Origin of the sequence: Pseudomonas baetica (assembly GCF_019733355.1) — a bacterium.
Lineage (GTDB): Bacteria > Pseudomonadota > Gammaproteobacteria > Pseudomonadales > Pseudomonadaceae > Aquipseudomonas > Aquipseudomonas baetica_A.
This window is the reverse complement of the sequence record NZ_JAIHLQ010000016.1, coordinates 57,672-173,014: the sequence shown is the minus strand read 5'-3', so window position 1 is coordinate 173,014 and position 115,343 is coordinate 57,672. Positions and strand designations below refer to the sequence as shown.

The following is a 115,343-nucleotide window of genomic DNA, read 5'->3' as shown; positions in this document are numbered from 1 at the left end:
CGCACAGGGCGCCTGCTGGATGAACCATTCGTACCCATGGGAACTCAATCATGGGGAGTGATCTTCCAGCCTTTGCTGACCGGAACCTGAAGACTGATCACACCACTATTCAAAGGTATGAAAAATGATCGCTCGCTGGCGCTGGCTGTTACAACAACTGACCAAACGGCTGTGGTTCAGAGCTAGCCTGTTTTCCTTACTGGGCGTGGCGACGGCGTTACTCGCCGTTGTGTTCAAGGACTACATTCCCGCTTCACTGCCTGCACGTATTGGCGCCGACGCCGTCGACAAGATTCTGGGCATCATCGCCTCAAGCATGCTGGCAGTGACCACCTTTTCCCTAAGCACGATGGTCACCGCCTACGGTGCGGCCAGCAGCGGCGTCACACCCCGCGCCACGACGCTGGTGATGGAAGACACCACAACACAAAATGCCCTCGCGACCTTCATCGGCTCATTTCTGTTCAGCCTCGTAGGGATCATCGCCTTGAGTACAGGGGCTTACGGCAGGCAAGGAAGGGTCTTGCTATTTGCAGTGACGATTGCCGTCGTGATTCTGATTGTCTACACCCTGCTGCGCTGGATCGATCATCTTTCCAAGCTTGGGCGGGTGGGCGAAACCATCGATCGTGTCGAACAGGCGACTATCGACGCAATAGACAATCGCGTGCAATGGCCTCACTTGGGCGGAGCGCCCTACCCTGACGTATCGAGCATTCCCTCCAGTGCCTATGCGCTGCAAAGTCAGCAAACCGGGTATGTGCAGCACATCGATGTGAACGCGTTGGGCGCCGTCGCCAAGGCTTGCGAGATACAGCTTTTTCTGGAGGTGCTTCCGGGGAGTTTCGTTCACCTGGGCATGCCGCTCGCCCGGATCGTGAGTTTGAACACTGAGCGCGTCGATGAGCAGCATGCCAGTAACGAGAAGATCCTCGCGGCCCTTACCATAGGCGTGCGGCGCACCTTTGAACACGACCCACGGTTTGGGCTGTCGGTGCTGTCAGAGATTGCCTCACGGGCCCTGTCGCCAGCGGTCAACGATCCCGGGACTGCGATTGACGTGATTGGCCGCGGACTCAGAAGCCTCACCTGCTGGGGCACACCACAAGACCCCGTCGCCAAGGTCCATTCAGATTGCGACCAGGTTTACCTGCGTGGTCTGGTGGTCGACGATCTGTTCGATGATTTTTTCGCGCCGATTGCCCGGGACGGGGCGGCCCTGCTCGAAGTCGATCTTCGGATGATGAAGACCCTTGTCAGCCTCGCGCAGATCAACCCGGTGTTATTCAAAAGCGCCTGTACCCGGCACGCGATCCTTTTACTCCAGCGTGCAGACCATGCACTCACGCTGAAAGAGGACAAAGAACGACTGCGAGCATCGGCCGGGGAGCTTTTGCACGAGAACGCTCCTGACTACTGATTGGCTTTGTCGATCGGCGGCTTTACCGTTGATGACTGCAGAAACCCCCGTGCCAACTGCTGATACAACTCGGGCCCCATCCGTGTACTGACCGCTTTGGCAATCAGCGCGACCGCCATGAGACTGATCACCATCCCATGGCTGTCGATCATCTCCATAACGATGATGGCGGACGTGATGGGTGATTGCGTGACCGCCGCCAGGAAACCGACCATACACAGCGCAATGATCGGCTGCGCAGCCAAGTGGAAGAGTTCGGCAGCATTGGCCCCCACCGCTGCCCCTACCGCCAGGGATGGAGCAAAGATACCGCCCGGGATCCCGGAAAAATATGTCACCACGGTCGCAAGAAAACGCGTGATCGGCGCGTGCCATGGCAGGCCGACATCCGACGCAATGATCTGCGACGTCACCCCGTAACCACTGCCAAATGACATCCCGCCGCTGAGCCAGCCCAGTATTGCCACGATCATTCCACACGCACCGGCGAACCAGACCGGATGCATACGGCGCCACTCCCAGACCACAAATCGATGATGCCGTTGCGGCCACAAGAGCATCCGGCTGAACAGTCCACCCAGAAGACCGCAGCCGATTCCGCTCGCCAGCACCGGCACCACAATATCGAGATTGATGCCCTGCACGTCGAAATGGCCGAAGTAGTTGTAATTGCCCTGCAAGGCGATAGCGACCATCCCTGACAGGATGATCGTGCTGAGCAATACCCCGCTGGTACGGGTTTCCAGCTTGCGCCCCAACTCCTCCACCGCAAAGGCGACACCGGCCAGAGGCGTATTGAACGCGGCCGCGATGCCTGCTGCGCCACCGGCCAGGATGAGATCCTCGGGACGGATGATTCGTGCATTGGGCAGGTAACGGTGAAAGAAGTGCATGATCGAGGCGGCAACCTGAACCGAAGGCCCCTCGCGCCCGGCAGAAAAACCACCGGTCAGCGCCAGGGTGCCGAGGCCTATCTTGGCGAACGCAATACGCAGCGATATCAGCTTGCCAAGGGGTTTGCCTTGATGAGCAAGACGTGTGGCCGCGATGACCTGGGGAATGCCGCTGCCTTGGGCGCCTTCAAAGAACCGCGTGGTCATCCATACTACGAGCATGCCGACCAGAGGCGTGTAAATGAACGGCAGCCAAGGTCGTTCGGCGGTCTGTTGGGCAAATTGCGTCAATGCCAGGTCGGCCAGCCGAGCGAACATCACCACCAGCAGGCCCGCGAGGGTGGCGGCAGCCCAGAGCGTCACTCGAGTGCGCCAACGGATCGAGGTAAAACGACGTCGTATCAGCAATAGCGGTTTGATCACCCGAGCGGATTCCCGTGGAAGTTCAAGAATGTGAAGCCACCAAGATTAACCGGTTAGGGGGTGACCTCCAACCGCGGCGGCCCTGATCCATCAAAAAACCGCCGAACACGGCTAAGTCACGCCTCTCGCTCGTCAGGCGATTGCGATATTGACGATCAGTTGCCACTTCTGCGGCGCGATCAACTACAGTTGAGTCACTCTGCATAAAGCCATAACAAGACGGAGAGTTTCCCATGCCAGTAAAAAACCGCCTCACCCTCCTGGTTGCCGCTGCAACCTTGGCAGTCACCACCGCGACGCAAGCTGCGCCGGTGTTCATCAACATACTGACGGGGGGAACCAGCGGGGTGTATTACCCGATTGGTGTCGGTCTGTCGCAGATCTACAGTGACGGCATTCCAGACGTAAAGACGTCGGTGCAGGCCACCAAGGCGTCAGTGGAGAACTTGAACTTGCTGCAGGCCGGTCGAGGCGAATTGGCCTTGGCACTGGGTGACTCCGTGGCCGATGCAAAAAACGGCGTTGAAGATGCAGGCTTCAAAGCGCCGCTGAGCAAATTGCGCGCAATTGCGGGGGCATACCCCAACTACATTCAAATCGTGGCCAGCAAAGAGTCCGGAATCAAGACGCTTGCAGACCTCAAAGGCAAGTCCATCTCGGTCGGAGCGCCGAAGTCGGGCACCGAACTCAACGCCCGGGCGATCTTCAAGGCGGCGGGTTTGACCTACGAAGACATGGGCAAGGTGCAATACCTGCCTTTTGCCGAATCGGTCGAACTGATCAAGAACCGGCAACTGGACGCCACGTTGCAGTCCTCCGGTTTGGGCATGGCGGCCATTCGCGACCTGTCCTCGGTAATGCCATTGAACTATGTTGCGATCCCTACTGACGTCGTCGCCAAAATCGGCAATCCGGCGTATCAGAGTGCAATGATCCCGGCCAATACCTATGACGGGCAGCCTGAGGCGGTGCCCACTGTTGCGATCACCAATATCCTCGTCACCCGCGCGGACGTACCCGACGAACTGGCCTATCAGATGACAAAGTTGCTGTTCGAAAACCTCACCCGTCTGGGTAACTCTCATTCGGCGGCCAAGGACATCACGCTTGAAAGCGCCGCCAAGAACCTGCCCATTGCCCTGCATCCAGGCGCCGAGCGCTACTACAAGGAAAAAGGCGCGCTGTAACGGCTTAGAGGCGCAGCGCCCGCCAATTGTCGCTGCGCCCATTGTTCGCCCTTGTTCAATGCAGTCATGAGGCAGGCAACTAATGAGTGATGATCATCACGGCATCTCCGCGAATCCGCGAGAGTGGCCGAAAACCCTGTTTTACGTAGCCTTGTTGTTCTCGATTTTTCAGATCATCACCGCCGCATTTGCACCGATCTCAAGCCAGGTCTTGCGTGCCGTACACGTAGGTTTCCTGCTATGGGTGGTTTTTCTGAGCTACCCCGCTTATGGCAAGGACCGTCCCTGGCAGCCGCTGGCCTGGATACTCAGCCTGGCCGCCATTGCTACCGCCGTCTATCAGTGGGTGTTTGAGGCTGACCTGATTCAGCGCTCCGGAGACCTGACGTTCATTGACACGGTGACGGGCATTGTGTTGATCGTGCTGGTGTTCGAAGCCGCACGGCGAGTGATGGGGATTGCCCTGCCGGTCATTTGCGGTCTGTTCCTGGCCTACGGTCTGTTCGGCGAGTATCTACCGGGAGAGTTGGCGCATCGCGGCTACGGCTTCGATCAGATCATCAACCAGCTCTCTTTTGGCACCGAAGGGCTGTACGGCACTCCGACCTATGTTTCGGCAACCTACATCTTTCTGTTCATCCTGTTCGGCGCGTTCCTTGAACAGGCGGGCATGATCAAACTGTTCACCGATTTCGCCATGGGCCTGTTCGGCCACAAGGTGGGTGGCCCGGCCAAGGTTGCGGTCGCGTCGTCCGCGCTGATGGGCACCATTACGGGCTCAGGCATTGCCAACGTCGTGACCACGGGGCAATTCACCATTCCGTTGATGAAACGCTTTGGATACCGGCCCGCGTTTGCCGCCGGCGTTGAAGCGACCTCCAGTATGGGAAGCCAACTGATGCCGCCGGTGATGGGCGCTGTCGCCTTCATCATGGCCGAAACCATCAACGTGCCGTTCGTGGAGATTGCCAAGGCGGCGTTGATTCCCGCTACCCTCTACTTCGGCTCGGTGTTCTGGATGGTTCATCTGGAGGCCAAACGCTCCAGTCTCATGGGCCTGCCCAAGGATCAATGTCCCAGCGCACTGGGCGCCGTCAAGGAGAACTGGTACCTGCTGATCCCGCTGCTGGTTCTGGTCTATCTGCTGTTTTCCGGGCGCACGCCGTTGTTCTCCGGCATGGTCGGACTGGCCCTGACCGCCATCGTGATTCTCGGTTCGGCCATCATTCTCAGGGTGCAGAGTTTCGGCCTGCGCTGCGCCTTCTGGATCGCGCTCGGGATTCTGTGTACCGGTTTCTTCCAGTTGGGAATCGGAGTGATCTTTGCGGTCGTTGCGGTGCTGGTGTTGATTTGTGCGTTCATCAAAGGGGGGCACGACACACTGACCATCTGCCTGCACGCGCTGGTCGAAGGTGCGCGCCATGCCGTTCCGGTGGGCATTGCCTGCGCACTGGTGGGCATCATTATCGGCGTGGTGTCACTGACCGGTGTGGCGTCAACGTTTGCAGGCTACATATTGGCCATTGGCCGAGACAACCTGCTGCTGTCGCTGATACTGACAATGATCACCTGCCTGGTGCTGGGCATGGGCATTCCGACCATTCCCAACTACATCATCACCAGCTCGATCGCGGCCCCTGCCCTTTTGGAATTGGGTGTGCCGCTGATCGTGTCGCATATGTTCGTGTTCTATTTCGGCATCCTTGCCGACCTGACACCCCCTGTCGCCCTTGCCTGCTTTGCTGCGGCACCGATTGCCAAAGAGTCCGGTTTCAAGATCAGCCTCTGGGCGGTGCGAATCGCCTTGGCGGGATTTGTCATTCCATTCATGGCGGTCTACAACCCGGCGCTCATGCTGCAAGGCGATAATTTGTGGATGACCGCCTACATGATGGTCAAGTCAGTATTGGCGGTCGGACTCTGGGGAATGGCCTCCACCGGTTATCTACAACGAAAAATGCCCGCATGGGAGCGCTTATTGTGCGTAGCGGCCGGAGGCTTGCTGGTGGTGGCATTGCCGTTGACCGATGAACTGGGCTTCGCCCTTGGGGCCGCCGTGATCCTTCAGCACATCTGGCGTTCCCGGCAGGCCAGGATAGCCAGCGCATGATCGGTTTGTGTCTGGGCCTCACAGGGGCGGTGTGGGCTGAGCTATCGATCTCGCACTTCACGCTGGCGTGGAATCACACCATCGAAAAGATTCGCTGGGAGGAAGATTACCGCGTCACCGCCCAAGGCCTTGTGCTGGAAGAGGCTCGGGTGCGCGGTAACGGCGCGGGCATGGAAATTCCCGAGGGTGCCCGACTGGACAATGGCAGTTGGCACTACCGCCGCACACTGGCGCCTATGCAGCCACTGAGTCTGGGGCGCACCCCCGAGGCTGGCGACTACCAGTTGTGCTTCAAAGGCCAGTGCCAGCCGATGAGCCAATGGGTTGGCGCGCCGACCTATAGCCAGCCTTCCATTGAGATGTGGGCCTGTGAGGCGGGCTGAATGAATTCGAGTTCCTGCTGACAGTCCGGCAGAAGCGACGGGCCTATCAGCGCGCGAGCGCCCCCGTTCAGGGCCTCAACGGGCCGCCGCCATCAGCGCTTTTTTCAAGGGACACTTGAGTGCCCGCATGGCCGGCGATCATTTCTTCGATCTGGTCGAGCGAACCGATCACGGCGCGATGCCCCGTGGCGAGTACAAAGCTTCGCGCCGCTTCGACCTTCGGCCCCATCGAACCCTCAGGGAACGGGTACTGGGCGAGTTCCTGCGGCGTGACGTTGCCGAGCGCGCGCTGCGTGGGCAAACCCCAGTCGAGATAGACCGCCGACACGTCAGTGGCGATGACCAGCAAGTCGGCTTCAAGGTCGCGGGCGAGCAGGCTGGTGCACTGATCCTTGTCGATCACCGCTGACACGCCGTGCAGTTTCTTGTCGCCCTTCTCCCCCGTGGCCGCCACCGGAATGCCGCCACCTCCGGCGGCAATGACCAGTGCGCCATGTTCCAGCAGCCAGCGGATCGATTGCAGCCCTAGCACTCGCAAGGGCGCCGGTGATGCAACGACGCGCCGAAACGCGTCACCGTCCTTGGCCATGACCCAGCCCTTTTGCGAGGCGATACGCGCAGACTCGGCCTGGTTGTACATCGGTCCGATCGGCTTGCTGGGATGGCTGAACGCCGGATCGTGCGGATCGACCTCTACGCGTGTGATCAGTGTGGTTACCGTGCGCGTTTGCGGCAGCAGGTTGGCCAGTTCCTGCTCCAGCAGATAGCCCAGCATGCCGTCGGTCTGCGCGCCCAACACATCCAGCGGATAGGCTTGCACTTTTTCATAGGCCGCCGCCTGAAGCGCCAGCAACCCCACCTGAGGTCCATTGCCATGCGTCAGCACCAGATCGTGATGGGCGGCCACGCGCGCCAGTTGTATGGCCGCACCGCGAATGTTCTCCAGCTGATTTTCTGCCGTCGGCGGTTGGTCGCGCCGCAACAGTGCATTTCCGCCCAACGCGACCACGACTTTCATGATTCGGTTTCCTGTTCACAGTTATCTGTTCAGTGCTGAGGGCTGGCATCTGCGCTCGGCAGCAAGGCGTCGAAGCCGGAAATCACGTCGAACAACTCTTCGTCGATGCCGGCCTGGCGTAATCGGTGGTAGTTGGCGTTCAGCGCTTGCAGAAGTTCGCCGATGTTGCGATCGGCGCGCTGCATGGCGGCGAGACGACTGGCGTTCTCGCTGGCCAACGACTCGGCGCTGGCTCGAAACAAAGACACGAACAGGTGCTCGCGAATGAACGCGCGCAGCGTCTGCGCACTGGCGCTCAGCACTTCGGGCCGTTGCGCCGTGGGCCAAGGCTGGTGTGCCAAATCGCGCTTCCAATGTCCGTCCAGGGGCAGCAATCGCTGGTTCACGGGCGTGTAGCCAGCGCCATTGGGTCGGTTATAGAAAAGAATCAGCGTGGTGTTCTGCGGTTCAACTTCGCCGCCGGCCATGGGGATTTTTTCCAGAATCTGGCCGACCAGTCGCGTGATTTGCTCGACCGATCCCGGAACGACAAAGGCGCCTTCGAGTTCTCGGCCCGCATCAAGCAATCGCTCATGCACGCGTTCGCCCACGGCCCAGAGCTTTGTCGCAGGGGATGCCGACTGGCCCAAGGCATAGTCGACCACCACCTCGTTGAACCGCCCCACCAATCCCTGATCCGACCCGAATACCAACGCGTGCACCACGTTGTCTTCGGCGGGCGCTGCCGATAACCGTGGAGGCAGCCCATTGGAATCGACCGAACGCAAACACACACCCAATCCCAGTTCGACCGTGTGCGCGTAATCGGCCAAGGCCGCCACTGAGCGCTCGTACTGCCCGATCGCCGAGGCTGCCGACGCTTTCATGACACGGACCACGGACTTCAGGTCCCCTGCGCTGCTGATCTGGCGGCGCAGTGCGGTGATGGTGGCGGCCATCAGGCTTGGCCGGTGTCGGTCACGGCACCGTCCTTGGGCGAAACCGTGTTTGCCTGCGCTGGCGCCAGGAACGCGGCAATGGCCTGACGCGCAACCTCGGTGACCTGCTCGCGATCGGCGTCGGTCAGTTTACCGGCGGCTATCAGTCGTTGGCTCACGTCTTCGGGCAGCCCATCAGCGGCTTTCTCCACGGCTTGCTGCGCAGCAAGCATGCTGTCGAGGGGCACGGGGTCGAACAGCGCGGCATTTAACGCCAGCAAAATGGCAATTTGTGCAGGCACCGTCACCGGCGAGAATTCGGCCTGAGCCAGACAGGCGCGGATACGCTTGCCGTGGACGATGGACTGTCGCGTGTCGTCGTCCAGTCGGGCGCCGAAGCGCGCAAAGGTTTCCAATTCTTCGAACTGCGCGTAGGCAAGCTTGAGGTCGCCCGCCACCGCACGATACGCCGCGCGCTGCGCCTTGCCGCCCACCCGCGAGACAGACTGCCCAACATCGATGGCTGGCAGCACACCCAGTTCGAACAGCGATGGCGACAGCACAATCTGCCCGTCGGTGATGGAAATCAGATTGGTCGGGATGTAAGCCGAAATATTCTGTGCCTCGGTTTCGATAATGGGCAGTGCGGTCATCGAACCGCCTCCGCGCTCCTCATTGAGGTGCGTGGCGCGTTCCAGCATGCGCGAATGGATGTAGAAAATATCCCCCGGAAACGCCTCTCGGCCCGGAGGTCGACGCAGCAGCAGCGACAGCTCGCGATAGGCGCGGGCATGGTGAGTGAGGTCATCGTAGACAATCAGCACGTCACGACCGGACTCCATGAAATACTCGGCGATGCTGGTGGCCGCGTAAGGCGCAATGTAGGCCAGCCCCGGCGCCTCGTTACCTTCGGCCACCACGACAACGGTGTAGGCCAATGCGCCTTTCTCGCGCAGGTTGGCCACCGCTTTGGCCACTGCCGACGCGCGCTGGCCGATGGCGCAATACACGCACACAACGTCTTTGTCTCGCTGGTTGAAAATAGTGTCGATGGCAATCGCTGTCTTGCCGGTCTGGCGGTCGCCCAAAATCAGTTCGCGCTGGCCACGCCCGATGGGGATCAGCGCATCAATGACCTTCAATCCGGTTTGCAGCGGCTCGGTCACGGGCGCGCGGTCCATGATCGGCGCCGCCGGCCGCTCGATAGGCAGACGTTCTTCAGTCGCCAACGGCGCACCACCATCCAGCGGCCGGCCCAAGGGATCAATCACTCGGCCCAACAACGCCTCGCCCACCGCCACGTCCATCACGCGGCCGGTGCGGTGGACTTCCTGACCCGCCCGCAGATGAGCGTAGTCACCCAGCAGCACCACATCGACACCCTCTTCGTCCAGATTGAAGGCGATGCCCGACAAGCCACCGGGAAAAGACACCAGTTCCTCAAAGCCCAGGTGCAGCAAGCCTTGGACGCGGGCAATGCCGGTTGAAACGCTGACCACCGTGCCCACTTCGTGCAATACCAATTGCGCAGTGAACGCCTGGAGCCCTTGGGTGATGCTGGCGAACGCGTCTTCAAGGACGCTTTGCAGCGTCACGTCCAACGACGCGGGCAAGGTCACGCGTGCTCCGTTGTCGGCTGTGGTTTTTTCGTGGTTACTGCCAAGGCGTCAAGGTACTCGGCAATGCTCCAGGCCAGTTTCACGCCCTTCACACTCAGTTCAATACCGGTGACCAGGTCAGGGTCCGACTCGAACGTCAGCGTGATCGGCTGGCCGAGCAACGCGTCGAGCGCGGCCTGAATCGAGGCACGTTGTGCGTCCGGTAATTCGAAGGCGCTGCGCACCCGCGCCGATTCGCCTTGGCTCGTCGCCTTGAGTGCAGCGATCAATGCGTCCAGCGTGGTGCCCTCAAGAGCCTGCAAGCGTTGGATGAACACCTCGCAAGCACGCTGTTCCAGGCTGACTGATGCGAGGTCGCCCAGCACCCGGCGTGAGATGTCGTAAACCTGCCGTTGTGTGCGGCGCACGATCTCGGCGTGCAGGTGCTGCCTCTCAGTCGCCAGAGCCTTTGCTCGCGCCACACTGGCAGCCTCGGCGGCTTGGCGTGCCTCGGCCAACAAGCGCAGACGCTGCGCGTTGGCCTCCTCGGTGGCTTTGCTCAGCAAAGTGTCTCGCTGTTCGTCGAAAGCCTGATTCTTGTGCTCAAACTCATCTTGCTGCTGATGGGCCTTGGCTTTGGTGTCGGCGGCGTCCTTGAGTTCGGCGGCAATCTTCGCCTCCCGCGACGCGATGGCGTCCAGCACCGGTTGGTACAGAAAACGCTTCATCAGCCACACCAGAATGAGGAAGTTCAGCACCTGCGCGCCGACGGTGAACCAGTCGATAAGCACGGTCTATTTTCCTGCCGCTTGGGCCGCCGCCGTGACGGCGGCATTCCAGAACGGATTAGCGAAGATCAGGATCATCGACACAACAAAGCAGTAGATGGCCGTTGACTCGATCATCGCCAGCCCCACGAACAGCGTACGGGTGATGGTGGCCGACGCGTCGGGCTGTTGGGCCAACGAGCTGAGCGCCGTGGCAACCGCCCTGCCCTCCGCCAGTGCGGGCGCCATTGTGCCGAAGCCGGTCGTCAGGCCTGCCATGACGATGGAGGCGACGGCGATCAAGGTGAGAGAGTCCATAAGCGTGCCTCTGTGTGAGTTGACAGGAAATCGCGCGGCGGCTCAGGTGTCCGGCGTCGATGAAGGGGGTGTGGCCGCTGGGCTGCGGCGGGTGGCGGCGGCGATGTAAACCGCCGCCAAAATGGTAAAGATGTAGGCCTGCACCATGCCAGTGAGCAGGCCCAGAACCGTCATCACGATCGGGAAGACAAACGGCGTGATGGATAGGAGGATGGCGATGATCATCGCACCGCTCATCATGTTGCCAAACAGGCGCACAGCCAGCGCCAGCGTGCGCGACGCTTCACTGATGAGGTTGAAGGGCAGCATGATCGGCGTCGGCTGCATGTACGACTTCAGGTAGCCGGCCAGCCCCTGGCCCCAGATGCCGAACAGCGGAACCGCCACCAGCACGCACAGGGCCAGCGCTACCGTCGTCGACAGCGATGCGGTGGGCGGTTCGTAGCCGGGGATCACGGTGGCTAATGCCGCCGCCGCAATGAACAGGAACAACGTACCGAGAAAACTCAGGTAGCGCTGAGGTTGCTGCAGGCCGACATCCTTGATCTGCCCGCTGATGGCGGTGACCACAATCTCCAGCAGGTTTTGCCAGCGTGAGCGTTGGTGACCGGTGGCAAGACGTCGCGTAATCAGCGCGGCACCCAACACCAGCACGATCATCAGTGCCCAAGTGAAGACAATGGTCGCGTTGAGCTTGAAGAAACCGTATTGCCAAAAGATCCAGGCATCGGGGGTCAGGCGCATGGTGGCGGTCCGGAGGTTGGCGGCGCCATGGCGACCGCACTCGGTTGGGTGACACGCAAGACAATCACGCGAGCCATGACGAAACCCAACATGCACAGGCCCAATCGCAGCGGTTGACCGGCACCGACCAGGTAAAAGCCAAATAGCACGGTAGCGGTTCGCAGCAACAGGCTGGCGAGAAACCAGCGTGCCGGTGTCGGCGATGACGCGCCCCGACGCACCGTCCACCACAGACCGCCGAAAAACACGCCGCCCAGCGCGGCACCTGCCAACAACGCCGCCAGCCAAACCAGCGCCCAAGTACCTTGATCAATCATCACCCTGCTCCTTCTCATCGGGTTCGTCATACATGGCCTGATCTTCCTTAGACACCCAGTGCCACGCATTCAGGCAACCAAGGGTGAGCCCCGCCACCAGCAGGGCCAACGTCCAGGAGTGGCCGCCGGGATGGTGCCGATCGATCCACAGTCCAAGGGCTGCGCCCAGTAACGTAGGGACCACCACCGACCAGCCAATCAAGCCCATCATGCCCAGGCCGAACCACACCACGGGTGTGCCCCTGCGGCGCGCTTTGAGTTTGCGGGCGGCCTTGGCGCCGACTTGTTCAGCCAGTGTCAGGCCGGCAGGCGTGCGCTTGGGATCCGGTTTCATGACGCATGATCGCGCAAGGACACGAACCGGCGCATAAACCCGGTTTCCAGCCGTGTCATGGTCTGGCGCATGGCTTGCTCTTGCGCATCCAGGGCCAGGAATTGCTGTTCGATGGCGCCGCGCAGGTGGGCCAGATCATCGCCGCGAAGCGCCCGACGCACCGAGATCACGACATCCGGCCCGGTCTTGATCAGCACGCCCTCGTCCAGCGCCAGAAACACTTCGCCTTGCGCCTCGCTCTCGAAACTGAGGATGCCCGGCACAAGCGCCGCGACGCAGTCCAGACGCCTGGGCAGCAAGCCGAATGCCCCTTGTGCCGTCTCGGCAACGATGCTCGACACGTTCGCCTCGACGGCAAACACTTCGAAGGGCAACAACACTTTAAGTGTCATCAGCAGCATGAGTGGGCTCCTTGGCAGCCTTACTGGCAGGCGGTTTAACCTTGGCTTTGGCTTCGTCGACCGCCCCGATCATGTACAGCGCGCTCTCGGGGAAATCCTTGAATTCGTCCGCCAGAATGCGCTCACAGCCATCCAGCGCATCCTCCAGACTGACGAGCTTGCCGCTCATGTTGGTGAACTGCTCGGTGGTGAAGAATGGCTGTGTGAGAAAACGCTCCAGACGCCGCGCACGGGCCACCACTTTGCGGTCGTCGGGCGACAATTGCTCCAGCCCGAGCATGGCGATGATGTCCTTGAGTTCGGCGTATTGGGCCAGCGTGCGGCGAATGGCCTGCGCCAGTTGGTAGTGGCGCTCGCCGACGATACCCGGCGTCAGCACTTTGGAGCTGGACTGCAGCGGGTCGATGGCTGGAAACAGCCCTTCGCTGGCGCGTTTGCGTGACAGCACGATCGACGCCGAAAGGTGCGAGAAGGTATGCACCGCCGCCGGATCGGTGAAGTCGTCGGCGGGTACATACACCGCCTGAATCGAGGTGATCGCACCGCTGTCGGTGTTGGCGATACGTTCTTCCAGTGCCGCCAGTTCGGTGCCCATCGTCGGCTGATAACCCAGACGGGACGGCATCTGCCCCATCAGACCAGAGACTTCCGAGCCGGCCTGAATGAAGCGAAAAATATTATCGATGAGCAGCAACACATCGCGTTGTTCGTCGTCGCGAAAGTATTCGGCCATTGTCAGCGCCGCATGCCCCACGCGAAAACGCGCGCCGGGCGGCTCGTTCATCTGGGCGAAGATCATCACCATGTTGGGCAATACGCCGGCGGCCTTCATTTCCCGGTACAACTCTTCGCCCTCACGGGAGCGCTCGCCGATACCGCAGAAAATGCTCACGCCCTCCTGATGACCGATCATGTTATGGATCATTTCGGTCAGCAGAACCGTCTTGCCGACGCCGGCCCCACCGAAGAGGCCCGCCTTGCCGCCGCGTTCCAGCGGCGTCAGCACATCAATGGCTTTGATACCGGTCTCGAAGACTTCGGAGCGGGTGGAACGACGTACCAGAGGCGGCGGTGGCTGATGCACAGAACGCCATTGCACAGCCTCCAGCGCGGGCTGGCGATCGATGGTATTGCCAAAGACGTCGAACATGCGCGACAAAATCTGCTTGCCGACCGGGGCCTGCAACGGCCCACCGGTGTCATGTACCGGCATCCCTCGTGCCAGGCCCTGCGTGGGCGTCAGCGCGATACCCCGCACATGATGTTCGTCGCGCTGGGCCAATACCTCAATAGCTATCTTGCCCGCATCGCCTGCGCGCAACAGGGTGTGGATGGGCGGCAGCGCGGCAGCGAAACGAATGTCCACGACGCTGCCACGTATGGCTGCGACCACACCGAAGTCAGCCGCATCCTTCTCGGTTCCCGCCTGTCGTTCCTTCATCGTGTCGTCTCCCGTCAAACCTTGCTCCATCATCACCCGCGCGCTCACTGGCCGCTGTGCGGTAGCGAACACAAGAGGCCGTCACAGCATCAGTGGACATGCGCCGTGAGCGCATGACAGACAGGCCTGCGCAAGTGTTCTGGCTGAGCGCAAGGAAGAAGTCGGTCGGTCTCATGCTTAACAACGGCGTAACACTCGCAACTCAATTCCTCGAGTTGGGGGCGGTCGAGCACGGTGATCAGCCCTCGGCAGTACTCGATCACGCCAAGCTTCTGCAACTTGCGGGCAGCCTCGGTAATGCCTTCACGGCGCACACCGAGCATGTTGGCAATGAGTTCTTGAGTCATGACTAGCTGATTACCCGGCAGGCGATCCAGCGACAACAACAACCAACGGCACAGACGCTGGTCGATTGAGTGATGACGATTGCAAACCGCCGTCTGCGCCATTTGCGTGATCAACGCCTGGGTGTAACGCAGCATCAGACGCAACATTTCGCCGTGGCGATTGAACTCGTCCTTGAGCAGTTGCCCTCTGAGCCGGAACGCGTAGCCGGCGCTCTGCACGACCGCCCGGCTTGAGGTGCTCTCGCCGCCCATGAACAAGGCGACACCGATCAACCCTTCATTACCCACCACCGAAATATCGGCCGCCGCGCCGTTTTCCATGACGTAGAGCAATGAAATGATGGAGTCGGTCGGGAAATAGACGTAGCGCAAAACGCCTCCGGACTCGTAAAGGACTTTGCCCAGCGGGAATGACACCAGCTCCAGTTGAGGCAACAGGCGGTGCCGAATCTCGACCGGCAGCGCGGCAAGCAAATGATTTTGCTCAGGGTTTGGTAACTCGGACATGTCAGTCGCCTTTTGTTCAGAGCCAGATAAACCTGCCTGTCTGTCTGTCTCTATCAAAATGGATGGGGCCATGGCTGCGCCTATGAGGGCCGTCAACCACTGCCAGGCATTCGGCAAAAACGCCAAAGCACCCGCCCTGGCTTTGCACTGCGATGACTTCAATCTAGGCGCCTGAAGGGTTGATGAGTAGCCTCGGAAACTACCTATACGCACCGATCTTGAGTGCCAGGGCAGCCCTGTTGACTGGCAAAAGGTTCGGAAACTACTCAGGGGCAATTGCAGGTCTTGGCGCGCGGGTGCTTGACGTTATTCGCATTGCGCTCCAGCAAAATCCGCGAATCAGCCTTCAAACATGATTTTTTGCCTAGACTTGTGGTTGGCCGTATAACGAATGCGCGTCAGAACATTGAACTGTACAAAAACTAAAAGAAGAGGAATTCCCCCAAATGTTCAAATACCTATGCAAGGCACTCGCCTGCACGCTTGCTCTAGGCAGCATGGGCACGGCCATGGCCGCTGATCCGATCATCATCAAGTTCTCACACGTTGTCGCCGAGCAGACCCCCAAGGGGCAAGGCGCCGTGCTGTTCAAGAAGCTGGTCGAGGAACGCTTGCCCGGCAAGGTCAAGGTTGAGGTCTATCCGAACTCGTCGTTATTTGGTGACGGCAAAGAAATGGAAGCCCTGTTGTTGGGCGACGTACAGTTGATTGCGCCATCGCTGGCCAAGTTCGAGCAGTACACAAAGACCGTCCAGTTGTTCGACCTGCCCTTTCTGTTTGATGACATCGCCGCGGTCGACCGCTTTCAGTTGAGCCCGCAGGGCCAAGGACTGCTCAAGTCCATGGAAAGCAAAAACATCACAGGCTTGGCCTATTGGCACAACGGGATGAAGCAGCTATCTGCCAACAAGCCGCTGCGTGTTCCTGGCGATGCCCGAGGCTTGAAATTCCGCGTGCAGGCCTCGGCCGTACTTGAAGAGCAATTCAAGGCCCTGCGCGCCAATCCGCGCAAGATGAGCTTTGCCGAGGTGTATCAGGGCTTGCAAACCGGTGTGGTCAACGGTGCGGAAAACCCTTACTCGAACATCTACAGCCAGAAAATGAACGAGGTACAGAAATACATCACCGAGTCCAACCATGGCGTGCTGGATTACATGCTGATCACCAACACCAAGTTCTGGAATGGCTTGCCGCCGGATATTCGCAATGAGCTGGACAAGATCATTGTGGAAGTCACCGCCCAGGTGAACAAAGAGGCCGAGCAACTCAATCAGGACGCCAAGCAAAGCATCATTGCTGCCAAAACCACCGAAATCATCACTCTTACACCTGAGCAACGCGATCAATGGCGCGTCGCGATGAAGCCGGTCTGGAAAAAATTCGAAGCCGATATCGGCCCTGAGCTGATCACTGCTGCCGAAGCCGCCAACAAGGCCAAATGACCGGTGGGCAGGGGCTGGCACGCCAGCACCTGCCTGTCATCACGCTACAGGAGATGCCATCCATGAATGCCTTTCGGCGCATATGGGAACACTTCGAGGAGGGTTTCATTGTCTTCCTTTTGGCCGCCATGACGTTGGTGACGTTCGTCTACGTCATCCTCAACAACCTCTATACGCTCTTCTACCGACTTGCCGACAACTGGGAAGGCGCCAGCGAAACGTTATTCGCCATGGGCGATCGGGTCATGACAATGGCTCAGGCCATGACGTGGAGCACCTCGCTCACCAAGGCGCTATTTGGCTGGCTGATCTTCTTCGGATTGTCCTACGGGGTGCGTACCGCCGGTCATATCGGCGTTGATGCGCTGGTCAAACTGGCCAGCAAACCCGTCCAGCGGCTCATTGGCATTTTGGCCTGTCTGTGCTGCCTGACCTACGCCGGGTTGCTCAGTGTGGCCAGCTTCGAGTGGATTCATACCTTGATGACAGCAGGAATAGGCGCCGAAGATCTGGGCCATTTCGGCATCATGCAATGGCACATAGGGCTGATTGTTCCCGTGGGTTTTGCGTTGGTATTCATCCGTTTCGCTGAAATTTTCGTGCGCATCCTGTTGCACCGCCAGACCGGGCTGGGCCTGGCCGATGAAGCCGCTGACGTGATGAAACTGACCGAGCACGAGGACGACAAACAATGACCATTGCCTTCCTGTTCGCGACACTCTTTGCACTGATGTTCATCGGTGTACCGATTGCCATATCCCTGGGCCTGGCCGGTTCATTGACCATTGTGTTTTTCAGTCCGGACTCTGTCCGTTCCCTCGCGATCAAGCTGTTTGAGACCTCAGAACACTACACACTGCTGGCCATTCCGTTTTTCTTGCTGGCAGGCGCCTTCATGACCACCGGTGGCGTTGCACGTCGCCTGATCGACTTTGCCAACGCTTGTGTCGGTCATATCCGCGGTGGACTGGCGATTGCCGCCGTATTGGCCTGCATGCTGTTCGCCGCCCTTTCCGGCTCCAGCCCGGCAACGGTGGCAGCCGTCGGGTCGATTGCCATTGCCGGCATGGTTCGCTCTGGATATCCGCAGGAATTCGGCGCGGGAATCGTCTGTAACGCCGGGACCTTGGGCATTCTGATACCGCCCTCGATCGTGATGGTGGTCTATGCGGCTGCCACCGAGACCTCCGTCGGCAAGTTGTTCATGGCCGGCGTCATACCCGGCTTGTTGCTGGGCTTATCGCTGATGGTGGCCATCTACATCGTCGCGGTGAAGAAAAACCTGCCTGCCATGCCGCGCGCCACGCTGCGTGAGTTTCTCGGCACGGCGCGCAAGGCGATCTGGGGCCTGCTGTTGATGCTGATCATCCTGGGAGGCATTTACAGCGGGATGTTCACCCCCACCGAAGCTGCTGCCGTTGCTGCGGTGTATTCGGCATTCATCGCCTTGTTCGTCTACAAGGACCTGACGTTTCGTGAAACGCCCAAAGTCCTGCTGGACTCGGCCAAGCTGAGCATCATGCTGATGTTCATCATTGCCAACGCCATGTTGTTTGCTCACGTATTGACCACCGAGCAACTGCCCCAGCAAATCACGGCCTGGGTCATTGAAGCAGGGCTGACGCCAGTGACCTTCCTGCTGGTGGTGAACGTGGTTTTATTGATCGCCGGCGCCTTCATGGAACCCTCGGCCATTATCCTGATTCTGGCCCCGATCCTTTTCCCCATTGCCATGAAACTGGGTATCGACCCGATTCACCTTGGCATCATCATGGTGGTCAACCTGGAGATCGGCTTGATCACACCGCCCGTCGGTCTGAACCTGTTCGTGACTTCCGCCGTGACGGGGATGTCAGTGCCCGCGACCATCAAGGCCGCGATGCCTTGGCTGATGCTTTTGCTGCTGTTCCTGATACTGATCACCTATGTCCCGTGGATTACCCTGGCGCTCCCAAACTGGTTGGGCATGAATTAATCCTTGGTGCTCTCGATCCTTGACGGCTGATCCCGACGGATCGTTAAAAATCAGCCACTCGGCAGCTTCAATCAGCCTATCCTCGCGCTGACCGCTTTGGNCCGCCCCCCCCCCCCCCCCCCCCCACGGCCATCAGATGATCAGGATTGCATCGCGATCAACCTTCACTCCACACGCCCCTGTAAGGAGAGCGTCATGATCGACATGAACCACTTCACGCCGTTGAGCGCCTTGATCGGAGGCTTGCTGATCGGCACGGGGGCAGTGCTGTTGATACTGTTCAACGGGCGCATCGCTGGCATCAGCGGCATTGTCGGCGGTCTGCTGCGCCCGATAACCGGGGATATTGCGTGGCGTGCGGCGTTCGTTTTGGGCCTGCTAATGGCGCCACTGGCTTTTAGCCTGGTCGCCGCTATGCCTGCGATAGAGATCGATGCCGGATATCCGCTGTTAATTGTCGCTGGCTTGATCGTCGGCGTCGGCACGCGTTATGGCGCTGGCTGCACCAGCGGCCACGGTGTGTGTGGATTGTCGCGATTATCGACGCGCTCTGCGGTCGCGACACTGGTGTTCATGGGGGCGGGTTTCGTTACCGTTTTTGTCGTTAAGCACCTTCTGGGAGGCCTTTGACCATGCCGCTCTTCTACGCGTGGCTTGCCGGGCTGATTTTCGGTATCGGTTTGCTGATTTCCGGCATGACAAACCCGGCAAAAGTCATTGGCTTCCTCGATTTGGGCGGGCGCTGGGATCCGTCGCTGGCCTTCGTCATGGCCGGCGCCATCGCGGTGGCGGCGGTAGGCTTCAAGTTCGCCAGAACCCGCACCCGATCACTGCTCGGCCTGCCCATGAACCTGCCTACCGCTCGACACATCGACCGGCGCCTGGTCATCGGCAGCCTCCTGTTCGGGTTGGGCTGGGGCCTGGCAGGCATTTGCCCTGGCCCTTCCCTGGTTCTGCTAGGTGCGGGCATCGGCAAAGGCGCCGTTTTCGTCATCGCCATGCTGGTCGGCATGGGGCTGTTTGAATGGCTTGAGCGCCAAAAACGTCGCGGGTCGCCGATCCCTTCCTCCGTGAATAAACCCACCTGACTCCGCTCTTTCAGCGTGCGCCAGCGAACAGACGCTGACGCCGTTAAAAGCACACCCTGTCCTTGGGCAGGTCGAATAATCGGCCTGCAGCCTTTCCATGTGCCGAGGACATCGATCGGTGCGCTACGAAGGACAGTCCTATGTTACGAAGCATGCGAGACCTCAAGGATTACACCATTGCGGCAACCGATGGTGACATCGGGGAAGTCAAAGACTTCTATTTCGACAATGAGGCGTGGGTGATCCGTTATTTTGTCGTCGAGACCGGCGCCTGGCTTGCCAGCCGCAAGGTCCTGATCACTCCCCTTTCCATCCAGGACGCCGACTGGACGCAACGTCGGCTGCACGTAGCGCTCACCAAGGATCAAGTCAAAAACAGCCCAAGTATCGACGTCGACAAACCGGTCTCTCGACAACATGAAATGCAATACCTGGGTTACTACGGTTATCCGTACTACTGGGGAAGCGCAGGCATGTGGAATGCCGGGATGTACCCCGGTGGCTACGGGCTGCCGGGTGGTCCACCTCAAGACGAACATGCCCGCGAGCAGAGTGCAAAAGCCGAGCGCGCGCGCCATGAAGATGACGACCCGCACTTACGCAGTTGCAAAGCCATCATCGGGTATCACATCAAAGCCACCGATGGCGAGGTTGGGCATGTCGACAGCGTGCTGATCAACGAACAGACCTGGGCGATTCAATACCTTGTGGTCAACACCAGCAACTGGTGGCTTGGGCACAAAGTGTTGATTGCTCCTGAATGGATTGACGATATCCGTTGGCTGGATAAATCCGTGTCGGTCGACCTCGAATGCGCCTCGATCAAGGCATCGCCGCCTTATGAGTCGTCTGAGCAGTTGAATCGGGAACAAGAATCGAACCTGCATCACCACTATGGACGGACCGGCTATTGGCTGGTTGAAACCGTTATCGAGCACAAGCAGTAAGTGCACCACAAATCAGAGAGAAAACATCGTTTGCCCGTCAGATATCTGAACGGGCAAGTGACTCTGCGCAGTAGAACCCTAGCCACGCAAGCGCAGTGCATTGGTCACGACCGACAATGAGCTCAGACTCATGGCAAACGCGGCAACCATCGGCGACAACAACCAACCGGTGAACGGAAACAACAAACCGGCAGCCAACGGCACGCCGAGCGCATTGTAGACAAGCGCAAAGCCAAGGTTCTGTTTCATGTTGGTGACCGTCTGCTGCGAAATCGCACGCGCTTGGGCAATACCACGCAAGTCGCCTTTGACGAGGGTGATCTGGGCGCTGTTCATGGCAACGTCTGTGCCTGTTCCCATCGCTACGCCGACATCGGCCCGGGCCAGCGCCGGGGCATCGTTGATACCGTCTCCGGCCATTGCGACGACGCATCCTTGTTGTTGCAGTTGCTCCACCAGCGCGAGCTTATCGGCCGGTGTGACACCCCCGTGTACTTCTTCGATGCCCAACTTCGCGGCAATGGCTTTGGCTGTCGTCAACCCATCACCCGTGGCCATGATGACGCGGATGCCCTCAGCTTTGAGTTCCGTCAAAGCGGCGGCTGTGCTGGACTTTATGGGGTCGGATACCGACAGCAGCCCTGCGGCTTTGCCGTCGATGGCCAGCAGCATCACGCTGGCCCCTTCGGCCCGGAGTGCTTCGGCCTGGGATTTCAAGCCGTCCACCGAAACCTTGAGCTGCTCCATCAATAAGGCGTTGCCCAAGGCCAGGGTTTTGCCCCCTACCCGTCCGCGCACGCCAATGCCCGTGCTCGATTCGAAGTCTTCGGCCTTGCCAAGGGTCATGCCGCGTTCACGCGCAGCGCTCACGATGGCGGCGGCAAGAGGATGCTCACTGCCTTGATCCAGGCTGGCAGCCAGTTGAAGCACGTCGTCCTCGGTGCTGCCTGCTGCGGCGATCACGCGGTCAAAGCGCGGTCGACCCTCGGTCAGGGTGCCGGTTTTGTCGACGATCAAGGTGTCGACCTTACGGAAGTTCTCGATCGCCGCTGCGTCCTTGAACAGTACGCCCCTTGTCGCAGCCTTGCCGCTGGCGACCATGATCGACATCGGTGTGGCCAGGCCCAAGGCACAAGGGCACGCGACGATCAGCACCGCCACGGCATTGATCAGTCCATAGACCCAGCCCGATTCCCCCGTCGATGTGGCCCCGAACAGCCCCCATATGAAAAAGGTCAGTATCGAGACACTGATGACGGCTATAACGAAATAACGCGCTACGGTATCGGCCATACCCTGCATCGGGGCCCTCGAACGCTGCGCCTGCGCGACCATCTGCACAATGCTGGCGAGCACCGAATCCGCGCCAACCTTGTCCGCCCGCATCACCAGTGCGCCGCTGGTATTGAGGGTGGCGCCGATCAGCTTGTCGCCGACGCCTTTGCTCACGGGCATAGGCTCGCCGGTGAGCATTGATTCATCGACCGCACTGGTGCCCTCTAGCACTTCACCGTCAACCGGTACCTTCTCGCCAGGGCGCACACGCAGTTGGTCCCCGGGCCGCACATCGGCCAGCGCGACATCCGTTTCGCTCCCGTCGTCAGCCATACGCCGTGCCGTTTTCGGGGCCAGCCCCAATAATGATTTGATAGCCGCGCCCGTCTTCGACCGGGCTTTGAGCTCAAGTACCTGGCCCAGCAAGGTCAATGAAATGATCATGGCCGCCGCGTCGAAGTACACCGACACCCGCCCCATGGTCACGAACGAGGCCGGAAAAACCCCAGGCGCTACAGTGGCAACCACGCTGTAAACGAAGGCCGCCGACGTCCCCAGGCCGATGAGTGTCCACATGTTCGGACTGGCGTGCAGAACCGATTGCACTGCCCGTTTGAAGAACGGAAAACCTGCCCAGAGCACCACCGGCAAGGTCAACGCCAGTTCTATCCAGCTCTGCAGGGCCATATCCAACCCGTGCAGGTAGGGTCCGGACATGGCGAGTATCGCGACGATCACGCTCAGCGGCAGGGTCCAATAAAAGCGGCGGCTGAAGTCCTGTAGCTCCGGGTTCTCGGTGTCCTCGGCGGTGGGGATGACGGGTTCCAGCGTCATGCCACACTCAGGGCAGTTGCCCGGGCCGCTCTGTCGCACCTGCGGGTGCATCGGGCAAGTGTAAAGAGTGGCTTCAGAGGCGACCGGGATGGCGTGCAGATCCGCTTGCGGGACATGGGTGTCTTGCATGTTCATGATATTTCCCCTTTTCGGTCAGGAACGCGGGTGGCGTGCCGTGCCGATTGGTGACTGGCGAATCAATGACGCAACCCAGAACGGCCCGGCTATTTCTGCGCTTGCAAATACTGCTGAATAGCGTCGATTTCCTCTCGGGTGGGCGGTTTTCCATGGTCGGTTCTGAAGCTCGATGACCCCCAGTGCGGCATGACCCTGCTCAGAGGTTCACCTTCATCATCGATGCCTTGGAGCACTGCACGCTCAAATAACTCAGGCTTCCAGGCACTGGCATCGCCTACCAGTTTGGGCGCTTGAAGCCCCGTCATTCCCGAGCCGCCCTGACCGCCCATTGTGCCCATCCCATTCATCATGCCCTGCCCGCCGTTTGAACCTCCCATACCGGGTGTCATCGCGCCCATGCCAACCGCCCCACCCATTCCACGTTCGCCATGGCATTGGGCGCAGTTGCTTTGGTACAGGGCCGCGCCATCGAGTGGCGCGGCCAGGCAAAAGGTCGAACTGAAGAGCAACACAAACGCAAGATATGAACTGTTCATCGAAAGCTCCCGGTTGTGAGTGGGCCAAGCCCTGCGGTCTGGCCTATTACGGCCCATACCTTTTACGAAGGCACGAGCCATTTTCGTCTTGCGTGAGTGGGCTGCGCGCGCACAGATGAACAAAGCAATCGTTCACGGCGTGTAGACCTGCGTCAGATGCCCACTGAACAACATCCACATCGCCACGACCCCAAGCACCACGAGTACACCCGCCACGATCATCTCGATCATGCTGAACACTGGCTCATTCGGCGCGTGCTCCTTGCGTGCCCAGATGAACACCAGGTTGCCGAGGGCGAAGAACACCGCGCCGGCGATCATGTACTCGAGGCCAGCGGCATAAACCAGCCAGAACCCGTAGATCGTGCCCAGGATGCTGGTGACCAGCGCTGTGGTTTTGGCGGTTTTTGCGGTGGCTGGATAGCGCCCGTTTGCCATGACTTTCCACAAAAAACCGGTAGCGCCGATATAGGCCGGCAATATCATCACGCCCGTGATGGAGATCATCACGTTCCAGGCGTTGTTGGAGAAATACATGAGGATCATCACGGCCTGCATCACCACGGTGGAGACCCATAGCGATACCGAGGCCGCGCCTTTTTTATTGGTCACTGCGAATGTTTTCGGAAAGGTTCCGTCCTTTGCCGCCGCCCATGGCAGTTCCGCCACCAGCATGGTCCACACCAGCCAGCACGCCAGCACCGAGATCAACACTCCAGCGTTAACGAAATACTCGCCCCATTTGCCGACAATCGACCCCAGGATCGCTGCCATGGACGGCGGCGCGATGACCGACAATTGCGCCTGCGTCATGATCCCGAAGGGCAACACGGAAATCAGGACGTACAGCAGCAAGGTCACAAAGAACCCCAGCAATGTTGCTCGACTCACCGTCCTGGCGTCCGATTTGTCGGACATGACCACTGCGCCCTCAATGCCGATGAACACCCAGAGGGTCACCAGCATGGTGCTTTTCACCTGTTCCAGCAGGTTGCCCAGTGGCTTGCCGCCGGCCACGTTGTCGCCGACGTTGCCCCAGAAATCGCTCGTGAACAGACCCGCTTTCACCGAGACGGCCACCACACCGACAAACACCGCAATGGGGACAAATTTGGCAATCGTGCCAATCACGTTAAGCGTCGACGCACTCTTGACGCCGCGCAATACCAGCCAGTTGAGTATCCAGAACACACTCGACCCGATCAGGATCGCCAGCCAGGTGTTGCCGCCCTTGAAGTACGGGGGGAAGAAGTAGTTGAGCGTGTCCATCAACAGCACGGCGAAGCCAACGTTGCCGAAGGCGGACGATAGCCAGTAGCCCCAGGCAACCTGAAAACCGGCGAACTTGCCGAAGCCCTGGCGCGAGTACATGTAGATGCCGGCGGTTATGTCTGGCTTGATCTCGGCCAGCACTTGAAAGGTACGTGCCAGAAAGAAAATACCCAGCCCGGACACCAGCCAGGCGATCAGTACCGCACCGAGTCCCGCATGTTGTGCCATGTTTTGTGGCAGGTTGAAGGCACCGCCACCCACCATGGCACCGATGACCAGCAAGGTCATGGAAACCATGCCGAGTTTGTCGGTAGCGGTTGCTTTCTTCGAGGCGGTTGTAGCACTGGAATCCTGAACAACGCCCGGTACTGTGGCTGTTTTCATGGGGTCAATCCTCGGTAATGCACAGAATCTGATAACGGCCGCCGACGACTTCCACGCCATGCGTATCGTGGGAAAAGCCCGGCATTTGGGCATCAAACGCCTCAAGCGCTTTCAGGTAACCCAGTATGGGGCCCGCTGCTTCACCGGCATTCTCGCCAGGCATCAGCAAGGGAATGCCCGGCGGGTATGGCACGACGCCGGTGGCGACGGTGCGCCCCGCCATCTGGTCGAGCGGCAGCAATTGCACTCGATTGTTGACGAGCTGTTCGTAGGCGCCGACGGGCGACAAAACGGCCACCGGCAAAACCGAAAATGCGGCCGACATGAGTTCGGTCGTCCTGTGCGTTTTCATCGCGGCAAACATCGACTCGGCGAGTTCACCGAGCCCGAGCGTGCCGTAAGACTGCGGATGAGCCGCAACCAATGCGGGAATGCACCGCTCCAGAGGCGTGTTGGCCTGCACGTCGCGATGAAACCCCAGAAGCGCATTGATCAGGGTTCCCCACTTGCCTCGCGTAATGCCCATCGAGAACAGGAAAAGGCTGGTGAAGTCGGTGGTCTTTTCCACCACGATGCCTTGCGCATCGAGATAAGCCGCCAGCAGTGACGCGGGGATCCCCGTTGCTTTTAGCGTGCCATCGCGGCCCATGCCGGGCGTGACCACCGACACCTTGATGGGATCAAGCATGCAGTAACCGTCATCGAGGTCTTCGAACCCGTGCCAGGCATCGCCCGGATGCAGTATCCAGGCCTTGGGGTCGCGTGCCAGGCGCTCAGGGTCGGCCAAATGGAACGGTGTCTTTTTGTGGCCCTTGCCTTCATTGACGGTATCGGGCTGCCAAGCGGTGAAGAACCAGTCGCCTTTGGCGGTGAACTCGGCGTTTAACCGCGCCACGGTCTGACGAAAAGCAATCGCCTCGACAATCGTTTCATCGGTGAGCGCTTTGCCAGAGGGGCCATCCATCATCGCCGCTGCCACATCGTTGGACGCGATGATCGCGTATTGCGGTGAGGTCGAGGCATGCATCATGAACGCCTCGTTGAAGCGCCCATGCTCAATCGGTCGGCGGCCATCACGCACATGGATGTAAGAGGCCTGAGAGAGGCCGGCGAGCAACTTGTGCGTCGACTGAGTGGAAAAAATCGTCGGTCCGTCGGGACGGGGGCTGTTGGGGTCGCCGCGCATGGCATAGCGCCCGGCATACAGCGGGTTGAAACGTGCGTAGCCATACCAGGCTTCGTCAAAGTGCAGGCGATCGACTGACTGTCCGAGCAGCGATTCGACCCGTTCGACGTCGTAGCACAAGCCGTCGTAGGTTGAATTAGTGATGACGGCATGTACGGCGGCGGGTTCTATCTGCTCAGTGACCAGAGCATTGGCGCCAATGCTCTGCGCGACTGCCGCTGCTGTGAGTCGCGACGCCGGGATTGGGCCGATCAACCCCAGGTAGTTGCGAACCGGCATCAGGTACGTCGGGATCGCCCCGGATAGCGTCATCGCGTGTTCGATGGATTTGTGGCAATTGCGATCGCACAGTGCGATCTGGTTGCGCGTAACGCTCGACATCAGAATCACGCGATTGGAGGTGGATGAGCCATTGGTCACGAAATAGCTGCGATCGGCGCCAAACACCCGCGCGGCGTTGTGTTCGGCTTCGCCGATAGCCCCTGAGTGATCAAGCAATGAGCCCACTTGCGCAACCGAAATCGACAAATCCGAACGAAACAACTCCTCGCCGAAGAATTCGACGAAGGCACGCCCGGTCGGGTGCTTCATAAACGCGGTGCCACCGGCATGTCCTGGGGTGTGCCAGGAATATTCATATTCCCCGGCAAAGCTGGCCAGCGCTTTGAACATCGGCGGCAGCAGTGTTGCTCGGTAGCGGTCGATGGCGGCAACGATTCTGCCGCCAAGGAAGGTCTTGGTGTCCTCGAAGAGCCACACATAATCGTTGACCTGCGAAAGCACGTCGGCCGAAATCCCGTCAAGCGAACCACTGGCCGCCAGCAAAAAAATCGGCAAGCGCTCTGAGCGGGCCCTGACGGCATCAATCACATTGCGCGCAGCCTTGTGGTCTTTTGAACCGGCCAGATCCCAATCCACCAATACAGCCTGCAACAACGAATGCAGGCTGATTTGCGCGGCGGCATCGCTTTGCGAGGTGGCGTCAATGACATCGATATCCCGGTCGGCCAGTGCCTCGATCAGTGCAGCGGTGGCCTGCCCTCCTGCATGCTCGACGCCGGTGCCGTTATGCACCACCAGCACCCGACGTCGATACAGAATGCCGGGCACGTTCGTTGAGTGACCGCTCATATCGACTCCTGCACGACGTAGGTATGAAACACCACGCGGCCGTCAACGTCATCGGCGTACACGCCCTGCACTTCGAACTCAAAACCTGGAAACCGATTGAACGCTTCCTCGAACACCAGGAAATAGTCGAGCATCGGTTGCGCTCGGTCGTCATAGCGCTCGCCAGGGACGACGATGCCGATGCCGGGGGGATAAATCAGCGCCAACGTCGCCGAGATCCGGCCCTTGCACTGGGACAACGGCAAATAGTCGACCCGGTTGCCGACGAACGCCTCTGTGGCATCGGCCACCGACATTGCCTGCTCGGGAAAGTGCTCGCCGCGAAAGCACAGCCTTTGCAGCGTGGCAATGTCGTGTTCCCGGTAGAAGCTGTGCATCTCGTCACACAGGCGCTGCAACGTGTAGCCGGCGTAACGCTGCGGATAGCGCGCCATCGTCGTCGGCAGCACGTCTGCAAGCGCTGCGTCAGAGTCGTAAAGGTTCTTGAACGCCACCAGCCTGGAAATCAGCGAGGCACATTTGCCGGCCTCAACAGCGGGCGTCAGTAGGAACAGGATGCTATTGAGGTCGCATTTCTCCGGCACGATATTGTTCTCGCGCAGGTAGGCGGCCAGCAGCGTTGCCGGGACTCCGCGCTCACTGTATTCGCCGCTCTGGCGGTCGAAGCCGGGCGTAATCAGCGTCAGCTTGTTGGGGTCCGTCATTGCCCAATTCGGCGAGGCGTGACGGAAGCCATGCCAGTGTGCATCCGGCACCAACGCCCAGCAGGCAGGCTCGCGTGCCAGCACGTCGGTAGGAATGTCTTCCCAAGGCACGCTGTCGAGTGGCGGACTGAACGTGGAGTCGGTGATTGTCACCACATCCGGCACGAATGGATCAAAGAACCAATCGTTCTGCCCGCCCTCGGCGGAGGCCGCAAAGCCGCGTTTAAGCTTGCGCAGTTGCTTGCGCGTCTCGATACCAATGCGGATTGCGTCGTCCCAGAGCGCCAGGCCATTGCGGCCCTTGTGCATCTGCGCGTCGACATCGAGGCTGGCGAACAGCGGGTAAAACGGCGAGGTCGAGCAATGCAGCATGAACATCTCGTTGAACCGACGGTGCCCGGTGCGCCGCGTTTGGCCCTTGATGTGTTCGTCACGCACATGAATTTGCGAAGCCTGTGAAAAACCGGCCAGTTGCTTGTGCGTTGACTGTGTGGCAACGATGCCAGGGCTCTGGGCGCCGAGATTTTCCAGCCCCATCGCGAAATGCCCGGCAAACAGCGGATGGAATTTCATGAAGCCGGCCCAGGCTTCGTCAAAGTGCACGTATTCACAGAGGTGGCCGATTCGCTCGATCAAACTCTGCGTGTTGTAGATCGTGCCGTCGTAGCTGCACTGCTCGACGATCGCCAGACGGAAAGGTCGTTCACGCTTCCAGGCCTCAGGGTCCGTGACCAGTGGGTGGTTGCGGATCTGCTCGCGCAGTTTCTTTTCGTCCAGTGCGTCGTAGTCAATGGGGCCAATCAGCCCTTGAGGATTGCGGTCGGTTTCGAGGTAGATCGGGATCGCCCCGGCCAGTTGCAGCGCGCCCTGATGATTGGATTTATGGTTGTTGCGATCAAACAGCACCAGGTCCCCGCGCTTGAGCAGCGCAGCGGTCACGACTTTGTTCGAGGTCGAGGTGCCGTTGAGAATGAAGTAAGTGCGATCGGCGCCGAAGACTTTGGCTGCCGCCATCTGCGCGGCAAGCGCCGGACCGACGTGGGTCAGGAGATCGCCCATTTCGGGCACCGAGTTATCGATGTCGTTGCGAAACACCGCCTCACCCAAATGCTCTACGAAGAGCCGCCCGGCCGGGCTGCGTCGATAAAATGCACCCCCCTGGTGGCCCGGGCATGTCCACATCTGGTTGCCTTCGTAGTCGTAGTCCATCAGCGCGCCGAAGAACGGTGGCTTGAGGCCTGTGGCATAACGCTCCAGCGCGAAGATCGTTTCCTTTGCCGAGAAGGCTGGCGTTTCGTGGTCCAGATAAATGTAGCCAGTGACCTCGCCCAAGGGCGCGAGCGATAACGACTCCACGCCTTTGAGTTCGCTGACCAGGTAAATGGGCGTATCCAGCCCGCGCTCGTGCCTGATCGTGTTGATGAGCGCCTGAACCTGCGGCTCATCCGGGCCGTCAATCGCCAGCAGGAAGCATCCGATGCCCATATCACTCTCTGCAGCGACCCTGGCCCCGGTCAGGGTGGGGACGATGTCGGTCCGATAGTCGTACTCATCAATCGCGTCAACGAGGCGCTGCACGAGACGCGCCTCGTTGCTTTCTGGTGCATCAACGAACACCGGGCTGTACAGCAGGAAATGAAAAAGCGTGTGGTAGGGAACCGACATGACAATGCCTCTGATCAAAGTGACGGCTTTGCGACATAACGCGCAGCCAACGTTTTCCTGACTATTGCCCTGCTTCAAAACCAGGTCTGTACGCCACCCCACATATTCGGGGTTTGAAAAAGTCTGTCGCCGCCGGTATGAAACGCGGGCACGGGGCTATCGGACCTCGACGGGTAGCTAGACGTCGAGCAGTCGACACAACACCTTTGGCAACAGGTCGGGCAGGTCCTCGGCCAGTAAGCCGGGACCGAATTCGGCGGCCGCCGCACCGTGTAACCAGACCCCCGCCGCCGCGCTGGCGAAGGCCGGCACTCCTTGCGCAAGCAAACCAAGAATGATCCCGCTCAAGACGTCGCCCGAGCCGGCGGTGGCCAATGTTGAAGGCGCGTTGGCATTGATGATTGCCCTGCCGTCGGGCGCGGCTATCACCGTGTCGCTGCCCTTGAGCACCACGACGGCGCCGCAACGCAGGGCCGCAGCACGGGTGCGCGTGAGCTTGTCGCCGGCGAAGTCGAACACCCGTCGAAACTCACCCTCATGAGGTGTCAGCACGCAAGGGCCGTGAATCGCGCGATCGAGTACACCGGGGTTGTCCTCAAAAGCGCTGATCGCGTCGGCGTCTATGACGGTCGGGCGTCCACTGGCAAGCATCGCCAGTACGTGCCCAAAGGTTTCCTTGTCCACGCCTGCACCGGGTCCTATCAACCAGGCAGAAAAGCGACTGCCGTTGAGCAGGTGCCCAAAATCTTCTGGAGTCACCCATGGACGCACCATGATGCTGTCCAGCGCTGTCGCATAAATGGCCAAGGCCAGTTCCGGCACCGCAATGGTGGTGAGCCCCGCTCCCGCTCTGGCTGCGGCTCTTGCAGCCATTCGAGCCGCACCGGTCATTGGATACCCACCAAAGATCAGGGCATGCCCACGACTGTGTTTGTCGGTACTCGCCTTGGGGCGGGGCAAACTGGCCAGCCATAAGGCCGGGCTGTTCTCAAAGGTGCGGGGGGCGATGGTGTCGATCACCGCGTTGGGAGTGCCAATATCCACAACAATGACTTCGCCGCACAGGTCCCGGCCTGGCAATAGCAAGTGCCCCGCTTTCTTGCACAGGAACGTGACCGTCAGCACCGCCGCGGCTGCCCCCAGCGTTTCACCGGTATCCCCCATGACCCCGCTGGGCGTATCGATTGCGATGATGGGCACACCGCCCTTACTGGCGGCGGCAAGCGTCGCCAATGCCTGACCTTCAAGGGGGCGGCTGAGGCCGGCGCCGAAGAGCGCATCGACGATCAGTTCAGCCCCCTCGAGCACCGCGGGGTTCATGTCTTCAACGTTCCCTTCCCAGCGCTGGGCGTGTTGCCGGGCTTCGTCCTTCAGGCTGAATCGACTGCCCAGCATCGCCACCCGCACCGGCCAGCCGGCTTGCGCCAGCACATGCGCCGTGACGAATCCGTCACCACCGTTGTTGCCCGGTCCACACAGCACCACCACCGCCCGTGGTGCCCAGCGACGCTCGATTTGGTGCGCTACGGCTGCACCAGCGTTGGCCATCAGCTCGAAAGACGACACGCCGGCAACGACCGACAAGCGATCGGCCTCTGCCATCTGCCGAATCGTCAAGACCGAAGTCTGACGACTTTTCAGCGCCACCTCGCCAATCAAGATGTTCATGCTTTGGCACTCTTCAACCGGCACTGAAATCGATGACCACGCGCGATGGAACATCACCGTGTTCCAGACGCTCGAAAATCTGGTTGATCGCCGATAACGGCTGCAACTCGATGTCGGCCTTGACCTTGCCCTGAGCGGCGAAGGCCAGTGCTTCGGCCATGTCCTGGCGGTTGCCGACAAAAGAACCGCGAACGGTGATGCAATTGGCAACCACATCAAACAGCGGCACCGGAAACTCGCCCGGCGGCAATCCCACGAGCACGCAAACCCCATGTTTACGGGTCATTGCGACGCCCTGTTTGAACGCACTGAGCGAGGGGGCCGTGATGAGTACGCCATGGGCGCCACCGCCGGTAGCCTCTTTGACCGCCGCCGCCGGATCACCACTTTTGGCGTTGACCACGGCATCGGCGCCAAGCCGGGTGGCATGGGCCAGTTTGCGCTCATCAATATCCACGGCGCAGACTTGCAGCCCCATCGCTTTGGCGTACTGAACCGCCAGGTGACCGAGGCCACCGACACCGGAAATCGCAATCCACTGTCCTGGTCGGGCTCCGGTCTCCTTGATGCCTTTGTAAGTCGTGACGCCGGCACAGATGATCGGCGCAGCCTCCCGCGGGTCAAGACCATGGGGGATGTGCGCCACGTAATTGGGGTCGGCGAGGATGTATTGGGCAAAGCCGCCGTTCTTCGTATAGCCACCGAACTGCGCTTGGGCACAGACCGTTTCCCAGGCCGTGAGGCAGTACTCGCAATGTCCGCAGGCCGAGTAAAGCCATGGCACGCCCACCCGTTCCCCGACTTTTACGCTGCTGACCCCTGCCCCGATCTGCGTTACCACGCCAATCCCCTCATGCCCGGGAATAAAGGGCAGCGTCGGCTTCAATGGCCAGTCACCACGCGCGGCGTGGAGATCGGTATGGCAGACACCACAGGCTTCGGTCTTGACCAGGATCTGCCCGGGGCCGACTGAAGGGACGTCATACTCTCTGATGACCAGCGGTTGGCCGAACTGCTCGACCACCGCGGCCTGCATTTTCATCGTCATGAAATGTTCCTCTTGAGGTGCCCCGTAAGCCCCCAGAGAACTCTGAGAGTGATGAAGGCAAAAATGACCTTTGGGTTACAGCACTGGAACGCTCCAGACGTGGTCTCTTTACTGAGTGGATCAACGGTTTCAAAACCGGCCATCACCGCAGTCAATGTGTCCACACGCCAGAACAGTCGATGCGAGACCAGGCTCAGCGACCGAGCACCGAGCTTGCGGTCGCGACGTCATCGTCACTGCCATGCACGATGAGTAAGTACTCATCGGCTTTGAGCGCAGTTTCGTATTCGATGACCTGATCCTTGCCAGCACCGAGACCGACCAGTGCGGCGCCCAGTGCCGACAGCCCTCCCACGATCACCGCCCCTTCAAGCGCACCGACCAGCATCGCCACAAAGGGGCCAGCCAAAGCGACGAGTCCCAAACCTGGCAAAAAGAAAAACGCCGGTGTCACCAGCAGCCCCCAGAACGATCCGCACAAGGCACCCATGCCACCCCAGGCCATCACCTTGTCACCGAGTTGGTAGAAGCCGATCGGATGCTCTTCAGTCTGGTAGCCCTTGCCCACGAGGGAGAGTTTCTTCACGTCAAAATCTGCCTGATTCAGAGTACGGATTGCTTCTTCCGCGTCGGCGTGGGTTTTGAAAATGTAGAAATTATTACGGCTGATGCTCATGGTCGCAGGCCTGATCGTTGAAACATGTCTGAAAACGGTGCAAGACACGTGTGGTCAACCGTCGCGCACCGCCTGAGCGTCAGAAGGAGACGAGGATGCTGACGTGCCGAGCCAACGTCACAAACCTCAACTTAGGCGCCTGACCCGCTAATGAGTAGCCTCGGAAACTACCTACACTCTGTGCTGAAACCATCGCGCAAAAGGCCAAACACAATGATCAGGTTCACACGCCGTCATGCCGAAACCCATAACAGCGACCGTATCGGCTGGCTCAGAGCGGCCGTACTGGGGGCAAATGACGGGATCGTCTCAACCGCCAGCCTGTTGATAGGCGTAGCCGCCGCCGGCGCCACGCACAACACGCTGATGGTGACCGGCATGGCCGGCCTCGTGGCGGGCGCCATGTCGATGGCCGCAGGTGAGTATGTTTCGGTGCATTCTCAGGCCGACACCGAGCACGCGGATTTGGTAAAAGAGCAAAAAGAGATTGATACCAAACCTGCGGCAGAACACCGGGAACTGGCGCAGATCTACATCCATCGAGGGGTTGAACCTGAGTTGGCCAGCCAGGTCGCCAGTCAGCTAATGGCTCACGACGCATTGGGCGCACATGCCCGTGACGAGTTGGGTATTTCAGAGACGCTCAGTGCCAAACCCCTTTCTGCCGCTTTCGCGTCGGCGACGAGCTTTGTCGTCGGCGCCGTTTTGCCAGTGGCGGTCACGCTGATCGTGCCGCTTCAGAACGTGATTCTCTGGATATCGATCATGTCGCTGCTTTTCCTGGCCTCCCTGGGCGCAGTCGCCGCGCAGGCCGGAGGCGCCTCTTTGCTCAAAGGCGCCTGGCGTGTGACCTTCTGGGGGGCGTTGGCGATGGTCAGCACCGCTGTGGTTGGGCATTTGTTCGGTGCGGTTGTCTAGGGCCGGTCAGTCTTTATCAACGCCCCATCGGCGGCGCTCAGCCGGGTTGCGTCAATGGGCTCGGAAACTACTCAGCGCTAAGCGAAAGTCGTTGCGCAAAGCCGCAAGCGACGACCGCCGGTCGGAGAGAAATGTCTGACGCCGTCCTGCGCCCAATCATTGCGTCCGTTCACGTCGTTGAACCGCCCCTCGCGCGCCTGCGAGCATTGCCTGGTGATTAAAGGGGTGTAGGATCCAAGGACGTGTTCACCCGGAATGCACTCACGCGGAAAGTCACAATGGCAGTTCGTCCGCCACTCGACACTGGAACCGCCACGCCCAGGATGATGACTCCATCTCCTTTGGCTGATGCTGCAACGTTGGGCTCGAAAGCGCGTATGGCCCCCAATGAAACAACAGACGCCCTCGATCAGTTACGTTTGCTCAATGGCCAGTTGGCCGAGATGAATCATGAGCTTCGTAGCAAGCTCGACAAGCAACGGGACGCTGCGCTGGACTGCCAGAATGTGCTGAACGGCATCAACATCGCTGCTGTCTTGCTGGACGAGCAGTTGAACATTCGTCTGTTCACACCGGCCACCCAAACCTTGTTCAGCATGCGCGCCGCCGACATTGGACGTCCGCTGGCCGAGCTATGCTCGTTGGCAACAGACGCCAATCTTCTGGAAGACGCCAGAGCGGTGATGCGTGACACGACGCCGCTGGAGCGAGAAGTCCGATCACAGAGCGGTATGAGTTTTACTCGGCGGATTTCCCCTTACATCAAGCACGACCATTGTGTGGAAGGGGTCATCATCACCTTTACCGATATCTGCGACAAAAAGCAGGTCACCCAGGCACTTGAAGAAGCGACGCATAACGCGCAGTTGGCAACGGCTGACCGTACGCGGTTTCTGGCCTGTGCCAGTCATGATCTGCGCCAGCCTTTACAAACGCTCAAGTTGTTGCAAGGCCTGTTACTGAGCCTGTTGAAAGAGGAACAGCCTCGAAAACTGACCATCAGGATTGGCGAAACCGTGGGCGCCATGTCCGGCATGTTGAATGCGCTACTGGATATCAACCATATTGAAACCGGTGCCGTTCAGGCAAACCCAGTTACTTTCCGAGTGAGTGATCTGCTGGACCGACTCGCCGACGAATTCAATTACAAAGCCTCTGCCCAAGGGTTGAGGCTGAAGGTCGTGCCCTGCCATCTCTCGGTCGAAAGTGATCCGCGCCTATTGGAGCAGATCCTGCGCAACCTGCTGTCCAACGCGCTGCAATACACCCATGAAGGTCGGATACTCCTGGGCTGCCGGCGACATGGCAGGTGGCTGAGTATCGAAGTTTGGGACACAGGCCTGGGTATCGAGCCGTCCCATCTGGAATCCATCCTTGCGGCCGATCCGCCAGGCAAAGAGCCTGTCTCTGGATTTGAAACGGGTTTGCCTGCCGTCAAACGCTTATGTGCCCTGCTCGGGCATCGATTACGTGCGCAATCGTGCATCAAAAAGGGATCTGCCTTCGCCATTGATGTCGTCTTGACGCCTGAAAGTGCAGCATTGCCAGGTGCCATGCATCCAACGGATCAGTCGGCGCAAGGCCGCTCGGCAAACGGTGAAATGATCCTGGTTGTCGAGGATGACGTCGAACTGCTCGAATTGTTGGGGACATTGCTCAAATCCGCAGGCTATCAAGTGGCAATGGCCAAAGACGGGATGACGGCACTGGAGAGTGTCACGCGTGGCGGCGTACAACCCGATCTGATCTTGGCCGACTTCAATCTGCCCGGGGCGATCAACGGCTTACAGATGATCACTCAGTTGCGCATGACACTTCATCGCAGCATGCCTGCCATCATTCTGACGGGAGATATCTCGCGCCTGACCTCCCGCGACGTAGCGTTTGAACACTGCATTCAACTGAACAAACCGGCGAAGCTAAAAGAGGTCACTTTCGTCATTGCTTCGTTGCTTGCACAGCAACGCGCTGCAAAAAACGACAGTGAGCGACCCGAAAAATTCGCGCCAGGCAATGCGCGCTCATCGATCATCTTCGTAGTGGATCGCGACGATCTCTTTCGCCACACGATTCGCGGCGTGCTTGAATCCCACGGCTACGCGGTTCACGACTACGCGACCAGTGAAGCATTTCTTGCAGATTATGCCCCCGGCCCGCCCGCCTGCCTGCTGATCGATGCCCACCTGCCAGGAATGGAAGGTGTTGAACTGCTGCACCAACTGAGAAAGAACGGCGATGACTTGCCCGCTGTCGTGATCAGCGGCAGCAATGAAGTGTCGATTGCCGTCGATGCCATGAAGGCCGGCGCTTCAGATTTCATTAAAAAGCCATTCGGTCGTAGTGAGATGCTTCAGAGCATTGCGCGAGCCTTGGAACACTCGCAGGACGCCAATAAAAAACTGGCGTGGATGCAGGAAGCGACTCATTGCATCGATAGCCTGACCTTGCGGCAGCGACAAGTCATGGACATGGTACTGGCAGGATTTGCGAGCAAACACATTGCAGCGCAACTCGGAATCAGCCAGCGAACGGTGGAAAACCACCGCGCCGCGGTCATGACTCGAACCCACTCCAAGTCCATTCCCGCCCTGGCGCGTGTGGCACTGGCCGCCGATTTGAGAATTTGAATGAGCGACTGGCTCCAGGGTTGCGCATAGTGGCCGCGCACCTTGTGCGCGTTCTGGTGTGCGTCGCAAAGGACTTTGGTTCGCTACGCCATGGGTGAACGCTTGAGCGTCTCGCTTGGCAGTTCCTTGAACAGCGACCGATAACTGTTGGAAAACCGCCCCAAGTGCCAGAACGACCAATTCATCGCCACTTCGGCGACCGTCGTTTGCGTCGGTGTGCGCTTGAGTAATTCGCGGTGAGCACTGTTCAACCGGCGCAGACGCAACCAGTGACTCGGGGTCATCCCGGTGTAGGCCTTGAACGCCTGTTGCAACTGCCGCAATGACACCCCTGCCACTTGGGAAAGCTCCAGCAAATTCAACGTCTCTTCCGGTGAATCGGCAGCCCACTCCCCGACCCGTTTCATGAGCGTTCGCTCTTCGGTACGACGCTGCAATCCACCGTGATCCAGGCCTATACGTGCGTTGTCGAGGATAAACAGACAATCCTCTAAAAGCTGCCGAGTAAGCGCGTCTTTTTCTTTTGAATCAATGGGTTGTGAAAGCTTCGTGAGAATCGAGCTTAACCAGCGACTGAACAACGCGTTCTGCCCGCCCTTGAGTTGCGTCATGAACAAGCCTTCGAGTTTCGCCAGATCCAGACCTTGCTGACGGACAAACTCCGGGCCGAACACCACGGCGATTTCCTGGTAGTTCTCCGGGGTGATCCAGATGTTGCGGCTGTCTTCATTGAGCAGATACAGCGCGTTGTCACTGCGATCAAAACAGAACGCCAAAGCCCCTTCCGGCGCACTGAAATTCTGCTCGACCCGGGTGTTCATCTGCTCTTCGTAGACCTCGACACCCTGCAGATCCAGATAACGAATCTGCCCGGCGAAATGCCCCGGCGACATCTGTTGGTAATGCTGAACCCAGCCCGGTGTGGCGCGGACTTGCTCGGCCACATCGGCGGTGTTGAATGCTTGAACCTGTAGCGGATTGCACGTTGTCATGGGGTGACCTTGCGCACTCTTTTGGTGCGCTTTGGTGCTGCTTAAAGTGGATAGATGGAACCGCAAAGCTCGCCCAAGATAGTCGTCAATGCGCCACAGGGGAAGGGGCGGAAGATGAAACCCGCCCTCCCCGGCGTCTATAAAACCAATAACGAGGTCTTTATGAATGCCCCTTTCGATCAGCTGTTCACTTGGCTGAAAGATCACAAGATTACCGAAGTTGAATGTGTGGTCAGCGACCTGACCGGCATCGCCCGCGGCAAGATCGCACCGACCAACAAGTTCCTCCAGGAGCGAGGCATGCGACTGCCGGAGAGTGTGCTGCTGCAAACGGTAACCGGGGATTTTGTCGACGACGACATTTACTACGACCTGCTCGACCCGGCCGACATCGACATGATCTGCAAACCGGTGAGCGATGCGGTCTACGTGATTCCATGGGCCATCGAGCCGACGGCCATCGTCATCCACGACACCTTCGACAAGTTCGGCAACCCGATCGAACTGTCGCCGCGCAACGTGCTGAAGAAAGTCTTGCAGCTGTATACCGACAAAGGCTGGAAGCCGATTGTGGCGCCGGAAATGGAGTTCTACCTGACCCAGCGTTGCGAAGACCCGGACTTGCCGCTCAAGGCACCGCTGGGTCGTTCGGGCCGCGCTGAAAGTGGCCGGCAGTCGTTCTCCATCGATGCGGCCAACGAATTCGATCCGCTGTTCGAAGACGTCTATGACTGGTGCGAACTGCAAGGTCTGGACCTCGACACGCTGATCCACGAAGACGGCCCGGCGCAGATGGAAATCAACTTCCGTCACGGCGACGCCCTGGATCTGGCCGACCAGATCACCGTGTTCAAACGAACCATGCGTGAGGCGGCGCTCAAGCACAACGTCGCGGCGACGTTCATGGCCAAGCCCATTGGTGACGAACCGGGCAGCGCCATGCACATCCACCAAAGTGTGGTGGACATCGCCACCGGCCAGCCGATCTTCGCCACCGCCGATGGGCAAATGAGCGAGTTGTTCCTGCATTACATCGGCGGTTTGCAGAAGTACATCCCTAAAGTGCTGCCGATGTTCGCCCCCAATGTGAACTCGTTCCGCCGTTTCCTGCCGGACACCTCGGCACCGGTCAACGTCGAATGGGGCGAAGAGAACCGCACCGTTGGTTTGCGTGTGCCGACCTCCAGCCCGCAAGCCATGCGCGTTGAAAACCGCCTGCCGGGTGCCGATGCCAACCCGTACCTGGCAATTGCCGCGAGTCTGCTCTGCGGTTACATCGGCATGGTCGAGGGCATCGAGCCTAGCGCTGCGGTACAAGGCCGCGCCTACGAACGCCGCAATCTGCGCCTGCCAATCACCATCGAAGAAGCCCTGACGCAAATGGAAGAGTGCGAGACCGTTGCGCACTACCTGGGCGACAAATTCGTACGCGGCTACGTCGCGGTGAAACGTGCCGAGCATGAAAACTTCAAGCGCGTGATCAGCTCGTGGGAGCGTGAGTTCCTGATGATGAGCGTTTAAGCCCATTCCACAAATCCTCTGTGGGAGGGGGCTTGCTCCCGAAAGCGGTGTGTCAGTCGACACCAATATTGAAAGTGCCAACGCTTTCGGGAGCAAGCCCCCTCCCACAAGGGAAATAGCGAACCACCTGAAAAATCCAATAATTCGAAGAGGTGTCGATATGCGTCTATTGAAATCCGTACTCCCGGTTGCTCTGAGCGTGCTGTTCAGCGCCGTGGCCCACGCCGAACCCCAGGTCAGCGTCTACAACTGGACCGACTACATCGGTGAAACCACCCTCGCAGACTTCCGGGCCAAGACCGGAATCAAGGTGATCTACGACGTTTTCGACTCCAACGAAACCCTCGAAGGCAAGCTGCTCGCCGGTCGTACCGGTTATGACGTTGTGGTGCCGTCCAACCACTTCCTCGCCCGTCAGGTGAAGGCCGGCGCCTTTCTCAAACTGGATCGTTCGCAGTTGCCGAACTGGAAGAACATCGACCCGAAATTACTCAAGCTGCTGGAAAAGAACGATCCCGGTAACTTGCACTCAGTGCCTTACCTGTGGGGCACCAACGGTATCGGTTACAACGTCGACAAGGTCAAGCAGGTCTTGGGCATCGATCACATCGACTCCTGGGCCGTGCTGTTCGAGCCTGAGAACATGAAAAAACTCAGCCAGTGCGGCGTGTCGATGATGGACTCGGCCGACGAAGTTTTCCCCGCCGTACTCAACTACATGGGCATGGACCCTCGTAGTGAAAACCCGAAAGACTTTAAAAAGGCTGAAGCGAAGCTGCTGAGCGTTCGCCCTTACATCACCTATTTCCACTCATCGAAATACGTCTCGGACCTGGCCAACGGCGACATCTGTGTAGCCTTCGGTTACTCCGGCGACGTGTTCCAGGCTGCCAACCGCGCCAAAGAAGCCAAGAACGGCGTGAACATCGCCTACGCCATTCCCAAAGAAGGCGCCAACCTGTGGTTCGACCTGCTAGCCATCCCGGCAGACGCCAGCAACCCGAAAGAAGCCCACGCCTTCATCAATTACCTGCTCGATCCGCAAGTGATCGCCAAAGTCAGCACTTCGGTCGGTTACGCCAACCCGAACCCGGCCGCCAAGCAATACATGGATCAGGACTTGGTCAACAACCCTGAGGTTTATCCCTCGCAGGCCGTGCTCGACAAACTCTACATCTCCTCTACCCCGCCCCAGGCGATCATGCGTCTGATGACCCGCTCCTGGAGCAAAGTGAAGTCCAACAAATGAATCAGTACAGCCAAGAACACGCCCGCTCCTATTACGCCGCTTCAGCGCGGGCGACCACGCCCTACCCGATACTGGACAGTGATCTGAGTGCCGATGTCTGCGTGATCGGCGGCGGGTTCACCGGGGTCAATACCGCCATCGAACTGGCGCAGCGCGGACTCTCGGTGATCCTGATCGAAGCCCGGCGCATTGGCTGGGGCGCCAGCGGGCGCAATGGCGGTCAGTTGATTCGCGGGATCGGCCATGACGTGGAAGGTTTCGCCCGTTATGTCGGTCAGGAAGGCGTGCGCTACTTGCAGCGCTCCGGCATCGATTCAGTGGAGCTGGTGCGCCAGCGCATCGGCGACAACAGCATCGATTGCGATCTGCACTGGGGCTTCTGTGAGCTGGCCAACACGGCCGCGCAATTTGCTGCCTTCAGGGACGAACACGTTGGCCTCGCCGAACTCGGTTACGCCCATGAAACCCGGTTGGTCGGCCCCGAGCAGATCCGCCAGCAAGTGGTCAACGCCGAAGGCTATGCGGGCGGTCTGATCGACATGGGCTCAGGTCACCTGCATCCGCTTGATCTTGTGCAGGGCGAAGCGCGGTTGGCCGCGTCCCTCGGCGTGCGCATCTTCGAGCAGAGTCCGGTGCTGGAAATCATTCACGGCACAACCGTGCAAGTGCGTTGCGCCACCGGCACCGTACGTGCCGGCAGCCTGGTACTCGGTTGCAACGCGCACCTGGATGAGCTCGAAAAACAGCTCAGCGGCAAAGTGCTGCCGGCGGGCAGTTACATCATCGCCACCGAACCGTTGTCCGAGGAACGTGCTGCGCAACTGATCCCGAACAATTTTGCGCTGTGCGACCAGAAGGTCGGGCTTGATTACTACCGTCTCTCGGCGGACCGGCGCCTGCTGTTCGGCGGTGCTTGCCATTATTCCGGACGCGATCCGGCGGACATCGCCGCCTACATGCGGCCGAAGATGCTCAAGGTCTTCCCGCAACTGGCGGACGTGCGCGTCGAATATCAGTGGGGCGGCAAAATCGGCATCACCGCCAACCGCTTCCCGCAGGTTGGCCGACTCAAGCAGCACCCAAACGTGTTCTACGCCCAAGGGTATTCTGGCCATGGCCTGAACGTCACCCACTGGTGCGCGAAACTGCTCGGCGAGGCGATTCATGCCGGTCACAGCCAAGGCATGGACGTGTTCAGCGGCGTGCCGCACATGACCTTCCCCGGCGGCCCGGCCTTGCGTTCGCCGCTGCTGGCACTGGGAATGTTCTGGTATCGGTTACGCGAGATGCTCGGCTGAGGTCTTTCCCTTCCGCACATTTGCTCTATCGCCAAGCACTTCTATATTGATGAAGTGCTTTTGCGTTCCTGACGCTCAGTGCCCAATTATTGAAGGAGGACACGGATGAAGTCGTCAGCCACCGACGAGCCGCGAGCACCAGGCCAGCCGCCGATAAAGACCCGACGCTTCAGTGTGTCATTGGTCTGGATCGTGCCAATCGTTGCGGTGCTGGTGGGGATTTCGCTGGTGGTGCACAACCTTCTGCAGGAAGGGCCGACCATCGCCGTCAACTTCAAGACCGGCAGCGGCCTGGTGGCCAACAAGACCGAGGTCAAATACCGCAACGTGGTGATCGGTCAGGTGACCGATGTCGAACTGAGCGATGACCAGAAAAGCGTCAACGCCACCATCAAACTGGCCAAGCGTGCCGAATCCTTCACCCGCGAAGACTCCCAGTTCTGGGTGGTGCGCCCGCGTATTGGGGCCGGCGGTGTGTCGGGTATCGATACCCTGCTTTCCGGCGACTACATTGGTGCCGATATCGGCCAGTCCAACACCCGAGCCAAACACTTCAAAGGTCTGGAAAACCCACCACCGATCACCTATGGCGAACCCGGCAAGCGCTTCATGTTGCACGCCCCGGATCTCGGTTCGCTGGACATCGGCTCGCCGATCTACTACCGCAAGATCCCGGTCGGTCAGGTCGTCAGCTACGCACTGGCATCTGACGGCAAGGGCGTGGACATCGAAGTCTTCATTCATGCGCCCAACGATGCTTTTGTCACCGAAAACACCCGTTTCTGGAACGCGAGCGGTATTGACGTCAGCGTCGGCGCCAACGGTTTTCAGTTAAAGACCGAATCGTTATCGTCGATGCTGGTCGGTGGTATTGCCTTCCGTGCGCCGGACTACAGCCCCAACGACGTTGCCGCGACCGATGACAAAAACTTCGAACTGTTCGAAGACCAGCAAACCGCCCTTGCCCCACCCAGCGGCAAAGCGCAATACCTGAGCTTGCGTTTCGACCAATCCTTGCGCGGGCTCAAGGTCGGCGCTCCGGTGGAGTTCCTCGGCATAGAGATCGGCCGGGTCGTGGCGATCAATCTGGATTTCGACGCAAACAAAAGCAGCTTCCCGCTGAATGTCGGCATTGTCATATACCCGCAGCGCCTCGGTCTGGCCTACGGAAAAATGCTCAAGACCTTCAAGCACAACCCCGACGACGAAGCTGCCGGCATACGCCTGATCGGCACCTTCATCGACAAGGGCCTGCGTGCGCAAGCCCGCAGCGGCAACCTGCTGACCGGACAGTTGTACATCGCCCTGGACTTCTTCCCGAAAGCCGAAAAAGTCGCGTTTGATCCGACGCAGCGCCCAGTGGTGATTCCGACGGTTCCCGGCAGCCTCGAACAGCTACAGGTCAAACTTGAAGCCATGATCGACAAGCTCAACAAACTCCCGGTCGGCAGCATCGCCAGCAACCTGGACAGCAATCTGGTCGAACTGCGCAAAGGTCTGACCCAGTTCAACGCCAAGACCCTGCCGGGCGTGCAGACCACCCTCGCCGACGTCAGCAAAACCTTGCAGTCCGCCAACTCGACCCTGGCCGAAGATTCGCCGCAGCGCGAAAAACTCAACCAGACCCTCGATGAACTCGCACGCATGTCGCGCTCCTTGCGTGAGCTGTCGGATTATCTGGGCCGTCATCCGGAATCGCTGATTCGCGGGCGCCCCGACAACGCCGCGCCACTGGACCTGAAAGGACCGCCACGCAATTGAGCACAGGAGCTAACCCATGGCTTTACCGCTGAAGATCACCGTGCTCGCTGCGTTCATGTTGCTGGGTGCTTGCCGCAGCGACCCGATCAGCTTTCACACCCTGACGCCGGTGCAACCCGGTAGTCACCGGGCGGGCACACAAATCCCGATTGAAGGGATCACCGTGCCGCCCCAGGTGGATCGTCCGCAAATTGTCGTCCGCGAGGGCAGCAGCGGCCTGGCGATTCTGGAAACCCACTGGTGGGGCGCGAGTCTGGCGGATGAGTTGCGCAGTGCCTTGACCGACCAACTGAGCAACACCAGCGGGCGGGGCACTGTCTCGGTGCGTATCGATGTACAACGCTTCGACTCGATTCCCGGCCAGTACGCGTTGATCGATGCAACATGGCGACTGCGGCCGCTCGGCGATACCGACAACGGCCTGTTGACCTGCCGTTCCACGCTGCAAACGCCGTCAGGCCCGAGTATCGATGAACTGGTCTCGGCCCAGCAGAACAACGTCAAACGTCTGGCTGCCCTGATCAGTCAGACCGCTGGCGATCCGCACAGGTGCCCAGCTTCTTCTTGAGTCAGCGTCACGGTAAAACGACAACCGTTGGGCTCACGGCTGGTGAGTTGCACCTGCCAATGCTGCTGGTTACAGATTCTCTGCACCAATGAAAGCCCCAAGCCGAGGCCCTCTCCACGCTGCTCATCGCCGCGCACGAATGGCTGGAACATCGCATGGTGTTGCTCCTCGGGGATACCGATGCCGCTGTCCTCGACCACAAAGCTGTTTTCGTGGAGGGTCAGGCGGACAAACCCTTGATCGGTGTAGTGCCAGGCGTTGCGCAACAGATTGCCCATGACCGACTGCACAAAGGTCAGGTTGTAGAGCGCCGTTCCTGCGTGTTGCGCGTCGTAGATAAATTCCAGGCCCTTTTCACGAATCAGCCGCCCCCAGACTTCAACCAAAGCATCGGCGACCTCCCTGAGCGAGCAGGCAGATTCAGTGCCGGCTTCCTGTTGCTTGCGGGCCAGCAGCAAGAATGTCTCGACCAACTGGCGCATTTCGTCGCTGGCCCGGGCGATGCGGTTGACTTGCGCCGAGGAGCGCGCGTCCAGTGAAGGGTTGGCCAGCAACAGTTCACAGGAACTGGCGAGCACCATCAGCGGTGTGCGCAATTCGTGGCTGACATCGCTGGTGAAGAGTTTCTCCCGGCTCAGTGTTTGCCTTAACCGGCCCAGCGTCTGATCGAACGACAACGCCAGTTCGCCGACTTCGTCAGCGGCGTAGTCCGGATGCAGAGGCGGAGCCAGTTCAATGAGTTGGTCGCGATGCCTGACCTGGTTCGCCAGACGGATCACCGGGGCCATGACCCGCCGCGCCAGTAGACGGCCCAGCCCAATGGCCAGCAACACGCTGAGCATGAAACCGACAATCACCACAATGAACAGCAATCGCTCGCGCTGCTCAAGGTTTTCCTGGTCCCGCAACAGTACGTATTTTCGCCCGCCAACAGCTTCCACCATCGCGTAGAAGTCATCACCGTCAAATTGGATCTCCTGAAAGCCCAAAGGCAATGCTGCCAGTTGCGCGGTGAGCGCCATGGCCCCTCGTCCGCCCTCGAAAAAAAACAGCTCACTTTTTTCAGGTTTATGGTTCCAGTGGCTGATGTCATCCATCGCCAGTAACCGGTGCAACCCTCCGCCGAGCGTGGTACGGGTCAAATTGCGCTCGACCACGTGCACGGTGGCGACAATCCCTAGCGCAAACACACCGGCGACCAGGGCGCTCATCGAGGCGAAGACGACCACAATCCGTTTGGTGAGGCTTTGCTTAAAGTCCATTGGGTAGAAATGACTCCACGACTGCTCAGTTCAATCGCAAAAAAAGGGCGCTGCACGGTTGTGTTCATGCTTGCAGCTTTACCGGCACTGGCAACTTTTGTTAAGGGGGCTTCACGAATAAAACAGCAATTGAGTCTGGTTATCAAATAGCCGTTTTAGTTTGTTTGCTGATGCGCTCGCAAATTTTTCACATGTTCTTCACCACACCGCCATGATCATCAGCGCAATGTTCAGCCTCCATTCAAGTAAACAATCGTGAAGCTGGTTTAATCGTCATCCCTCCATTGCACCAGCGAGACTTCAAGTATCTAAACAAGGGGCAGTAACTTGATTGAGTCATTACAACTAAAAAAATCTGCCAAACAATGGCGTTTTCCCCGTCTGCGTCTCTTGCTAACGGCTTTTGGCCTGGTGCTGGTCACCGCGTTGGTCAGCGGTTTTGTCTGGTCGCAGCGTTCCCCAAAGGATTTGGGCAACGCCGCAAGCACCGTCACCGCCGAATGGATGAAAGCCTGGCAGGCTGGAGAAGTTGTCGCATTGGTGCGACATACCGAACGGTGTGACCGGTCAACCAACCTTTGCCTGGGGCCGGCAGACGGCATTACTCAGGTAGGACGTGACGCGGCTGTTGCCGTCGGACAAGGGTTCGTGCGGCTGGGCATGAAACAGGCCGAAGTGTTCAGCAGCCCGCTCACCCGTACCGCTCAAACCGCTCACTCCATGTTCGGCCAGGACGCCATCACTCAGGACTGGCTGGAGGTGTGTGGGCCGACGATGCGCAATGACGTCGTGGCGCACAAGACGGCACGTCATAACCTGGTGCTGATCACCCACAGCGGCTGCATCAGCGATTTTGAAAAGCAGACCGGTTACCCCCACGCGGTGACAGCTCAATACGGCAGTGCATTGTTGGTACGCATAGACCCCCAAGGCGAACTTAAAGTCTTGGGCATTTTGAATGAAAACGCGTGGTCGAAAATCGCCCAGCAATAAACCGATCAATGACTGCAGCAAAAATGAACGTCTCTCCGACTTGCCCCTTACTTTGTAATAATTGATTTCGTACATATTTGAACGCTGGACATTCGAGCTTTTTAAGCTTGTCTTAGCAAGGCGAACTTTGTGCTGGAAGCAGAAAAGTTCGCTGAATACAGGAAATGTCTGTCGGACTTAACTTACTTGCATTCATCCACCAATAACGCGCTCGCCTCGGATTGTGCCAAGCGCGTTATTGAAACAAACACCCTGCTCTGCCCCAAGGTCCAGTCATGACGTCTGAGAATAATCCACTGCGCCACACTGCCCGCATCTCACCGCTACTCAATGCACCCTCCCTCGCCGAACGCCTGGCGATCCCGGGCCTGATACTCGCCTTCGTGGTGTTTTACCTGCTGCCGCTGATGAGTCACGGCTTGTGGATCCCCGATGAAACCCGTTACGGCCAGATCAGCCAGGAAATGCTGCTGAGCGGCAACTGGGTTGCACCGCATTTCATGGGCATTCGTTATTTTGAAAAACCGATTGCCGGTTACTGGATGATCGCCATCGGTCAGGCGATTTTCGGCGACAACCTGTTCGGCGTGCGGATCGCCTCGGCACTGAGTACCGGCGCAAGCGTCTGGTTGGCCTATCTCATAGCGCGCCGTTTGTGGAATAACCCGCGAATCAGCGCAGCCGTCGCTCTGCTGTACATGAGCTTCGGCCTGATCGCCGGGCAAGCCGGTTATGCCAATCTCGATCCGCAATTCACGCTATGGGTCAACCTGAGTCTGGTCGCGGTGTGGTTTGCCATCGACAGTTCCACTCCCCGCGCCCGCCTCGGCAGTTGGGCCCTGTTGGGGGTCGCCTGTGGCATGGGCCTGATGACCAAGGGCTTTCTCGCGTTGCTATTGCCGGTGCTGGTCGCCCTGCCCTACATGATCTGGCAACGCCGGTTTGGCGAACTGTTGCGTTACGGCCCGGTGGCGGTGCTGGTCGCAGCCATCGTCAGCGTACCTTGGGCATTAGCCGTTTATTACCGAGAACCGGACTTCTGGCGGTTCTTCTTCTGGCATGAGCACATCCGCCGTTTTGCCGCCGGCGCCGCCGCGCAGCATGCACGTCCGTGGTGGTTCTACCTGCCGCTGCTTTTTGCTTCCAGCCTGCCGTGGGCCGTGCTCCTGCCCTCGACCATCATCCGCACCTGGCGCGAGAGGCACGACCCGAAAATCGCCTTCGTTGCCCTGTGGTTTCTGCTGCCCCTGGCATTTTTCAGCCTGAGCAGCGGCAAACTGCCGACGTACATCATGCCGTGCCTGTTACCTTTGGCTCTGGTGATGGGGCGCACGGTGATCAACTGGCTGGACGAGCGAAAGGCGCGGGTACTGCGCCTGAACGGCGTGATCAATACCGTGCTGGCGAGTGTTGCGCTGATTGCGCTGCTCTACCTGCAGGCCACCAAAGAGATTTACCAAAATACCGAGATGTTCAGCCTGTCGTTGGCCTACATCGTGCTGATTGGCTGGATCATCGCCAACGCGCTGCAGGTGCTGCGGCCACTGACGTTGTGGGCAATGCCGGCGTTGGGGATAGGCTTGTTGATCGCGCTGTTGCCTGCGGCGATGCCCGCGCAGATCGTCGACAGCAAGATGCCGGATCAGTTTATTGCCGAGCATCAGCAGGCGCTGAGCGAAACCACCTCGCTGCTGAGTAACGACCTCGGTGCGGCGTCAGCCCTGGCGTGGCGCTTGAAACGACCGCAGGTGGATCTGTTCAACACGGTCGGCGAACTCAAGTACGGTCTCGACGACCCGGCCATGGCCTCACGCAAGGTCAGTCTCGACGGCGTCGGCCAGTGGATGACAGAAGCGCGCAAGAAAGGCTCGGTGGGGGTGGTGATGCGGGTCAACAGCGCCCAGGAGTTCCAGGAAATTGAGTTGTTGCCGGTGGACGGCAAGCACTTTCAGCGGGGCAACCTGCAAATTTTCATCTTTGCGCAGAGCCAGCCATGACATCGAGTGCCAATGATCGGCGTGCCTTGCTGATCCTTCTCGCCGCCACCGCGCTGATGTTGCTGCTGGGGCTGGGCAGCCGTGAACTCTGGGGCGCGGAGACCCGCTGGGCCAACATCGCCTTGCAGATGCTGCAAAGCGGTGACTATTTCGACCCGTATCTCAAAGGCGATCCGTACTACGACAAGCCGCTGCTGTCGTATTGGCTGATCACCGCTTCAGCCTGGCTGATGGGCGGTTTGGGGCACTGGTCGTTACGGTTGTCTTCGGTCATCGCGGCATGGCTGAGTGTTTGGCTGGTGTATCTGATCGGCGAGCAGCTATTTCGCAAAGGCACGGGATTGATCGCAGGGTGGATGCTCGCCACGACCTTCTATTTTGTTTTCTGGGCGCGGGTCGCCACCGCCGACATCCTGACGGTGTGCGGCGTACTGGCTGCGTTCTGGTGGTATTGGCGCGGGCCGGAGGACACCCGGCTCTGGCGTTACGTCGTCTTCTTCGGGCTGCTGTCGCTGACGTCGCTGTTCAAGGGGCTGATCGGATTCATCCTTCCGGGCCTGCTGCTGTTGCCGCACCTGCTCAGCGAAGGCCGCTGGAATCGTCATTTGAATGGACGTCTGGCGGTAGCGCTGGTGATCGCCGGGGCGTTTTACATGCTGCCGTTCCTGCTGTCCCACCTTTATGGCGCGGCGAATTACAGCCAAAGCGGTCTGGGCCTGGTACTGCGTGAAAACGTCGTGCGGTTCTTCTAGCCGTTCGACAACATGGGCCCGATTTACACTTATCTGCTCTATCTGCCGGTTTATACGTTGCCATGGGCGCCGTGCTGGATCATTGCGCTGTGGGTCGCCGCGCGGCGCTGGCGCCACATCGAACCCGACACCCGTTGGCTGATCCAGGGCCTGGCCCTACTGATGCTGTTTTTCACCGCCAGTGGCAGTCGCCGCAGTTACTACGTACTGCCGCTGGTACCTTTCGCGCAACTGCTCGGTGCGTGGTGGATCACGCGGCGCATGGCGGCGCGCAATACCCAGGGGCGCGGATGGACGAGAGGATTCGCTGCGGCCACCGTCGTGCTGGTCGCCGTGCTCGGCGTCATCTATCCATGGACCAATAGCGGTGGCGGTGCGATTCGCTTTGGCGAAACCGTGCGCGAGCAGGCCAGCCTGCAGGCGCCACTCAATCAGTGGCGCATGGTGATGGTCGAGGTCGACAACAAAGTGCCGATGTACCTGCAAACCGGTGGCGCGCCCTTCTACTATGTGCCGCAAAGCCGTGATTTTCCGCGCACCGGCAGTTCGGCGCAGATGATGGCGTGGCTGGAACGCACCAGCGGCGAGCACTGGAATCCGCAACGCACAATCATCGTTGCCCAGTACCGCAAAGGCGACCCACTGCCGCTCCAATACCTAAGCGCCGATCACCAGATCGTCACCACCACCCCCACGCGTGGCGAGCAGTTTTTCCACGGGCGCACAGACCAAAGCATCGCGTACATCCCCAATCCCTCCTGAATAACCTGACGTTGAATGACGCACGGCAATCGTGCGTCTGCGACGCCGCTGGCAATCTGAATAGAAATGACATGTATTAACGGTGCGTTTGACGTTTTTTTCTCATTTGTTTCTCTACATTGCCGACGGCCCAACATATGCAAATCATTCGCATTGAAGTCTGCGCGCGAGTGCTTGCCCATAACGTCTGAAAATCAGGAGCGTTCTCGTCATGAATCCACAGTTTCCGTCCTTTCTGAAGCGCGCGTTGCTCGCCACCGCCCTGCTCGGTGCGGGCCAGACGTTCGCAGCTGATAGCGTTGGCCTGCTGGTCTACAACGCACAGCACGAAAGCCTGACCAAGGCCTGGGTCGCCGGGTTCACTCAAGAGACCGGTATTCCCGTGACGATTCGTAATGGCGATGACACCGAGATGGGCAATCAGCTCGTACAGGAAGGCTCGGCCTCACCGGCAGACGTGTTCCTCACCGAGAACTCACCGGCGATGGTGCTGGTCGACAACGCCAAACTGTTCGCCCCCGTAGCGCCGAAAACGCTGGAACAAGTGGATTCGGCGTACCGCCCGGCCCACGGGCGTTGGGTCGGTATCGCAGCGCGTTCGACGGTGTTCGTCTACAACCCGGCCAAACTGGCGGAAAAAGACTTGCCCAAATCCCTGCTCGATCTGGCAGAACCCGGCTGGAAAGATCGCTGGGCCGCCTCCCCTGCCGGTGCCGACTTCCAGGCGATCGTCGCCGCCGTACTTGAGCAGAAAGGTGAAGCCGCCACGCTCGATTGGCTCAAAGGCATGAAAGCCAATGCCTCCGTGTATCGCGGCAACAGCGCCGTGCTCAAAGCGGTGAACGCCGGGCAGATCGACAGCGGCGTGATCTATCACTATTACAGCTTCGTCGATCAGTCCAAAACCGGCGAAAACAGCAAGAACACCCGACTGCATTACTTCAAACATCAGGATCCGGGTGCATTCGTGAGCATTTCCGGCGCAGGCGTGCTGGCCTCCAGCAAACACCAGGAGGAGGCCCAGCAGTTCCTCAACTACATCACGGGCAAACAAGGTCAGGAGATTCTGCATAGCGGCAATTCGTTTGAATACGCCGTGGGCAAAGGCGCACCGTCCAATGCGAAGCTGACGCCGCTGAAAGATCTGGATGCGCCCAAAGTCGATGCGTCGAAACTCGACAGCCAAAAAGCCGTCGAGCTGATGACCCAGGCAGGACTGCTGTAAGTGCTGCCGCAAACCTTACCTGCACAAGTTGCCGCGACCACGGGTGCCCACCGCCCGCGCAGAGCCCGCGCCCTGACGGGGCGTCGGGGCTCGTGGGTGGTCGCCCTGGCGATTGGGGTTTCATTGTTGTCGCTGCTACCGATTGCGTTTGTGGTCGGTGTGTCGTGGGCCACGGGTTGGGCGACCATCGAAGCGTTGGTGTTTCGCCCTCGGGTAGCCGAGTTGTTGATCAACACTGTGCTGCTGGTGTTGATCACTCTGCCGCTGTGCATCGTGATCGGCACCGCGCTCGCGTGGCTGACTGAGCGCACTAACCTGCCCGGTCGGCGCTTTTGGTCCTTATTGGCCGTCGCGCCGCTGGCGGTGCCTGCGTTCGTTCACAGTTATGCGTGGGTCAGTCTGATTCCATCGATTCACGGACTGCCGGCCGGTGTGCTGGTCTCGGTGATCGCCTATTTCCCGTTTCTTTATCTGCCGATTGCGGCAACGTTGCGTCGACTTGATCCGGCCATTGAAGACGTCGCCGAATCCCTGGGTCTCAAACCGTGGGCGGTGTTTTTCAGGGTGGTATTGCCGCAGTTGCGCCTGGCGATTTGCGGCGGTGCCTTGCTGGTCGGCCTGCATTTGCTCGCCGAATACGGCCTCTACGCGATGATCCGTTTCGACACCTTCACCACGGCTATTTTCGATCAGTTCAAATCGACCTTTAACGGCCCGGCGGCAAACATGCTGGCCGGGGTTCTGGCGCTGTGTTGCCTGGCGATGCTGACGGTCGAATCTGCCGCCCGTGGTCAGGCGCGTTATGCCCGCGTGGGTTCAGGCAGTGCGCGTGAACAACGCACGGTGCATTTGGGCAGCGGCACCGTTGCACTCGGGCTGACCCTGCAAACCGTGATCGCTCTGCTCGCCCTCGGTGTGCCTTTACTGACGTTGGGGCGTTGGCTCGTCACTGGCGGCGTTGGGGTCTGGCAAGGCGCTGAGTTGTTGCCCGCGTTACTGCAAACCCTGTCATTGGGCGTGGCCGGTGCACTGTTGACCAGCCTGGCGGCAATTCCGATTGCCTGGCTGTCGATCCGCGCACCGGGCAGGTTGCAGCGCCTGCTTGAAGGCTGCAACTACATCACCAGTTCGCTGCCAGGAATCGTTGTGGCGCTGGCGTTGGTGACGATCACTATCCATTTCGCCCGGCCGATCTACCAAACCACCATCACTGTGCTACTGGCCTATCTGCTGATGTTCCTGCCACGGGCGCTGGTCAGCCTGCGTGCCGGTTTCGCCCAAGCGCCGGTGGAGTTGGAAAACATCGCGCAAAGCCTCGGCCGCTCACCGTTACGCGCCTTGTGGCTGATCACCTTGCGCCTGGCCGCACCGGGCGCAGCGGCAGGTGCCGCGTTGGTGTTTCTGGCGATCACCAATGAACTGACGGCGACCCTGCTGCTCGCACCCAACGGCACTCGGACATTGGCCACTGGCTTCTGGGCCATGACCAGCGAAATCGACTACGCCGCTGCGGCGCCTTATGCACTGTTGATGGTGCTGCTGTCGCTGCCGCTGACGGCCATTCTCTATCACCAATCCAGGCGCACCGCTGGCCGATGAACGCACTCGAACTGATTTCCCTGAGCAAATCCTTTGGCGCACAGAAAGCGCTGGATAACATCTGTCTGTCCGTCCCCACCGGCAGCCGCACGGTCATCGTCGGCCCTTCCGGCTCCGGCAAAACCACGTTGCTGCGAATGATCGCCGGATTCGAATTTCCTGATGCCGGCAGCCTGTTGCTTAACGGTCAGGTGCTGGTAGACAGCACTCATGCGGTGCCGGCGTATCAACGTCAGATCGGCTACGTGCCGCAGGACGGCGCACTGTTTCCGCACATGACCGTCGCCGCCAACATCGGCTTTGGGCTGACGCTGACGGGTGAGGCTCGAAATGAACGCATCGCACAGCTGATGGACAGCGTATCGCTGGAGGCCAACATGGCGGGTCGATGGCCCCACGAATTGTCCGGCGGCCAGCAACAAAGGGTTTCACTCGCCCGGGCACTGGCCCAGCAGCCCCGACTGATGCTTCTCGATGAGCCGTTTTCTGCCCTTGATACCGGCCTGCGCAGCGCCATGCGCAAAATGGTCGCGCGGCTGCTCGAAGACGCTGGCGTCACCACGATCCTGGTCACCCATGACCAGGGTGAGGCGTTGTCGTTTGCCGATCAATTGGCGGTCATGCGTGCCGGGCGTCTGGTGCAATCCGGGCATCCCATGGATCTCTACCGATACCCGGACGATGAGCAGACCGCGCATTTTCTCGGCGAAGCCGTCGTGATGCCGGCGCGGATCGAATTCGGTTGGGCCCATTGCGAGCTGGGCGCGGTGCCGGTCAACAGCGACGGTTTCATCGGCAATGCACAGATCATGTTGCGCCCCGAGCAATTGCAGTTGTCCGACGCCATGACCAGCACCAAAGGCTGTCATGCGGTGGTCACTGAGCGGGAGTTCGCGGGTAACACCTGCACATTGACGGTCGAACTACGCGCAGAAACCAGCCATGGCCCTGGCCGTTCACTGTTGGTGCGCAGCTCCGGCATGCACGCGCCGCCGGCCGGTAGCGAGGTTCATCTGTCGGTACTCGGCGCGGCCCATGTGTTGGCGATGGCCTGATCACAGATCGAAGCGATCCACCGCACGCCGCCGCTCGTTGTCATCACGCACGTCGTAGTTGGCGGTCGTCTGGATATTGCTGTGGTGCGCCAGTTTCTGTGCAATCGACAGATCATGTTCTTCGATGACGCGGGTGATGAATGAGCGCCGGAAGTCGTGGGGCATGATTTTTACCCCGACCTGCGTGCCACGCTGACGGGCGATGTAATAGATCGCGTGTTTAGTGATGCGCTCGCGGGTGATATGGCTGCCACGGCGGATGCGGTTGAACAGAAACGCATCGTCGCTCTCGCCTTCCTTGAGTTGCGAACGGCGCAATTCCAGCCATGCATTGAGCTTGGCAAACGCCCAAGCGGGGGCGTACTTGATCAGTTGCTTGTTGCCCTTGCCCACCACGGTCAGGCTGCGCTCGCTGAAGTCGACCTGGTTCAGATCCAGGTCCACCGACTCTGACTTGCGCATGCCGGTGCCGTACAGCAACGCAATCACCGCCGCGTCGCGCAGCCCTTGCGGACGAGGGTCGGCGGCGCAGACTTCCATCAACTCATGGATCAGCGTGCGCTTTAGATTTCGGCCCTGAGACAGTCGCGTGCCGGCAATACCTTTTACCGAACGCATCTTTAACAGGTGATCCTGACTAATCAGGCTCATGCGCCAGGCTTCGTTCATGACGCCGCGCACGGCATTTACATAAAGCGAAGACGTATTCGGCGCATAGTTGTCTTCGCGCAATGCCGCGACTAACGCAACAACATCTTCCGGTTGTAAAGCGTGCCAGGGAATGTCCTCGACATTCATGTCTTCGAAGCCGAGACGGTCAGCGGCGTCCTGCAGAACATAGCGCATGGTCAGTTGGCTGGAGGGGGCCAAGCGCGCCAGATACAGAGACATCGGATTGGTTTTTGGCGGTTCTGTCGGTGTAAGGGGTAAGTCAATCAAACGAAATGCCTTGAGTAAAAACTGTTCAATACAACAACTTTAAAATGTAATGTTTTTAATATAAGCCGATTAATTCCGTAAGACTTTTCCTGCAAAAAAATCAATAAAAGGCAGAAGTCTGAACAGTGGCTTAATGAACTTTAGATAAATGAATCGCCGACTACTTTTTCATATTCCTTTCACAAAATCGGGCATAACCTTAAGCCCGATAGAGCCAGCGGCGGCAGCGAACAAACTGCCGGGCGAGGCTCAAAAAGTCAACCAAAGCCCGACGTCAGGTTGTTCTAACAACCCGTTGATGCAGAAAAGAATTCTACGTCTACGCTGGTACTGGATCCGATGAAAATCGTGAGGCTTTCTTTTTTTTCGCATTGAGGTGCCCATGAGTCAGGCGTTTCTCCCCTTCTCCCGCCCGAGTATCGGCGATGAAGAAATTGCAGCCGTCGAGCAAGTATTGCGCTCGGGTTGGATCACCACCGGACCGAAAAACCAGGCACTTGAAGAACAGTTCGCCCAATACGTGGGGTGCCATCATGCCGTGGCACTGTCTTCGGCTACCGGCGGGATGCATATTACGTTGCTGGCGTTGGGCATCGGCCCTGGCGATGAAGTCATTACGCCGTCGCAAACCTGGGTGTCGACCGCCAACATGATCTCGCTGATCGGCGCCAAACCGGTGTTTGTCGACGTCGACCGCGACACCTTGATGACCGACGTTGCGCGCATCGAAGCGGCCATCACCCCACGCACCAAAGCGATTATTCCGGTGCATTACGCCGGTGCCGCGTTCGATCTCGATCCGCTGTACGCCCTGGCCGACAAGCACGGTATCGCAGTGATCGAAGACGCGGCCCATGCCGCCGGCACCCGCTATAAGGGCCGCCACGTTGGCGCGCAAGGCACAGCCATCTTTTCCTTCCATGCGATCAAGAACATGACCTGCGCCGAAGGCGCGATGTTCGTCACCGACGATGAAGCCCTGGCCAGTCGCGTGCGCATGCTCAAATTCCATGGTCTGGGCGTCGATGCCTACGACCGCCTGACCGGTGGGCGCAAGCCACAGGCGCAAGTGATGGAGCCGGGTTTCAAATACAACCTGGCCGACATCAACGCAGCGATTGCATTGGTGCAGTTGCAGCGCCTCGACGCGATCAACGTCCGCCGTACCGAGTTGGCTACTGCCTACCGACAAAAACTTGAAGGCCTGCCGGTGCAGCCACTGGCCGTGCCCGACTACGCGCAACAGCACGCCTGGCACCTGTTCATCCTGCGCATCGACAGCGAGCGTTGCGGCATGGACCGCGAAGCCTTCATGAAAGGTTTGCAGGATCAGGGCATCGGCACCGGTATCCATTTTATCGCCACCCACCTGCACACCTGGTATCGCCAGCGTGACCCCGACCTGTACCTGCCCAACACCGAATGGAACTCGGCGCGGCTGTGCTCGATTCCGCTGTTCCCCGACATGACCGATCAAGACCTTGATCGCGTGGTCGGCGCCATCGCCACCCTAATGGACAAACGCCTGTGAAACCTTACCCAATCCGTTGCGTGTCGATCGTTATCCCGGTCTACAACGAACAGGAGAGCCTGCCGGAACTGCTGCGCCGCACCGAAGCGGCCTGCCGGCTGCTGCGTCACGACTTTGAAATTGTCCTCGTGGACGATGGCAGTCGCGACGACTCCGCCATGCTTCTTGAAGAAGCCGCCACCCGCGAAGACAGCCCGTTTGTGGCGGTCATCCTCAACCGCAACTACGGCCAGCACGCGGCAATCATGGCCGGTTTCGAACAGTGCAAGGGCGACGTGGTCATCACCCTCGACGCCGACCTGCAGAACCCGCCAGAAGAAATCCCGCGACTGGTGGCCGAAGCCGAAAAGGGTTACGACGTGGTCGGCACCGTGCGCGGTAACCGTCAGGACTCGGCCCTGCGCCGCTATCCGTCGAAGCTGATCAACCTTGCCGTGCAACGCTCAACCGGCGTCGCCATGAGCGACTACGGCTGCATGCTGCGCGCCTACCGCCGCACGATCATCGACGCGATGCTCGCCTGCCGCGAACGCAGCACATTCATTCCGATTCTGGCCAACAGCTTCGCCCGCCACACCACGGAAATCGTCGTCGCCCACGCTGAGCGTGAGCATGGCGATTCGAAGTACAGCCCGATGCGCCTGATCAACCTGATGTTCGACTTGATCACCTGCATGACCACCACACCGCTGCGTTTGCTGAGCATTGTCGGCTTCGCGATGGCTGGGCTGGGCGTGCTGTTTGCGGTGGCGTTGATCGTACTGCGGCTGGCCTTCGGCGCCGGTTGGGCCGGTGACGGCACGTTCGTGCTGTTCGCCGTGCTGTTCGTGTTCACCGGCGGCCAGTTCATCGGCATGGGCCTGCTCGGCGAATACCTGGGCCGCATGTACAGCGATGTGCGCGCCCGCCCGCGTTTCTTCATTGAAAAAGTGTTGCGCAGCCACGCCGATAGCCCGGCGCCTGCCGTCACTGTTGATGGTCTCTCTTCTTCCTCTACTACCGGTCAGGTTCACTCATGAGTGCAAAAACTGTTGTCTTCGCTTACCACGATATTGGCTGCGCCGGCATTCAAGCCCTGCTCGACAGCGGCTTTGACATCGCAGCGGTGTTCACTCACGCCGACGACCCGAAAGAAAACGCCTTCTACAGTTCTGTGGCGCAACTGTGCGCCAACAAAGGTATCCCGGTTCACGCGCCGGAAGACGTTAACCACCCACTGTGGATCGAGCGCATTGCCAAACTCGACCCTGAGTACATTTTCTCGTTCTACTACCGCAACCTGCTGAGCGAGCCGCTGCTGGCCCTCGCCAAAAAAGGCGCGTTCAACCTGCATGGTTCATTGTTGCCGCGCTACCGTGGCCGCGCTCCGGCGAACTGGGTGCTGGTCAACGGCGAAACCGAAACCGGGGTGACCCTGCACCGCATGGTCAAACGTGCCGATGCCGGCGCCATCGTTGCTCAGCAACGCGTCGCCATCGAACGCAGCGACACCGCACTGAGCCTGCACGGCAAACTGCGCACTGCCGCCGCTGATCTGTTGCGCGACACCTTGCCAGCCATGCTGCAAGGCAAGATCAGCGAAACGCCGCAAGACGAATCCAAAGCCACAGTGTTTGGGCGTCGTACGCCGGCGGACGGCAAACTGGTCTGGGCGAAGCCGGCCGAGCAACTGTTCAATCTGACTCGCGCCGTGACTCAGCCGTATCCGGGCGCTTTCTGCGCCGTGGGCGAACACAAACTCATCGTCTGGAGTGCCGAAGTCGTCAAAGGCAATGAAGGCCAGGCCCCGGGCCGGGTGATCAGTGTCGATCCGCTGCGCATTGCCTGCGGTGAAGATTCGCTGGTGATCCTCTCCGGTCAGCGCAACGACAACGGTCTGTTCCTCAGTGGCCCGCAACTGGCCAACGAATTGGGTCTGGTCGACGGCTCGTTGCTGCGCGGCGCTGAATCCGGTCGTGGGCCACGCCGTACTCGCGTGCTGATCCTGGGCGTCAACGGTTTCATCGGTAATCACCTGTCCGAGCGCCTGCTGCGTGATGATCGCTACGAGGTCTACGGTCTGGACATCGGCTCGGATGCCATCGACCGTCTGCGCAGTCATCCGCACTTCCACTACGTTGAGGGCGACATCAGCATTCACTCCGAGTGGATCGAGTACCACATCAAGAAGTGCGACGTGGTGCTGCCACTGGTGGCCATCGCCACGCCGATCGAATACACCCGCAATCCGCTGCGCGTGTTCGAACTCGACTTCGAAGAAAACCTGAAACTGGTGCGCTACTGCGTCAAGTACAACAAGCGCGTGATCTTCCCGTCGACATCGGAAGTCTATGGCATGTGCCAGGACAAGAATTTCGACGAAGACACGTCAAACCTGATTGTTGGCCCGATCAACAAACAGCGCTGGATCTATTCGGTATCCAAGCAACTGCTGGACCGGGTGATCTGGGCTTATGGCGCCAAGGGCCTGAACTTCACCCTGTTCCGCCCTTTCAACTGGATGGGGCCGCGCCTTGATCGTCTGGATTCGGCGCGTATCGGCAGCTCCCGTGCAATCACCCAACTGATCCTCAACCTGGTGGAAGGCACGCCGATTCGCTTGTTCGACGGTGGCGAGCAGAAACGCTGCTTCACTGACATCGCCGACGGCGTCGAAGCACTGGCGCGGATCATCGATAACGACAACGACGCCTGCAACGGCCAGATCATCAACATCGGCAACCCGGACAACGAAGCGAGCATCCGTCAGTTGGGCGAAGAGCTGCTGCGTCAGTTCGAAGCCCACCCGCTGCGCGACAACTTCCCGCCGTTCGCCGGTTTCCGCGACGTCGAGAGCAAGGCGTTCTACGGTGCCGGTTATCAGGACGTCGAACACCGCAAACCGAGCATTGCCAACGCCAAGCGCCTGTTGAACTGGGAGCCGACCGTTGAGATGCGCGAGACCATTGGCAACACGCTCGACTTCTTCTTGCGCGAGGCCATGTGCGAAATCGCGGAGAGCTCCGATAAAGAGGCACGCTGATGCAGGCAGGTCTTCGTATCGATGTCGACACCTACCGCGGCACCCGTGAAGGTGTGCCGCGACTGTTGGAGATGCTCGACGAGGCGCAGGTCAAGGCAACGTTTTTCTTCAGTGTCGGCCCGGACAACATGGGCCGGCATCTGTGGCGCCTTATCCGCCCGCAGTTCCTCTGGAAAATGCTGCGTTCCAACGCTGCCGGCCTGTACGGCTGGGACATTCTGCTGGCCGGCACTGCCTGGCCCGGCAAACCGATTGGCCGCGATCTCGGGCACCTGATGCGTCAGGCCCGGGACGCCGGTCATGAAGTCGGTCTGCACGCCTGGGATCACCATGGCTGGCAGGCCAATGCCGGGCGTTGGAGCGACAAGCAACTGATCGAGCAGATTCGTCAGGGTGTCGACACCTTGAGCGACATTCTTGGGCAGAAGATTGAATGTTCGGCCGCCGCCGGTTGGCGTGCGGACGAGCGCGTGATCGAGGCCAAGCAAGCTTTCGGCTTTCGCTACAACAGCGATTGCCGTGGGCAGCGGATGTTCCGCGCGCTGTTGGCTGACGGCACACCGGGCACGCCACAGATACCGGTGGACTTGCCGACCTTCGACGAAGTCGTCGGCCCGAGCGTAGCTGCGCAGGACTTCAATGCGTACATCCTCGATCGCTTGCGCCCGGAAAACCTCAACGTCTATACCATTCATGCCGAAGTAGAAGGGATTCTGATGGCTCAGGATTTTCGTCAATTGCTGGCCGAGGCACGCCAGCGAAACATCGAGTTCAACCCTTTGGGCAACTTGTTGCCCGAGTTCCTCAACACCTTGCCCGTGGGCCGCGTAGAGCGCGGCGCCCTCGACGGCCGTGAAGGCTGGCTGGGAGTGCAAGGCGCATGACTCAACGCTGGACATTGCCGCTGCTGTTGCTGGTTTTTTTCCTGCTCGCTTATTTGCTGCCGCTGGGCACTCACGGTTTGTGGATTCCAGACGAGACCCGCTACGCACAAATCAGCCAGGACATGCTCCTGAGCGGTAACTGGGTGTCGCCGCACTTCATGAGCCTGCGCTATTTCGAGAAGCCGATTGCCGGGTACTGGATGATCGCGCTGGGTCAGGAGCTGTTCGGGCAAAACCTGTTCGGTGTGCGCTTTGCCTCGGCATTGAGCACCGGTTTGAGCGTGTTGCTGTGCTTCTTGATCGCTCGGCGCTTGTGGAACGAGCCGCGCAAAAGCTTTGTCTGCGCCCTGCTCTACATGAGTTTCACAATCGTTGCCGGGCAGGCCGGTTACGCCAACCTCGATCCGCAATTCACTTTCTGGGTCAACTTGAGCCTGGTCGCGCTGTGGTTTGCCGTCGACAGTCACACCGGCGGCAAGCGCCTGGCCGCTTGGGCGTTGTTGGGACTGGCCTGCGGCATGGGGTTCATGACCAAGGGTTTTCTCGCCTGGCTGCTGCCGGTGCTGATCGCCTTGCCGTGGATGCTCTGGCAAAAACGTTGGCGTGAATTGCTGATGTACGGCCCGGTGGCGATTGCTGTCGCGATCATCGTCAGCCTGCCGTGGGTGCTCTCGGTGCATGCGCAAGAACCGGATTACTGGCGGTTCTTCTTCTGGCACGAACACATCCGTCGCTTTGCCGGTGACGATGCCCAGCACGATGCGCCGTGGTGGTTTTACCTGCCGCTGCTGGTGGCATTCAGTCTGCCGTGGGTTGGCCTGTTGCCGACGGCGTTCAAGCAGGCTTGGCAAACCCGCGCTCAGCCCCAAGTCGTGTTCCTGCTGCTGTGGCTGCTGATGCCGCTGCTGTTTTTCAGCTTGAGCAACGGCAAGTTGCCGACTTACATCCTGCCCTGCCTGCTGCCGATGGCGTTGCTGCTCGGTCATGCGCTGGCCGACCGTTTACGTCTTGAGCAAGGCCGGGCGCTGAGCATCAATGGTCTGCTGAACCTATTGTTGGGGCTGGTGACGCTGATCGCAGTGGTCTACCTGCAATTGAAAAAACCGCTGTACGACCACGAATTGCACAACATGGTGCTGGTGTTCATTGCCCTGACCGGCTGGATCATCGCCAACCTGCTGCAAGCCTTCCGTCCTCTGCAATGCTGGGCGGCACCGGCGTTCGGCAGCCTGTTGCTGATTGGCGTGTTGCCGGCCGCGCTGCCCAAATCGGTGGTCGCCAACAAGATGCCCGATCAGTTCATCCGTCATCACGTCACTGAACTGGCACAAACCACGCACTTGTTGAGCAACGATCTGGGCGCGGCCTCGGCCCTCGCCTGGCGCCTGAAACGCCCGCAGGTCGCGCTGTACAACACGATAGGCGAACTGAAATATGGCCTTGCCTATCCTGACGGCATTCAACAACGGGTCGATTCCGATCAAGTGCAACAGTGGATGCACGAGGCTCGCCGCAGCGGTTCGGTCGGCGTGGTGATGCGCGTCAAGGGGCAGGAAGAACTGGACGAAATCGACAAACTGCCCAAGGACGGCATCCGTTACGAGCAGGGCAATCTGGTGATCATGATCCTACCCAAGGAGGCGTCATGAGCCTGTTGCTGCTATTGGTCGCGTGCCTGCTGACCTGTCTGGGTCAGGTGGCGCAAAAATACGCGGTGGAGAGTTGGCGCGGCGTTGATTCGTCCTGGGCTGAAAAACTGCGTTCGCCGTGGTTGTGGCTTGCACTTTTGGCGCTGGGCAGTGGCTTGCTGGTCTGGCTGTTGGTATTGCAGCGTCTGGAAGTCGGCATTGCCTACCCGATGCTCAGCCTCAACTTCGTGCTGATCACGTTGATCGCCCGCTTCGTTTTCCGCGAACACATTGACCGCCGGCATTGGCTGGGGGTAGCGCTGGTGATCGGCGGTGTCGTACTGCTGGGGCAACAATCATGAGCCAACGTCGTGGGATCGCCTTCGCCATGAGCAGCGTGTTGCTGGTCAGCGCGGCGCAACTGGGCATGCGTTGGAGCATGACGCGCCTGCCAGCACCTGAGCAATGGCTGGCGCTGGACGGCATCGACCTGCACGCATTGGCGGTCGTGTTCACGGCCATTTTCGCCTACGCCCTGTCGATGCTGTGCTGGCTCGCCGCGCTGCGCGATCTGCCATTGGGCCGCGCGTATTCACTGCTGAGCATCAGCTATGCGCTGGTGTACCTGCTGGCGGCCAGTCTGCCGCTGTTCAACGAATCCTTCAGTTTCACTAAATCACTGGGCGTGGCGCTGGTCATGCTCGGGGTCATCACCATTAACACTCGTCCGGCTCGTGCGCCCGAATTCAGGAGTGCTCCATGAAAATCACAGTGTTTGGAAGCGGTTACGTCGGTCTGGTACAAGCGGCTGTGTTGGCCGAGGTCGGGCATGACGTCGTGTGCATGGACGTCGACCAGAAGAAGGTCGATCTGCTCAAGCAAGGCCATGTCAGCATCTTCGAACCGGGGCTGGCCAGCCTGGTGCGCGAAGGTCTGGATTCGAAACGCCTGCAATTCACCACCGATGAACAACTCGCCGTGCAACACGGTCGCGTTGCGTTCATCGCGGTCGGCACGCCGTCCCGAGAGGACGGCTCGGCCGACCTGCGCTACGTGCTGTCAGTCGGTGACGCGATTGCCCGTCATCGTGAGCAACCCCTGATCCTGGTGGAGAAATCCACGGTACCGGTGGGCACCGGCGACAGGCTGCGCGCGCACCTCGAAAAGGCGCTGGTCAAGGCGGGTCGGCTGCTGCAGTTCGATATCGTCTCCAACCCGGAGTTTCTCAAGGAAGGCTCGGCCGTTGCCGACTGCCGCCGTCCGGACCGCATCGTCATCGGCTGTGAAGGTGACGAAGTGCGTGACGTGATGCGCGATCTGTACTCGCCATTCAACCGCAACCATGACCGCATCATGTTCATGGACCTGCGCAGCGCCGAGCTGACCAAGTACGCCGCCAACTGCATGCTGGCGACGAAGATCAGCTTCATCAACCAGATCGCCGAACTCGCCGAACACCTGGGCGCCGATATCGAGTCGGTCCGTCAGGGCATCGGCGCCGATACGCGTATTGGCTACCACTTCATCTACCCGGGCTGCGGTTATGGCGGTTCGTGCTTCCCCAAGGACATGCGTGCGCTGATCCACAGTGCCGAAGAGGCGCATTGCTCCAGCGACTTGTTGCAAGCGGTCGAGGCGATCAACCAGCGGCAGAAGCACAAGTTGTTCGAGCGCATCAACGCGTTCTACAAAGGTGATCTGCGCGGCAAGACCTTTGCCCTCTGGGGCTTGGCGTTCAAGCCCAACACCGACGACATGCGCGATGCGCCGAGCCGGGTTTTGCTTGAAGAGTTGTGGGCCGCCGGTGCCAGCGTGCGTGCGTTCGACCCCGAAGCCATGCAGGAAACCCAGAACCTGTACCCCAACGAACTGAAACTGATGCTCATGGGCACACCGGAATCGGTATTGCCGGGTGCTGATGCGCTGATCATCTGTACCGAATGGCAGCAATTCAAGGCGCCGGATTTCGACTTGATCAAACAGCGCCTCAATTCCCCAGTGATCTTCGACGGACGCAACCTGTACGACGCTGACCGTCTGGCACGTAACGGTTTCCACTACTTCCCGATGGGCCGTGGTGAATCGCGCACATTGCCGATCCCGCTGCAACAGTGGCCTCACACGTCAGACGTCGCTTGATCACGTTGTCGCCTGCCATCCGCCAACAGTCCCTGATCGCGGGACTGTTGGCATTTTTGTTATTTGTCGCTGGGGTCTACGGGCAGGCCCCTATCGGTTTTGACTCGCGTTTTGTGCTGTTCGCTCAGGAGATGCTGCGCCACGGGCCGACGGTGTTTCCCACGACGTATGGTCAGCCGTATGCCGATTACTCGGCGCTGTCGACGCTCTTTATCTGGTGTTTGTCGTTGCCGTTCGGTGCGGTCAATGCGTTCACTGCATGGGCACCGAGTGCCGTCGCCGGCGCGGTGATCGTGACACTGATGTACCGGCTCTTGGCGCCCTACTCGCGCCGTTGGGCGCTTATCAGCATTTTGTTGCTGATACTGACCGGCACTTTTGTCACCGAAGTGCGTGCTGTGTCTCAGGACTTGATGCTCGCCGCCGTGGCTTTTGCGGTGTTCTACCTCGGTTATGCCCATGAACATTTCGGCGGCGGACGTCGTTGGCCGCTGATTTTCGTGCTGCTGTTGCTCGGCTTCGGCATTCGCGGGCCGATCGGGTTGGTGGTCCCGACCGGAATGCTATGCAGTTATTACCTGCTCAACCGACAGTGGTCGCGGTTGTTCGTGTTTGGTCTGTTGGCCTCAGTGCTGCTGGTGGCGTGTGTGGGCCTGCTGCTGTGGTTTGCCAGACTCAGCGGCGGGCCAGTATTTATGCAGGACGTGATTCGCATGCAGTTCATGGGGCGCATGGACGGCAGCGAAGGCGTCAGCGGTTCGCTGTATTACTTCACCAGTTCGCTGGGCAACTATGCGCTGGCATATCCCTTGGCCTTACTGGCGTTGGCGGCTGCTTGGCTGAGCAAACCACAGCAGCGCGGGCCGGCCTTGCGGCTGGTGCAGTATTGCGCGGCGGCCGGGCTGATCGTGATGGTCGGGTTGTCGATTCCGCAGGCGAAAAAGGCACGGTATCTGCTGCCGATGTTGCCGATGGCGGCGATCATCGCGGCGTATCCATTTCAGGTTGCTCAAGGTCGGGGGTTCGCGTGGCTGCGCGGTTTGATACTTGGCCTCTGGCTGGCAACGCCCGGATTGTTGATATTGGCCTTGCTGCTCGCAAAGAAGCGTTTCCCCGAGCAACTGGGCGAAATCACCCTCGTTATGATCGTGTTGGGCGCCCTCCAATTGGCGGCGTTGTGGCGGTTGTTGAGGCCCCGCTGGCGCGCTGAAACATTGGCACTGTGTTCAGTGCTGGCGTTGTGGACGGTGTATGCGTCAGTGTTTGAACCGGTTGAGCGCCGGCTGTATGACACACAGACCTTCAGTCGTGCCGCGTTTGCCCAGGTTCAGCAAAACCCTGCACCGTTGGTGCTGCACGGGATGGGCAAGGACGCCAAGGCGATCAAGTTCATGGTCAACATCGAACAGGATCTGCAACCGCAGTTCACCGAAACCGCACAGGAGCTGGAAGCGCTTAAAGGCCCGGCGTGGCTGATCATGGATCGCAGTGATTTCCTGACATTGAAGGGGTCGTCACTCGGTTCGTTACAACCGGTACTGAGCGGCGCCTTTGATAAAAACAACTACGTCCTGTTGTACCTCAAGCCCTTGTAGCCGCTAACCACCCTCCCCACCATCGGGAGGGTTCAGCTTGACCGGTGGCCTGTGCGCGGCGAGGATGGCCGCGCGCCAGCCGAGCGCTGAAATAAGGACATTGACCTCTTCATGGCCACCTACTCACGCCTCATCCGCCGGTTGATGATCAGCTCGCTGACCGTCGTCATCAGCCGCGCCCTGATCAGCCCGCTACTGACCCTGTTCCTAAGCAACAAACTGGGCCTCAACCCGCAGGATGTTGGTTTGCTGCTAGGCATCGCGGTGTTCAGTGCCACGCTGTTGTCGCTGTATGGCGGCTACATCATCGACCGGCTGGACAAGCGCCAATTGCTGATCCTGACCATGCTGTCCAGCGGTATCGGCCTTATCCTGCTGACCTTTGCGCAGAACCTGTATCTGGTCACGTTGGTGCTGATCATCAGTGAAACCGCCTCGGCGCTGTTCCTGATTTGCTCCAAGGCGATCCTCAGCGAAAACTTGCCGGTGGGTCAGCGGGTCAAGGCGTTTTCACTGACCTACACGCTGACCAATATCGGTTATGCCGTCGGCCCAATGATGGGTGTGGTGATTGCCGGTATCCAGCCGTCGGCCCCCTTCATCGTTGCTGGCATGATCGCCATTGGCAGCATTTTTTTGCTGCTCGGTGCCTCACGGGAGGCAAAACCGATATCAACGGTCGGCCAGCCACAAAGCTTTGTGAATACGCTGATCATCCTGAAGAACGACCGCACGATGATCCTGTTCACCCTCGGTTGTCTGCTCAGCACGCTGGTACACGGACGCTTCACCTTATACCTGTCTCAATATCTGCTGGTCACCCAAACGCAGCAACAGACCCTGGACACCATGGCCGCCCTGCTCGCCTGCAACGCAATCACGGTGATTTTGCTGCAATACCAGATCGGGCGCCTGCTCACCCGCGAGCACCTGCGCTTCTGGATTGCGGGGGGCACTGCATTGTTCATCGTTGGCCTGATCGGCTTCAGTCTGGCTGACAGCCTCGTCGGCTGGTGCGTGGCGATGTTCATCTTCACCCTCGGCGAGATGATCATTTACCCGGCGGATTTCCTCTTCGTCGACACCCTGGCCCCTGAAGAACTGCGCGGCAGTTACTACGGGGCACAGAACCTGGCGGCACTGGGCGGCGGTGCGAGCCCCGTAATGTGCGGGTTTCTGCTAATGCACACACCCGCGCCGAGCATGTTTTATGCCTTGAGCACTCTGGCCGCATTAGGCGGTTACCTCTGTTACATCAGTGGTCGTCGTGTCGCTTCAGTGCAAAATTAATGCACTAAAACTGCATTAATATGAATTTGTCAGCATAGAGATTGATCGGCACACTGTGCGCGTTCCTCCCCCAATGTTGGAACAACTTCGAGGGCTTTCCGGATTGCCGGACAAGTCCTTTTTTTTGCCCGGATTTTTTACAGGATCGGTTTCACATGCTCGCTCGCTGGTTGCCCGCCGCCATCAACACCCGCCCCACCGAATGGAGCCGCGCCGCTATCGGCATGGCGTTGGGCACGTTGTTCAGCGTGTGGCTGTGTGCGCAGGTGTTTGGCCATGACGTGGCTTATCACCTGATCGGGCCGTTGGGTGCGTCGGCGGTGTTGCTGTTTGCCGTATCGTCCGGGGCGCTCGCCCAGCCGTGGTCGATCATCGGCGGTTATCTGTGCGCAGGTGGGGTGGCGATATTGGTTGCCCACGTACTCGGACGAACCCTTGGTAGCGCATGCCTGGCGGCGGGCATGGCGTTGATCCTGATGTGCTGGCTGCGGTGCCTGCACCCACCGGCCGGTGCGTTGGCACTCACCTTGGTGCTGGCCGATCCCGCCACCATCGCCATGGACTGGAAAGCCATGGCGCCCGCGATGCTCGGCGCGGCGAGCATGCTGCTCAGTGCGCTGGCCTACAACAACCTCACACGCATTCGCTATCCAAAACGCCCCGCCGAACTTGCGCCAGCGGTCGCCCCGGTCGACAGCCAGGCGATCACCGCCCAAGACCTGAAACGGGCACTGGCCGACATGGACGCGTTCATCGACGTCACGCCTGAGGATCTTGAACGGCTGATCCATGCCAGTGAACTGCATGCCAAACGGCGCAGTATTGGTGAAGTTTTCAGCTGACAGCCGCCTGCATCAATGTGGCGAAGGAGGCACTTCCCTCGCCACAACGGCAATCTTGTACCCAAGGCAAAAACGCAGACAGCCCCTGCACATATCCCCGTTGTACACGGCAAATTTGCACTGTTACGATCGACCAACGCTCGCGCGCGAGCTTCTCGAATAAAGACAATAAAAGCAGGGAGTTAGTGATGACTGCTCAGGCTTCATCCCCGAGGACTTTGTCCATGGATGCCACGCAAAACGAAGTGCTGGCCGAGGTTCGCAACCACATCGGTCACCTGACCCTCAACCGCCCCGCCGGCCTCAATGCCATCACCCTCGACATGGTTCGTCTGCTGCAACAGCAACTCGACGCCTGGGCCACGGACGCCAATGTCCACGCCGTGGTACTACGCGGTGCCGGTGAAAAAGCCTTCTGCGCCGGTGGCGACATTCGTTCGCTGTACGACAGCTTCAAAAGCGGCGATAGGCTGCACGAAGATTTCTTCGTCGAGGAATATGCCCTCGACCTGACGATCCACCATTACCGCAAACCAGTGCTCGCGCTGATGGACGGTTTTGTCCTTGGCGGCGGCATGGGGCTGGTGCAAGGCGCCGATCTGCGGGTTGTCACTGAGAAGAGCCGTCTGGCGATGCCGGAAGTGGCCATCGGTTATTTCCCGGATGTAGGCGGTAGCTATTTCCTGTCGCGCATTCCCGGTGAGCTGGGGATTTATCTGGGCGTCAGCGGCGTGCAGATTCGCGCCGCTGATGCGCTGTATTGCGGGCTGGCCGACTGGTACGTCGACAGCGACAAACTGGCGACCCTCGATGAGCAACTCGATCATCTGCAATGGAGTGACACGCCGCTGAAGGATCTGCAGAACCAGCTCGCCAGAATGGGCGTACAAACCCTGCCCGATGCGTCATTGCAAAAGCTGCGACCGGTCATCGACCATTTTTTCGCCCTGCCGGATGTGCCGAGCATGGTCGAGCAACTGCGCGCTGTGACCGTGGCCGACAGCCACGAATGGGCGACCACTACGGCTGATCTGCTGGAAACCCGTTCGCCATTAGCCATGGCGGTCACCCTGGAAATGCTTCGTCGCGGCCGGCATCTGAGCCTGGAACATTGCTTTGCCCTCGAACTGCATTTGGATCGCCAGTGGTTCGCGCGCGGCGATTTGATCGAAGGCGTGCGCGCCCTGCTGATCGACAAAGACAAGACACCTCGCTGGAACCCCCCGACCCTCGCCGCGCTGGACGCTGCGCATGTCGCGAGTTTCTTCCACGGTTTTGATGAGAGCGGGAGCTGAGCCATGCACGATCTCGAACTGACTGAAGAACAAGTAATGATCCGCGACATGGCCCGGGACTTTGCCCGCGGCGAAATCGCGCCCCACGCACAAGCCTGGGAAAAGGCTGGCTGGATCGACGACGCTTTGGTGGCGAAAATGGGCGAACTGGGTCTGCTGGGCATGGTCTTCCCTGAAGAATGGGGCGGCACTTACGTCGACTATGTGGCGTATGCGTTGGCGGTCGAAGAAATCTCCGCAGGCGACGGTGCGACGGGCGCATTCATGAGCATTCACAACTCCGTCGGTTGCGGCCCGGTGCTCAACTACGGCAGCGAAGCTCAGAAGCAGACCTGGTTAGCGGATTTGGCCAGTGGTCAGGTCATCGGCTGCTTCTGCCTGACCGAACCCCAGGCCGGCTCCGAAGCGCACAACCTGCGCACTCGCGCCGAACTGCGTGATGGCCAGTGGGTGATCAACGGCGCCAAGCAATTCGTCAGCAACGGCAAACGGGCGAAACTGGCCATCGTGTTTGCGGTGACCGATCCGGATCTTGGCAAGAAAGGGATCTCGGCGTTTCTGGTGCCGACTGAAACACCGGGGTTCATCGTGGATCGCACCGAACACAAAATGGGCATCCGCGCCTCCGACACTTGCGCGGTGACGCTGAGCAACTGCAGCATTCCAGAGGCCAACCTGCTCGGGGAACGCGGCAAGGGTCTGGCGATTGCCCTGTCCAACCTTGAAGGCGGACGCATCGGCATCGCCGCGCAGGCGCTCGGCATCGCCCGAGCAGCGTTTGAAGCGGCGCTGGCTTACTCGCGTGATCGGGTGCAGTTCGGTAAACCGATCAACGAGCACCAAAGCATCGCCAACCTGCTGGCCGACATGCACATGCAATTGAATGCGGCGCGATTGATGATCCTGCACGCGGCGCGGCTGCGCACGGCGGGCAAACCTTGCCTGTCAGAGGCTTCGCAGGCCAAATTGTTTGCTTCGGAAATGGCCGAGAAGGTCTGTTCGTCAGCGATTCAGATTCATGGCGGGTATGGGTATCTGGAGGACTATCCGGTCGAGAAGTATTACCGCGATGCGCGGATTACCCAGATTTATGAAGGGTCGAGCGAGATTCAGCGGATGGTGATTGCCCGCGAACTGAAAAACTACCAGCTCTAATCCTGAAGGAGCTGTCGAGTGGAACGAGGCTACGATCTTTTGATCTGGCCTCAAAAGCTTCGCGAGCAGGCTCGCTCCCACAGGAGATTTGCGTACAACGCAGAACCAATGTGGGAGCGAGCCTGCTCGCGAAGGCGTCAGCCGGGGCGACGCATCACTTACCGGTAAACTCCGGCGGCCGCTTGGCCACAAACGCCGCCATTCCTTCCTTCTGATCCTGCGTGGCAAACGCCGCATGGAACACCCGGCGCTCAAAACGCACACCTTCCGTCAGGTTGACCTCGAACGCTCGGTTGACGCTTTCCTTGATCATCATCGCAATCGGCAGCGACTTGCTGGCGATCACGGCCGCCACCTTCAGCGCTTCATCCAGCAGTTCATCACTCGGCACGATCCGCGCGACGATGCCACAGCGCTCGGCCTCCACTGCATCAATCAAACGCCCGCTCAGGCACATTTCCATGGCCTTGGCTTTGCCCACGGCACGGGTCAGGCGCTGGGTGCCGCCCATGCCCGGCAGGACGCCGAGATTGATTTCCGGCTGACCGAATTTGGCGTTGTCGCCGGCCAGAATAAAGTCGCACATCAACGCCAGTTCACAGCCCCCGCCGAGGGCGAAGCCGTTGACCGCTGCGATGATCGGCTTGCGCCGATTGGCTACACGGTCGCTGTCGCTGAACAGATCGTCCATGTAGATCTGCGGATAGGTCAGCTCGGCCATTTCCTTGATGTCGGCACCGGCCGCGAAGGCTTTCTTCGAACCGGTGAGGACGATGCAACCAATGTTCGCGTCAGCTTCCAGCCCATCGAGCGCATGGTTCACTTCGCTGACCAGTTGCGCGTTCAGCGCGTTCAGCGCCTGCGGGCGGTTCAGGGTGATCAGGCCGACGCGGCCGTGGATTTCCAGCAGAATCGTTTCGTAAGTCATGAATAAAAATTCCTTCTCAAAGATTGCGCGAAATGACCATGCGCTGAATATCACTGGTGCCTTCGTAGATCTGGCAGACACGCACGTCGCGGTAAATGCGCTCCAGCGGGAAGTCGTTGAGGTAACCGTAACCGCCCAGGGTTTGCAATGCCATCGAGCAGACCTTCTCGGCCATTTCCGAGGCGAACAACTTGGCCATCGACGCCTCGACCAAGGCCGGTTGACCACTGTCACGCAGCGCGGCGGCGTAATGCACCATTTGCCGGGCAACGGCGATCTGGGTGGCCATGTCCGCGAGACGGAACGCCACGGCCTGATGCTCGATGATCGGCTTGCCGAAGGTGTCGCGCTCGCGGGCGTAATCGCGCGCGGCTTCGAACGCGGCGCGGGCCATGCCCACCGATTGCGAAGCAATGCCGACGCGCCCGCCCTCAAGGTTGGCCAAGGCGATCTTGTAGCCCTCGCCCTCCTCGCCCAAACGGTTCGCGACTGGGACTTTGACGTCTTCGAAGAGAATCTGGCAGGTGTCCGAAGCATGCTGGCCGAGCTTGTCTTCAACGCGGGCCACTTTGTAGCCCGGCGAATCGGTCGGCACGATAAGCGCGGTGATTCCGCGTTTTCCGGCACTCGGATCGGTCACCGCAAACACAATGACGATCCCGGCGTTTTGCCCGGACGTGATGAACTGTTTGCAGCCATTGAGCACGTAGTGATCACCTTCCAGGCGTGCACGGGTTTTCAGGCTGCTCGCATCGGAACCGGCTTGCGGCTCGGTCAGCGCGAACGCGCCGAGCATCGCGCCGCTGGCCAGCGGTTTGAGGAAGCGCTCGCGCTGATCGTCGTTGCCAAACTTGAGAATGGGCACGCACCCCACCGAGTTGTGCACGCTCATGATGGTCGAGCAGGCGCCGTCACCGGCCGCGATTTCTTCCAGGGCCATGGCATAGGCCAGGTAACCGGTGTCGCAACCGCCCCACTGCTCCGGCACGAGCATGCCGAAGAAGCCCAGTTCGGCCATTTCGCCGATGGCTTCCTTGGGAAACCGGTGTTCGCGATCCCACTCGGCGGCGAACGGTTTCAGCCGCTCCTCGGCAAACTGCCGGGCCATGTCGCGGATCTGGGTTTGGTCTTCGTTGGCAATCATGGTGAATCCTTAAATCCGGGGGTGACTACACAGAACCCTGTGGGAGTGGGCTTGCTCCCGAAAGCGGTGTGTCATTCAAAAGTGATCTGACTGACACGGCCACTTCGGGAGCAAGCCCCTCCCTCCGTTGGGAATGGTTGGCCTTAGTAGACGCATTCCACGGCCACGGCCGTCGCTTCCCCGCCGCCGATGCAAATTGCCGCGATACCGCGCTTGAGGTTTCTCTGGCGCAATGCCGACAGCAAGGTCACCAGAATCCGCGCGCCGGATGCACCGATCGGATGGCCCAAGGCACAGGCGCCGCCGTGCACGTTGAGTTTGTCGTGAGGAATTTCCAATTGAGTCATCGCCGCCATGCCGACCACAGCAAACGCTTCGTTGACCTCGAACAGATCAACGTCGCCCAACGACCAACCGGTTTTCTTGATCAATTTCTTGATCGCACCAATCGGCGCCACCGGGAACAGGCCCGGGGTGTCGGCGAACGCTGCGTGCCCATGAATGACGGCAAGCGGTTTCAAACCGAGTTTCTGCGCCTGCGACTGACGCATCAGCACCAGTGCAGCGGCGCCATCAGAGATCGAACTGGAGTTCGCCGCCGTCACCGTGCCGCCTTCGCGGAACGCCGGCTTCAGTGAGGCGATCTTGTCGAGTTTGGCTTTCGGCGGCTGCTCGTCATGGCTGATCAGCACCTGCTCTTTGCCGACGGTCACGGTCAGCGGAACGATTTCAGCCTTGAAGCTGCCGTCCTTGATCGCTTGCTGGGCGCGGGTGGTCGAAGCGATAGCGAACGCGTCCTGGGCTTCACGGCTAAAGTGATGGCTTTCGGCGCAATCTTCGGCGAAGGTGCCCATCAGCCGGCCTTTGTCGTAGGCATCTTCGAGCCCGTCGAGGAACATCGAATCAAGCACGCGGCCATGGCCCATGCGGTAACCGGCGCGGGCACGATCCAGCAGATAAGGCGAGTTGGACATGCTTTCCATGCCGCCGGCAATGACCGCATCGGCGCTGCCAGCGACCAACATGTCGTGGGCGAGCATGGTGGTTTCCATGCCTGAGCCACACATTTTGTTGACCGTGGTGCAACGGGTCGATTTATCCAGCCCGGCGCCGAGTGCGGCCTGACGCGCAGGCGCCTGACCGAGGCCAGCGGGCAATACGCAACCGAACAGCACTTCGTCGACCGAGTCGCTGGCAAGACCTGCACGCTCAACCGCAGCCTTGATCGCGGCAGCGCCGAGTTGTGGCGCGGTGAGGCTTTTCAGTTCGCCTTGAAAGCCGCCCATGGGGGTGCGGACAGCGCTGACGATGACAATCGGATCGTTGGAAATGGTCATGACAAATCCTCCTTACTTGGCGGCCATGCGCAAGGCACCGTCGAGACGGATCACCTCACCGTTGAGCATGCTGTTTTCGATGATATGCCGAACCAGTGCGGCGTACTCGGCAGGCTTGCCCAAGCGCGGTGGGAACGGCACGCCAGCAGCCAAGGAGTCGCGGACTTCCGGGGTCATGCCGGCCATCATCGGGGTTTCGAAAATGCCCGGTGCGATGGTCATCACACGAATGCCGAAGCGGGCCAGTTCACGGGCGGCCGGCAAGGTCAGGCTGGCGATGGCGCCTTTGGACGCCGAATAGGCGGCCTGACCGATCTGGCCATCGAATGCCGCCACCGAAGCGGTGTTGATGATTACGCCACGTTCGCCGTCAGCATTGGCTTTGCTTTCGGCAATCGCCGCAGCGGCCAGACGCAGCATATTGAAGCTGCCGATCAGGTTGACGTTGATCACCTGGGCAAAACTGGCCAGCGCATGCGGGCCGTTCTTGCCGAGGATCTTTTCGCCACGCACGATACCGGCGCAGTTGACCAGACCGTTCAGGCTGCCGAAGGCTTTGACGGTCGCCTGAACGGCGGCTTCGGCAGCATCTTCGTTGCTGATGTCGGCCACCACGCTGTGCGCACCGAGACGTTCGGCTTGCGCGGCAACCGCTTCGGCATTCATGTCCACCAGCATCACTTTGGCGCCTGCATTCACCAGCAGTTCAGCGGTGGCCGCACCCAGGCCCGACGCGCCGCCGGTGACGATAAAAACCTTGTTCTCGATCTGCATGACTGTTTCCTTGGATTCAAGCTGAAACGTTCTTCGCCGCGGCCTCTTGAGCCTTGGCGATTTCCTGGTTGCGCAAGATAAAGCGCTGTAATTTGCCGCTCGGGGTTTTGGGCAACTCACTGACAAATTCGATTTCACGCGGGTAGGAATGCGCGGCCAGACGCTTGCGTACATGTTGGCGCAGCTCTTCGGCCAACTCCGGCGCGGCGCGGTATTGCGCGCTGAGCACGACGAACGCTTTGACCAGTTCAGTGCGCTCCGGGTCGGGCTTGCCGACCACCGCCGCTTCGACCACGGACGGGTGTTCGATCAACGCACTTTCGACGTCGAACGGGCCGACGCGATAGCCAGAGGTAGTGATCACGTCGTCGCTGCGACCGACGAAACTGATGCTGCCGTCCGGGTTCCATTCCACGGTGTCGCCGCTCAGGTAGTAATCACCGACAAAGGCTTTGGTGGGCACACCTTCGTAACCGGCAAACCAGCACATCGGCGACTTGGGCCGGTCGACGGCGAGGATGCCAGGCTGGCCGACACCGAGTTCGTTGCACTGCTCATCAAGCACGACGATGCGATGACCCGGCGAGGTAAACCCGGCAGCGCCAACATGAACCGGGTGTTCGAGGCCGTGGTGATTGCACAGGACCATGCCCAGTTCGGTCTGGCCGTAATGGTCGTGTATGACCACGTCGAGGTTGTCGGCGAACCAGCGGATCACTTCCGGGTTCAGCGGCTCGCCCGCGCTGCTGACGATGCGCAGTTTGCCCTTGATCGACTTGGCGAACTCGTCACCGCCGGCAATCAGCAAGCGATACGCCGTTGGCGAACCGGTGAGGTTGGTGATGCCGTACTTGTTGATCACCCTGCAGGTACTTTCTAGGGTAAACGGGCCGTCGTAGAAGGTGATCGGGTGGCCCATCGACATAGGGCCTGTGACGCCGTAATAGATGCCGTAGGCCCAGCCCGGATCGGCAACATTCCAGAACGCATCTTCCGGGCGAAGATCCACGGCATCGCGAGTGTAGCTCTGGAACGCGACGATGGCTTTGAGCGGCACCGACAGCGCTTTCGACGGGCCGGTGGTACCCGAGGTGAACATCAACAGGAACGGGTCTTCGCCAGTCAGCAGCACCGGTTCGCAGGCATTGGAATAATGAGCCAGTTCGGCCCAGAAACTGAAATCGCCCCGGACGATGCCTTGGCCTTTGGCGCCACTGACGGTGACCAGCGTCGGGCAGTCTGCAACTTCCGTGAGTTTCGGTCGGTTCACGGCGTCGGTGACCACGACTTTGGCGCCGGAGCTGTTCAGCCGATGTTCGAGGGCCTTGGGGCCGAACGCGGTAAACAGCGGTTGATACACCGCGCCGATACGCCAGGTGGCAAACACGGTGATGAGCAATTCGATGTTGCGTGGCAGCAGGCCGGCAACCTTGTCGCCCTTGCGCACGCCTTGGGCGAGAAGAAAATTGGCGAAACGCGCGGCTTTGTCCTGCAAGTCGCTGAAGGTGTAGGTCGCGCTCGCGCCGTCGCGGCCTTCCCAGAACAGCGCGATGCGCCCCGGCAATGCATGACGGTCGCAACATTCGACGCAGGCGTTGAGCGCCTCAAGCGTTCCGCTGAGCGCGGCATCGACGGTGTGCTGATAGTTGAACTGTTCGGTGGCAGACAAGTAATCGCGCATTGCCAGAATCCCTCTGTGTTTTTATTAGGCTGGGAACCGTAAACAACACAGGGATAGTCGCGCTGTGGTGGGCTTGGGGCAATGGTCAAAGCCATCAAAGTGGCTGACTGGTTTGGCCAAGCGCTGGTAAGTGTGCTGCCCGTTCCGGCCTCTTCGGGAGCCGCCTCCCACAGGGGAATGCATTTCAAGCTGAGGGAACTGATCTGAACTGTGGGAGGGGGCTTGCTCCCGAAGGCGCCGGGCCGGGCGACGGATGATCTGGATCAGACCGCCTCATTCAGGATCAACGTGCGATAGTGCCCCGGATTGGACCCCGACCACTTGCGAAACGCTTTGTAGAACGAACTGGCATCGGCAAACCCTAGCCGCGCTGCGATCTCGACAAAACTGATCGAAGGCTCCGCCAGCCACATAATTGCCAACTCCTTGCGCACACTGTCCTTGAGCCCCTGATACGTCTGCCCTTCCTCCGCCAGGCGTCGGCGCAAAGTTGAAGCCGACATGCACAATTGCTGCGCCAGCGCTTCGGTTTCAGGCCAACTCTCGGCGGGCAACTGACGCAAATCCTGTTTGATCCGACTGGCAAAGCTTTGTGGGTCGCGGTACTTCACCAGGATGTTGGCCGGCGCGTGGGCCAAGAAACGTTTCAATTCCTCAGCACTGCGTTTGATCGGCAGATCAAGGCAGTCGGCAGAGAAAATCATCCGTGTGCGAGGTCGGTCGAACCGCAGGTTTTCCGAAAACATCACCCGATAATCATCGGTGAAGTCCGGTTCCAGGCAGCGCAGTTCGATGGCCATGATCGGGATACGTCGACCGGCCAGCCAGCAGGCAACACCGTGGACGATCATCCAGTAGGTGAAATAGGTAAAGGCGCGGGCGGGTTCAGGTTCGTCTTCAAGCAAAACGATTTCCGCGAGGCTCTGCTGATGCACCAGTTGCGCGGGCAGACGTTCAAGCATCAGCGACAGAAATCCCAGGCCGCTGCTCAAACCGGCAGCAAGTGTCGGTTGCGCCATCGCGCTACGACAGAGGAACTCAAGGCTGCCTGACTTGAGCTTGCGCGGGTCCATGCCGAAAAACTCGTCATCGCCGCGCCGCGCCAGCAAGCGCCAGAGTTTGGCGTATTGCGAGGCTGGTACTCGGCCATCGCCTGCGTGCAGCAAGGCTGGAGCAATGCCGACCTTGTTCAAGACGTCTTCCGTGGCCACGCCCGGGGCACAGCTCTGCAGCAGTGCTTCACGCACCAATTGAACGGCGATGGTGTCTTTTTCCGACATGGAGCGAGGCAGACCTCGTTGTTTTTGACTGTGCGGCATCTTAACGCAGGACTTGAATTCAACACGAATCAACCGTGGTTGGGAGCAGCCTGCTCCCAGATATCTGCGCAGCACAAAAATCAGGGTTGTTCAGCTAACGTTCAGGTTTTTGCCAATAGGTTTCATTTGCGAATGAGTGTCATTATGTTACAAATTGAAATCTTCTCTTACAACTCGGTGCCGAATGCTCGTTCCCTTCCTGATCATGCTGCGCGAAGGCATTGAAGCCGCGCTGATCGTTGGCATCATCGCCAGCTACCTGCAACAGACCGGCCGTGGCCAATGGATGCCCGCCGTGTGGATCGGTGTATTTCTCGCCGCCGCGCTAGCCCTGCTGGTGGGTGGCGGGCTGGAACTGGTCAGTGCCGAGTTCCCGCAAAAGCTGCAGGAATTGTTCGAAGGCGTGGTCGGCCTCGTGGCCGTGGGGATTCTAAGCGCCATGGTGTTCTGGATGCGCAAGGTTGCGCGCTCGATCAAACATTCGCTGCACGCCTCGCTGGACGAAGCCCTGGCCTCTTCCAGACACCAGGTCATCGCGCTGATCGCCATGGTGTTTTTCGCCGTGGCCCGCGAAGGTCTGGAAACGGTGTTCTTCCTGCTCGCGGTGTTCCAACAAAGCGAAGGTTCCGGCGCGCCGATTGGCGCCCTGCTCGGCCTGATTCTGGCCATCGTTGTCGGGTTCCTGATCTACAGCGGCAGCATGCGCCTCAACCTTTCTGTGTTTTTCAAGTGGACCGGGCTGTTCATTCTCGTCGTCGCTGCGGGGATTCTCGCCAACTCGGTGCAGGCGCTGCATGAAGCCGGGCTGTGGAATCACCTGCAAACCGTACTTTTTGACTTCAGCGCGACGCTGCCGGTGGACGGGCCGCTGGGTTCAGTGCTGGCCGGCATGTTCGGTTATCAGGACACACCAACCATCAGCACCCTTGGTGCCTGGCTGATTTATCTGGTGGTAGCGCTGGCGATGTTCTTCATGCCGGCACCGCTCGCCACCTCGGCAACAGCCGCCAGATCGTCTTCCGTTACCAGCTAATAAGGGCATCCATGTCAAAGCCTATGTCTCCCCAGGCCTCGCCTCCCCGCGCCTTGCGTTGGGCGGTGGCCGGCTCGGTGATCGTGATGGTCGCCGCCGGTGGCCTGTTCTATTACGCCTCGCAATTGGCGGCGGCCAAGCGACAGCACAACCTCAACGAAGTGGTGATCAACATTCATCCGGGCAACTGCGAGCCCAATGAGTTGAGCGTACCGGCCGGCCGCGCCAGTTTCCGCATCGTCAACCGCTCCGAGCGGGCAGTGGAATGGGAAATCCTCGACGGCGTGCTGGTGGTCGAGGAGCGCGAGAATATTGCGCCGGGCCTGAGTCAGGTGATCAACGCCAACCTGCAACCCGGCGATTACGCAATCACTTGTGGCCTGCTGAGTAATCCGCGCGGCACTTTGCACGTAACGCCGACCGCCGCTTCTGACGCCGCCGCCAAGGCCAAGCCGTCGATGGTCGCTTTCGTCGGGCCGTTGTCGGAGTTCCGCGTGTATCTGGCCAGCCAGGGCAGCGCACTGATCAAAGCTGTCACCGCACTGAACCAGGCGATTGACAGCGGCGACTTGAGCCAGGCTCAGGCGCTGTATCTGCCAGCGCGCACCGCGTATCAACGTCTGGCCCCGGCCGCTCAGCGTCTGGCCGAACTGGATAACAGCATCAACGCTCGCGCCGATTACTTCGAAAAACGCGAGCAGGACCCAGCCTTCGTCGGTTTCCATCGCATCGAATACGGCCTGTTCCAGCAACGCAAACTCGACGAACTGGCGCCCGTTGCGCAACGCCTGCTGAGCGACGTCACCGCGCTCAAACAGCAATTGCTGGCGCAAACCCTGCCGCCGGAGCAGTTGGTAAACATCGTCGTGCGCAACCTCAACACACTGGCTGACGTGCGTGCTGCGAGCGGTGAAGAGGAACGCTACAGCCACAGCGACCTCAACGGTTTTGCCGCGAACCTGCAAACCGCACACAAAGTCGTGGACCTGCTGCGACCGATGCTGAGCAAGTCTGCTGCCGATCTGTTACCGAAAGTCGACAAGGCTCTGGCGGACTTCGATACCGAACTCAACACCTACAAGATCAAGGACGGCTACGCCCGCTACGACACGGTCAGCGGCGAACAACGCAAACAGATTGCCGACAAGGCTCAGGCTCTGGCCAACGCGCTTGATGGCATCGATCCCGCCCTCGGCCTCTCCGGCCTGTAAGCAGAAGACGAGTACCGATGAAAGATTCAGAACAACTCAACCTGCAACGTCGCCGTGTCCTGATGGGCATGGGTGCCGCGGGTGTCGCACTGGCCGGATCGGCCTTGAGCTGCCCGGCCATGGCCGCCGCAACGGCACAAGTCACCGAAGCCCCGAGTAGCGAAAAGACTGAAGACCGCCACGACTTCCACGGCATGCACCAGACCGGCATCGTCACCCCGCGCCCGGCGTCGGGCATGCTGGTGTCGTTCGATGTACTGGCCAGTGATCGCGAAGACCTCGAACGACTGTTTCGCACCCTCAACGAGCGCATCGCCTTCCTGATGAAGGGAGGCCCCGTGGCACAGATTGACCCGAAACTGCCGCCACCGGATTCCGGCATCCTCGGCCCAGTGGTCACCCCGGACAACCTGACCATTACCGTTTCAGTGGGTGAGTCGCTGTTCGATGAGCGCTTCGGCCTAGCCGACGCCAAACCCAAGCGTCTGATCCGCATGGTCGGTTTCCCCAACGATGCACTGGACGCCGACTGCTGCCACGGCGACTTGAGCCTGCAGTTTTGCGCCAACACCGCCGACACCAACATCCACGCCCTGCGCGACATTGTGAAAAGCCTGCCGGACCTGCTGCTGGTGCGCTGGAAACAGGAAGGCAGCGTACCGCCACAAGCCCCTGCCAAACCCGGTGTGCCGGCGCAGTCGGCGCGCAACTTCCTTGGCTTCCGTGATGGCTCAGCCAACCCCGATTCCAACGACGGCAAAGCGATGGACCGCGTGGTCTGGGTGCAGCCGGACAGCGATGAACCCGCTTGGGCCGCCCATGGCAGTTATCAAGCAGTGCGGATCATCCGCAACTTCGTCGAGCGCTGGGATCGCACGCCATTGCAGGAACAGGAAAGCATCATCGGTCGGGTCAAAACCACTGGCGCGCCGATGGGTGCCCAGCATGAGACCGAAGTCCCGGATTACAGCAAAGACCCGGCCGGCAAGTTGACCAAACTCGACGCGCACATCCGCCTGGCTAACCCGCGTACCGCTGCGAGCCAAGCCAACCTGATCCTGCGCCGGCCGTTCAACTATTCCAACGGGGTAAACAAGAACGGGCAACTCGACATGGGGTTGCTGTTCATCTGCTACCAGGCCGACCTGGAGAAAGGCTTTATCACCGTGCAGACCCGCCTCAACGGCGAACCGCTTGAGGAATACCTAAAACCCGTCGGGGGCGGTTACTTCTTCACCCTTGCGGGCGTTACGGGCGACAAGGACTTCATCGGTCGCTCGCTGCTTGACGCCACACAACCGAAAACCGCTGCCTAAAACAATCAAGACACTGGAGCCGCCCCATGAAAAAGACGCCACTCGCGCTATTACTTGCCCTTGGCTTGCTCAACACCCCACTGTCGGCTTTCGCAGCGACCGCTCCGCTGGATCTGGTCGGGCCGGTTTCGGACTACAAGATCTACGTCACCGAACAACTCGATGAACTGGCCAACCACACTCAGCAATTCACCGATGCGGTGAAGAAAGGCGACCTGGCGACTGCGCAGAAGCTCTATGCACCGACCCGCGTTTACTACGAGTCGATCGAACCGATTGCCGAGCTGTTCAGTGACCTTGATGCGTCTATCGATTCGCGTGTCGACGACCACGAAAAAGGCGTGAAAGCGGAAGATTTCACCGGTTTCCATCGCATCGAATATTCGCTGTTTTCGCAAAAGAGCACCCAAGGTCTGGATACTTTGGCGGATGGTTTGAACAAAGACGTCAAAGACCTGCAAAGCCGCGTGGCCGGGCTGACCTTCCCGCCTGAGAAGGTGGTGGGTGGTGCAGCAGCGCTACTTGAGGAAGTCGCCGCGACCAAGATAACCGGAGAAGAAGATCGTTACAGTCACACCGACCTGTACGACTTCCAGGGCAACATCGACGGCGCGAAGAAAATCGTTGATTTGTTCCGTCCGCAGATTGAGAAGCAAGACAAGGCTTTCGTCGCCAAAGTGGACAAGAACTTCGCCTCCGTGGACAAGGTGCTGGCCAAGTACAAGACCACGGACGGTGGTTTCGAGACGTATGACAAGGTGAAGGATAACGACCGCAAAGCGCTGGTCGGGCCGGTGAATACCTTGGCTGAAGACCTGTCGACCTTACGTGGAAAGCTGGGTCTGAACTGAGTTTTTTATAGCGTTTGATTCGGCCCCTTCGCGAGCAAGCCCGCCCCCACATTGGAGCTGTGTCAATCACCACATTTGTGGTCAACACAGCCCTCTTGTGGGAGCGGGCTTACTCGCGAAAGCGGTTGTAGCCGCACCGAATCACTTGAAGCCTTACAAAATCCGGTAGAGCAACCGCTCAATCCGCACCCGGCTCACGCGCTTGAGAAACTTCGCCACCCCGCTCGGATACTCCGGCAAGGTTTCCAGATTCTGGAAACTCTCGATACGCGTGGTGTGGCGGAATATCTGCTCCAACTCCTTCGCGCGCGGCTCCAGCCACTCGCCTTGCTGATCATCAATCAACAGCGCGTTTTCAAGATCCAGACGGAACGCCCGTGGATTGAGGTTGTTGCCGGTCAGCAGCGTATAGCGCTGATCGATCCACATGCCCTTGAGGTGATAGGTGTTGTCACCGTCACGCCACAGGTGCAGGTTCAACTGGCCGCTGTCGATGTTGCGCTGATGCCGTTTGGCGAAGCGGCGCAAGCTGATCTCGTACAAGTATGGCAACGCCGCGATGATCTTGAACGGCTCGCTTGGCGGGATGTAAAAGTCGTTGGCGGTCTTGTCGCCCACCACGATGTCGATCTTCACGCCGCGAGCCAGCGCACGGTTGACCTCACGGATCACGCCCAACGGCAGGTTGAAGTACGGCGTGCAGATGGTCAGTTGCGTTTGCGCGCTGGCGATCAACTCGAGAATCACCCGGTTCAGCGGGTTGTTCTTGCCGACGCCAAGCAACGGGCTGACCGATAGGCCGGTGTGCGCCGTGCTGCCGGCGCTGGTGTCGTATGCCGCGTATTTGAGTCGACTGCGCAGATCGCCAATATAGTTGCGCAGGCTACGGGTGGTCGGCAGGTTCGGCAAATCAAGACGGTGCACCGCTTTGGATTCGATCAGGCCATGCTTGACCAGATGATGCATCGAATCCGCCAGCTCAGGGCTGTGCAGGACGTGATAGCGGTCGAAACGGTACTTGTCGAACTTGTGCAGATAAACGTTGTTCAGGCTCGCACCGCTGTAGACCACGCAATCGTCGATCACGAAGCCCTTCAAATGCAACACGCCAAACAATTCGCGGGTCTGCACCGGCACACCGTAAACCGGCACTTCGCTCTGATGGGTGCGGGTCATCTCCTGATACCACGCCGAGTTACCCGGCTGCTTGCCGGCACCGATCAACCCGCGCTGGGCGCGCAACCAGTCAACCACCACTGCAATTTCAAGCTCGGGACGCTTGAGTTTGGCGGCGTGCAAGGCATCGAGTATTTCCTGACCGGCTTCGTCTTGCTGCAAATAAAGCGCGACGATGACGATGCGCTGGGTCGCCTCGGCGATTTTTTCCAGCAGGCAACGACGGAACTCGGCGGCACCGGACAGAATGGTCACGGCCTCGGCGGTCAGCGGAAAGCTGCGCAATTTAGGCAGCAGAGAACGTTTGAAAAGCAACGGCATAGGGCTCGCAATGGGTCGAATCCGAAGAACCCGGGAGCTTACACCATCGACTCGTTCGGGTCTTGTTACTGGGTGCAATAACCCCTTCGTGAGCAAGCGCACTCCCTCCCTTGAAAGGCGACCCACTGCAAGAGCGGGCTTGCTCGAAAACGCCCTCCTGAAATCAGCGCTTGACCAAGAAGAATGATCGTTCTACTTTTTGCTGCATGAACTCAATCACTGACACATCGACACGCGACATCATTCTGGATGTCACCGAAAAGCTGATCTATAAAAGTGGCATTGCAGCCACGGGCATGGATCTTCTGGTGAAAACCGCCGGTGTCTCCAGAAAAAGTATCTACCGCTACTTCGCCAACAAAGAGGATCTGACCGTCACCGCCCTGCAACGCCGTGACGTGCGCTGGATGCACTGGTACCGAAACGCAGTCGATCAGGCCGAAACTCCAGCCGATCGCTTGCTCAACCTGTTTACCGTGCTCAAGGGCTGGTTCGTTTCGGAAGGTTTCCGCGGCTGTGCGTTCATCAATACCAGCGGCGAAACCGGCGACCCACAGGACCCGGTGCGCCAGGTCGCCAAAGACCACAAACAGAAGCTGCTCGACTATGTGTGCGAGCTATGTACCGAACATGGCGCCAAGGATCCGCAACTGCTGGCCAAACAGATGCTGATCCTGATTGACGGCGCCATTACCGTAGCGCTTGTGATGGGTGACCACAGTGCCGCCGATAATGCGCAATGCATGGCGCGAAAGTTGTTGGACCTGTAACACCTTAATAAGCCAGGCAAGTTGTTTAAACGTTGAATTTATCGGGAGATTGAACATGTCTACAGCAGCTCAGGTGCGTCCACCATTGCCACCCTTCAACCGTGAATCGGCGATCGAGAAAGTTCGTTTGGCCGAAGACGGCTGGAACTCTCGCGATCCGGAAAAGGTCTCGCAGGCTTATACACTCGACACTCAATGGCGTAACCGCGCCGAATTTGCTCACAATCGCGAAGAAGCCAAGGCGTTCCTGACTCGCAAATGGGCCAAGGAACTGGATTACCGTTTGATCAAGGAACTCTGGGCCTACTCTGACACGCGCATTGCCGTGCGCTACGCCTACGAATGGCATGACGATTCGGGTAACTGGTTCCGGTCTTACGGCAACGAAAACTGGGAGTTCGATGAGAATGGTTTGATGTTCCAGCGCTATGCCTGCATCAACGACATGCCGATCAAGGAAAGCGAGCGCAAATTTCACTGGCCGCTGGGCCGGCGCCCGGATGATCATCCTGGGCTGTCTGATCTTGGTTTGTAATCTCACGAAGAACGCGATGTGGGAGTGAGCCTGCTCACGAAGGCGTCTTGTCAGCCAGAATTTCTGTCGCTGACACACCGCTTTCGCGAGCAGGCTAGCGGCTCGCGGCAACACTTGGAAATGAGTAACATGGCGATCCTCCCCGCAGCATAGAGCTGCACCCTGCCTAAGTTAAGCCGACTCCATGCCTTTTGAACTCAGCGTTGACCTCACCACTCTGGCCATTCTGGCCATCGTCGCTTTCATCGCCGGATTCATCGATGCCATCGCTGGCGGTGGCGGCTTGTTGACCACGCCCGCCCTGCTGACGGCCGGCCTGCCGCCGCATCTGGTGCTGGGCACCAACAAACTCAGTTCGACCTTCGGCTCGGCCACCGCCAGTTTCACCTTCTACCGACGCAAACTGTTTCATCCAAGACAGTGGGTGCACGCGATTGTTGGCACATTGGTCGGCGCGCTGGCGGGCGCCATCGTCGCCCATTACCTGCCCGCGGAATGGCTGAACAAAATGCTCCCGGTGATCGTCTTCGCCTGCGGCTTGTACCTGTTATTCGGCGGCACACCAAAAGCGCCGCTGGACAGCGACGCACCGATCAAAAAGAAATGGCAATCAACCCAAGGCTTCAGCCTTGGTTTCTACGACGGTGTGGCCGGCCCCGGCACGGGTGCGTTCTGGACCGTCAGCAGCTTGCTGCTCTACCCTATCGACCTGGTCAAGGCCAGCGGAGTGGCGCGCAGCATGAACTTCGTCAGCAACATTGCGGCGCTGTCGGTGTTCGTGTTTTCCGGGCAGGTGGACTGGATCATCGGCCTGAGCATGGGCCTGTCGGTGATGGTCGGCGCGTTCTTTGGCGCACGCACCGCGATCAGCGGCGGCGCCAAATTCATTCGCCCGGTGTTCATCACCGTGGTATTGGGGTTGACCGTACGCCTAGCCTGGCAGCACTGGTTCAGCGTGGCCTAAGCGCCGCGCCACGTAGACGTCAATCAGGTAACGAGCAATCGATTTTGACGCCGGTAACGGCGGCAGATCATGCACGTTGAACCACTGGGCGTCTTCGATCTCGTCTTCCTGACAGACAATTTCACCGCCGGCGTATTCGGCGTGAAACCCCAGCATCATCGAGTGCGGGAACGGCCAGCACTGGCTGCCCAGATACTCAATGTTCTTCACCTCGATCTGCACTTCTTCACGCACTTCGCGAATCAGACAATCTTCGGCCGACTCACCCGGTTCGGCAAAACCTGCCAGCGTGCTGTAAACCCCGGTGACAAAGCGTGGTGAACGGGCCAGCAGAATCTCGTCGCCACGGGTAATCAGTACGATCATGCTCGGCGAAATGCGCGGGTAACTGCGCAGATCACACGACTGGCAATACATCGCACGTTCGCGTGGCACCTGCGTCATCGCTTGCCCGCAATTGCCGCAGAAGCGATGTTCTCGGGCCCAGGTGCCGATCTGCGCGGCGTAGCCCAAGACTTTATAGATCGTGTGATCGCCATCGAGCATGAACGCCCGCAGACCTTTCCAGTTGCAACCCGGCACCTCGCTGGCACTGCGTAATTCCAGCAGGTACACCGGCTCGCCATCGAGATGGCCAATGCCATGTTCGGCGAGGATCGACAGGTCCTGACGCTTGATCCATTCCCGGGGGAATAGTGCGCCGTTGTCATCGAACAGAAAGCCTTCGGGGCTGCGCGCCACCGCCCAACCGCCGGGTTGATCAGTGTCCAGTACTGCAGTGGTCCAGCGAGATGTCATGGTTTCTCAATCCAGAAATTCGGGTTTCTGTTTGCTCATATGGGCGGCCATGGCCACGCGCAAATCGGTGGATTGCAACATGGCGGCGTTCCAGGTGGCAACGTATTCGAGACCGTCGTCGATGCGATGGTCGCGCATGTAGCTGATCATTTCTTTAGTGCCAGTGACCGCGATAGGCGACTTGGAAGCGATGTCGCGGGCGATATCGAAAACGCCTTCGAGCAGCACATCCTTATCGCTGTAAACACGATTGACCAGACCGATGTTGCGCGCTTCTTCAGCGCCGAATGTGCGACCGGTGTAAGCCAGCTCACGCAGCATGCCGTCTCCGATGATCCGCGGCAACCGTTGCAATGTGCCAACATCAGCGGCCATGCCGATATCGATTTCCTTGATCGAGAATTGCGCGTCTTCGGCGGCGTAGCGCATGTCGCACGCGGCGATCAGATCAATCGCGCCGCCCAGGCAGTACCCCTGAATGGCTGCCAGCACTGGTTTGCGGCAGTTGTCGACGGCGTTGAACGAGGCTTGCAGGGTCAGGATCTTGCGGCGCAGCAGGCGCGCATTGCGACCGACGTCCTTGCCCAATTCATTGGCGACGCCGGCGAGCATCATCAGGTCGATGCCGGAGGAAAAGTGTTTGCCATTACCGCTGAGCACCACCACGCGCACTTCGTCTGTGTCGTCGATCCACTGGAAAATCTCGACGATCTCGCTCCAGAAAGCGGCGTTCATCGAGTTGATTTTTTCCGGACGGTTTATCTGCACATGAGCGATATTGTTGGCCAGTTCGACACTGAAGGCGGTGTATTGAGACATGGCAGTGATCCTTTACCGGGCTGAAAATGAAGCCAGAACTATAACAAGGCATCGCGGTGGCGGTTCGGCCAAATGCGGGACTGAGTTGAGTTATGCGGCCTCTGCACCGGTGTGTGGCGAGGGAACAGGCTCCCTCGCCACAGCGGGTTACTTCAGACCGATTCTGTACAGCGAACCATTCTCCTCGTCCGTCAACACGTACAGGTAGCCATCCGGCCCTTGCCGTACGTCACGGATGCGCTGCTTGAGTTCGCCGAGCAAGCGCTCCTCATGCACCACCTTGTCGCCATCAAACTGCAGGCGAATCAGCTCCTGTGTCGCCAGCGCGCCGATAAACGCGTTGTGCTGCCACGGTTTAAAACGGTCGCTGTCGTAAAACGCCATCCCCGATACGCCTGGCGACTTCTCCCACACATGATGCGGCGCGATCGTGCCTTCAGCGGTTTTACCCTGAGCTTCCGGGATCGGCTGCATGGAATAGTTAATGCCGTGAGTCGCCAGTGGCCAACCGTAGTTTTTCCCCCGCTCGATGATGTTGATCTCATCACCTCCGCGCGGCCCGTGTTCATTCTCCCAAAGCGTGCCGGTCCACGGATTGAGTGCTGCGCCCTGTGGATTGCGCTGGCCGTACGACCAGATCTCGGGCCGCACGCCAGACTGACCCACGAATGGATTGTCGTCCGGTACTTTGCCGTCGGGGTAGATACGTACGACTTTGCCTTGCAGCTTGTCGAGATCCTGCGCGGTGGGCCGGTCGTTGTTTTCGCCCAGGGTGATGAACAGATAACCCTCGCGATCAAACACCAGTCGTGAACCGAAATGGTTGCCGACAGAGAGTTTCGGCTCTTGGCGGAAGATCACTTTAAAGTCCTTCAACGTCTTCAGATCGTCCGACAGCCGGCCACGCCCGACGGCCGTCCCGGCCTTGCCCCCGACGCCGCCGCCTTCGGCGTACGACAGGTAAATCAGCCGGTCCTGTTTAAAATCTGGTGACAGCACGACATCCAGCAAACCGCCCTGCCCCTTGGCCCAGACCTTCGGTACGCCGTTGATAGGCGCAGACAATTGACCCTCTGTACCGACCACCCGCAGGTTGCCCGGTCGCTCGGTCACCAGCATGCCCCCGCGATTCGGCAGAAAGGCCAGCGCCCACGGATGCTCGAGTCCTTGGATAATCGTGGTGACTTCGAGGGTGCCCTGCTCGCTTTGCAATTCTTGGGTAGCGGCCAAGACCGGAGCACTGATCAGTGCGCTGACGCACAGGCTGGCCAGGAGGGTTTTATGCAACATGCACGAGTCCTTTTGTTCGGTTCAGAGGCTGGCAGAACAGCAGTCCTGCCGTTCAGCGGTGACTGCCGGAATCCCGCGAGGGAGGGTTGGGAATGAACGTGGGCGACTGACTTGGCGACGAGCGAATCGGCTGGCCGTTGCCAATACCACGATTCTCGACCGTGGGCGGACGTGGCGTCGGTAGGGTGTTTGGCCCTCGCATTGGCGGGGCGCTGGGCTGCGTGCCCTGCATGCTGTTTGGGTTGGCCCGGCGGATTGGGCTGTTGTAGGGGTTGTTGCTGTTGCCGGTAGGGCTTTGCGCCAGCACGACATCCGCATGAACCAGACCGCTACTGAGTGTCATGACAGCGATGCCAAGCATAATTCGGTTCATGGGGTGGCCTCTCGATGGGCATGGAATAAAGCCTTCGAGTCCACGCTACGCCCAGGGTTCGGATTTGTTAACCCATGGCCTTTAAACAACATGTAACACGGCTTGACAAAACCCCCGGAAGCCGCCAAATGGCGGGAAAGTTTCGCCCTGAGTCGCAGGCCACCTGAAGATCACCCGGATAAATCAGCCTGGCTCTTACACTCGGCAAAGACGCAGGCTTGCTCGCGAAGGCGTCGGTGGCCGCTCTATATTCATCAGATCAAGATGAAGACAGCCAGCAAACCACCGAAAATCGCCCACTTTTCCATGTAGTACCGCTTGCGATTGCGCTTTTTCAGCTCTTTGCCGCGCAAACGAATCTTGTAGATCTTGGTAAACAACCGGTTGATCCCGCCAGTACGGTCACCCGCATCATTCGGCGCACCCGCTGCCGACATCACAGTGCGGCTAAACCAGCCATTGAACGCTGCGGCCCATTGATACTTCAGCGGCCGCTCGATATCACAGAAGAGGATGATCCGGTTCTGGTCGGTCTTGTTTTCAGCATAGTGAATGAACGTTTCGTCGAACATCACCGCTTCGCCATCGCGCCAATGATAGTTCTCGCCGTCGACATTGATATAGCAACCCTCATCGTTCGGCGTTTCAAGGCCCAAGTGATAACGATAAGAACCGGCATAAGGATCACGGTGGCGCACCAGTTTCGATCCCGGCGGTAACTGGGCGAACATCGCTGCCTTGATCGAGCCGATACTCTGTACCAGCTCGGTCGTTCGTGGGCACAACTTCATCGCCGACGGGTGGCTGTCGCCGTACCACTTCAGGTAGAACCGCTTCCAGCCGGTTTTGAAGAACGAGTTGAAACCCACATCGTTGTATTGATCGGAACGTTTGATCTCGCCAGCTTGCAGCAGATTCTGCCCTTCTTCGCGGATCTCCTTCCAATGGGCTTGCAATGGGCTCAGATCAGGAAAGTCTGCCGGATCAAGGTAAGGCTTGTTCGGCTTCTTCGAGAACAGATAGAGGAAGCAATTGATCGGCGCGAGAAACGTCGAGTGATCACTCAGTTGCCGGCCCAGTTTGTGGCGCACGCGGCCACGCAAGTGAACGTATGCAATGGAAATGACATAAATAGCAGCAATGATGAGTTTCACGAAAAATCGTCACACGTCAGAAGTGAACAAACTGCGCGCACCCGGGAGCCTGAACTCTGGCGTCTTATGCAGTGGTCTGAGTACACATGGCACGTCCTTGAGCCCGCGCCGTTCTAGGGCGCTAGGTGAATGGATGGCATTTTAGCCACACTTTGTAACCGATAGTGAGCCTTCATCTGTGAAAAACTGTCCCGCGATTGTGCCAATCGGCGTTCGTGGCGTGTTCGCCCTATCGTTTAAAGAGCCAGACCAGTACAATCGCCGCCAAACTTTACGCGCCCCCCTTGGTTGATGACGGGACCTCCCCGCTTCAGCGCACTTTGACTCGGGCCAAGCGCTCCGGCCGCACCCTCGCAATTCAGAATGCTTCGCAGGAAAAACACTTGATTTCTACAGCTAACATCACGATGCAGTTCGGCGCAAAGCCGCTCTTCGAAAACGTTTCGGTCAAATTTGGCGCGGGCAACCGTTACGGCCTGATCGGCGCCAACGGTTGCGGCAAGTCGACCTTCATGAAAATCCTTGGCGGCGACCTCGACCCGTCCGGTGGTCAGGTCATGCTTGAGCCGAACGTGCGCCTGGGTAAATTGCGCCAGGATCAGTTCGCCTACGAAGAATTCACCGTGATCGACACCGTGATCATGGGTCACGAAGAGCTGTGGAAGGTCAAGGCCGAGCGCGATCGCATCTATTCGCTGCCGGAAATGAGCGAAGAAGACGGCATGGCCGTGGCCGAGCTGGAAACCGAGTTCGCCGAAATGGACGGCTACACCGCCGAATCCCGTGCCGGTGAACTGCTGCTGGGCCTGGGTATCGGCATCGAGCAGCATTTCGGCCCGATGAGCGAAGTCTCGCCAGGCTGGAAACTGCGTGTATTGCTGGCTCAGGCGCTGTTCTCCGATCCGGAAGTGTTGTTGCTCGACGAACCGACCAACCACCTGGACATCAACACCATTCGCTGGCTGGAAAACATCCTCACCCAGCGCAACAGCCTGATGATCATCATCTCTCACGACCGTCACTTCCTGAACAGCGTGTGCACCCACATGGCTGACCTGGATTACGGCGAGCTGCGTCTGTTCCCGGGCAACTACGACGAGTACATGACCGTGGCGACCCAGTCCCGCGAGCAACTGCTGTCGGACAACGCCAAGAAGAAAGCGCAGATTTCCGAACTGCAATCGTTCGTCAGCCGCTTCTCGGCCAACGCCTCGAAAGCCAAGCAGGCCACTTCCCGCGCCAAGGCGATCGACAAGATCCAACTGGCCGAGGTCAAGCCCTCGAGCCGTGTCAGCCCATTCATCCGTTTCGATCAAAACAAAAAGCTGCATCGCCAGGCCGTCATGGTCGAAAAAATGGCCAAAGGCTTCGATGGCAAGCCGTTGTTCAAGGATTTCAGCTTCCAGGTTGAGGCGGGCGAGCGCGTCGCGATCATCGGCCCGAACGGTATCGGCAAGACCACCCTGCTGCGCACCCTGGTCAACGAACTGACCCCGGATGCCGGCAGCATCAAGTGGACCGACGCCGCAGAACTGGGCTACTACGCTCAGGATCACGCGCACGACTTCGAAGACGACGTGACGCTGTTCGACTGGATGGGTCAGTGGACTCAGGGCGAACAAATGATCCGCGGTACTTTGGGCCGCATGCTGTTCTCCAACGACGAGATCCTCAAGTCGGTCAAAGTGATTTCCGGTGGTGAGCAAGGTCGCATGCTGTTTGGCAAGCTGATCCTGCAAAAGCCGAACGTGCTGATCATGGACGAACCGACCAACCACTTGGACATGGAGTCGATCGAGGCGCTGAACCTGGCGCTGGAAAACTACCCGGGCACGCTGATCTTCGTCAGCCACGACCGTGAGTTCGTATCGTCCCTGGCCACTCGCATCATCGAGTTGAGCCCGGACGGCGTGACCGACTTCAGCGGCACCTACGATGATTACCTGCGCAGTCAGGGTGTGGTGTTCTAAGAACAGCTATTCGTTTTGCCAGTGAAAAGCCCTGTCCTTTGTGACGGGGCTTTTTGCAATCTGACGTGAGAAATATTGCGCTTCAGATACCTTCGCGAGCATGCCCACTCCCACAGGGGAGCGCATTCAACCTGTAACGCGCTGCAGCGACATCAGCTCTCAGGAAAAATAGTTAGCCTGCTTCCTTTTGTCCCGCGCCCACGCCATGATGCGAATTCTCCCACCGCCGCCCCCGAACGAGTCCTCATGTCTGCGCAGCAACAGCCTCCGCAAAGCGCTATCGCGATCACCCGGCAGATCGTTTCCATCGTTTTCTATACCTTTATTGCCTTTCTCTGTATCGGTCTGCCGATTGCGGTGTTGCCCGGTTATGTTCACGAACAATTGGGTTTCAGCGCCATCATTGCAGGGCTGGTGATCGGCTCGCAGTACCTGGCCACGCTGCTCAGTCGGCCGATGGCCGGACGCGTGTCGGACACCATCGGCACCAAACGGGCGATTGTTTATGGGCTGCTGGGGATTGTGTTCAGTGGTGTGCTGACGCTGGCGTCGACGCTGCTGCAAAGCTTTGCGCTGCCGAGCCTGCTGATTCTGATTGCCGGGCGTTTGTTGCTGGGCGTCGCCCAAGGTTTGATCGGGGTGGGCACCATCAGTTGGTGCATGGGCCAGGTAGGGGCCGAACATACAGCCCGATCAATCGGCTGGAACGGCATCGCCTCTTACGGCGCGATTGCCATCGGCGCGCCGATGGGTGTGGTGATGGTCGCCGATTACGGTTTTGCCAGTCTCGGCATCGCACTGTCGGTGCTTGCCATCGGTGCACTGCTATTGATCCGCAATAAACCCTCAGTGCCGGTGGTGCGCGGCGAACGGCTGCCTTTCTGGGCGGTGTTCGGGCGCATTGCACCGTTTGGCGCCAGCCTGAGTCTGGCGTCGATCGGATACGGCACGCTGACCACCTTTATCACCCTTTATTACCTTAATCGTGGCTGGAGCGGCGCCGCGTATTGCCTGACCGTGTTCGGCGTGTGTTTCATCCTGTCGCGCCTGCTGTTCATTTCTGCCATCAGTCGCTTCGGCGGTTTCAATTCGGCCATTGCCTGCATGATCATTGAAACCGTTGGCTTGGTAATGCTTTGGCTGGCGCCCTCCACGGCGTATGCGTTGATGGGGGCCGGCATGGCTGGGTTCGGCCTGTCGCTGGTGTATCCGGCATTGGGCGTCGAGGCGATCAAACAGGTGCCCAACTCCAGCCGTGGTGCCGGGTTGAGTGCTTATGCGGTGTTCTTTGATCTGGCGCTGGCGATTGCCGGGCCGTTGATGGGGGCGGTGGCTTTAAATCTGGGGTATTCGTGGATTTTCTTCAGTGCGGCGCTGTTGTCAGTGACCGGGCTGGGGCTGACTCTGCTGCTCAAGCGGCGGGCAGATTCTCAAGCCTGAAGCGCATCGATAGCGATGAGTTGAAGATCGTTATTGATCCGCAGTCTGCATCCCCGCTCGGCTCGGTTTGCCCAAGGCATGGGCGAAGAATCGTCCGGCCTCGGAAATCAGGTTGCGGTGGATGTCTTCACGATCCACGCCATCAGCATCGGTACACAGCGCCGGCATGGCGAGAATCTGCTCTTCGCTACACGGCGCCATGAACACGAAGTGCCCTGCTCCGGCCAGTAACTTGAAGTCCGGTGCAGTCGGCAGTTTGCGCGCCAGCGCCGCCGCGTTTTTATCGAATGCGACGAGTTTGTCGCCATCGCCGCTGTACAGCAGCACGGGCACATGCACATCGGCCAACGTTTGACGGCCGAATTTCAGACTCAACGGCGCCATTAACAATAAGGCGTGAACACGCGGGTCGGCCACCGGTTGCAAGTCATCACGATCAACAATGAGTTCGCCCTTGGTATTGCAGGCGTCCCGGTCATCCGGCCGCTCTTGGCAATAGCGGCGCAGGCGATCCAGATCCGGTTGTGCGCCAGAGAGAATCAACGCCGTCTCACCACCCGCCGAATATCCGATGACTCCGACCTGATCCGCATTGACGAACGGCGCCAGCATGCGGTCGCCAAGGGTGGCGGTGATCGCTTCGGAAATCTGGATAGGCCGCCCATAGAGATTGCTCAGGGTGCCCAGTCGGCTGTGATCCTTGGAATTGTCACCGGGGTGGATCACCGCGACGACCACAAACCCTTTACGGGCCAGCGAGGTGGCGAGATCGTGCAGCGCCAAGGGTGTGCCGGTGTTGCCGTGGGACAGCATCAGCATCGGAAAACGGCCCATGGCCACCTTGGTGTCTTCGCCGGCCTCAATCGAGTAACCCTCAAGCAGGCTCATGTGCTTGCGGTCGCTGGAGGGATAGAACGCGATGGCGCGCATGGGTTGCAGATCCAGTGGATCGAGGAATGTCATCTCGTGGTAGCCAACGCTCCAGACCGGGTGAATCCCAGGCGCAGCTTGCACTGAATTCAGGCTGCTCAGCAGGCAAATCAGTAACGTTGCACTCAGACGCGTCATGGGATGCCCCACCCTGTTGTTACTCAATCGAAAGATCCGTTGCTTTGTGAAGCCGGAACGCCGGGAACTCGACGAACTGTGACGACAATGCATCCAGACGCTGATTGTTTGACTGCATAACCTGGGCCATGTCATGTAACAGCCAGAAACAAAGAACTCCGTATTCGGCCCTTGCAGAACCAGAATACAGAGTTTTTGGGGGATTGCCTGAACTTGAGCAGTTCTTTACGCAAGCCTTACGCGGCGGCGAAAAGTTGCTCGCTGATCTTCGCTTGAGCAGCAGTCATGGCGTTGTTGCGCACTTCCTCGCCATACGCCAGGCCTTCGGCACGGACGATCTCAATGTCTGTGATACCAAGGAAACCCAACACCAGCTTCAGATATTCCTCGTGGGCGATGCCGCTCGCTTGCCCGGCATGGATACCGCCAGATGTAGAGACGATGACCACTTTCTTGCCACCGCACAGGCCTTCTGGGCCGGCTTCGGTGTAACGGAAGGTCTGGCCGGCAACCGCAACGCGGTCGATCCAGGCCTTAAGTTGGGTCGGCACGGTGAAATTGTACATCGGCGCGGCGATCACGATAGCATCGGCGGCGATGAACTCGGCCAGCGTCGAAGCGCTCAGATCGGCTTCATGCTGTTGTGCGGCGTCGCGCAGTTCAGCGGTCGTACCGGCGGCAACCAGCGTGGTCGACGAGAAGTGGCTGATGGCGTCAGCGGCCAAGTCGCGGTAGGTCACTACGGCGCTTGGCTCTGCAGCTTGCCAGGCTTTGACGACTTGGCTGCTCAACTGACGGGAAGCCGAGTTGTCGCCCAGAATGCTCGAATCGATATGCAGCAGTTTCATGTGGAATCTCCTGGAATGAATCGCCGGTGGCGACGGAATGGAGACAATCCTACGCAACAAACCAATAGCTGATTAGCCGCCAACAATGCGATAGTTCGTCCCACTGATAGAACAGTCGGATCTCAAGCATGCAAGACCTCAACGATCTCTACTACTTCGCCAAAGTCGTCGAGGCTGGCGGCTTCGCGGCCGCCGGGCGCTTGCTGGGCATTCCCAAATCGCGACTGTCGCGGCGCATTGCTGAACTGGAAGAGCGTCTCGGTGCGCGCTTGCTGCAACGTACCACCCGCCAACTGAATCTGACGGCCGTCGGCGAACGATATCTGCGCCACTGCCAGGCAATGCTGCTGGAAGCGGAAATGGCTGACGAAGCGGTGGCCAGTATGTCCAGCGAGCCGCGTGGCCGTTTGCGGGTGTCCTGCCCGACCGGCCTGGCGCGGGAGATGCTGCCGTTGGTCATCAGTGAGTTCCTTGGCAAATTCCCTCAGGTACAGCTGGAAATAGTCCTGCTCAACCGTCGTGTGGACTTGGTCGCCGAGGGTTTCGACGTTGCCCTGCGTGTGCGTGAACCGGGTGATGAAGACCCGCTGTTGGTGACCCGACGCTTGCGTCAGGCGCAAATGGTGGTGGTGGCCAGCCCGGCGTTTATCCAGGGGCAAACAATCAACCACCCGCAAGACTTGAGAAACCTGCCGGTGCTGGGCGCGCTTGAGGCTGATCGCTTGGTGCATGTGCGACTGTTCGATCAGGATGGCGAAAGTTTCGAGTTGAACATGGAAGCGCGCCTGGGCATTGATGACTTTATCGTGCGCAAGACCTGTGTCCTGGCAGGCCAAGGCTTCACCTTGCTGCCAATGATGTACTGCGAAAATGAGTTGCAAAACGGCACACTGGTGCAGTTGCTGCCTGAATGGTCGCTGACCGGCGGCTGGCTGCAAGCGGTGTATCCGCATCGGCGCGGCGTGATGCCGGCCGTGCGCGCGTGGATCGATCACTTGGTCGAATCGTTCAGTGCCTGTGGGGAGCGGTTGTTATGAAACAAGGAAAGATGAACGAAGCCGACGTGGCCGCGTTCTGTCTGGCATTGCCGGGCGCGCGCGAAGATTACAAGTGGGGTGGCGTTCGGGTGTTTTCGATTGCTGGCAACAAGATGTTTGCCTTGCAAGGGCTTCGTGGTGATTCGCTGGCGTTCAAGGTGGACAAGGATCTGTTTCTTGGCCATTGCGACCGACCGGGGATTCATCCGGCGCCCTATCTGGCACGGGCGCAGTGGTTCATCATGCACCCGCCCTACCCTTTGGCCGCTGAGGAGTTGCGGGATTTGCTGCAACGATCGCATCAATTGGTGGTGAGCAAGCTGCCGAAGAAAACTCAAGTCGGCCTGCGGTTGTAACCGAATCCGGCTGAAAAAACCCCTTCGAAACTGCGGGGGCGAGCAAGCCCGCCCCACACACCTTCAACGGGTTGTTTAGAGCAGTGCCAAGAGGTTGGAACCGAGGAAGATCTGGTCGATCCAGAACACCTGGTGCAGCAAGACGATCACCCAAAACAAAATCTGATACGAGACCTTGCGTGTCTTGTGCCTGAAAACCTGCTGAGCGATCAACGCACCGGGCCAGCCACCGGCCAGTTCAACCGCATGAAGAATGTTCTCCGGGGTGCGCCACGCATCGGCGCGGGCCTTGCGCTTGTCAGCCCAATACATGAAGAACGCCAGCACGCTGACGACGCCATAAGCCACCAACGGCACCAGCGATATCCCGCGCCACCCCATCGACAGCGAGCCGAATAACGGCAACGCGCAGACGATCGCCAGAACAACCAGTTTCAGTTTCAGTTTCAGGTTCTGAATACTGCCGCCCGAAGGTCGACCTTCGGGGCGGCGTGCGCGGGATTCACTCACGGCTTGGCCGCCGACCAGTCCACCCAGCCGAACTGCCACGTTGCCAGAATCACCAGACCAAAAACGATTCGATACCAGGCAAACGCTGCATAACTGTGGCTGGCAATGAACTTGAGCAAACCGCGTACCGCAATCATCGCGAAGATAAACGCAGTGATGAAACCGATGGCGAACACCGGGAAGTCTGCGGGCACGAACAGATGGCGATACTTGAAACCCGAGTAAACCGCAGCACCGACCATGGTTGGCATGGCGAGGAAGAACGAGAACTCGGTGGCGGTTTTGCGTGACAGGCCGAACAGCAGGCCGCCGATGATCGTCGAGCCGGAGCGCGATGTCCCGGGGATCATTGCCAGGCATTGCGCAAAACCGATTTTCAGTGCGTCGGTCCAGCGAATCTCATCGACTGTTTCCGCGTGAACCTCATGCTGTCGCTGTTCAGCCCACAACATGATGACACCCCCCACCACCAGCGCCGTAGCCACGGTGATCGGGTTGAACAGATACTGATGGATCAGATCGGCAAAGATCACGCCCAGCACAACGGCGGGCATGAAAGCGATCAGCAGGTTGGCAGTGAAGCGCCGCGCGCGGGGCTGAGTCGGCAAACCGACCACCACGTCGAGGATCTTGCGACGAAATTCCCAGACCACTGCGAGGATAGCGCCAAGCTGAATAATGATGTTGAACGCCATGGCCCGCTCGCCGCCAAAATTGAGCAGGTCTGCAACGATGATCTGGTGTCCGGTACTGGAAATGGGCAAAAACTCCGTCAGCCCTTCTACAACTCCTAGTATCAGTGCCTGCAAGGCAGTCCAAAGATCCATCAATCCCCCAAAAAGCGATGCGCACGGGCATGCTCCGATAGTATTTTCTGACGTTCACTGCGATCAGCGTAGCCGGATATTGCTGTACCGATTCCGCGCGCTCAGGATCCACACGAAAGGGTCAAAATTCCGTGAAATATTTATTTGGATTCAGGTTTTCACGCGCGGGGCCGAAATCCTAACAGACAAGCCTTATTAGCGCTGCCGCGTTATACGACTTGGGTCGCGTATGCCCGCTCACGAAATCGTGGTTGGATGCTGGCGGTCGTTTATTACAAGAAAAAGAACCGGGAGTGACAGCGTTATGAACAGCTTGCGCAGTGTGTCGATCAGCCGACGCTTGTGGCTCATCTTGATTGTGGCCGTGGTCATGTTGCTGACCTTGGGCGTGTTGATGCTCAAGCAGATTCACGATGACCTGTATCACGCCAAAGCCCAGAAAACCCAGCATGTGGTACAGACCGCCAGCGGATTGCTGACCTATTACCATGACTTGGAAACTGCCGGCACTCTGACGAGAGAAGCCGCGCAAAAACAGGCAATTACCGCCATCCGTGGCCTGCGCTACGACCAGAGCGACTATTTCTGGATCAACGACCTCACGCCCGTGATGGTCATGCACCCTACCAACCCGAAACTTGAAGGCCAGAACCTCTCGGCGATCCGCGATCCGGACGGCTTTGCGCTGTTCAACGAGATGGTCGCCATCGCCAAAGCCAAGGGCGCCGGCATGGTCGATTACCGTTGGCCAAAACCCGGCGCTACCGAACCTGTTGCCAAAACGTCCTACATCAAGTTGTTTGAGCCTTGGGGCTGGGTGATTGGCTCTGGCGTGTATGTCGACGATGTGCAGGCCGAGTTCCAGGGGCAAGTCATCAAGGCGTCGGTCGTCGGCCTGGCGATTTCGCTGATCATGGCCCTGCTGGTGATTCTGATTGCCCGCAGTATCGTGCGGCCATTGCAGGAAACCGTAAGCGCCATGGCCAACATCGCCAGCGGCGAAAGCGACCTGACCCGCAGCCTTGATACCCACGGCAAGGATGAGGTCACGGAACTGGCTCGTCACTTCAACGCGTTCACTGCCAAATTGCGCCGGGTCATCGGCGACTTGCAGGTGTCGGCCAGCGCCCTCGGCCAGTCGTCCAGCGAACTGGGCAACGATGCCTCGCAGGCCCAGGAACGCAGCCAGCAACAATCGCAACAGATGGAACTGGTCGCCACCGCGATCAACGAGGTGACTTACGGTGTGCAGGATGTGGCTAAGAACGCGGAGCATGCCGCCGCCGAAATGCGCGACGCCGAAGCGCAGGCACAGCAGGGTCAGATCAATATCGACGGTAGCCTGCAACAGATCGACAAGTTGTCCGGCACCATTGATCAAGCCGTTGAAGTGATTCGTACCTTGGCTGACGAAAGCACCCAGATCGGCAGCGTGCTGGAAGTGATTCGTTCGATTGCCGAGCAAACCAATTTGCTCGCGCTCAACGCGGCCATCGAAGCGGCGCGCGCAGGCGAACAGGGGCGGGGATTCGCTGTGGTGGCGGATGAAGTGCGCTTGCTGGCGCAGCGTACCCAGAAGTCGACGGCGGAGATTCAGTCGATGATCGAGCGACTGCAAAATCACTCCGAAGCGGCGGTCAAGGTGATCGGCGACAGTAGCAAGGCTTCGCAACTGACCATCGAACAGGCCGGGCTGGCCGGTGCCAGCCTGAACGCCATTGGCCAGGCATTGCGCAATCTCAATGGCCTGAACGCGTCGATTGCCAGCGCGACGCTGCAACAGGCGCATGTGGTTGAGGACATCAACCAGAACGTCACGCAAGCAGCCGGGTTGTCTCACAGCACGGCGATGGCGGCAGAGCAGTCGAGTGCGGCGAGCGCGCGGCTGGGCCAATTGAGCGAACAACTGAACAGCCTGCTGCGCCAGTTCCGCGTCTGACCCCATTCCCCTGAGGGAGTGAATTCGCTCCCTCAGGTCAGGCGGCGCGGCGCTTAATGCCTCGGTCGTGTTTTTGGGTACAATCCGCCTCCCTTCAAATCCCCCCATAGGAACCTACATGTCCGGGCTCGAACTGTTTGCTGCCGCCCTCGGCGTGATCGCCGTCTGGCTGACGGTCAAACAGAACCCGTGGTGCTGGCCCATCGGGCTGGTCATGGTGTTGCTCTATAGCTGGATCTTCTTTGAAGTGAAGCTGTATTCGGACATGTTGCTGCAAGTGATCTACGCCGCCCTGCAGATCTACGGCTGGTGGCAATGGACGCGTGCCGGGACGATGCATGACGGGCGCGAAGTGACCCGCCTCGACACCCGCTCGATTTGGCTTGGCCTGTGTGCTGGCGCGGTTGGCAGTGTGTTGCTCGGTGCGGCCATGGCTCACTGGACCGACGCTGCGCAACCGTGGCTGGACGCAGCACTCACGGGTTTCAGCCTGGTGGCACAGTTGTGGATGGCGCAAAAACGTCTGCAATGCTGGGCACTGTGGTTCGTGCTTGATGTGATCTTTGTCGGATTGTTTATCTATAAAGGGCTTTACCTCACCGCTGCGTTGTACGGCCTGTTCACCCTGCTGGCTGTACAAGGCTGGCGTGAATGGCGGGTTGATCCGGCGTTGCGCACATGAAAGTCGTGGTTCTGACCGGCCCCGAGTCCACCGGCAAGAGCTGGCTGGCGGCGGGCCTTCAGCAGCATTTCGGTGGCTTGCGCGTCGACGAATACGTACGATTTTTTATCGAGCAGCACCCACGGGATACTTGTCTGGCCGATGTCCCCGAGATCGCCCGTGGCCAACTGCAATGGGAGGATCAGGCGCGGGCGCAACAGCCGCCACTGCTGATTCTCGACACCCACCTGTTGAGCAACATCCTGTGGAGCCAGACCTTGTTCGGTGATTGCCCGGCCTGGCTGGAGCCGCAGTTGCTGGCCCGGCATTACGACTTGCACCTGCTGTTGTGCCCGGAGCAGATCGACTGGACCGATGACGGTCAACGCTGCCAGCCGGATCTTGGCGAGCGTTTAGGGTTTTACCAGGCCACCCACGACTGGCTTAAGCAGCATCGACAACCGTTTCAGATCATTCAGGGCCATTGGACCGACCGCCAGGCGCAAGCCTTTGCTGCGGTCGAGCGATTACTGGCTGAATCAGCCGATTCCTAGGGGCGCCGACCCCATTGCCCCCATCTCGCGGGCAAAAGTGTCCGTTTCTGAAACACTCGCCTGAGTGCAAAGCGCCCGTCTCAGTGGCATTCATCGCTTTGTCATGCCAGTTGTTAAGTTGCTGAAACACATTGGCGCAACCCCTTCTTCCAGAGCTTTGTATCGACTTTGGTCGGATACTCGCCTACCAGCCTGTTTCAACGCTGAAACAGTTCCTGTATCTGCGTCGTATCCATTTCCAGTAACCCATTGAAATTCCTGAACAATCATAAAGCGGCACAGCATTCGCTATCTCCTTCACAACGCTGACTAGGGCCAGCCCACTGAAGAAGGAATTGCAGCCGTGGGGAATTTCAAAAAAGGCTTGACCTGCCTTCTGCTGATCGGATCAGCCGCCAGCACCATCCTCAGTTTCAACGTTCAGGCCGAAGGCAATGGCGTGATCGTCCTCAACCGCGATGTCCAGCCGATTCCTATCGGGCGTAATGGTGGCAAAGACCCCTACCCGACCACCGTTAACGCCAACCCATCGGCGCGAATCAACCAGACTCTGAGCAATACCGAACTGAGCGACGGTGACTTTGCCAGCGTCGCCAGCGGCTCGTCGATTCGCGGCAACATCACCACACCCAATTCGAATCTGCCCGGCATGAACACCCTGACCAACCCCAGCGGTATGCCAGGCATGAGTGCCGGCCATGGCGGCGGTGCCGGCGGCTCGATCTCCAACACAGTCAACCGTGCGATGAGCACTGGACTGGCTCCGTTGACCCGCATGGCTGGAGGCCAATGAGATGAATCGCTCCCTGCTCCTGCTTGCCTTGATCGGCTGCACCAGCGCTATGGCGGCTGACCCTGGTTCGGTAAACAACGCCAACATCCAGGATTCTGGCGTGCAATACCGCGGCAACTTCAATGTCAACCAGGCCGCCGGTGATCAGATGCAGCAAGCCAATACCAAAGCCATTGCGATTGGCACCGACGCCAGCGCCAGCACCATCGTCAGGCAGCGAATCGACACACCGGCCGACCGGTCGATGAATGCCAGCGCCACCATTGGCGGCACCTCTTTCAGTAATGGCAACGGAATCCTGGGCGTAAACCAGGGCGCCGGTGCCAACAACCAGATGGCCAACGTGACGCGCGTCAGCATCAGTGCTGCCCCGCAGAGCGTTGACGATAGCGCCCTTTCCCAACAGAACGTGGCGTTGTTACCGAGCTCAGGAGCAACTGGTACCTCACCCGGCAGTCGCCAGGTCACGACAAGTGATCAGGCCTTCACCGGCAGCCGAGGGGTCATCCAGGTGAACCAGAGTGCCGGGGTGGGGAACCGTATGGCTAACACCCTGAGCATCCGGGTCGCAGACTGACCCAAACAAAAAAAGCAGTGCAATTAGAAAAGTCCCAACACTTAACCAACTAATAAGCACGGAGAAACACCATGAAACCTACAATGGCTCTTAAACCACTGGTTTTCGCTCTTGCAGCAGTAATGGCAATGGCAGCTCAGGCAGGCGGTAACGATCATGGTAACAACGGCGGTCATGGTCACCAGCCTCCTCCACCAAAAGGCCCAACCCTGGAGCAACTCCTGCAAATCACTGCCGGCGCCGGCGCCGCTGTACTGGATACACAAAACAGCGACGGCAACGTGGTGAAAAACCAGGGCACCAAAAACAACGCCACCACCGACAACTCGCTCAACGGTTCCAACGGCAACATGGGTGCCAACACCGCAGCAGGCGACGGTAACCAACAAGACAACGCTGCCGCTCTGGCGACCGCCGACGAAAGCTTCATCTTCGGCACTGCTGTTGCTGCCTCGAGTGCAACTCAGGTCAACAACAACAACTACGTAAAAAATTCGTCGACCGTCAACAACGCCACACTTAACAATGCAGGCAACAACGGCTCCGGCAACATCGGCGTCAACGTGACGGCTGGCAACTTCAACCAACAGAAAAACAACCTGGCTATCGCTGTATCGGGCGGTCGTGTCGCTCAGGCCGCCGCCGCGGCCAACCAGTCTTCCACTGGCCTGGTGGTCGAAAACAAAGGTGTGCAAACCTACAAAAAAGACACCCTTACCGGCACTTTTGCAGCCGCTGGTGTGTTTAAAGCCAAAGGCACTGCAACCATCGAAGGCGATGACAGCCACCACGGTGGGTACGACAACAAAGGTGGCCATGGTGGTGGCAATGACGATCAAAAAGCCAAGTTCGAAGCCGTGGGTACTTTTGGCCTCGCTGGCGTAACCACTCAACAAGTGCTGACCAAAGATGGCTGGAAAAACCCAGTCACCAACACTGCCAACATGACTGGCTCGATGAACAACTTCTCCGGCAACGGTGGAGCCAACGTCTCGGCGGGTGTGGGCAACCAACAAAGCAACTCGCTGTCCATCGCTGCAGGTTGCAAAGCCTGCATGTAATCGCGATCGAAACGAAAGCCCCGGAAACGGGGCTTTTCCTCAGTCCGCAAAGGCGTATCGATCATGCGTAAGACTGCCCTTTTCGCTCTGCTCTGCTTGTCCGGCCTGACCCAGGCTGCCCAGATGCCTGTGGCTGCCCTTCCCGGCGGCACACTCGTCTACAAGAACGTGCAAAGCATTCGTGAGCGCAAGTTTTCCGACATCGTCGAACAGAAAACCGATTTCAGTTGCGGCGCCGCCGCACTGGCCACGGTGTTACGCCAGGCCTATTGGCTCGACGTCGATGAGGAGCACATCATCAAAGGCATGCTGGTCAATTCCGACCCGGACCTTGTTCGCACTCAAGGTTTTTCCATGCTGGACATGAAGCGCTACGTTGAAACCATCGGCATGCGCGCCAGGGGTTACCGGATTCCGCCCGAGAAACTCGAAGCGGTGACCATTCCGGTAGTGGTACTGATGGAGATTCGCGGCTACAAGCATTTCGTGGTGTTGCAGCGTGCGGACAAGGATTGGGTGTACATCGCAGACCCGGTTTTAGGCCACAAACGCTACGTCCACGATGACTTTGTCAAAGGTTGGAACGGCATTGTCTTCGCCATCGTCGGTCCCGGATATGACAAAACCAATGCGTTACGAAGCCCTCCGACACCGCTGACCGCCAAGAACAAACTCGATGGTTTCAACCCTGTCCGAGACGCCGAGTTGATGGACTTCGGATTCATACAGAGCGACTTCTTTTAATCGCCGATAAAAGAATGGGACTGGACGTCCCGGGAGCAGCAGATGAAAACCTCATACTGGCTGGCCGCCGCCTGCCTGGCAGCGAGCGCGTCAGGCTACGCCAATGCAGGATTCAAACCCATCGAAGTCAAGGACCAAGAGCTCGCCGAGCTACGCGGTCGTTATGTCATGCCGGGGCGTATCATCAGCTTCGGTATTGTCATGAGCAGTACCTGGCGCAATGCCAGTGGTGACCTGATCGGGGCATCGACCTCAATGCAACTTCAAGCGGCAACCGTAAAACCCGAATTCTATGTCCAGACAATCAAGGAACACGGCAACGGCAGCACCCTGACAGCGGGCACCGGTACGATCACCGGTGGCGCCGCCCTCAACAGCAGCCAGGGCGTGACGCAAAGCGTGCGCGCCGCCGGCGACAGCAACACGGCCTACAACAACGTCGCAATCAATGTCTCGGAAGCTTCCAAAGCTCCCGCGCTGGTACCCGCTCAAGGACAGGCGTTGATGGCCGGACAAACCATCACCGGTGGTAATGCTGCCGGGAATGTGGCCGTTTCGGCCACCGGCAGTGGCATCCAAATGGCTATTCAGGCCTCCGGAAATCAGGGTACATCCCTGCAACAGGTCGCCCAGGGTGGTTTGCTGCAAAACACCCGTTTGCTCGGCAGTGCCAACGTGGTCAACAACATGACCCAACTCAACGTAGTTCTGAACAATAACGGCATGAGCGCCGGTGCATTGGACTGTAACCTGAGTCAACTCAGAGCCCTACGCAACATCGGATATTGAACTACGCTGAGTCTCGATCATTGGGTTTAAAGGGACGGCTTATTCATGTATCGATCAGTATCACTGCGTACAGCGGTTTGTTTGAGTACGCTTCTTCCCGCCGCCATGCTGCAAGCAGCACCCGACGCGGACGTCGCAACACTCAAGCAAGAACTTCTGGAACTAAAACAACGATACGAAGTACAACAAAAGGCCCTGGCGGTGCTCGAACAACGAGTCCGCCAGGTAGAGGAACAACCCGTAGCCCCTCCTCCCAAGCGCTTGGTCAAATCGCCTGCGGACATGAAACGCAATGCCGTTGCAAACCGCACTGGCTCTGCCACTGCATCCGGAGGCGCTGCCGGGGGCAGTGGCTACGGGCAGTCGCTGGCCGACGATTCACAACCGGCGCAAAGCGTATCCAACCTGTATGACGAAGCCAGTGGCTTTTTTGGTGGCGGTAAATTCAGTCTCGAAACCGGCGTTACCTACTCGCGTTATGACACCCGTCAGTTGATCCTGAATGGTTTTCTCGCACTGGATTCAATTTTTCTCGGCAACATCAACCTTGACCGTATCAAGGCCGATACCTGGACGCTGGACGTCACCGGCCGCTACAACTTCAACAATCGCTGGCAGTTTGATCTGAACGTGCCAGTGGTGTACCGAGAATCGACCTATCAGTCCGGTGGCGGTAATCAGGGGGCTGCCGGCGTAACAACCGAACAGGACGTTACGCGAGATCCAACCATTGGCGACGTCAACTTTGGTATCGCCTATAAATTCATGGACGAGTCCGTCAACTCCCCGGACGCAGTGGTCACCTTGCGCGTGAAGGCGCCAACGGGCAAGGACCCCTTCGGCATCAAGTTGCGCCAGACCGACGCCAACACCAACCTGTTCGTGCCGGACACCCTGCCGACCGGCAACGGCGTCTGGTCGATTACGCCAGGCATCTCGCTGGTCAAGACCTTCGACCCGGCGGTGTTGTTCGGCAGCTTGTCCTACACACATAACCTTGAGGAATCGTTCGACGACATCAGTTCGACCGTCAACCAGAAGACCCCTGGCAAAGTGCGAATCGGCGACAGCTTCCAGATCGGCGCCGGTGTAGCCTTCGCCTTGAACGAAAAGATGAGTATGTCGTTCTCGGTATCTGATCTGGTGCAACGTCAAAGCAAGCTCAAACAAGACGGCGGGGATTGGCAGTCGGTGGTGTCCAGTGATGCCAACGCCGGCTACTTCAACATCGGCATGACCGTTGCGGCCACCGATAACCTGACCATCGTTCCCAACCTGTCCATCGGCTTGACCGATGATGCCCCGGACTTTTCCTTCAGCCTGAAATTCCCGTACTACTTCTGACCGCTCGATCACGAACAAGGCCCGCTGCGATTACGTCGCAGCGGGCCTTGTTCGTTTCCCCCGCCCTAGCGGATCTGATGCTTGTGCAACAAGCGATAAAAAGTCGGCCGCGAAACGCCAAGCACCTTGGCCGCGACACTGAGGTTGTCGCTGTGCCGGTTCAACACATCGCACAGCGCCTGGCGTTCGGCGCGGGTTTTATAGTCCTCCAGCGTCCCCATCGGTGTGGCGATCGAGTGCTGGCTGATCAATCCCAGGTCGCGCGCTTCGATCTGCCGACCTTCGGCCAAAACAAGACCTCGACGCACGCGGTTGGCCAGTTCGCGCACGTTGCCCGGCCAATCGTGTTTGCCCATGGCAATCAGCGCATCTTCACTGAAACTGCGCGGTCGGCGTCCGGTTTCGTGGCTGTAGAAGTGGGAAAAGTGGTTGGCCAGCATCGACAGATCGCCGTGGCGCTCACGCAGCGGCGCGGTGGCGACTTGCAAAACGTTGAGGCGGTAATACAGGTCTTCGCGAAAGAGCTTCTTGTCGATGGCGGCTTCCAGATCGACGTGAGTCGCCGCCAGAACGCGCACATCAACCGGGATCGGCTGACTGCCCCCTACCCGCTCAATGTGTTTTTCCTGAAGAAAGCGCAGCAGATTGGCTTGCAGTTCCAGCGGCAAATCGCCGATTTCATCGAGAAACAACGTGCCGCCATTGGCCGCTTCGATGCGCCCGACCTTTCGCTGATGAGCGCCGGTAAACGCACCTTTTTCGTGCCCGAACAGTTCGGACTGGATCAAATGTTCAGGAATTGCACCGCAGTTGATCGCCACGAACGGCTTGTTGTGACGCTGGGATTGACGATGCAGCGTGCGTGCAACCAGCTCCTTACCGGTGCCGCTTTCGCCGCGAATCAACACGGGCGACTCGGTGGGCGCCAGTTTGCTCAGGAGTTTGCGTAGTTCGCGAATCGGTTTGCTGTCGCCGAGCAGTTCGTGCTCCGGCTGATCAATGTGGATCGTGCCCTGCCCGCGCAAGCGCGCCATGCCGAACGCGCGGCCGAGGGTGACCTGCACCCGCGACACGTCAAAGGGTAAGGTATGGAAATCGAAAAACCATTCACAGACGAAGTCACCGACGTTCTGCAAGCGCAGGACTTCCTGATTGAGCACAGCGATCCATTCAGTGCCGCTGCGACTTATCAGTTCCTTGACGGCTTCGGGACGTTCCAGGTGAAAAGGCTGCAAACGCAGCAAGCCGACATCACAGCTACGGTCGGCGGCGTTTTCCAGGCTACAGCTGTCGACATCCCAGCCTGCCGCCCGCAGACCGGGTAGTAAGCGGTGACAGTCGTCGCAGGGGTCGACCACCAATAAACGTCGTAATGCGGGCGCTTCACTCATGACTGTTCCTTGGCGCCAAATTAAAGGAATTTATTTTAAAAACAGTCATTTGGCAGACCTGGCTGTAACATTAGCAAGAATTTGACGGCGCCTTGTATCGATTGCTTATAGGTCTACAAGCAAACACGTTATAAGAAACGTAATTATTAGTTAGCTATCGACTTCGTTTCTTTCAGCAAACTTTCAAAACCTCCAGAAAATCCGACGGCATAAAAGAAATTTCAAATTTCTTTGTTTCAAGTGTGACCTGCTCCCCGGTTGCGTGCATCAGTACAAGTAACCAGCCGATCGGTGAGCCCAACCGACGGCCTATCACTTGATTGGGCACTAAAGAGAGAAAACCCCATGACCGCCCCGCTCCGTATCAACGAAGCTCTTTTGATTGCCAACCACGCGTTCCAACCTTTCCAGTGCGTGGCCTGGGCCCCACAAGACGGCAATGGCGAATTGAGTCTGACTGTTATCGACCGCACCAACTCACGAATCGGCCGTAAACAGATTCCGAGTACCGCCTACTCCGACCCGGCACAGCTGGAACAGTTGCTGCAGCAGGCTCGCGCCGAACTGAGCGAAGAGGGTTATGCGTTGCAATCGTGGTCGATGCCACATTGAAAGCTGGGTAAAGCGGATGACTTTGAGGTCATTCGCTTTTCTTTTCTTAGTTGCTATTTCTATTAAGCTCCCCACACTTCTGTACAACTTTCAGCATCGCGCGGCAACGTAACTGCTTGGCAGGCTTGCCATTGGTTCAAAAAGACACTGTTCTGGCACAGTGTGACCCTCCACCTGTTAGTTCTTACAGTTGTACTTCCCTCTGTTCAGGGATTGAATGTTCCGCTCATGCAGTTACCCGATCGGCCCCCGGTCCTGGTCAACTCGCAAGGAGATGCGTGCATGTCAACTTTGAACACTTACCTGCTCCCGACGCCATTGAATAATGCCGGTCAACTCGACACGACATTTGCCGCCAACGGAGTCGCCCAGGTTTATTTTCCCGACAGTGTGTCCAGCCTGACTCAAGATGTTGCGCTGGATGCGCAGGGCCGGATTCTTGTGGCAGCCAAAGTCGGCCTTGCACAAGGCAGCCGTTTCGGCCTTGCTCGGTTGCTCGCCGATGGTTCCACCGATCTTTCATTCGGTGATCAAGGCAGCGTGATCGACACGTTTGCCCCTGGTTTCGAGGCCATGGCCGGCAAAGTGCAGGCGTTGCCCGATGGACGCATTCTGCTGGCCGGCCTGCACTATGAAAACACCCATCGCACTCTGCCCGCCGTCGCCCTGTTCGACGCGCAAGGCAGACCGGATCAAACGTTTGGGGATAATGGCCGCAAAGTTGTATGCCTGCCGGGCGATTTGTCCATGGGCTCCCGTGACCCCTGGCTGCCTCCGGGCGTACCGGGTGCTGAGGCCTGCGACTTAGCGGTACAGGCCGACGGGCATATTCTGCTGATCGCCAACCACCACTTCGAACTCGCTGACCATGCCGGCATGCTGATTCGACTCAAACCCGACGCCAGCCTGGATGAAACCTTCAACGGTCGCGGCTTCGTGATGATCCGCCATCTGTTGCTCAATACCTGGCTCAGTAGCCTACTGCTGCAGGAAGACGGGCGGATCGTGGTGGGCGGTTCAATCGATTTCCCCCAGGAAGGTCTGTTGGCGCGCTATCTGCCCGATGGTCGCCTTGACGAGCGCTTCGCAGTAGACGGCTTCATGGCAATCAAGGCTGATGGGAGAAGCGCGCAGATCAGTCGGGTCCTTGAATCCGAAGACGCCCTGCACTGTTTCGGCAGCAGTTTCGACCCGCTTCGCTGCCTGGCCTTCAGCCTTCACCCCAATGGTCGCCCCGACCTGCATCGCAATAACGGCCAGCCGCAACTGCTGGACATCGGTCCGAGCGGCTGCCAATGGAGCGCCGCCCAGCGCATGGCAGATGGCCGAATCATCGCCGCAGGTGCAACCATTGGCGGGGTCGAAGCAGATTTCATCGTGGCCCGTTACCACGCCGATGGCTGCCTGGACCCAAGCTTCGGCCATGGCAGTGGCTGGCTGCGCACCCGCCTGGGACACAGTCTCGACACGGCAAACTCACTGGCCTTACAAGCGGATGGCGCTATTCTCGTCGGTGGTTATTCGCTGGATGGCCGTTACCGGGCCGTGATCGCGCGGTATCTGAACGCCTAAGAGCTTGATCTTCGTTCTCACATCCGGCAACTTGCGCGCTTCTCAAGACAAGGAGCAACCGATGTCCGGTTCAATGGCCCAGGCGTTCGCGCATAACTTTCTAGGGCATTCACCACGCTGGTATAAAGCGACCATCGTTGGATTCCTGATCCTTAATGCTGTCGTGCTGTTCACTGCTGGCCCCGTCGCGGCTGGCTGGCTGCTGGTGATCGAGTTCATCTTTACCCTGGCCATGGCCCTCAAGTGTTATCCGTTGATGCCCGGCGGTTTATTGCTGATTGAAGCCCTGCTGCTGAAGATGACCACGCCGCAGGCACTCTATGATGAGTTGGTGCACAACTTTCCGGTGATCTTGCTACTGATGTTCATGGTGGCCGGCATTTACTTCATGAAGGACCTGCTGCTGTTTCTGTTTTCGCGGCTGTTATTGGGCGTACGTTCAAAAGCGCTGCTGTCTCTGATGTTCTGCTTCCTGTCGGCGTTTCTTTCAGCGTTTCTCGATGCATTGACCGTCACAGCGGTGATCATCAGCGCGGGTGTCGGTTTCTACGCGGTCTACCACCGGGTTGCCTCGGGCAACGATCCACGGCAGGACAGTGAAATCAATGACGACCAACACTTGCCCCCCCTGCAACATGACGATCTGGAACAGTTCCGCGAGTTCCTGCGCAGTCTGTTGATGCACGGCGCGGTGGGCACGGCGCTGGGTGGCGTCTGCACATTGGTCGGCGAGCCACAGAACCTGCTGATCGGCCATGAAATGGGCTGGCACTTCGCCGAGTTCTTCTTGAAAGTCGCCCCGGTATCCGTGCCAGTGCTGGTGGCAGGTCTTGTGACCTGCGTTTTGCTGGAGAAGCTGCGCTGGTTCGGGTACGGCACACTGCTGCCGGAGAACGTGCGCGCCGTACTCGCCAACTATGCCGCCGAGGACAACGCCAAGCGCACGAATCGCCAACGCGCCGCCCTGCTGGTGCAAGGCGCCGCCGCGCTGATCCTGATTGCCGGGCTGGCTTTCCATGTCGCGGAAGTGGGCCTGATCGGCCTGATGGTGATCGTGTTGATCACCGCGTTTACCGGGATCACCGATGAGCATCGTCTGGGCAGCGCGTTCAAGGACGCTATGCCGTTCACTGCCTTGCTGGTGGTGTTCTTTGCCGTGGTCGCGGTGATTCACGATCAACACTTGTTTGCGCCGCTGATCGAGTGGGTGCTGGCGCTGCCGGCCGACCAGCAACCGGGCATGTTGTTCATTGCCAATGGCGTGCTTTCGGCGATCAGTGACAACGTGTTCGTGGCAACCATTTACATCACCGAAGTGAAACAGGCATTCCTGGCTGGGCACATGACCCGCGAGCACTTTGAGACGCTGGCGATTGCGATCAACACCGGCACCAATTTGCCGAGTGTTGCGACACCGAATGGTCAGGCAGCGTTTCTGTTCCTGCTGACCTCGGCAATTGCACCGCTGGTGCGTCTGTCTTATGGCCGAATGGTGTGGATGGCAGTGCCTTACACCGTTGTGATGGGTTCCCTGGGCTGGTACGCCGTCAGCTACTGGCTGTAAACACATAACTGATGTGGGAGCGGGCTTGCTCGCGAAAGCGGTGTGTCATTCGACGATACGTTGACTGACACGGCCTCTTCGCGAGCAAGCCCACTCCCACTTTTTTAATGCGTGAATCAGCGAGGCAGGATGTATTTTTCGATCGCTTGGGCGACGCCATCTTCGGTGTTCGGCGCAGTGACCACATCAGCCTGACGCCGCACCGCCTCCTCCGCCTGCCCCATGGCAATCGACAATCCTGCGCAATGGAACATCGCCGGATCATTGCCACCATCCCCAATCGCGGCCGTCTGCTCCATCGGGATGCCAAGATGCGCGGCAATCGTCGCCAGCGCAGTCCCTTTGTGAGCTTCCAGCGCCGTGACGTCCAGATACACCGGTTGCGAACGCGACACCTGTGCCTGGCCTTCAACCCTGGGCAGCAAACGCGCCTCCAGTTCGATCAGCAGTTCGGTGTTGTTGCTGGTGGCAACGATCTTGTCGATACGCTCCAGATACGGCTCGAAACTCTCGACCACGACCGGTGGGTAGCCCAGGCCATGCTGTTCGCGCGGGACCATCGGGCCGTGCGGATCCTTGAGTAACCAGTCGCCACCACTGAACACCCAGATTTCAACCTCGGGCTGATCGGCGAACGTTGCCAGTGCCGTCAGCGCAGCGGTGGCCGGAAGATAATGCGCCACCAGCAGACTGCCGTCGGGATTGACGATGGTGCCGCCATTGAACGCCGCCGTCGGCAGATCGACGCCCAACGCCTCGATTTGCTGCAACATGGCTTTGGGTGGGCGCCCGGTGGCGAGACTGAACAGTACGCCTGCCTCGCGCAATGAACGAACGGCCTCGATGGTGCGCTGGCTCAATGTGTGATCTGGCAGCAACAGTGTGCCGTCCATGTCACTGAGCAAAAAACGGATGGGTTGTTGCCGCGCCTCATTCATCCGAGACCATGCCAGACGCGACCATCGCGAGTCAGTAGATCTTCGGCGGCGGTCGGGCCGTCTTCACCGGCGGCATACGTCTGCACGCTGGCGTCCTGTTGCCAGGCGTCGAGGAACGGTTGCACCGCGCGCCAGCCGTTCTCGATGTTGTCAGCGCGCTGGAACAGCGTCTGATCGCCGGTCAGGCAGTCGTAGATCAGCGTTTCGTAGCCGGTCGACGGTTGCATCTCGAAGAAGTCCTTGTAAGCAAACCCCAACTCGATGTTGGCCATGTTGAGGGCCGGGCCCGGGCGCTTGGCCAGCAGGTCGAACCACATGCCTTCGTTGGGCTGGATCTGGATGCGCAGGTAGGTCGGTTGCAACTCGTCAACCTCCGTATCGCGAAACTGCGCGTAAGGCGCTGGCTTGAAGCAGATGACGATCTCGGTGTCGCGCACGCTCATGCGTTTGCCGGTGCGCAGGTAGAACGGCACGCCGACCCAGCGCCAGTTGTCGATCATGACCTTCAGCGCGACGTAGGTTTCAGTGCTGCTGTCGGGTGATACGTTGGCTTCCTGGCGATAACCGGCCAGCGGCTTCCCTCCAACTTCACCGGCGCTGTACTGCCCGCGTACCGAGTTGGCGCGGGCTTGTTCTACGGTCCATGGGCGGATCGCGCCGACCACTTTGGCCTTCTCGCCACGCACCGCATCGGCGCCGAACGCCGCCGGGGGTTCCATCGCGACCATCGCCAGCAACTGGAACAGGTGATTGGGCACCATGTCCCGCAAGGCGCCGGTGTGTTCATAAAAACTGCCACGGGTTTCGACACCCACGGTTTCGGCGGCGGTGATTTGTACGTGGTCGATGTAATGATTATTCCAAAAGGCCTCAAACAGGCTGTTGGAAAACCGGCTGACCAGAATGTTCTGCACGGTTTCCTTGCCCAGGTAATGATCGATCCGAAAGATCTGTTTCTCGGACATCACCTTGAGCAAGCAGGCGTTCAACGCTTCAGCCGTTTGCAGATCGGAGCCAAACGGCTTTTCGATCACCACCCTTCTGAATGCTTCGGGGGTCTCTTCAAGCAATTTGGCGGCCCCCAGGCGGCGCACCACTTCACTGAAGAAACGTGGCGCGGTGGCCAGGTAGAACACCGCATTGCCGGTGCCGCTGTCGGCAATTTTTGCCGCCAGCGCGCTATACGTGCTGTCGTCCAGGAAATCGCCCTGAACGTAGCTGATACCTTTGGCAAGCTTGGCCCACAAGGCCGGATCAAGCATTTGATCGCCCTTGCCGACTTTCGCCGCCACTTCGGTACGGATGAAGTCTTCGAGCTTTTGCGCGAAGGCTTCATCGGTAATGGCGTTGTGGTCAACACCGACGATCCGCAGACCCTCATCAAGCAAACCGTCGCGACTGAGGTTATACAGCGCCGGCATCAGCAAGCGCTTGACCAGGTCGCCGTGAGCACCGAACAAAAACAGCGTGGTCGGTGGTGCGGGTTCTGCCTTGGATTTTCTGCGGATCGTATGGGTCATTTCTTTGGAGTCTCCACATGGCCGCCGAAGCCGAAGCGTTGGGCCGACAGGATCTTGTCGCCAAAGGTGCCCTGACCGCGCGAACGGTAGCGCGAGAACAGCGAGTTCGACAGTACCGGCACCGGCACCGCTTGTTCCATGGCCGCTTCGATGGTCCATTGACCTTCGCCGCTGTCTGCTACGGAACCGGAGAACCCGTCGAGTTTCGGGTCACTGGCCAAGGCGTCGGCGGTCAAGTCCAGCAGCCAGGACGACACCACACTGCCACGACGCCAGACTTCGGCGATGTCGGCCACGTTGAGGTCGAAACGCTGATCTTGCGGCAGACGCTCGCTCGACTTGGTCTTGAGGATGTCGAAGCCTTCGGCAAAGGCCGCCATCATGCCGTACTCGATACCGTTGTGAATCATCTTCACGAAGTGCCCGGCACCGGCCGGACCGGCGTGAATGTAGCCGTGCTCGGCACGCTGATCGTCGGACTTGCGATCCTTGGTGCGCGCAATGTCGCCCATGCCCGGCGCCAGGGCGGCGAACAATGGATCAAGACGCGTCACGGTTTCGGCGTCGCCGCCGATCATCATGCAGTAGCCGCGCTCCAGGCCCCAGACGCCACCGGAGGTGCCCACGTCGATGTAATGCAGGCCTTTCTCGGCCAGGGTCTTCGCCCGGCGAATGTCATCCTTATAGTTGGTGTTGCCGCCGTCGATGATGGTATCGCCGGCCTCAAGCAGGGTGCTCAGGGTTTCGATAGTGTCTTCGGTCGGCGCACCGGCCGGCAGCATGACCCAAACCGCACGCGGCTTGGCCAGGCCGGCGACCAGTGCCGGCAAATCGGCAACGCCCTTAGAGCCCTCGGCGGCCAGGGTGTCGACAAAGGCGGTATTGCGGTCGTAAACAACGGTGGTGTGACCGTTGAGCATCAGGCGCCGCGCAATATTGCCGCCCATGCGGCCCAGTCCAATAATCCCGAGTTGCATGTGCTGATGCTCCTTACTGCAAATAAATGTGTGTCATTGGTTATAGCCCAACGCGACTGATGGAGGTTAGTCCAGAGCGTTGCGATGAAGTTTCCGGGCATTGTGCCCGATCCAGACTGATAACGCCTTGAATCGTGGCGAAGACACACCGACCATGAAAAATAAAAAAGTTCCATTCACTGGCAAAAGAAACCAAAATTGGCGCCGATAGTAAGTCAGCACCCCGAATCGGGGACGACTTACAGTTGAGACACGCCATTTGCGAGGTGAGCAATGGGCACAGTACACACAGCAATGCCGCCACAAACCCTGTACGTGACAATCCGTCGCGATGAATTGCGTCAATTGAAAAACGAACGCGACCAATTGAAGCAGGAGTTGGCGCAGTTGCGCCTGCTGACCCAAGGTGCGCAGCCGCAACCTTTGCCGGTCGTTCAGCGTAATCCCCAGGCCTGATTCCACGC

Annotated in this window: 102 protein-coding genes and 2 pseudogenes; 61 read left to right on the top strand and 43 right to left on the bottom strand. The window is 59.1% G+C overall.

Annotation, left to right across the window (positions count from 1 at the left end):
- The first annotated feature begins 124 nt into the window (after positions 1–124).
- Positions 125–1,420 (top strand): DUF2254 domain-containing protein, encoded by a 1,296-nt coding sequence (locus K5E40_RS16515; RefSeq protein WP_221731746.1) that lies wholly within the window; start codon positions 125–127, stop codon positions 1,418–1,420.
- On the opposite strand, the gene K5E40_RS16510 is transcribed toward K5E40_RS16515, so the two are convergent.
- The gene (locus K5E40_RS16510) at positions 1,414–2,736 is read right to left on the bottom strand and encodes a chloride channel protein (RefSeq protein WP_221731745.1); all 1,323 of its coding nucleotides are present in this window, start codon (positions 2,734–2,736) and stop codon (positions 1,414–1,416) included. The two genes, K5E40_RS16515 and K5E40_RS16510, sit on opposite strands and share 7 nt — an antisense overlap.
- A gap of 233 nt (positions 2,737–2,969) precedes the next feature.
- Here K5E40_RS16510 and K5E40_RS16505 point away from each other — a divergent pair, with 233 nt between their 5' ends.
- From K5E40_RS16505 to K5E40_RS16495, 3 genes are all read left to right on the top strand, one after another.
- Entirely contained in the window at positions 2,970–3,923 is a 954-nt protein-coding gene (locus K5E40_RS16505) for a TAXI family TRAP transporter solute-binding subunit (protein WP_221731744.1), read from the top strand.
- Positions 3,924–4,005: 82 nt separating this feature from the next.
- Entirely contained in the window at positions 4,006–6,033 is a 2,028-nt protein-coding gene (locus K5E40_RS16500) for a TRAP transporter permease (RefSeq protein ID WP_221731743.1), read from the top strand.
- A complete protein-coding gene (locus K5E40_RS16495) occupies positions 6,030–6,416 on the top strand; it encodes a DUF1850 domain-containing protein (protein WP_221731742.1) in 387 nt (128 codons plus the stop codon). Before K5E40_RS16500 ends, K5E40_RS16495 begins: the two co-directional genes overlap by 4 nt.
- Before the next feature lie 67 nt (positions 6,417–6,483).
- Here the strand turns inward: K5E40_RS16495 and arcC are convergent, their stop codons facing one another.
- The 11 genes from arcC to K5E40_RS16440 all read right to left on the bottom strand — a co-directional run bounded on the left by arcC (position 6,484) and on the right by K5E40_RS16440 (position 15,125).
- A complete protein-coding gene (gene arcC / locus K5E40_RS16490) occupies positions 6,484–7,434 on the bottom strand; it encodes a carbamate kinase (RefSeq protein ID WP_221731741.1) in 951 nt (316 codons plus the stop codon).
- A gap of 29 nt (positions 7,435–7,463) precedes the next feature.
- Positions 7,464–8,372, bottom strand: a complete 909-nt coding sequence (locus K5E40_RS16485) for a F0F1 ATP synthase subunit gamma (protein WP_221731740.1) — start codon at positions 8,370–8,372, stop codon at positions 7,464–7,466.
- Positions 8,372–9,970, bottom strand: coding sequence for an alternate F1F0 ATPase, F1 subunit alpha (locus tag K5E40_RS16480; protein ID WP_311775956.1), 1,599 nt, complete (start codon positions 9,968–9,970; stop codon positions 8,372–8,374). Before K5E40_RS16480 ends, K5E40_RS16485 begins: the two co-directional genes overlap by 1 nt.
- Positions 9,967–10,740: a F0F1 ATP synthase subunit delta gene (locus tag K5E40_RS16475; RefSeq protein ID WP_221731739.1), complete on the bottom strand. Its 774-nt coding sequence runs from the start codon at positions 10,738–10,740 to the stop codon at positions 9,967–9,969. The genes K5E40_RS16480 and K5E40_RS16475 overlap by 4 nt, the downstream gene beginning before the upstream one ends.
- A 3-nt stretch (positions 10,741–10,743) precedes the next feature.
- A complete protein-coding gene (locus tag K5E40_RS16470; protein ID WP_221731738.1) occupies positions 10,744–11,034 on the bottom strand; it encodes a F0F1 ATP synthase subunit C in 291 nt (96 codons plus the stop codon).
- Between the two features lie 42 nt (positions 11,035–11,076).
- A complete protein-coding gene (locus tag K5E40_RS16465) occupies positions 11,077–11,778 on the bottom strand; it encodes a F0F1 ATP synthase subunit A (protein ID WP_221731737.1) in 702 nt (233 codons plus the stop codon).
- Positions 11,769–12,095, bottom strand: coding sequence for an ATP synthase subunit I (locus K5E40_RS16460; RefSeq protein WP_221731736.1), 327 nt, complete (start codon positions 12,093–12,095; stop codon positions 11,769–11,771). The genes K5E40_RS16465 and K5E40_RS16460 overlap by 10 nt, the downstream gene beginning before the upstream one ends.
- Positions 12,088–12,429, bottom strand: coding sequence for an AtpZ/AtpI family protein (locus K5E40_RS16455; protein ID WP_221731735.1), 342 nt, complete (start codon positions 12,427–12,429; stop codon positions 12,088–12,090). Before K5E40_RS16455 ends, K5E40_RS16460 begins: the two co-directional genes overlap by 8 nt.
- Positions 12,426–12,830 (bottom strand): F0F1 ATP synthase subunit epsilon, encoded by a 405-nt coding sequence (locus K5E40_RS16450; protein ID WP_221731734.1) that lies wholly within the window; start codon positions 12,828–12,830, stop codon positions 12,426–12,428. The genes K5E40_RS16455 and K5E40_RS16450 overlap by 4 nt, the downstream gene beginning before the upstream one ends.
- A complete protein-coding gene (gene atpD / locus K5E40_RS16445; protein WP_221731733.1) occupies positions 12,811–14,271 on the bottom strand; it encodes a F0F1 ATP synthase subunit beta in 1,461 nt (486 codons plus the stop codon). Before atpD ends, K5E40_RS16450 begins: the two co-directional genes overlap by 20 nt.
- Before the next feature lie 89 nt (positions 14,272–14,360).
- Positions 14,361–15,125 carry a Crp/Fnr family transcriptional regulator gene (locus K5E40_RS16440; protein WP_221731732.1) on the bottom strand — a complete coding sequence of 255 codons (765 nt, stop codon included), beginning with the start codon at positions 15,123–15,125 and terminating at the stop codon, positions 14,361–14,363.
- A gap of 446 nt (positions 15,126–15,571) precedes the next feature.
- Here K5E40_RS16440 and K5E40_RS16435 point away from each other — a divergent pair, with 446 nt between their 5' ends.
- From K5E40_RS16435 to K5E40_RS16410, 6 genes are all read left to right on the top strand, one after another.
- Entirely contained in the window at positions 15,572–16,567 is a 996-nt protein-coding gene (locus tag K5E40_RS16435; protein ID WP_221731731.1) for a TRAP transporter substrate-binding protein, read from the top strand.
- Between the two features lie 62 nt (positions 16,568–16,629).
- Complete coding sequence (locus K5E40_RS16430; protein WP_221731730.1) at positions 16,630–17,262, top strand: TRAP transporter small permease; 633 nt, start codon at positions 16,630–16,632, stop codon at positions 17,260–17,262.
- The gene (gene dctM, locus K5E40_RS16425) at positions 17,259–18,542 is read left to right on the top strand and encodes a C4-dicarboxylate TRAP transporter large permease protein DctM (RefSeq protein WP_221731729.1); all 1,284 of its coding nucleotides are present in this window, start codon (positions 17,259–17,261) and stop codon (positions 18,540–18,542) included. Before K5E40_RS16430 ends, dctM begins: the two co-directional genes overlap by 4 nt.
- A gap of 195 nt (positions 18,543–18,737) precedes the next feature.
- On the top strand, positions 18,738–19,172 hold the full coding sequence (locus K5E40_RS16420; protein WP_221731728.1) for a YeeE/YedE family protein: 435 nt from the start codon (positions 18,738–18,740) through the stop codon (positions 19,170–19,172).
- A gap of 2 nt (positions 19,173–19,174) precedes the next feature.
- Positions 19,175–19,630, top strand: a complete 456-nt coding sequence (locus tag K5E40_RS16415) for a YeeE/YedE family protein (protein ID WP_221731727.1) — start codon at positions 19,175–19,177, stop codon at positions 19,628–19,630.
- 140 nt (positions 19,631–19,770) lie between these two features.
- A complete protein-coding gene (locus K5E40_RS16410) occupies positions 19,771–20,577 on the top strand; it encodes a PRC-barrel domain-containing protein (RefSeq protein ID WP_221731726.1) in 807 nt (268 codons plus the stop codon).
- Positions 20,578–20,655: 78 nt separating this feature from the next.
- Here K5E40_RS16410 and K5E40_RS16405 read toward each other — a convergent pair whose 3' ends face one another.
- The 8 genes from K5E40_RS16405 to K5E40_RS16370 form a co-directional block, all read right to left on the bottom strand.
- A complete protein-coding gene (locus K5E40_RS16405; protein ID WP_221731815.1) occupies positions 20,656–22,737 on the bottom strand; it encodes a copper-translocating P-type ATPase in 2,082 nt (693 codons plus the stop codon).
- A 173-nt stretch (positions 22,738–22,910) separates the two neighbouring features.
- Positions 22,911–23,360 carry a cytochrome c gene (locus tag K5E40_RS16400; protein WP_221731725.1) on the bottom strand — a complete coding sequence of 150 codons (450 nt, stop codon included), beginning with the start codon at positions 23,358–23,360 and terminating at the stop codon, positions 22,911–22,913.
- Positions 23,361–23,492: 132 nt separating this feature from the next.
- A complete protein-coding gene (locus tag K5E40_RS16395; RefSeq protein ID WP_221731724.1) occupies positions 23,493–25,016 on the bottom strand; it encodes a basic amino acid/polyamine antiporter in 1,524 nt (507 codons plus the stop codon).
- 4 nt (positions 25,017–25,020) lie between these two features.
- The gene (locus K5E40_RS16390; protein WP_221731723.1) at positions 25,021–27,333 is read right to left on the bottom strand and encodes an Orn/Lys/Arg decarboxylase N-terminal domain-containing protein; all 2,313 of its coding nucleotides are present in this window, start codon (positions 27,331–27,333) and stop codon (positions 25,021–25,023) included.
- The gene (speC, locus tag K5E40_RS16385) at positions 27,330–29,702 is read right to left on the bottom strand and encodes an ornithine decarboxylase (RefSeq protein ID WP_221731722.1); all 2,373 of its coding nucleotides are present in this window, start codon (positions 29,700–29,702) and stop codon (positions 27,330–27,332) included. The genes K5E40_RS16390 and speC overlap by 4 nt, the downstream gene beginning before the upstream one ends.
- A 177-nt stretch (positions 29,703–29,879) precedes the next feature.
- Complete coding sequence (locus tag K5E40_RS16380; RefSeq protein WP_221731721.1) at positions 29,880–31,370, bottom strand: NAD(P)H-hydrate dehydratase; 1,491 nt, start codon at positions 31,368–31,370, stop codon at positions 29,880–29,882.
- Between the two features lie 13 nt (positions 31,371–31,383).
- Complete coding sequence (adhP, locus tag K5E40_RS16375) at positions 31,384–32,418, bottom strand: alcohol dehydrogenase AdhP (RefSeq protein ID WP_221731720.1); 1,035 nt, start codon at positions 32,416–32,418, stop codon at positions 31,384–31,386.
- Between the two features lie 193 nt (positions 32,419–32,611).
- Positions 32,612–33,094 (bottom strand): hypothetical protein, encoded by a 483-nt coding sequence (locus tag K5E40_RS16370; protein WP_221731719.1) that lies wholly within the window; start codon positions 33,092–33,094, stop codon positions 32,612–32,614.
- Positions 33,095–33,310: 216 nt separating this feature from the next.
- Here K5E40_RS16370 and K5E40_RS16365 point away from each other — a divergent pair, with 216 nt between their 5' ends.
- Both K5E40_RS16365 and K5E40_RS16360 read left to right on the top strand, forming a co-directional pair.
- Positions 33,311–34,012: a VIT family protein gene (locus K5E40_RS16365; RefSeq protein WP_221731814.1), complete on the top strand. Its 702-nt coding sequence runs from the start codon at positions 33,311–33,313 to the stop codon at positions 34,010–34,012.
- 278 nt (positions 34,013–34,290) lie between these two features.
- Complete coding sequence (locus K5E40_RS16360; protein WP_221731718.1) at positions 34,291–36,639, top strand: response regulator; 2,349 nt, start codon at positions 34,291–34,293, stop codon at positions 36,637–36,639.
- A gap of 83 nt (positions 36,640–36,722) precedes the next feature.
- Here the strand turns inward: K5E40_RS16360 and K5E40_RS16355 are convergent, their stop codons facing one another.
- Positions 36,723–37,631, bottom strand: a complete 909-nt coding sequence (locus K5E40_RS16355; protein WP_221731717.1) for a helix-turn-helix domain-containing protein — start codon at positions 37,629–37,631, stop codon at positions 36,723–36,725.
- Between the two features lie 162 nt (positions 37,632–37,793).
- Here K5E40_RS16355 and K5E40_RS16350 point away from each other — a divergent pair, with 162 nt between their 5' ends.
- The 5 genes from K5E40_RS16350 to K5E40_RS16330 all read left to right on the top strand — a co-directional run bounded on the left by K5E40_RS16350 (position 37,794) and on the right by K5E40_RS16330 (position 44,028).
- Positions 37,794–39,152: a glutamine synthetase family protein gene (locus tag K5E40_RS16350; protein WP_221731716.1), complete on the top strand. Its 1,359-nt coding sequence runs from the start codon at positions 37,794–37,796 to the stop codon at positions 39,150–39,152.
- A 160-nt stretch (positions 39,153–39,312) separates the two neighbouring features.
- Positions 39,313–40,401, top strand: coding sequence for a polyamine ABC transporter substrate-binding protein (locus tag K5E40_RS16345; RefSeq protein ID WP_221731715.1), 1,089 nt, complete (start codon positions 39,313–39,315; stop codon positions 40,399–40,401).
- Entirely contained in the window at positions 40,398–41,699 is a 1,302-nt protein-coding gene (locus K5E40_RS16340; protein ID WP_221731714.1) for an FAD-binding oxidoreductase, read from the top strand. Before K5E40_RS16345 ends, K5E40_RS16340 begins: the two co-directional genes overlap by 4 nt.
- Positions 41,700–41,804: 105 nt before the next feature.
- Positions 41,805–43,460, top strand: coding sequence for an intermembrane transport protein PqiB (locus K5E40_RS16335; protein ID WP_221731713.1), 1,656 nt, complete (start codon positions 41,805–41,807; stop codon positions 43,458–43,460).
- Between the two features lie 16 nt (positions 43,461–43,476).
- The gene (locus tag K5E40_RS16330; RefSeq protein ID WP_221731712.1) at positions 43,477–44,028 is read left to right on the top strand and encodes a membrane integrity-associated transporter subunit PqiC; all 552 of its coding nucleotides are present in this window, start codon (positions 43,477–43,479) and stop codon (positions 44,026–44,028) included.
- Here the strand turns inward: K5E40_RS16330 and K5E40_RS16325 are convergent.
- Positions 43,986–45,290, bottom strand: a complete 1,305-nt coding sequence (locus tag K5E40_RS16325) for a HAMP domain-containing sensor histidine kinase (RefSeq protein ID WP_221731711.1) — start codon at positions 45,288–45,290, stop codon at positions 43,986–43,988. The genes K5E40_RS16330 and K5E40_RS16325 overlap by 43 nt on opposite strands.
- 327 nt (positions 45,291–45,617) lie before the next feature.
- On the opposite strand from K5E40_RS16325, the gene K5E40_RS16320 reads away from it, so the two are divergent.
- The 6 genes and pseudogenes from K5E40_RS16320 (at position 45,618) to K5E40_RS16295 (ending at position 53,673) form a co-directional block, all read left to right on the top strand.
- A complete protein-coding gene (locus K5E40_RS16320; protein ID WP_221731710.1) occupies positions 45,618–46,283 on the top strand; it encodes a histidine phosphatase family protein in 666 nt (221 codons plus the stop codon).
- A gap of 275 nt (positions 46,284–46,558) precedes the next feature.
- Positions 46,559–48,280 carry a lipid IV(A) 4-amino-4-deoxy-L-arabinosyltransferase gene (arnT, locus tag K5E40_RS16315; RefSeq protein WP_221731709.1) on the top strand — a complete coding sequence of 574 codons (1,722 nt, stop codon included), beginning with the start codon at positions 46,559–46,561 and terminating at the stop codon, positions 48,278–48,280.
- Positions 48,277–49,794: pseudogene (locus K5E40_RS16310) on the top strand (ArnT family glycosyltransferase). Before arnT (K5E40_RS16315) ends, K5E40_RS16310 begins: the two are co-directional and overlap by 4 nt.
- A gap of 211 nt (positions 49,795–50,005) precedes the next feature.
- Complete coding sequence (locus K5E40_RS16305; RefSeq protein ID WP_221731708.1) at positions 50,006–51,019, top strand: iron ABC transporter substrate-binding protein; 1,014 nt, start codon at positions 50,006–50,008, stop codon at positions 51,017–51,019.
- 3 nt (positions 51,020–51,022) lie between these two features.
- On the top strand, positions 51,023–52,618 hold the full coding sequence (locus tag K5E40_RS16300; protein ID WP_409339140.1) for an ABC transporter permease: 1,596 nt from the start codon (positions 51,023–51,025) through the stop codon (positions 52,616–52,618).
- The gene (locus K5E40_RS16295; RefSeq protein ID WP_221731706.1) at positions 52,615–53,673 is read left to right on the top strand and encodes an ABC transporter ATP-binding protein; all 1,059 of its coding nucleotides are present in this window, start codon (positions 52,615–52,617) and stop codon (positions 53,671–53,673) included. Before K5E40_RS16300 ends, K5E40_RS16295 begins: the two co-directional genes overlap by 4 nt.
- Here the strand turns inward: K5E40_RS16295 and xerC are convergent, their stop codons facing one another.
- Positions 53,674–54,564 carry a tyrosine recombinase XerC gene (xerC, locus tag K5E40_RS16290; protein ID WP_221731813.1) on the bottom strand — a complete coding sequence of 297 codons (891 nt, stop codon included), beginning with the start codon at positions 54,562–54,564 and terminating at the stop codon, positions 53,674–53,676.
- A gap of 430 nt (positions 54,565–54,994) precedes the next feature.
- Here xerC and arnB point away from each other — a divergent pair, with 430 nt between their 5' ends.
- The 13 genes from arnB to K5E40_RS16225 all read left to right on the top strand — a co-directional run bounded on the left by arnB (position 54,995) and on the right by K5E40_RS16225 (position 69,993).
- Positions 54,995–56,143 (top strand): UDP-4-amino-4-deoxy-L-arabinose aminotransferase, encoded by a 1,149-nt coding sequence (gene arnB / locus K5E40_RS16285; protein WP_221731705.1) that lies wholly within the window; start codon positions 54,995–54,997, stop codon positions 56,141–56,143.
- Complete coding sequence (gene arnC, locus K5E40_RS16280) at positions 56,140–57,162, top strand: undecaprenyl-phosphate 4-deoxy-4-formamido-L-arabinose transferase (RefSeq protein ID WP_221731704.1); 1,023 nt, start codon at positions 56,140–56,142, stop codon at positions 57,160–57,162. Before arnB ends, arnC begins: the two co-directional genes overlap by 4 nt.
- Positions 57,159–59,165 carry a bifunctional UDP-4-amino-4-deoxy-L-arabinose formyltransferase/UDP-glucuronic acid oxidase ArnA gene (gene arnA / locus K5E40_RS16275; RefSeq protein WP_221731703.1) on the top strand — a complete coding sequence of 669 codons (2,007 nt, stop codon included), beginning with the start codon at positions 57,159–57,161 and terminating at the stop codon, positions 59,163–59,165. Before arnC ends, arnA begins: the two co-directional genes overlap by 4 nt.
- Complete coding sequence (gene arnD / locus K5E40_RS16270) at positions 59,165–60,049, top strand: 4-deoxy-4-formamido-L-arabinose-phosphoundecaprenol deformylase (RefSeq protein ID WP_221731702.1); 885 nt, start codon at positions 59,165–59,167, stop codon at positions 60,047–60,049. Before arnA ends, arnD begins: the two co-directional genes overlap by 1 nt.
- Positions 60,046–61,698, top strand: a complete 1,653-nt coding sequence (gene arnT / locus K5E40_RS16265) for a lipid IV(A) 4-amino-4-deoxy-L-arabinosyltransferase (protein WP_221731701.1) — start codon at positions 60,046–60,048, stop codon at positions 61,696–61,698. The genes arnD and arnT (K5E40_RS16265) overlap by 4 nt, the downstream gene beginning before the upstream one ends.
- Entirely contained in the window at positions 61,695–62,039 is a 345-nt protein-coding gene (gene arnE / locus K5E40_RS16260; RefSeq protein WP_221731700.1) for a 4-amino-4-deoxy-L-arabinose-phosphoundecaprenol flippase subunit ArnE, read from the top strand. The genes arnT (K5E40_RS16265) and arnE overlap by 4 nt, the downstream gene beginning before the upstream one ends.
- The gene (gene arnF, locus K5E40_RS16255) at positions 62,036–62,440 is read left to right on the top strand and encodes a 4-amino-4-deoxy-L-arabinose-phosphoundecaprenol flippase subunit ArnF (RefSeq protein WP_221731699.1); all 405 of its coding nucleotides are present in this window, start codon (positions 62,036–62,038) and stop codon (positions 62,438–62,440) included. Before arnE ends, arnF begins: the two co-directional genes overlap by 4 nt.
- Positions 62,437–63,816 carry a UDP-glucose/GDP-mannose dehydrogenase family protein gene (locus K5E40_RS16250; protein ID WP_221731698.1) on the top strand — a complete coding sequence of 460 codons (1,380 nt, stop codon included), beginning with the start codon at positions 62,437–62,439 and terminating at the stop codon, positions 63,814–63,816. The genes arnF and K5E40_RS16250 overlap by 4 nt, the downstream gene beginning before the upstream one ends.
- Positions 63,813–65,411: a glycosyltransferase family 39 protein gene (locus K5E40_RS16245; RefSeq protein WP_221731697.1), complete on the top strand. Its 1,599-nt coding sequence runs from the start codon at positions 63,813–63,815 to the stop codon at positions 65,409–65,411. Before K5E40_RS16250 ends, K5E40_RS16245 begins: the two co-directional genes overlap by 4 nt.
- A gap of 111 nt (positions 65,412–65,522) precedes the next feature.
- Positions 65,523–66,701, top strand: coding sequence for an MFS transporter (locus tag K5E40_RS16240; protein WP_221731696.1), 1,179 nt, complete (start codon positions 65,523–65,525; stop codon positions 66,699–66,701).
- A 155-nt stretch (positions 66,702–66,856) separates the two neighbouring features.
- Complete coding sequence (locus K5E40_RS16235) at positions 66,857–67,543, top strand: HPP family protein (protein ID WP_221731695.1); 687 nt, start codon at positions 66,857–66,859, stop codon at positions 67,541–67,543.
- A gap of 188 nt (positions 67,544–67,731) precedes the next feature.
- The gene (locus tag K5E40_RS16230; protein ID WP_221731694.1) at positions 67,732–68,838 is read left to right on the top strand and encodes an enoyl-CoA hydratase/isomerase family protein; all 1,107 of its coding nucleotides are present in this window, start codon (positions 67,732–67,734) and stop codon (positions 68,836–68,838) included.
- A 3-nt stretch (positions 68,839–68,841) separates the two neighbouring features.
- Entirely contained in the window at positions 68,842–69,993 is a 1,152-nt protein-coding gene (locus K5E40_RS16225) for an acyl-CoA dehydrogenase family protein (RefSeq protein ID WP_221731693.1), read from the top strand.
- Positions 69,994–70,147: 154 nt separating this feature from the next.
- On the opposite strand, the gene K5E40_RS16220 is transcribed toward K5E40_RS16225, so the two are convergent.
- From K5E40_RS16220 to K5E40_RS16195, 6 genes are all read right to left on the bottom strand, one after another.
- Positions 70,148–70,921, bottom strand: coding sequence for an enoyl-CoA hydratase (locus K5E40_RS16220; protein WP_221731692.1), 774 nt, complete (start codon positions 70,919–70,921; stop codon positions 70,148–70,150).
- A gap of 16 nt (positions 70,922–70,937) precedes the next feature.
- On the bottom strand, positions 70,938–72,065 hold the full coding sequence (locus K5E40_RS16215; RefSeq protein WP_221731691.1) for an acyl-CoA dehydrogenase: 1,128 nt from the start codon (positions 72,063–72,065) through the stop codon (positions 70,938–70,940).
- A 143-nt stretch (positions 72,066–72,208) separates the two neighbouring features.
- Positions 72,209–73,402: an acetyl-CoA C-acyltransferase gene (locus tag K5E40_RS16210; RefSeq protein ID WP_221731690.1), complete on the bottom strand. Its 1,194-nt coding sequence runs from the start codon at positions 73,400–73,402 to the stop codon at positions 72,209–72,211.
- A gap of 12 nt (positions 73,403–73,414) precedes the next feature.
- Entirely contained in the window at positions 73,415–74,176 is a 762-nt protein-coding gene (locus K5E40_RS16205) for an SDR family NAD(P)-dependent oxidoreductase (RefSeq protein ID WP_221731689.1), read from the bottom strand.
- A gap of 16 nt (positions 74,177–74,192) precedes the next feature.
- Complete coding sequence (locus K5E40_RS16200; RefSeq protein ID WP_221731688.1) at positions 74,193–75,857, bottom strand: AMP-binding protein; 1,665 nt, start codon at positions 75,855–75,857, stop codon at positions 74,193–74,195.
- Between the two features lie 263 nt (positions 75,858–76,120).
- Complete coding sequence (locus K5E40_RS16195; RefSeq protein WP_221731687.1) at positions 76,121–77,137, bottom strand: AraC family transcriptional regulator; 1,017 nt, start codon at positions 77,135–77,137, stop codon at positions 76,121–76,123.
- A gap of 223 nt (positions 77,138–77,360) precedes the next feature.
- On the opposite strand from K5E40_RS16195, the gene efeU reads away from it, so the two are divergent.
- Genes efeU through efeO (K5E40_RS16175) form a run of 4 tightly spaced genes read left to right on the top strand, consistent with a single transcriptional unit; the run spans position 77,361 to position 81,587 of the window.
- Positions 77,361–78,209, top strand: coding sequence for an iron uptake transporter permease EfeU (gene efeU / locus K5E40_RS16190; protein ID WP_221731686.1), 849 nt, complete (start codon positions 77,361–77,363; stop codon positions 78,207–78,209).
- Positions 78,210–78,220: 11 nt separating this feature from the next.
- Positions 78,221–79,420: an iron uptake system protein EfeO gene (gene efeO / locus K5E40_RS16185; RefSeq protein ID WP_221731685.1), complete on the top strand. Its 1,200-nt coding sequence runs from the start codon at positions 78,221–78,223 to the stop codon at positions 79,418–79,420.
- 17 nt (positions 79,421–79,437) lie between these two features.
- Positions 79,438–80,736 carry an iron uptake transporter deferrochelatase/peroxidase subunit gene (efeB, locus tag K5E40_RS16180; protein WP_221731684.1) on the top strand — a complete coding sequence of 433 codons (1,299 nt, stop codon included), beginning with the start codon at positions 79,438–79,440 and terminating at the stop codon, positions 80,734–80,736.
- A 26-nt stretch (positions 80,737–80,762) separates the two neighbouring features.
- A complete protein-coding gene (gene efeO / locus K5E40_RS16175) occupies positions 80,763–81,587 on the top strand; it encodes an iron uptake system protein EfeO (protein WP_221731683.1) in 825 nt (274 codons plus the stop codon).
- A 153-nt stretch (positions 81,588–81,740) separates the two neighbouring features.
- Here the strand turns inward: efeO (K5E40_RS16175) and pssA are convergent, their stop codons facing one another.
- Positions 81,741–83,084 (bottom strand): CDP-diacylglycerol--serine O-phosphatidyltransferase, encoded by a 1,344-nt coding sequence (gene pssA / locus K5E40_RS16170; protein ID WP_221731682.1) that lies wholly within the window; start codon positions 83,082–83,084, stop codon positions 81,741–81,743.
- Between the two features lie 206 nt (positions 83,085–83,290).
- On the opposite strand from pssA, the gene K5E40_RS16165 reads away from it, so the two are divergent.
- From K5E40_RS16165 to K5E40_RS16155, 3 genes are all read left to right on the top strand, one after another.
- Entirely contained in the window at positions 83,291–83,854 is a 564-nt protein-coding gene (locus K5E40_RS16165) for a TetR/AcrR family transcriptional regulator (RefSeq protein ID WP_221731681.1), read from the top strand.
- A 55-nt stretch (positions 83,855–83,909) separates the two neighbouring features.
- A complete protein-coding gene (locus K5E40_RS16160; protein WP_221731680.1) occupies positions 83,910–84,389 on the top strand; it encodes a nuclear transport factor 2 family protein in 480 nt (159 codons plus the stop codon).
- Between the two features lie 184 nt (positions 84,390–84,573).
- A complete protein-coding gene (locus K5E40_RS16155) occupies positions 84,574–85,353 on the top strand; it encodes a TSUP family transporter (RefSeq protein WP_221731679.1) in 780 nt (259 codons plus the stop codon).
- Here K5E40_RS16155 and nudC read toward each other — a convergent pair.
- The 5 genes from nudC to lpxO form a co-directional block, all read right to left on the bottom strand.
- Positions 85,321–86,151: an NAD(+) diphosphatase gene (gene nudC / locus K5E40_RS16150; RefSeq protein ID WP_221731678.1), complete on the bottom strand. Its 831-nt coding sequence runs from the start codon at positions 86,149–86,151 to the stop codon at positions 85,321–85,323. The genes K5E40_RS16155 and nudC overlap by 33 nt on opposite strands.
- A gap of 6 nt (positions 86,152–86,157) precedes the next feature.
- Positions 86,158–86,970 (bottom strand): crotonase/enoyl-CoA hydratase family protein, encoded by an 813-nt coding sequence (locus K5E40_RS16145; RefSeq protein WP_221731677.1) that lies wholly within the window; start codon positions 86,968–86,970, stop codon positions 86,158–86,160.
- A gap of 147 nt (positions 86,971–87,117) precedes the next feature.
- Positions 87,118–88,260, bottom strand: a complete 1,143-nt coding sequence (locus tag K5E40_RS16140) for a PQQ-dependent sugar dehydrogenase (protein ID WP_221731676.1) — start codon at positions 88,258–88,260, stop codon at positions 87,118–87,120.
- 52 nt (positions 88,261–88,312) lie between these two features.
- The gene (locus K5E40_RS16135) at positions 88,313–88,633 is read right to left on the bottom strand and encodes a hypothetical protein (protein WP_221731675.1); all 321 of its coding nucleotides are present in this window, start codon (positions 88,631–88,633) and stop codon (positions 88,313–88,315) included.
- A gap of 254 nt (positions 88,634–88,887) precedes the next feature.
- Positions 88,888–89,787, bottom strand: a complete 900-nt coding sequence (gene lpxO / locus K5E40_RS16130) for a lipid A hydroxylase LpxO (protein ID WP_221731674.1) — start codon at positions 89,785–89,787, stop codon at positions 88,888–88,890.
- A 383-nt stretch (positions 89,788–90,170) separates the two neighbouring features.
- On the opposite strand from lpxO, the gene K5E40_RS16125 reads away from it, so the two are divergent.
- Positions 90,171–91,757 carry an ABC-F family ATPase gene (locus K5E40_RS16125; RefSeq protein WP_187681360.1) on the top strand — a complete coding sequence of 529 codons (1,587 nt, stop codon included), beginning with the start codon at positions 90,171–90,173 and terminating at the stop codon, positions 91,755–91,757.
- Positions 91,758–92,003: 246 nt separating this feature from the next.
- Positions 92,004–93,197 carry an MFS transporter gene (locus tag K5E40_RS16120; RefSeq protein ID WP_221731673.1) on the top strand — a complete coding sequence of 398 codons (1,194 nt, stop codon included), beginning with the start codon at positions 92,004–92,006 and terminating at the stop codon, positions 93,195–93,197.
- Positions 93,198–93,227: 30 nt separating this feature from the next.
- Here the strand turns inward: K5E40_RS16120 and K5E40_RS16115 are convergent, their stop codons facing one another.
- On the bottom strand, positions 93,228–94,265 hold the full coding sequence (locus K5E40_RS16115) for a dienelactone hydrolase (protein WP_221731672.1): 1,038 nt from the start codon (positions 94,263–94,265) through the stop codon (positions 93,228–93,230).
- 236 nt (positions 94,266–94,501) lie between these two features.
- Positions 94,502–95,113, bottom strand: coding sequence for an FMN-dependent NADH-azoreductase (locus K5E40_RS16110; RefSeq protein WP_221731671.1), 612 nt, complete (start codon positions 95,111–95,113; stop codon positions 94,502–94,504).
- 128 nt (positions 95,114–95,241) lie between these two features.
- Here K5E40_RS16110 and K5E40_RS16105 point away from each other — a divergent pair, with 128 nt between their 5' ends.
- Both K5E40_RS16105 and K5E40_RS16100 read left to right on the top strand, forming a co-directional pair.
- Positions 95,242–96,150, top strand: coding sequence for a LysR substrate-binding domain-containing protein (locus K5E40_RS16105; RefSeq protein WP_221731670.1), 909 nt, complete (start codon positions 95,242–95,244; stop codon positions 96,148–96,150).
- The gene (locus K5E40_RS16100; protein WP_221731669.1) at positions 96,147–96,506 is read left to right on the top strand and encodes an MmcQ/YjbR family DNA-binding protein; all 360 of its coding nucleotides are present in this window, start codon (positions 96,147–96,149) and stop codon (positions 96,504–96,506) included. The genes K5E40_RS16105 and K5E40_RS16100 overlap by 4 nt, the downstream gene beginning before the upstream one ends.
- 75 nt (positions 96,507–96,581) lie before the next feature.
- Here K5E40_RS16100 and K5E40_RS16095 read toward each other — a convergent pair whose 3' ends face one another.
- Entirely contained in the window at positions 96,582–97,016 is a 435-nt protein-coding gene (locus tag K5E40_RS16095) for a DUF1294 domain-containing protein (RefSeq protein ID WP_221731668.1), read from the bottom strand.
- The gene (locus tag K5E40_RS16090; RefSeq protein WP_221731667.1) at positions 97,013–97,843 is read right to left on the bottom strand and encodes an undecaprenyl-diphosphate phosphatase; all 831 of its coding nucleotides are present in this window, start codon (positions 97,841–97,843) and stop codon (positions 97,013–97,015) included. Before K5E40_RS16090 ends, K5E40_RS16095 begins: the two co-directional genes overlap by 4 nt.
- 229 nt (positions 97,844–98,072) lie before the next feature.
- On the opposite strand from K5E40_RS16090, the pseudogene K5E40_RS35670 reads away from it, so the two are divergent.
- From K5E40_RS35670 to K5E40_RS16045, 10 genes and pseudogenes are all read left to right on the top strand, one after another.
- A pseudogene (locus K5E40_RS35670) lies at positions 98,073–98,924 on the top strand (cache domain-containing protein); the annotation flags it as partial.
- Positions 98,925–99,047: 123 nt separating this feature from the next.
- Entirely contained in the window at positions 99,048–99,782 is a 735-nt protein-coding gene (locus K5E40_RS35665) for a methyl-accepting chemotaxis protein (protein ID WP_401138962.1), read from the top strand.
- Between the two features lie 118 nt (positions 99,783–99,900).
- On the top strand, positions 99,901–100,464 hold the full coding sequence (gene pnuC, locus K5E40_RS16080) for a nicotinamide riboside transporter PnuC (RefSeq protein ID WP_221731665.1): 564 nt from the start codon (positions 99,901–99,903) through the stop codon (positions 100,462–100,464).
- Positions 100,461–100,997 (top strand): AAA family ATPase, encoded by a 537-nt coding sequence (locus tag K5E40_RS16075; RefSeq protein WP_221731664.1) that lies wholly within the window; start codon positions 100,461–100,463, stop codon positions 100,995–100,997. The genes pnuC and K5E40_RS16075 overlap by 4 nt, the downstream gene beginning before the upstream one ends.
- A gap of 343 nt (positions 100,998–101,340) precedes the next feature.
- Positions 101,341–101,790, top strand: coding sequence for a hypothetical protein (locus tag K5E40_RS16070; protein WP_221731663.1), 450 nt, complete (start codon positions 101,341–101,343; stop codon positions 101,788–101,790).
- A gap of 1 nt (position 101,791) precedes the next feature.
- On the top strand, positions 101,792–102,367 hold the full coding sequence (locus K5E40_RS16065; protein ID WP_221731662.1) for an adhesin: 576 nt from the start codon (positions 101,792–101,794) through the stop codon (positions 102,365–102,367).
- 71 nt (positions 102,368–102,438) lie between these two features.
- A complete protein-coding gene (locus K5E40_RS16060; RefSeq protein ID WP_221731661.1) occupies positions 102,439–103,428 on the top strand; it encodes a heme utilization protein in 990 nt (329 codons plus the stop codon).
- Between the two features lie 63 nt (positions 103,429–103,491).
- Positions 103,492–104,172, top strand: coding sequence for a C39 family peptidase (locus tag K5E40_RS16055; RefSeq protein WP_221731660.1), 681 nt, complete (start codon positions 103,492–103,494; stop codon positions 104,170–104,172).
- Between the two features lie 42 nt (positions 104,173–104,214).
- On the top strand, positions 104,215–104,961 hold the full coding sequence (locus K5E40_RS16050) for a hypothetical protein (RefSeq protein ID WP_221731659.1): 747 nt from the start codon (positions 104,215–104,217) through the stop codon (positions 104,959–104,961).
- A gap of 45 nt (positions 104,962–105,006) precedes the next feature.
- Complete coding sequence (locus K5E40_RS16045; protein ID WP_221731658.1) at positions 105,007–106,305, top strand: hypothetical protein; 1,299 nt, start codon at positions 105,007–105,009, stop codon at positions 106,303–106,305.
- 65 nt (positions 106,306–106,370) lie between these two features.
- On the opposite strand, the gene K5E40_RS16040 is transcribed toward K5E40_RS16045, so the two are convergent.
- Positions 106,371–107,696 carry a sigma-54 dependent transcriptional regulator gene (locus K5E40_RS16040; protein WP_221731657.1) on the bottom strand — a complete coding sequence of 442 codons (1,326 nt, stop codon included), beginning with the start codon at positions 107,694–107,696 and terminating at the stop codon, positions 106,371–106,373.
- Positions 107,697–108,041: 345 nt separating this feature from the next.
- Here K5E40_RS16040 and K5E40_RS16035 point away from each other — a divergent pair, with 345 nt between their 5' ends.
- From K5E40_RS16035 to nhaB, 3 genes are all read left to right on the top strand, one after another.
- A complete protein-coding gene (locus tag K5E40_RS16035; RefSeq protein WP_221731656.1) occupies positions 108,042–108,308 on the top strand; it encodes a hypothetical protein in 267 nt (88 codons plus the stop codon).
- A 282-nt stretch (positions 108,309–108,590) separates the two neighbouring features.
- Complete coding sequence (locus tag K5E40_RS16030; protein ID WP_221731655.1) at positions 108,591–109,880, top strand: hypothetical protein; 1,290 nt, start codon at positions 108,591–108,593, stop codon at positions 109,878–109,880.
- Positions 109,881–109,941: 61 nt separating this feature from the next.
- On the top strand, positions 109,942–111,444 hold the full coding sequence (gene nhaB, locus K5E40_RS16025; RefSeq protein WP_221731654.1) for a sodium/proton antiporter NhaB: 1,503 nt from the start codon (positions 109,942–109,944) through the stop codon (positions 111,442–111,444).
- A 116-nt stretch (positions 111,445–111,560) separates the two neighbouring features.
- Here the strand turns inward: nhaB and K5E40_RS16020 are convergent, their stop codons facing one another.
- From K5E40_RS16020 to gnd, 3 genes are read right to left on the bottom strand one after another with little or no spacing between them, the layout of a single operon-like run.
- Positions 111,561–112,382 carry an HAD family hydrolase gene (locus K5E40_RS16020; protein WP_221731653.1) on the bottom strand — a complete coding sequence of 274 codons (822 nt, stop codon included), beginning with the start codon at positions 112,380–112,382 and terminating at the stop codon, positions 111,561–111,563.
- The gene (zwf, locus tag K5E40_RS16015; RefSeq protein WP_221731652.1) at positions 112,379–113,902 is read right to left on the bottom strand and encodes a glucose-6-phosphate dehydrogenase; all 1,524 of its coding nucleotides are present in this window, start codon (positions 113,900–113,902) and stop codon (positions 112,379–112,381) included. Before zwf ends, K5E40_RS16020 begins: the two co-directional genes overlap by 4 nt.
- Positions 113,899–114,879, bottom strand: coding sequence for a phosphogluconate dehydrogenase (NAD(+)-dependent, decarboxylating) (gene gnd, locus K5E40_RS16010; RefSeq protein ID WP_221731651.1), 981 nt, complete (start codon positions 114,877–114,879; stop codon positions 113,899–113,901). The genes zwf and gnd overlap by 4 nt, the downstream gene beginning before the upstream one ends.
- Positions 114,880–115,152: 273 nt before the next feature.
- Here gnd and K5E40_RS16005 point away from each other — a divergent pair, with 273 nt between their 5' ends.
- Positions 115,153–115,335 (top strand): DUF6026 family protein, encoded by a 183-nt coding sequence (locus K5E40_RS16005; RefSeq protein WP_221731650.1) that lies wholly within the window; start codon positions 115,153–115,155, stop codon positions 115,333–115,335.
- Positions 115,336–115,343: the final 8 nt, after the last annotated feature.

Excerpts from the sequence above, each read along its gene's own strand:
- K5E40_RS16515 (WP_221731746.1), top strand. The coding sequence starts at position 125 with ATGATCGCTCGCTGGCGCTGGCTGTTACAACAACTGACCAAACGGCTG.
- K5E40_RS16505 (WP_221731744.1), top strand. The coding sequence starts at position 2,970 with ATGCCAGTAAAAAACCGCCTCACCCTCCTGGTTGCCGCTGCAACCTTG.
- K5E40_RS16500 (WP_221731743.1), top strand. The coding sequence starts at position 4,006 with ATGAGTGATGATCATCACGGCATCTCCGCGAATCCGCGAGAGTGGCCG.
- K5E40_RS16495 (WP_221731742.1), top strand. The coding sequence starts at position 6,030 with ATGATCGGTTTGTGTCTGGGCCTCACAGGGGCGGTGTGGGCTGAGCTA.
- arcC (WP_221731741.1), bottom strand. The coding sequence starts at position 7,434 with ATGAAAGTCGTGGTCGCGTTGGGCGGAAATGCACTGTTGCGGCGCGAC.
- K5E40_RS16485 (WP_221731740.1), bottom strand. The coding sequence starts at position 8,372 with ATGGCCGCCACCATCACCGCACTGCGCCGCCAGATCAGCAGCGCAGGG.
- K5E40_RS16470 (WP_221731738.1), bottom strand. The coding sequence starts at position 11,034 with ATGGACTCTCTCACCTTGATCGCCGTCGCCTCCATCGTCATGGCAGGC.
- K5E40_RS16465 (WP_221731737.1), bottom strand. The coding sequence starts at position 11,778 with ATGCGCCTGACCCCCGATGCCTGGATCTTTTGGCAATACGGTTTCTTC.
- K5E40_RS16460 (WP_221731736.1), bottom strand. The coding sequence starts at position 12,095 with ATGATTGATCAAGGTACTTGGGCGCTGGTTTGGCTGGCGGCGTTGTTG.
- K5E40_RS16455 (WP_221731735.1), bottom strand. The coding sequence starts at position 12,429 with ATGAAACCGGATCCCAAGCGCACGCCTGCCGGCCTGACACTGGCTGAA.
- K5E40_RS16450 (WP_221731734.1), bottom strand. The coding sequence starts at position 12,830 with ATGCTGCTGATGACACTTAAAGTGTTGTTGCCCTTCGAAGTGTTTGCC.
- atpD (WP_221731733.1), bottom strand. The coding sequence starts at position 14,271 with ATGAAGGAACGACAGGCGGGAACCGAGAAGGATGCGGCTGACTTCGGT.
- K5E40_RS16440 (WP_221731732.1), bottom strand. The coding sequence starts at position 15,125 with ATGTCCGAGTTACCAAACCCTGAGCAAAATCATTTGCTTGCCGCGCTG.
- K5E40_RS16435 (WP_221731731.1), top strand. The coding sequence starts at position 15,572 with ATGTTCAAATACCTATGCAAGGCACTCGCCTGCACGCTTGCTCTAGGC.
- K5E40_RS16430 (WP_221731730.1), top strand. The coding sequence starts at position 16,630 with ATGAATGCCTTTCGGCGCATATGGGAACACTTCGAGGAGGGTTTCATT.
- dctM (WP_221731729.1), top strand. The coding sequence starts at position 17,259 with ATGACCATTGCCTTCCTGTTCGCGACACTCTTTGCACTGATGTTCATC.
- K5E40_RS16420 (WP_221731728.1), top strand. The coding sequence starts at position 18,738 with ATGATCGACATGAACCACTTCACGCCGTTGAGCGCCTTGATCGGAGGC.
- K5E40_RS16415 (WP_221731727.1), top strand. The coding sequence starts at position 19,175 with ATGCCGCTCTTCTACGCGTGGCTTGCCGGGCTGATTTTCGGTATCGGT.
- K5E40_RS16410 (WP_221731726.1), top strand. The coding sequence starts at position 19,771 with ATGTTACGAAGCATGCGAGACCTCAAGGATTACACCATTGCGGCAACC.
- K5E40_RS16405 (WP_221731815.1), bottom strand. The coding sequence starts at position 22,737 with ATGCACCCGCAGGTGCGACAGAGCGGCCCGGGCAACTGCCCTGAGTGT.
- K5E40_RS16400 (WP_221731725.1), bottom strand. The coding sequence starts at position 23,360 with ATGAACAGTTCATATCTTGCGTTTGTGTTGCTCTTCAGTTCGACCTTT.
- K5E40_RS16395 (WP_221731724.1), bottom strand. The coding sequence starts at position 25,016 with ATGAAAACAGCCACAGTACCGGGCGTTGTTCAGGATTCCAGTGCTACA.
- K5E40_RS16390 (WP_221731723.1), bottom strand. The coding sequence starts at position 27,333 with ATGAGCGGTCACTCAACGAACGTGCCCGGCATTCTGTATCGACGTCGG.
- speC (WP_221731722.1), bottom strand. The coding sequence starts at position 29,702 with ATGTCGGTTCCCTACCACACGCTTTTTCATTTCCTGCTGTACAGCCCG.
- K5E40_RS16380 (WP_221731721.1), bottom strand. The coding sequence starts at position 31,370 with ATGAACATCTTGATTGGCGAGGTGGCGCTGAAAAGTCGTCAGACTTCG.
- adhP (WP_221731720.1), bottom strand. The coding sequence starts at position 32,418 with ATGACGATGAAAATGCAGGCCGCGGTGGTCGAGCAGTTCGGCCAACCG.
- K5E40_RS16370 (WP_221731719.1), bottom strand. The coding sequence starts at position 33,094 with ATGAGCATCAGCCGTAATAATTTCTACATTTTCAAAACCCACGCCGAC.
- K5E40_RS16360 (WP_221731718.1), top strand. The coding sequence starts at position 34,291 with ATGGCAGTTCGTCCGCCACTCGACACTGGAACCGCCACGCCCAGGATG.
- K5E40_RS16355 (WP_221731717.1), bottom strand. The coding sequence starts at position 37,631 with ATGACAACGTGCAATCCGCTACAGGTTCAAGCATTCAACACCGCCGAT.
- K5E40_RS16350 (WP_221731716.1), top strand. The coding sequence starts at position 37,794 with ATGAATGCCCCTTTCGATCAGCTGTTCACTTGGCTGAAAGATCACAAG.
- K5E40_RS16345 (WP_221731715.1), top strand. The coding sequence starts at position 39,313 with ATGCGTCTATTGAAATCCGTACTCCCGGTTGCTCTGAGCGTGCTGTTC.
- K5E40_RS16340 (WP_221731714.1), top strand. The coding sequence starts at position 40,398 with ATGAATCAGTACAGCCAAGAACACGCCCGCTCCTATTACGCCGCTTCA.
- K5E40_RS16335 (WP_221731713.1), top strand. The coding sequence starts at position 41,805 with ATGAAGTCGTCAGCCACCGACGAGCCGCGAGCACCAGGCCAGCCGCCG.
- K5E40_RS16330 (WP_221731712.1), top strand. The coding sequence starts at position 43,477 with ATGGCTTTACCGCTGAAGATCACCGTGCTCGCTGCGTTCATGTTGCTG.
- K5E40_RS16325 (WP_221731711.1), bottom strand. The coding sequence starts at position 45,290 with ATGGACTTTAAGCAAAGCCTCACCAAACGGATTGTGGTCGTCTTCGCC.
- arnT (WP_221731709.1), top strand. The coding sequence starts at position 46,559 with ATGACGTCTGAGAATAATCCACTGCGCCACACTGCCCGCATCTCACCG.
- K5E40_RS16305 (WP_221731708.1), top strand. The coding sequence starts at position 50,006 with ATGAATCCACAGTTTCCGTCCTTTCTGAAGCGCGCGTTGCTCGCCACC.
- K5E40_RS16295 (WP_221731706.1), top strand. The coding sequence starts at position 52,615 with ATGAACGCACTCGAACTGATTTCCCTGAGCAAATCCTTTGGCGCACAG.
- xerC (WP_221731813.1), bottom strand. The coding sequence starts at position 54,564 with ATGTCTCTGTATCTGGCGCGCTTGGCCCCCTCCAGCCAACTGACCATG.
- arnB (WP_221731705.1), top strand. The coding sequence starts at position 54,995 with ATGAGTCAGGCGTTTCTCCCCTTCTCCCGCCCGAGTATCGGCGATGAA.
- arnA (WP_221731703.1), top strand. The coding sequence starts at position 57,159 with ATGAGTGCAAAAACTGTTGTCTTCGCTTACCACGATATTGGCTGCGCC.
- arnD (WP_221731702.1), top strand. The coding sequence starts at position 59,165 with ATGCAGGCAGGTCTTCGTATCGATGTCGACACCTACCGCGGCACCCGT.
- arnT (WP_221731701.1), top strand. The coding sequence starts at position 60,046 with ATGACTCAACGCTGGACATTGCCGCTGCTGTTGCTGGTTTTTTTCCTG.
- arnE (WP_221731700.1), top strand. The coding sequence starts at position 61,695 with ATGAGCCTGTTGCTGCTATTGGTCGCGTGCCTGCTGACCTGTCTGGGT.
- arnF (WP_221731699.1), top strand. The coding sequence starts at position 62,036 with ATGAGCCAACGTCGTGGGATCGCCTTCGCCATGAGCAGCGTGTTGCTG.
- K5E40_RS16250 (WP_221731698.1), top strand. The coding sequence starts at position 62,437 with ATGAAAATCACAGTGTTTGGAAGCGGTTACGTCGGTCTGGTACAAGCG.
- K5E40_RS16240 (WP_221731696.1), top strand. The coding sequence starts at position 65,523 with ATGGCCACCTACTCACGCCTCATCCGCCGGTTGATGATCAGCTCGCTG.
- K5E40_RS16235 (WP_221731695.1), top strand. The coding sequence starts at position 66,857 with ATGCTCGCTCGCTGGTTGCCCGCCGCCATCAACACCCGCCCCACCGAA.
- K5E40_RS16230 (WP_221731694.1), top strand. The coding sequence starts at position 67,732 with ATGACTGCTCAGGCTTCATCCCCGAGGACTTTGTCCATGGATGCCACG.
- K5E40_RS16225 (WP_221731693.1), top strand. The coding sequence starts at position 68,842 with ATGCACGATCTCGAACTGACTGAAGAACAAGTAATGATCCGCGACATG.
- K5E40_RS16220 (WP_221731692.1), bottom strand. The coding sequence starts at position 70,921 with ATGACTTACGAAACGATTCTGCTGGAAATCCACGGCCGCGTCGGCCTG.
- K5E40_RS16215 (WP_221731691.1), bottom strand. The coding sequence starts at position 72,065 with ATGATTGCCAACGAAGACCAAACCCAGATCCGCGACATGGCCCGGCAG.
- K5E40_RS16210 (WP_221731690.1), bottom strand. The coding sequence starts at position 73,402 with ATGACCATTTCCAACGATCCGATTGTCATCGTCAGCGCTGTCCGCACC.
- K5E40_RS16205 (WP_221731689.1), bottom strand. The coding sequence starts at position 74,176 with ATGCAGATCGAGAACAAGGTTTTTATCGTCACCGGCGGCGCGTCGGGC.
- K5E40_RS16200 (WP_221731688.1), bottom strand. The coding sequence starts at position 75,857 with ATGCGCGATTACTTGTCTGCCACCGAACAGTTCAACTATCAGCACACC.
- K5E40_RS16195 (WP_221731687.1), bottom strand. The coding sequence starts at position 77,137 with ATGTCGGAAAAAGACACCATCGCCGTTCAATTGGTGCGTGAAGCACTG.
- efeU (WP_221731686.1), top strand. The coding sequence starts at position 77,361 with ATGCTCGTTCCCTTCCTGATCATGCTGCGCGAAGGCATTGAAGCCGCG.
- efeO (WP_221731685.1), top strand. The coding sequence starts at position 78,221 with ATGTCAAAGCCTATGTCTCCCCAGGCCTCGCCTCCCCGCGCCTTGCGT.
- efeB (WP_221731684.1), top strand. The coding sequence starts at position 79,438 with ATGAAAGATTCAGAACAACTCAACCTGCAACGTCGCCGTGTCCTGATG.
- efeO (WP_221731683.1), top strand. The coding sequence starts at position 80,763 with ATGAAAAAGACGCCACTCGCGCTATTACTTGCCCTTGGCTTGCTCAAC.
- pssA (WP_221731682.1), bottom strand. The coding sequence starts at position 83,084 with ATGCCGTTGCTTTTCAAACGTTCTCTGCTGCCTAAATTGCGCAGCTTT.
- K5E40_RS16165 (WP_221731681.1), top strand. The coding sequence starts at position 83,291 with ATGAACTCAATCACTGACACATCGACACGCGACATCATTCTGGATGTC.
- K5E40_RS16160 (WP_221731680.1), top strand. The coding sequence starts at position 83,910 with ATGTCTACAGCAGCTCAGGTGCGTCCACCATTGCCACCCTTCAACCGT.
- K5E40_RS16155 (WP_221731679.1), top strand. The coding sequence starts at position 84,574 with ATGCCTTTTGAACTCAGCGTTGACCTCACCACTCTGGCCATTCTGGCC.
- nudC (WP_221731678.1), bottom strand. The coding sequence starts at position 86,151 with ATGACATCTCGCTGGACCACTGCAGTACTGGACACTGATCAACCCGGC.
- K5E40_RS16145 (WP_221731677.1), bottom strand. The coding sequence starts at position 86,970 with ATGTCTCAATACACCGCCTTCAGTGTCGAACTGGCCAACAATATCGCT.
- K5E40_RS16140 (WP_221731676.1), bottom strand. The coding sequence starts at position 88,260 with ATGTTGCATAAAACCCTCCTGGCCAGCCTGTGCGTCAGCGCACTGATC.
- K5E40_RS16135 (WP_221731675.1), bottom strand. The coding sequence starts at position 88,633 with ATGAACCGAATTATGCTTGGCATCGCTGTCATGACACTCAGTAGCGGT.
- K5E40_RS16120 (WP_221731673.1), top strand. The coding sequence starts at position 92,004 with ATGTCTGCGCAGCAACAGCCTCCGCAAAGCGCTATCGCGATCACCCGG.
- K5E40_RS16115 (WP_221731672.1), bottom strand. The coding sequence starts at position 94,265 with ATGACGCGTCTGAGTGCAACGTTACTGATTTGCCTGCTGAGCAGCCTG.
- K5E40_RS16110 (WP_221731671.1), bottom strand. The coding sequence starts at position 95,113 with ATGAAACTGCTGCATATCGATTCGAGCATTCTGGGCGACAACTCGGCT.
- K5E40_RS16105 (WP_221731670.1), top strand. The coding sequence starts at position 95,242 with ATGCAAGACCTCAACGATCTCTACTACTTCGCCAAAGTCGTCGAGGCT.
- K5E40_RS16100 (WP_221731669.1), top strand. The coding sequence starts at position 96,147 with ATGAAACAAGGAAAGATGAACGAAGCCGACGTGGCCGCGTTCTGTCTG.
- K5E40_RS16090 (WP_221731667.1), bottom strand. The coding sequence starts at position 97,843 with ATGGATCTTTGGACTGCCTTGCAGGCACTGATACTAGGAGTTGTAGAA.
- K5E40_RS35665 (WP_401138962.1), top strand. The coding sequence starts at position 99,048 with ATGGAACTGGTCGCCACCGCGATCAACGAGGTGACTTACGGTGTGCAG.
- pnuC (WP_221731665.1), top strand. The coding sequence starts at position 99,901 with ATGTCCGGGCTCGAACTGTTTGCTGCCGCCCTCGGCGTGATCGCCGTC.
- K5E40_RS16075 (WP_221731664.1), top strand. The coding sequence starts at position 100,461 with ATGAAAGTCGTGGTTCTGACCGGCCCCGAGTCCACCGGCAAGAGCTGG.
- K5E40_RS16065 (WP_221731662.1), top strand. The coding sequence starts at position 101,792 with ATGAATCGCTCCCTGCTCCTGCTTGCCTTGATCGGCTGCACCAGCGCT.
- K5E40_RS16060 (WP_221731661.1), top strand. The coding sequence starts at position 102,439 with ATGAAACCTACAATGGCTCTTAAACCACTGGTTTTCGCTCTTGCAGCA.
- K5E40_RS16055 (WP_221731660.1), top strand. The coding sequence starts at position 103,492 with ATGCGTAAGACTGCCCTTTTCGCTCTGCTCTGCTTGTCCGGCCTGACC.
- K5E40_RS16050 (WP_221731659.1), top strand. The coding sequence starts at position 104,215 with ATGAAAACCTCATACTGGCTGGCCGCCGCCTGCCTGGCAGCGAGCGCG.
- K5E40_RS16045 (WP_221731658.1), top strand. The coding sequence starts at position 105,007 with ATGTATCGATCAGTATCACTGCGTACAGCGGTTTGTTTGAGTACGCTT.
- K5E40_RS16040 (WP_221731657.1), bottom strand. The coding sequence starts at position 107,696 with ATGAGTGAAGCGCCCGCATTACGACGTTTATTGGTGGTCGACCCCTGC.
- K5E40_RS16035 (WP_221731656.1), top strand. The coding sequence starts at position 108,042 with ATGACCGCCCCGCTCCGTATCAACGAAGCTCTTTTGATTGCCAACCAC.
- K5E40_RS16030 (WP_221731655.1), top strand. The coding sequence starts at position 108,591 with ATGTCAACTTTGAACACTTACCTGCTCCCGACGCCATTGAATAATGCC.
- nhaB (WP_221731654.1), top strand. The coding sequence starts at position 109,942 with ATGTCCGGTTCAATGGCCCAGGCGTTCGCGCATAACTTTCTAGGGCAT.
- K5E40_RS16020 (WP_221731653.1), bottom strand. The coding sequence starts at position 112,382 with ATGAATGAGGCGCGGCAACAACCCATCCGTTTTTTGCTCAGTGACATG.
- zwf (WP_221731652.1), bottom strand. The coding sequence starts at position 113,902 with ATGACCCATACGATCCGCAGAAAATCCAAGGCAGAACCCGCACCACCG.
- gnd (WP_221731651.1), bottom strand. The coding sequence starts at position 114,879 with ATGCAACTCGGGATTATTGGACTGGGCCGCATGGGCGGCAATATTGCG.
- K5E40_RS16005 (WP_221731650.1), top strand. The coding sequence starts at position 115,153 with ATGGGCACAGTACACACAGCAATGCCGCCACAAACCCTGTACGTGACA.